Origin of the sequence: Pseudomonas poae RE*1-1-14, from assembly GCF_000336465.1 — a bacterium.
Taxonomy (GTDB): domain Bacteria; phylum Pseudomonadota; class Gammaproteobacteria; order Pseudomonadales; family Pseudomonadaceae; genus Aquipseudomonas; species Aquipseudomonas poae.
Genome location: NC_020209.1, coordinates 4,013,740 through 4,128,024 on the forward strand (window position 1 = coordinate 4,013,740; position 114,285 = coordinate 4,128,024).

At 59.8% G+C, this 114,285-nt stretch carries 112 protein-coding genes and 1 pseudogene (2 of these 113 cut by a window edge); 37 read left to right on the forward strand and 76 right to left on the reverse strand.

The features are described 5' to 3' along the window. The 6 genes from rodA to H045_RS17515 form a co-directional block, all read right to left on the reverse strand. On the reverse strand, positions 1-27 hold the 5' end (the start) of the coding sequence (rodA, locus tag H045_RS17490) for a rod shape-determining protein RodA (protein ID WP_049818608.1). 1,077 nt of this gene lie to the left of the window's left edge; 27 of the gene's 1,104 nt are visible here — the first part of the coding sequence; the start codon lies at positions 25-27; its stop codon lies beyond the left edge, outside the window. A 31-nt stretch (positions 28-58) separates the two neighbouring features. Continuing rightward, the gene (gene mrdA, locus H045_RS17495) at positions 59-1,957 is read right to left on the reverse strand and encodes a penicillin-binding protein 2 (protein ID WP_003237037.1); all 1,899 of its coding nucleotides are present in this window, start codon (positions 1,955-1,957) and stop codon (positions 59-61) included. A gap of 15 nt (positions 1,958-1,972) precedes the next feature. Further along, positions 1,973-2,440 carry a 23S rRNA (pseudouridine(1915)-N(3))-methyltransferase RlmH gene (gene rlmH / locus H045_RS17500; protein ID WP_003237039.1) on the reverse strand — a complete coding sequence of 156 codons (468 nt, stop codon included), beginning with the start codon at positions 2,438-2,440 and terminating at the stop codon, positions 1,973-1,975. A gap of 9 nt (positions 2,441-2,449) precedes the next feature. Continuing rightward, positions 2,450-2,944, reverse strand: coding sequence for a ribosome silencing factor (rsfS, locus tag H045_RS17505; protein ID WP_003237041.1), 495 nt, complete (start codon positions 2,942-2,944; stop codon positions 2,450-2,452). Positions 2,945-3,013: 69 nt separating this feature from the next. Further along, complete coding sequence (nadD, locus tag H045_RS17510) at positions 3,014-3,658, reverse strand: nicotinate-nucleotide adenylyltransferase (RefSeq protein ID WP_003237043.1); 645 nt, start codon at positions 3,656-3,658, stop codon at positions 3,014-3,016. After that, positions 3,658-4,923: a glutamate-5-semialdehyde dehydrogenase gene (locus tag H045_RS17515; protein WP_003237045.1), complete on the reverse strand. Its 1,266-nt coding sequence runs from the start codon at positions 4,921-4,923 to the stop codon at positions 3,658-3,660. Before H045_RS17515 ends, nadD begins: the two co-directional genes overlap by 1 nt. A gap of 175 nt (positions 4,924-5,098) precedes the next feature. Between H045_RS17515 and H045_RS17520 the strand changes: the two genes are divergently transcribed. After that, on the forward strand, positions 5,099-5,782 hold the full coding sequence (locus H045_RS17520) for a DNA-3-methyladenine glycosylase (RefSeq protein ID WP_015373032.1): 684 nt from the start codon (positions 5,099-5,101) through the stop codon (positions 5,780-5,782). Between the two features lie 178 nt (positions 5,783-5,960). After that, positions 5,961-7,277 (forward strand): bifunctional DedA family/phosphatase PAP2 family protein, encoded by a 1,317-nt coding sequence (locus H045_RS17525; protein WP_015373033.1) that lies wholly within the window; start codon positions 5,961-5,963, stop codon positions 7,275-7,277. Here the strand turns inward: H045_RS17525 and H045_RS17530 are convergent. From H045_RS17530 to H045_RS17540, 3 genes are read right to left on the reverse strand one after another with little or no spacing between them, the layout of a single operon-like run. Then, positions 7,271-7,864, reverse strand: coding sequence for an LON peptidase substrate-binding domain-containing protein (locus H045_RS17530; RefSeq protein WP_003237052.1), 594 nt, complete (start codon positions 7,862-7,864; stop codon positions 7,271-7,273). The two genes, H045_RS17525 and H045_RS17530, sit on opposite strands and share 7 nt — an antisense overlap. A gap of 23 nt (positions 7,865-7,887) precedes the next feature. Continuing rightward, complete coding sequence (locus H045_RS17535) at positions 7,888-8,604, reverse strand: LrgB family protein (RefSeq protein ID WP_015373034.1); 717 nt, start codon at positions 8,602-8,604, stop codon at positions 7,888-7,890. Continuing rightward, positions 8,601-8,954, reverse strand: coding sequence for a CidA/LrgA family protein (locus tag H045_RS17540; protein WP_003237057.1), 354 nt, complete (start codon positions 8,952-8,954; stop codon positions 8,601-8,603). Before H045_RS17540 ends, H045_RS17535 begins: the two co-directional genes overlap by 4 nt. Positions 8,955-9,139: 185 nt before the next feature. Here H045_RS17540 and H045_RS17545 point away from each other — a divergent pair, with 185 nt between their 5' ends. From H045_RS17545 to H045_RS17555, 3 genes are all read left to right on the forward strand, one after another. Continuing rightward, positions 9,140-9,595 (forward strand): MaoC family dehydratase, encoded by a 456-nt coding sequence (locus tag H045_RS17545; RefSeq protein ID WP_015373035.1) that lies wholly within the window; start codon positions 9,140-9,142, stop codon positions 9,593-9,595. A 105-nt stretch (positions 9,596-9,700) separates the two neighbouring features. Next, positions 9,701-11,419 (forward strand): C13 family peptidase, encoded by a 1,719-nt coding sequence (locus tag H045_RS17550; RefSeq protein WP_003237061.1) that lies wholly within the window; start codon positions 9,701-9,703, stop codon positions 11,417-11,419. A gap of 29 nt (positions 11,420-11,448) precedes the next feature. Next, positions 11,449-12,090: an oxidoreductase gene (locus H045_RS17555; protein WP_015373036.1), complete on the forward strand. Its 642-nt coding sequence runs from the start codon at positions 11,449-11,451 to the stop codon at positions 12,088-12,090. A 48-nt stretch (positions 12,091-12,138) separates the two neighbouring features. Here the strand turns inward: H045_RS17555 and H045_RS17560 are convergent, their stop codons facing one another. From H045_RS17560 to H045_RS17585, 6 genes are all read right to left on the reverse strand, one after another. Next, entirely contained in the window at positions 12,139-12,423 is a 285-nt protein-coding gene (locus tag H045_RS17560; RefSeq protein ID WP_003237064.1) for a YceK/YidQ family lipoprotein, read from the reverse strand. Continuing rightward, on the reverse strand, positions 12,416-13,045 hold the full coding sequence (gene ubiX, locus H045_RS17565; protein WP_003237066.1) for a flavin prenyltransferase UbiX: 630 nt from the start codon (positions 13,043-13,045) through the stop codon (positions 12,416-12,418). Before ubiX ends, H045_RS17560 begins: the two co-directional genes overlap by 8 nt. Continuing rightward, on the reverse strand, positions 13,042-14,391 hold the full coding sequence (gene mpl / locus H045_RS17570) for a UDP-N-acetylmuramate:L-alanyl-gamma-D-glutamyl-meso-diaminopimelate ligase (RefSeq protein WP_015373037.1): 1,350 nt from the start codon (positions 14,389-14,391) through the stop codon (positions 13,042-13,044). Before mpl ends, ubiX begins: the two co-directional genes overlap by 4 nt. Before the next feature lie 75 nt (positions 14,392-14,466). Further along, positions 14,467-18,042: a hypothetical protein gene (locus H045_RS17575; protein WP_244159678.1), complete on the reverse strand. Its 3,576-nt coding sequence runs from the start codon at positions 18,040-18,042 to the stop codon at positions 14,467-14,469. A 203-nt stretch (positions 18,043-18,245) separates the two neighbouring features. Then, the gene (locus H045_RS17580) at positions 18,246-19,337 is read right to left on the reverse strand and encodes a hypothetical protein (RefSeq protein ID WP_081602900.1); all 1,092 of its coding nucleotides are present in this window, start codon (positions 19,335-19,337) and stop codon (positions 18,246-18,248) included. 387 nt (positions 19,338-19,724) lie between these two features. Continuing rightward, positions 19,725-21,623 carry a sigma-54-dependent Fis family transcriptional regulator gene (locus tag H045_RS17585; RefSeq protein WP_015373040.1) on the reverse strand — a complete coding sequence of 633 codons (1,899 nt, stop codon included), beginning with the start codon at positions 21,621-21,623 and terminating at the stop codon, positions 19,725-19,727. A gap of 260 nt (positions 21,624-21,883) precedes the next feature. On the opposite strand from H045_RS17585, the gene exaC reads away from it, so the two are divergent. The 10 genes from exaC (at position 21,884) to ycaC (ending at position 32,555) form a co-directional block, all read left to right on the forward strand. After that, positions 21,884-23,404 (forward strand): acetaldehyde dehydrogenase ExaC, encoded by a 1,521-nt coding sequence (gene exaC / locus H045_RS17590; protein WP_003237075.1) that lies wholly within the window; start codon positions 21,884-21,886, stop codon positions 23,402-23,404. A 196-nt stretch (positions 23,405-23,600) separates the two neighbouring features. Further along, positions 23,601-25,034, forward strand: a complete 1,434-nt coding sequence (gene eat / locus H045_RS17595; protein ID WP_003237077.1) for an ethanolamine permease — start codon at positions 23,601-23,603, stop codon at positions 25,032-25,034. Positions 25,035-25,086: 52 nt separating this feature from the next. Continuing rightward, positions 25,087-26,481, forward strand: coding sequence for an ethanolamine ammonia-lyase subunit EutB (locus tag H045_RS17600; protein WP_015373041.1), 1,395 nt, complete (start codon positions 25,087-25,089; stop codon positions 26,479-26,481). Next, the gene (eutC, locus tag H045_RS17605) at positions 26,478-27,311 is read left to right on the forward strand and encodes an ethanolamine ammonia-lyase subunit EutC (RefSeq protein WP_015373042.1); all 834 of its coding nucleotides are present in this window, start codon (positions 26,478-26,480) and stop codon (positions 27,309-27,311) included. The genes H045_RS17600 and eutC overlap by 4 nt, the downstream gene beginning before the upstream one ends. A 90-nt stretch (positions 27,312-27,401) precedes the next feature. Continuing rightward, a complete protein-coding gene (locus tag H045_RS17610; RefSeq protein ID WP_015373043.1) occupies positions 27,402-27,860 on the forward strand; it encodes a GNAT family N-acetyltransferase in 459 nt (152 codons plus the stop codon). Between the two features lie 211 nt (positions 27,861-28,071). After that, positions 28,072-28,728 carry a DedA family protein gene (locus H045_RS17615; protein ID WP_003237086.1) on the forward strand — a complete coding sequence of 219 codons (657 nt, stop codon included), beginning with the start codon at positions 28,072-28,074 and terminating at the stop codon, positions 28,726-28,728. 6 nt (positions 28,729-28,734) lie between these two features. Beyond that, the gene (locus H045_RS17620; RefSeq protein WP_003237088.1) at positions 28,735-29,550 is read left to right on the forward strand and encodes a M90 family metallopeptidase; all 816 of its coding nucleotides are present in this window, start codon (positions 28,735-28,737) and stop codon (positions 29,548-29,550) included. A gap of 108 nt (positions 29,551-29,658) precedes the next feature. Then, positions 29,659-30,186 carry an inorganic diphosphatase gene (gene ppa / locus H045_RS17625; protein ID WP_003237090.1) on the forward strand — a complete coding sequence of 176 codons (528 nt, stop codon included), beginning with the start codon at positions 29,659-29,661 and terminating at the stop codon, positions 30,184-30,186. Between the two features lie 211 nt (positions 30,187-30,397). Beyond that, a complete protein-coding gene (locus tag H045_RS17630) occupies positions 30,398-31,174 on the forward strand; it encodes a LexA family transcriptional regulator (RefSeq protein ID WP_032871308.1) in 777 nt (258 codons plus the stop codon). 748 nt (positions 31,175-31,922) lie between these two features. Next, a complete protein-coding gene (gene ycaC, locus H045_RS17640) occupies positions 31,923-32,555 on the forward strand; it encodes an isochorismate family cysteine hydrolase YcaC (RefSeq protein WP_003239464.1) in 633 nt (210 codons plus the stop codon). A 42-nt stretch (positions 32,556-32,597) separates the two neighbouring features. Here ycaC and H045_RS17645 read toward each other — a convergent pair whose 3' ends face one another. After that, positions 32,598-33,911 (reverse strand): sensor histidine kinase, encoded by a 1,314-nt coding sequence (locus tag H045_RS17645; protein ID WP_041931651.1) that lies wholly within the window; start codon positions 33,909-33,911, stop codon positions 32,598-32,600. Between the two features lie 389 nt (positions 33,912-34,300). Here H045_RS17645 and H045_RS17650 point away from each other — a divergent pair, with 389 nt between their 5' ends. From H045_RS17650 to H045_RS17680, 7 genes and pseudogenes are all read left to right on the forward strand, one after another. After that, positions 34,301-38,914, forward strand: coding sequence for an RHS repeat-associated core domain-containing protein (locus H045_RS17650; protein ID WP_015373046.1), 4,614 nt, complete (start codon positions 34,301-34,303; stop codon positions 38,912-38,914). Next, on the forward strand, positions 38,914-39,552 hold the full coding sequence (locus tag H045_RS25540) for a hypothetical protein (RefSeq protein ID WP_015373047.1): 639 nt from the start codon (positions 38,914-38,916) through the stop codon (positions 39,550-39,552). The genes H045_RS17650 and H045_RS25540 overlap by 1 nt, the downstream gene beginning before the upstream one ends. Positions 39,553-40,115: 563 nt before the next feature. Beyond that, a pseudogene (locus H045_RS25545) lies at positions 40,116-40,263 on the forward strand (DUF4172 domain-containing protein); the annotation flags it as partial. A gap of 133 nt (positions 40,264-40,396) precedes the next feature. Beyond that, positions 40,397-40,639 carry an exodeoxyribonuclease VII small subunit gene (locus tag H045_RS17665; protein WP_003176346.1) on the forward strand — a complete coding sequence of 81 codons (243 nt, stop codon included), beginning with the start codon at positions 40,397-40,399 and terminating at the stop codon, positions 40,637-40,639. Further along, on the forward strand, positions 40,636-41,523 hold the full coding sequence (locus H045_RS17670) for a polyprenyl synthetase family protein (protein ID WP_015373049.1): 888 nt from the start codon (positions 40,636-40,638) through the stop codon (positions 41,521-41,523). Before H045_RS17665 ends, H045_RS17670 begins: the two co-directional genes overlap by 4 nt. Positions 41,524-41,634: 111 nt before the next feature. Next, positions 41,635-43,533, forward strand: coding sequence for a 1-deoxy-D-xylulose-5-phosphate synthase (gene dxs / locus H045_RS17675; RefSeq protein WP_015373050.1), 1,899 nt, complete (start codon positions 41,635-41,637; stop codon positions 43,531-43,533). Positions 43,534-43,674: 141 nt separating this feature from the next. Beyond that, on the forward strand, positions 43,675-45,564 hold the full coding sequence (locus H045_RS17680; RefSeq protein ID WP_015373051.1) for a TonB-dependent receptor domain-containing protein: 1,890 nt from the start codon (positions 43,675-43,677) through the stop codon (positions 45,562-45,564). Between the two features lie 14 nt (positions 45,565-45,578). On the opposite strand, the gene H045_RS17685 is transcribed toward H045_RS17680, so the two are convergent. The 12 genes from H045_RS17685 to nrdR form a co-directional block, all read right to left on the reverse strand. After that, a complete protein-coding gene (locus tag H045_RS17685; RefSeq protein WP_015373052.1) occupies positions 45,579-45,929 on the reverse strand; it encodes a DNA-binding transcriptional activator OsmE in 351 nt (116 codons plus the stop codon). A 114-nt stretch (positions 45,930-46,043) separates the two neighbouring features. Beyond that, complete coding sequence (locus tag H045_RS17690) at positions 46,044-46,853, reverse strand: cobalamin-binding protein (RefSeq protein WP_015373053.1); 810 nt, start codon at positions 46,851-46,853, stop codon at positions 46,044-46,046. Beyond that, positions 46,850-47,269 (reverse strand): nuclear FMR1 interacting 1 family protein, encoded by a 420-nt coding sequence (locus H045_RS17695; RefSeq protein ID WP_015373054.1) that lies wholly within the window; start codon positions 47,267-47,269, stop codon positions 46,850-46,852. Before H045_RS17695 ends, H045_RS17690 begins: the two co-directional genes overlap by 4 nt. Next, positions 47,266-47,883: a GTP cyclohydrolase II gene (ribA, locus tag H045_RS17700; protein WP_003232505.1), complete on the reverse strand. Its 618-nt coding sequence runs from the start codon at positions 47,881-47,883 to the stop codon at positions 47,266-47,268. Before ribA ends, H045_RS17695 begins: the two co-directional genes overlap by 4 nt. Before the next feature lie 128 nt (positions 47,884-48,011). Further along, positions 48,012-48,737, reverse strand: coding sequence for a substrate-binding periplasmic protein (locus H045_RS17705; protein WP_003232503.1), 726 nt, complete (start codon positions 48,735-48,737; stop codon positions 48,012-48,014). A gap of 55 nt (positions 48,738-48,792) precedes the next feature. Then, complete coding sequence (gene thiL, locus H045_RS17710) at positions 48,793-49,758, reverse strand: thiamine-phosphate kinase (protein ID WP_015373055.1); 966 nt, start codon at positions 49,756-49,758, stop codon at positions 48,793-48,795. An 18-nt stretch (positions 49,759-49,776) separates the two neighbouring features. After that, positions 49,777-50,277, reverse strand: coding sequence for a transcription antitermination factor NusB (gene nusB, locus H045_RS17715; RefSeq protein ID WP_003232499.1), 501 nt, complete (start codon positions 50,275-50,277; stop codon positions 49,777-49,779). After that, positions 50,274-50,750: a 6,7-dimethyl-8-ribityllumazine synthase gene (ribH, locus tag H045_RS17720; protein ID WP_003194576.1), complete on the reverse strand. Its 477-nt coding sequence runs from the start codon at positions 50,748-50,750 to the stop codon at positions 50,274-50,276. Before ribH ends, nusB begins: the two co-directional genes overlap by 4 nt. 88 nt (positions 50,751-50,838) lie before the next feature. Further along, complete coding sequence (gene ribBA / locus H045_RS17725) at positions 50,839-51,930, reverse strand: bifunctional 3,4-dihydroxy-2-butanone-4-phosphate synthase/GTP cyclohydrolase II (RefSeq protein WP_015373056.1); 1,092 nt, start codon at positions 51,928-51,930, stop codon at positions 50,839-50,841. A gap of 15 nt (positions 51,931-51,945) precedes the next feature. Next, a complete protein-coding gene (locus H045_RS17730; protein WP_003232494.1) occupies positions 51,946-52,608 on the reverse strand; it encodes a riboflavin synthase in 663 nt (220 codons plus the stop codon). A gap of 46 nt (positions 52,609-52,654) precedes the next feature. Continuing rightward, on the reverse strand, positions 52,655-53,782 hold the full coding sequence (ribD, locus tag H045_RS17735; protein ID WP_015373057.1) for a bifunctional diaminohydroxyphosphoribosylaminopyrimidine deaminase/5-amino-6-(5-phosphoribosylamino)uracil reductase RibD: 1,128 nt from the start codon (positions 53,780-53,782) through the stop codon (positions 52,655-52,657). Beyond that, positions 53,779-54,249, reverse strand: a complete 471-nt coding sequence (gene nrdR / locus H045_RS17740; RefSeq protein WP_003232491.1) for a transcriptional regulator NrdR — start codon at positions 54,247-54,249, stop codon at positions 53,779-53,781. The genes ribD and nrdR overlap by 4 nt, the downstream gene beginning before the upstream one ends. A 140-nt stretch (positions 54,250-54,389) precedes the next feature. On the opposite strand from nrdR, the gene H045_RS17745 reads away from it, so the two are divergent. The 3 genes from H045_RS17745 (at position 54,390) to trxA (ending at position 56,522) form a co-directional block, all read left to right on the forward strand. Beyond that, positions 54,390-54,845 (forward strand): YbaY family lipoprotein, encoded by a 456-nt coding sequence (locus H045_RS17745; protein ID WP_003232489.1) that lies wholly within the window; start codon positions 54,390-54,392, stop codon positions 54,843-54,845. Next, positions 54,842-55,498, forward strand: a complete 657-nt coding sequence (locus H045_RS17750) for a class I SAM-dependent methyltransferase (RefSeq protein ID WP_015373058.1) — start codon at positions 54,842-54,844, stop codon at positions 55,496-55,498. Before H045_RS17745 ends, H045_RS17750 begins: the two co-directional genes overlap by 4 nt. Positions 55,499-55,649: 151 nt before the next feature. After that, a complete protein-coding gene (trxA, locus tag H045_RS17755) occupies positions 55,650-56,522 on the forward strand; it encodes a thioredoxin (RefSeq protein WP_015373059.1) in 873 nt (290 codons plus the stop codon). On the opposite strand, the gene H045_RS17760 is transcribed toward trxA, so the two are convergent. Continuing rightward, positions 56,519-56,860, reverse strand: coding sequence for a hypothetical protein (locus tag H045_RS17760; protein ID WP_003232484.1), 342 nt, complete (start codon positions 56,858-56,860; stop codon positions 56,519-56,521). The genes trxA and H045_RS17760 overlap by 4 nt on opposite strands. 132 nt (positions 56,861-56,992) lie before the next feature. On the opposite strand from H045_RS17760, the gene H045_RS17765 reads away from it, so the two are divergent. The 5 genes from H045_RS17765 to H045_RS17785 all read left to right on the forward strand — a co-directional run bounded on the left by H045_RS17765 (position 56,993) and on the right by H045_RS17785 (position 60,984). Next, positions 56,993-57,604: a DUF2796 domain-containing protein gene (locus H045_RS17765; protein WP_003232482.1), complete on the forward strand. Its 612-nt coding sequence runs from the start codon at positions 56,993-56,995 to the stop codon at positions 57,602-57,604. Between the two features lie 6 nt (positions 57,605-57,610). Then, on the forward strand, positions 57,611-58,321 hold the full coding sequence (locus H045_RS17770) for an ABC transporter ATP-binding protein (RefSeq protein WP_003232478.1): 711 nt from the start codon (positions 57,611-57,613) through the stop codon (positions 58,319-58,321). 1 nt (position 58,322) lies between these two features. After that, positions 58,323-59,588 (forward strand): ABC transporter permease, encoded by a 1,266-nt coding sequence (locus tag H045_RS17775; RefSeq protein WP_003232476.1) that lies wholly within the window; start codon positions 58,323-58,325, stop codon positions 59,586-59,588. 91 nt (positions 59,589-59,679) lie between these two features. Continuing rightward, positions 59,680-60,201 (forward strand): DUF3299 domain-containing protein, encoded by a 522-nt coding sequence (locus tag H045_RS17780; RefSeq protein WP_015373060.1) that lies wholly within the window; start codon positions 59,680-59,682, stop codon positions 60,199-60,201. Positions 60,202-60,285: 84 nt separating this feature from the next. Next, the gene (locus tag H045_RS17785; protein WP_015373061.1) at positions 60,286-60,984 is read left to right on the forward strand and encodes an OmpW/AlkL family protein; all 699 of its coding nucleotides are present in this window, start codon (positions 60,286-60,288) and stop codon (positions 60,982-60,984) included. A 148-nt stretch (positions 60,985-61,132) separates the two neighbouring features. Here H045_RS17785 and H045_RS17790 read toward each other — a convergent pair whose 3' ends face one another. Further along, the gene (locus H045_RS17790; protein ID WP_003232470.1) at positions 61,133-62,017 is read right to left on the reverse strand and encodes a sugar nucleotide-binding protein; all 885 of its coding nucleotides are present in this window, start codon (positions 62,015-62,017) and stop codon (positions 61,133-61,135) included. 167 nt (positions 62,018-62,184) lie between these two features. On the opposite strand from H045_RS17790, the gene H045_RS17795 reads away from it, so the two are divergent. Next, positions 62,185-66,432: an Lhr family helicase gene (locus H045_RS17795; protein ID WP_041931529.1), complete on the forward strand. Its 4,248-nt coding sequence runs from the start codon at positions 62,185-62,187 to the stop codon at positions 66,430-66,432. A 127-nt stretch (positions 66,433-66,559) separates the two neighbouring features. Here the strand turns inward: H045_RS17795 and H045_RS17800 are convergent, their stop codons facing one another. After that, on the reverse strand, positions 66,560-68,644 hold the full coding sequence (locus H045_RS17800; protein ID WP_015373063.1) for a mechanosensitive ion channel domain-containing protein: 2,085 nt from the start codon (positions 68,642-68,644) through the stop codon (positions 66,560-66,562). Positions 68,645-68,836: 192 nt separating this feature from the next. On the opposite strand from H045_RS17800, the gene H045_RS17805 reads away from it, so the two are divergent. Genes H045_RS17805 through H045_RS17820 form a run of 4 tightly spaced genes read left to right on the forward strand, consistent with a single transcriptional unit; the run spans position 68,837 to position 72,741 of the window. Next, positions 68,837-69,763 carry a DUF72 domain-containing protein gene (locus H045_RS17805; protein ID WP_015373064.1) on the forward strand — a complete coding sequence of 309 codons (927 nt, stop codon included), beginning with the start codon at positions 68,837-68,839 and terminating at the stop codon, positions 69,761-69,763. Beyond that, complete coding sequence (locus H045_RS17810) at positions 69,760-70,539, forward strand: endonuclease/exonuclease/phosphatase family protein (RefSeq protein ID WP_041931530.1); 780 nt, start codon at positions 69,760-69,762, stop codon at positions 70,537-70,539. The genes H045_RS17805 and H045_RS17810 overlap by 4 nt, the downstream gene beginning before the upstream one ends. Continuing rightward, entirely contained in the window at positions 70,536-71,795 is a 1,260-nt protein-coding gene (clsB, locus tag H045_RS17815) for a cardiolipin synthase ClsB (RefSeq protein WP_015373066.1), read from the forward strand. Before H045_RS17810 ends, clsB begins: the two co-directional genes overlap by 4 nt. After that, positions 71,788-72,741, forward strand: a complete 954-nt coding sequence (locus tag H045_RS17820; protein WP_003232459.1) for a lysylphosphatidylglycerol synthase domain-containing protein — start codon at positions 71,788-71,790, stop codon at positions 72,739-72,741. The genes clsB and H045_RS17820 overlap by 8 nt, the downstream gene beginning before the upstream one ends. A 64-nt stretch (positions 72,742-72,805) precedes the next feature. Here H045_RS17820 and H045_RS17825 read toward each other — a convergent pair whose 3' ends face one another. Together H045_RS17825 and H045_RS17830 are read right to left on the reverse strand one after the other, a co-directional pair. Beyond that, positions 72,806-73,561: an alpha/beta hydrolase family protein gene (locus tag H045_RS17825; protein ID WP_003232456.1), complete on the reverse strand. Its 756-nt coding sequence runs from the start codon at positions 73,559-73,561 to the stop codon at positions 72,806-72,808. Beyond that, positions 73,551-74,660: a DUF3182 family protein gene (locus H045_RS17830; RefSeq protein ID WP_015373067.1), complete on the reverse strand. Its 1,110-nt coding sequence runs from the start codon at positions 74,658-74,660 to the stop codon at positions 73,551-73,553. The genes H045_RS17825 and H045_RS17830 overlap by 11 nt, the downstream gene beginning before the upstream one ends. A gap of 260 nt (positions 74,661-74,920) precedes the next feature. On the opposite strand from H045_RS17830, the gene H045_RS17835 reads away from it, so the two are divergent. After that, on the forward strand, positions 74,921-75,484 hold the full coding sequence (locus H045_RS17835) for a cysteine hydrolase family protein (protein WP_015373068.1): 564 nt from the start codon (positions 74,921-74,923) through the stop codon (positions 75,482-75,484). A 15-nt stretch (positions 75,485-75,499) separates the two neighbouring features. Here H045_RS17835 and tam read toward each other — a convergent pair whose 3' ends face one another. The 4 genes from tam to H045_RS17855 form a co-directional block, all read right to left on the reverse strand. Then, the gene (tam, locus tag H045_RS17840) at positions 75,500-76,261 is read right to left on the reverse strand and encodes a trans-aconitate 2-methyltransferase (RefSeq protein WP_015373069.1); all 762 of its coding nucleotides are present in this window, start codon (positions 76,259-76,261) and stop codon (positions 75,500-75,502) included. An 81-nt stretch (positions 76,262-76,342) separates the two neighbouring features. Continuing rightward, the gene (locus tag H045_RS17845) at positions 76,343-78,367 is read right to left on the reverse strand and encodes a methyl-accepting chemotaxis protein (protein WP_015373070.1); all 2,025 of its coding nucleotides are present in this window, start codon (positions 78,365-78,367) and stop codon (positions 76,343-76,345) included. Between the two features lie 350 nt (positions 78,368-78,717). Further along, on the reverse strand, positions 78,718-79,233 hold the full coding sequence (locus H045_RS17850) for a single-stranded DNA-binding protein (RefSeq protein ID WP_003232445.1): 516 nt from the start codon (positions 79,231-79,233) through the stop codon (positions 78,718-78,720). 9 nt (positions 79,234-79,242) lie between these two features. Beyond that, the gene (locus H045_RS17855; protein WP_015373071.1) at positions 79,243-80,637 is read right to left on the reverse strand and encodes an MFS transporter; all 1,395 of its coding nucleotides are present in this window, start codon (positions 80,635-80,637) and stop codon (positions 79,243-79,245) included. Between the two features lie 178 nt (positions 80,638-80,815). Between H045_RS17855 and uvrA the strand changes: the two genes are divergently transcribed. After that, positions 80,816-83,650: an excinuclease ABC subunit UvrA gene (uvrA, locus tag H045_RS17860; RefSeq protein WP_003232439.1), complete on the forward strand. Its 2,835-nt coding sequence runs from the start codon at positions 80,816-80,818 to the stop codon at positions 83,648-83,650. A 64-nt stretch (positions 83,651-83,714) separates the two neighbouring features. Here uvrA and bfr read toward each other — a convergent pair whose 3' ends face one another. The 39 genes from bfr to rplA form a co-directional block, all read right to left on the reverse strand. Beyond that, on the reverse strand, positions 83,715-84,179 hold the full coding sequence (gene bfr / locus H045_RS17865) for a bacterioferritin (protein WP_003232437.1): 465 nt from the start codon (positions 84,177-84,179) through the stop codon (positions 83,715-83,717). Between the two features lie 155 nt (positions 84,180-84,334). After that, positions 84,335-85,783 (reverse strand): catalase, encoded by a 1,449-nt coding sequence (locus tag H045_RS17870; RefSeq protein WP_015373072.1) that lies wholly within the window; start codon positions 85,781-85,783, stop codon positions 84,335-84,337. A gap of 237 nt (positions 85,784-86,020) precedes the next feature. Further along, the gene (gene rplQ, locus H045_RS17875) at positions 86,021-86,407 is read right to left on the reverse strand and encodes a 50S ribosomal protein L17 (RefSeq protein WP_003176402.1); all 387 of its coding nucleotides are present in this window, start codon (positions 86,405-86,407) and stop codon (positions 86,021-86,023) included. A 41-nt stretch (positions 86,408-86,448) separates the two neighbouring features. Continuing rightward, positions 86,449-87,450: a DNA-directed RNA polymerase subunit alpha gene (locus H045_RS17880; RefSeq protein WP_003176403.1), complete on the reverse strand. Its 1,002-nt coding sequence runs from the start codon at positions 87,448-87,450 to the stop codon at positions 86,449-86,451. A gap of 22 nt (positions 87,451-87,472) precedes the next feature. Next, positions 87,473-88,093, reverse strand: a complete 621-nt coding sequence (gene rpsD / locus H045_RS17885) for a 30S ribosomal protein S4 (RefSeq protein ID WP_003210056.1) — start codon at positions 88,091-88,093, stop codon at positions 87,473-87,475. An 18-nt stretch (positions 88,094-88,111) separates the two neighbouring features. Continuing rightward, positions 88,112-88,501 (reverse strand): 30S ribosomal protein S11, encoded by a 390-nt coding sequence (gene rpsK, locus H045_RS17890; protein WP_002555466.1) that lies wholly within the window; start codon positions 88,499-88,501, stop codon positions 88,112-88,114. A 30-nt stretch (positions 88,502-88,531) separates the two neighbouring features. Next, positions 88,532-88,888 (reverse strand): 30S ribosomal protein S13, encoded by a 357-nt coding sequence (gene rpsM, locus H045_RS17895; protein ID WP_003210063.1) that lies wholly within the window; start codon positions 88,886-88,888, stop codon positions 88,532-88,534. A 129-nt stretch (positions 88,889-89,017) separates the two neighbouring features. Continuing rightward, positions 89,018-89,134, reverse strand: a complete 117-nt coding sequence (gene rpmJ / locus H045_RS24670; RefSeq protein ID WP_002555468.1) for a 50S ribosomal protein L36 — start codon at positions 89,132-89,134, stop codon at positions 89,018-89,020. Positions 89,135-89,162: 28 nt separating this feature from the next. After that, positions 89,163-90,491 carry a preprotein translocase subunit SecY gene (gene secY, locus H045_RS17900; RefSeq protein ID WP_003194637.1) on the reverse strand — a complete coding sequence of 443 codons (1,329 nt, stop codon included), beginning with the start codon at positions 90,489-90,491 and terminating at the stop codon, positions 89,163-89,165. After that, positions 90,492-90,929, reverse strand: coding sequence for a 50S ribosomal protein L15 (gene rplO, locus H045_RS17905; protein ID WP_003176407.1), 438 nt, complete (start codon positions 90,927-90,929; stop codon positions 90,492-90,494). Between the two features lie 3 nt (positions 90,930-90,932). After that, positions 90,933-91,109 carry a 50S ribosomal protein L30 gene (gene rpmD / locus H045_RS17910; RefSeq protein WP_003176408.1) on the reverse strand — a complete coding sequence of 59 codons (177 nt, stop codon included), beginning with the start codon at positions 91,107-91,109 and terminating at the stop codon, positions 90,933-90,935. 2 nt (positions 91,110-91,111) lie between these two features. After that, a complete protein-coding gene (gene rpsE / locus H045_RS17915) occupies positions 91,112-91,612 on the reverse strand; it encodes a 30S ribosomal protein S5 (protein ID WP_003176409.1) in 501 nt (166 codons plus the stop codon). A gap of 3 nt (positions 91,613-91,615) precedes the next feature. Continuing rightward, a complete protein-coding gene (gene rplR / locus H045_RS17920; RefSeq protein ID WP_003176410.1) occupies positions 91,616-91,966 on the reverse strand; it encodes a 50S ribosomal protein L18 in 351 nt (116 codons plus the stop codon). A 10-nt stretch (positions 91,967-91,976) separates the two neighbouring features. Next, a complete protein-coding gene (rplF, locus tag H045_RS17925) occupies positions 91,977-92,510 on the reverse strand; it encodes a 50S ribosomal protein L6 (RefSeq protein ID WP_003176412.1) in 534 nt (177 codons plus the stop codon). Between the two features lie 12 nt (positions 92,511-92,522). Continuing rightward, positions 92,523-92,915 (reverse strand): 30S ribosomal protein S8, encoded by a 393-nt coding sequence (gene rpsH / locus H045_RS17930; protein ID WP_003176413.1) that lies wholly within the window; start codon positions 92,913-92,915, stop codon positions 92,523-92,525. A 208-nt stretch (positions 92,916-93,123) separates the two neighbouring features. Continuing rightward, positions 93,124-93,429 (reverse strand): 30S ribosomal protein S14, encoded by a 306-nt coding sequence (rpsN, locus tag H045_RS17935; protein ID WP_003176414.1) that lies wholly within the window; start codon positions 93,427-93,429, stop codon positions 93,124-93,126. A gap of 13 nt (positions 93,430-93,442) precedes the next feature. Further along, positions 93,443-93,982: a 50S ribosomal protein L5 gene (gene rplE / locus H045_RS17940; RefSeq protein ID WP_003176415.1), complete on the reverse strand. Its 540-nt coding sequence runs from the start codon at positions 93,980-93,982 to the stop codon at positions 93,443-93,445. Between the two features lie 20 nt (positions 93,983-94,002). Continuing rightward, positions 94,003-94,317 carry a 50S ribosomal protein L24 gene (rplX, locus tag H045_RS17945; protein WP_003176416.1) on the reverse strand — a complete coding sequence of 105 codons (315 nt, stop codon included), beginning with the start codon at positions 94,315-94,317 and terminating at the stop codon, positions 94,003-94,005. Positions 94,318-94,328: 11 nt separating this feature from the next. Continuing rightward, positions 94,329-94,697, reverse strand: coding sequence for a 50S ribosomal protein L14 (gene rplN / locus H045_RS17950; protein WP_002555479.1), 369 nt, complete (start codon positions 94,695-94,697; stop codon positions 94,329-94,331). A 23-nt stretch (positions 94,698-94,720) separates the two neighbouring features. After that, positions 94,721-94,987 (reverse strand): 30S ribosomal protein S17, encoded by a 267-nt coding sequence (gene rpsQ / locus H045_RS17955; RefSeq protein WP_003176419.1) that lies wholly within the window; start codon positions 94,985-94,987, stop codon positions 94,721-94,723. Positions 94,988-94,989: 2 nt separating this feature from the next. Next, the gene (rpmC, locus tag H045_RS17960; RefSeq protein ID WP_002555481.1) at positions 94,990-95,181 is read right to left on the reverse strand and encodes a 50S ribosomal protein L29; all 192 of its coding nucleotides are present in this window, start codon (positions 95,179-95,181) and stop codon (positions 94,990-94,992) included. After that, entirely contained in the window at positions 95,181-95,594 is a 414-nt protein-coding gene (gene rplP, locus H045_RS17965) for a 50S ribosomal protein L16 (protein ID WP_003232424.1), read from the reverse strand. The genes rpmC and rplP overlap by 1 nt, the downstream gene beginning before the upstream one ends. Before the next feature lie 12 nt (positions 95,595-95,606). Next, entirely contained in the window at positions 95,607-96,293 is a 687-nt protein-coding gene (gene rpsC / locus H045_RS17970; RefSeq protein ID WP_003176422.1) for a 30S ribosomal protein S3, read from the reverse strand. Positions 96,294-96,306: 13 nt separating this feature from the next. After that, positions 96,307-96,639: a 50S ribosomal protein L22 gene (gene rplV, locus H045_RS17975; RefSeq protein ID WP_003103908.1), complete on the reverse strand. Its 333-nt coding sequence runs from the start codon at positions 96,637-96,639 to the stop codon at positions 96,307-96,309. Positions 96,640-96,650: 11 nt separating this feature from the next. Next, positions 96,651-96,926: a 30S ribosomal protein S19 gene (gene rpsS / locus H045_RS17980; RefSeq protein ID WP_003232420.1), complete on the reverse strand. Its 276-nt coding sequence runs from the start codon at positions 96,924-96,926 to the stop codon at positions 96,651-96,653. 16 nt (positions 96,927-96,942) lie between these two features. Next, positions 96,943-97,767 carry a 50S ribosomal protein L2 gene (gene rplB, locus H045_RS17985; protein ID WP_003232417.1) on the reverse strand — a complete coding sequence of 275 codons (825 nt, stop codon included), beginning with the start codon at positions 97,765-97,767 and terminating at the stop codon, positions 96,943-96,945. A 14-nt stretch (positions 97,768-97,781) separates the two neighbouring features. Next, positions 97,782-98,081: a 50S ribosomal protein L23 gene (rplW, locus tag H045_RS17990; RefSeq protein ID WP_002555488.1), complete on the reverse strand. Its 300-nt coding sequence runs from the start codon at positions 98,079-98,081 to the stop codon at positions 97,782-97,784. Continuing rightward, entirely contained in the window at positions 98,078-98,680 is a 603-nt protein-coding gene (rplD, locus tag H045_RS17995) for a 50S ribosomal protein L4 (RefSeq protein ID WP_003176424.1), read from the reverse strand. The genes rplW and rplD overlap by 4 nt, the downstream gene beginning before the upstream one ends. Before the next feature lie 12 nt (positions 98,681-98,692). Continuing rightward, on the reverse strand, positions 98,693-99,328 hold the full coding sequence (gene rplC, locus H045_RS18000) for a 50S ribosomal protein L3 (protein WP_003194649.1): 636 nt from the start codon (positions 99,326-99,328) through the stop codon (positions 98,693-98,695). Positions 99,329-99,409: 81 nt separating this feature from the next. Next, complete coding sequence (gene rpsJ, locus H045_RS18005; RefSeq protein WP_003232414.1) at positions 99,410-99,721, reverse strand: 30S ribosomal protein S10; 312 nt, start codon at positions 99,719-99,721, stop codon at positions 99,410-99,412. A 159-nt stretch (positions 99,722-99,880) separates the two neighbouring features. After that, a complete protein-coding gene (gene tuf, locus H045_RS18010; protein ID WP_003232413.1) occupies positions 99,881-101,074 on the reverse strand; it encodes an elongation factor Tu in 1,194 nt (397 codons plus the stop codon). Positions 101,075-101,104: 30 nt separating this feature from the next. Next, entirely contained in the window at positions 101,105-103,210 is a 2,106-nt protein-coding gene (gene fusA, locus H045_RS18015; protein WP_015373073.1) for an elongation factor G, read from the reverse strand. Positions 103,211-103,240: 30 nt separating this feature from the next. Then, positions 103,241-103,711, reverse strand: a complete 471-nt coding sequence (gene rpsG, locus H045_RS18020; RefSeq protein ID WP_002555493.1) for a 30S ribosomal protein S7 — start codon at positions 103,709-103,711, stop codon at positions 103,241-103,243. Between the two features lie 118 nt (positions 103,712-103,829). After that, positions 103,830-104,201, reverse strand: coding sequence for a 30S ribosomal protein S12 (gene rpsL, locus H045_RS18025; RefSeq protein WP_002555494.1), 372 nt, complete (start codon positions 104,199-104,201; stop codon positions 103,830-103,832). Between the two features lie 216 nt (positions 104,202-104,417). Next, the gene (gene rpoC / locus H045_RS18030; RefSeq protein WP_003232410.1) at positions 104,418-108,617 is read right to left on the reverse strand and encodes a DNA-directed RNA polymerase subunit beta'; all 4,200 of its coding nucleotides are present in this window, start codon (positions 108,615-108,617) and stop codon (positions 104,418-104,420) included. A 64-nt stretch (positions 108,618-108,681) separates the two neighbouring features. Continuing rightward, on the reverse strand, positions 108,682-112,755 hold the full coding sequence (gene rpoB, locus H045_RS18035) for a DNA-directed RNA polymerase subunit beta (RefSeq protein WP_003232409.1): 4,074 nt from the start codon (positions 112,753-112,755) through the stop codon (positions 108,682-108,684). Between the two features lie 219 nt (positions 112,756-112,974). Further along, positions 112,975-113,340 (reverse strand): 50S ribosomal protein L7/L12, encoded by a 366-nt coding sequence (rplL, locus tag H045_RS18040; protein WP_003232407.1) that lies wholly within the window; start codon positions 113,338-113,340, stop codon positions 112,975-112,977. A gap of 78 nt (positions 113,341-113,418) precedes the next feature. Then, on the reverse strand, positions 113,419-113,919 hold the full coding sequence (rplJ, locus tag H045_RS18045; protein ID WP_003232405.1) for a 50S ribosomal protein L10: 501 nt from the start codon (positions 113,917-113,919) through the stop codon (positions 113,419-113,421). Between the two features lie 199 nt (positions 113,920-114,118). Further along, positions 114,119-114,285: the 3' end of a 50S ribosomal protein L1 gene (gene rplA, locus H045_RS18050; protein WP_003232403.1), read on the reverse strand. It continues 529 nt past the right edge of the window; the window shows 167 of its 696 coding nt (coding positions 530-696); its start codon lies off the right edge, out of view; its stop codon occupies positions 114,119-114,121.

Here is a 114,285-nt window from a genome sequence, read left to right on the forward strand (position 1 = left end):
CTGCAGCAACGTCGCGCGACGACGCATCACGTCCTCGCTGGAGAGGATGCGGTCAAAGTTACTCTTCACGGGCCGTCACCTCGGGAGTTGAAGGGGGACCGCCATACTCGGGCTTGAGCCTGCCGTCATCGGCCAGCAGCCAGGCGTCCATGATCTGGCGCACCACCGGTGCGGCCACGCCGGAGCCGGATTCGCCGTTCTCGACCATCACCGCCACCACGATTTTTGGCGCATCGGCCGGCGCAAAGCCGACAAACAAGGCGTGGTCGCGGTGACGCTCCTGGACCTTGCTGCGGTCATACTTTTCGCCCTGCTTGATCGCCACCACCTGCGCCGTACCGCTCTTGCCGGCAATGCGGTACTGCGCGCCGAGTGCCGCCTTGCGCGCGGTGCCCCGAGCGCCGTGCATCACTTGCTGCATGCCATGGTTGACCTTGGCCCAGTCGGACGGGTCGCGCAGCACAATGTCGGGAATCGGGTTCTCATCCACCGGCTTTTCGCCTTCGATGGTGCGGGCCAGGTGCGGGCGATTCCACACGCCTTTATTGGCCACCAATGCGGTGGCCTGCGCCAACTGCAGCGGTGTGGCCTGCATGTAGCCCTGGCCAATGCCGAGAATCAGGGTTTCACCCGGGAACCACGCCTGGCGACGGGTCGCGCGCTTCCACTCGCGCGACGGCATCAGGCCGGGGGATTCTTCAAACATGTCCAGGGAGACTTTCTGACCGAGGCCGAACTTGCCCATGTAGGCCGCCAGACGGTCAATGCCCAGCTTGTGGGCCAAGTCGTAAAAATAGGTGTCGTTGGAGCGCATGATTGCGGTGTCCAGGTCGACATAACCGTCGCCGGTGCGGTTCCAGTTGCGGTATTTGTGGTCGTAGTTGGGCAGCATGTAGTAGCCCGGGTCGTACACACGGCTGGAGGCGGTGACCACGCCCGCGTCCAGGCCGGCAATCGCTACCGCCGGCTTGATGGTCGAACCCGGCGGGTACAGGCCGCGCAGCACGCGGTTGAACAGCGGTCGGTCGATGGAATCGCGCAACTCGGCATAGGCCTTGAAGCTGATGCCGGTCACGAACAGGTTAGGGTCGAAGCTTGGCTGACTGACCATCGCCAGCACCTCGCCAGTACTCGGATCGAGCGCTACCACCGCGCCACGGCGACCGCCCAGGGCCATCTCTGCGGCCTCCTGCAGCTTGATATCCAGGCTCAGCACGATGTCCTTGCCGGGTATCGGGTCGGTGCGCTTGAGCACGCGCAGCACGCGGCCTCGCGCATTGGTTTCGACCTCTTCGTAACCCACCTGACCGTGCAGCTCGGGCTCGTAGAACCGTTCGATGCCGGTTTTGCCGATGTGGTGGGTGCCGCTGTAATTGACCGGATCGAGGCTTTTCAGCTCTTTCTCGTTGATGCGCCCCATGTAGCCGACCGAGTGGGCAAAGTGCGGCCCCTGCGGATAGTGCCGCACCAACTGCGCCACCACTTCCACGCCGGGCAGGCGGAACTGGTTCACCGCGATACGTGCGATCTGCTCTTCGGTCAGCTCGAACAGAATCGGCACCGGCTCGAACGGCCGACGCCCCTGCTTCATGCGTTTTTCGAAGATCACCCGGTCTTCCGGCGTCAGTTGCAGCACCTCGACGATCACATCGAGCACCTGCTGCCAGTTGCCGGAGCGCTCGCGGGTCATGCTCAGGCTGAAGCTGGGACGGTTGTCGGCGACCACCACGCCATTGCGGTCGAAAATCAGCCCACGGGTCGGTGGGATCGGCTGCACATGCACGCGGTTGTTTTCAGACAGCGTGGAGTGATAGTCGTACTGGATCACCTGCAGGAAATACAGGCGCGCGACCAGCACGCCGATCAACCCCACCACCAGAAAAGCACCAAACACGACCCGAGCGCGTACCAGACGTGCGTCTTTCTCGTGGTCCTTGATGCGGATCGGCTGAGTCATCGGGCGCGGCGCAGATTATTTGTGGTAAGGGTGCCCGGACAGAACTGTCCAGGCGCGATACAGCTGTTCACCGATCAGAATCCTTACCAACGGGTGCGGCAACGTCAGCGCCGACAACGACCAACGCTGATCGGCCCGCGCGCACACTTCCGGCGCCAGCCCTTCGGGGCCACCGACCATGAAGTTGACCGTGCGCGAATCCAGGCGCCAGCGGTCCAGTTCCACCGCCAACTGCTCGGTACTCCAGGGCTTGCCGTGCACTTCCAGGGTGACGATGCGCTCGTTGGCACCGACCTTGGCCAGCATGGCTTCGCCTTCCTGACGGATAAAGCGCGCCACGTCGGCATTCTTGCCCCGGGTGTTGAGCGGGATTTCCACCAGCTCAAGCGACAGCTCGGCGGGCAGACGCTTGGCATATTCGTGCCAGCCCTCTTCCACCCACTTGGGCATGCGTGAACCGACAGCGATCAGACGCAGGCGCACAGCCGTTCCTTATTCCTGGTCTTTGTTGAGCTTGTCGAAGTGCGCGTGGCCCACTTCCGGACTGTGGTGCTTGCCGTCGGCGGCGCGGCTCTGCTCGGCGCCTTTCCACAGACGCTCCAGGTCGTAGAACTGGCGGGCGTTGGACGTCATCATGTGAACGATCACGTCGTCCATATCCAGCAGCACCCAGTCGCTGTCGCCCTTGCCTTCTTCACCCAACGGCTTGACGCCCTGGGCTTTGACGGCTTCGCGAACCTTGTCCAGCATCGCGCCGATCTGGCGGTTGGAGGTACCGGTGGCGATGATCATGTAGTCGGTGATGCTCTGCTTGTCGCGCACGTCCAGCACCTGGATGTCCTGGGCCTTCACGTCTTCGAGCGCGGCAACCGCGACTTTCACCAGCTCTTCGCCAGCCAGCTCCGGGCCAACGTGGGCTTCAACCGGCAGCGGGGCGCTTTTGAAGGTGCCTTTGCGCTTAACTTTGCTTACGTCTTTGTTCGTCATAAAAAACTCGTTTTGCTCATATGTTCGGGCGCTTGCTGCACGACAGTTCGTGCGGTCAAGCGCGCCTTTTCAGTTCGACGCACGGTAAAGCCCGTGCGCATCGATGTAGGCCAGGACCGCGTCAGGCACCAGGAAACGTACCGACTTCCCGCTGGCCAGCAGTTGACGGATCTGGGTGGCAGACACCGCAAGCGGGGTCTGCCAGACGAATGCAATATTCCCGTTCGGCCCGGTCAGGGCCAAGGGGTCACTTACCGACCGCGCGGCCAGCAGGTTGCGCAGGGCATCCGGCGGTTCGCTGTCGGCATCCGGGCGTTGCAGCACCAGGATGTGGCAATGCTGGAGGAGTTCCTCCCAGCGATGCCAAGAGGGCAGGCCGCAAAATGCGTCCCAGCCCAAAAGCAGAAACAACTGGTCATCAGCGGCCAACTCGGCGCGCATCAGCTCCAGGGTGTCGACAGTGTAGGACGGTTTATCGCGCTTGAGTTCGCGGTCGTCCACCACCAGCGGTGCGATGCCTTCCACTGCCACGCGCACCATTTCCAGGCGCTGCTGCGGCGACACCTGCGGCATGTCGCGATGGGGCGGCCGCGCGTTGGGCATCACCCGCATCTCGTCCAGCCCCAGCGCATCGGCAACCTCAAGTGCACTGCGCAAATGGCCGATGTGCACGGGGTCGAAGGTGCCACCGAGCAGCCCGATGCGTTTAGCCATCAAGTGCGCACGTGACCGTCGCCGAACACTACGTACTTCTCGCTGGTCAGGCCTTCCAGGCCGACCGGGCCGCGTGCGTGGAGTTTGTCGGTGGAGATGCCGATCTCTGCCCCCAGGCCATACTCGAAGCCATCGGCAAAGCGCGTCGAGGCGTTGATCATCACCGACGCGGAATCCACCTCGGTGAGGAAACGCCGGGCATCGCTGAAATGCTCGGAGACGATCGCGTCGGTGTGCTTGGAGCCGTAGGTATTGATGTGTTCGATGGCCTGGTCCAGGTCGTCGACGATGCGGATCGACAGGATCGGCGCCGTGTATTCGGTGTACCAGTCCTGCTCGGTGGCTTCGATCACGTCTGCGCCCAGCAGCGCGCGGGTGCGTTCGCAGCCACGCAGTTCCACGCCCTTGTCGCGGTAGATGGCAGCCAGCGGCGGCAGCACGCGCTCGGCAATGCCGGCGTGCACCAGCAGTGTCTCCATGGTGTTGCACGGGGCGTAGCGATGGGTCTTGGCGTTGTCGGCGATGCGGATCGCCTTGTCGATGTCGGCGGCCACGTCGATGAACACGTGGCACACGCCGTCCAGGTGCTTGATCACCGGCACCTTGGCCTCGCGGCTGACGCGCTCGATCAGGCTCTTGCCACCGCGTGGCACGATCACGTCGACGAACTCGGGCATGGTGATCAACGCGCCGACGGCGGCGCGGTCGGTGGTTTCCACCACCTGCACCACTTCGGCGGGCAACTCGGCCACGGCCAGGCCCTGCTGGATGCAGGCGGCAATGGCACGGTTGGAATTAATGGCCTCGGAACCGCCGCGCAGGATAGTGGCGTTGCCGGACTTGAGGCACAGGCTCGCGGCGTCGATGGTCACGTTCGGGCGCGACTCGTAGATGATGCCGATCACGCCCAGGGGCACACGCATCTTGCCGACCTGGATACCGGACGGCAGGTAGCGCATATCGCGGATTTCACCGATGGGGTCAGGCAGCTTGGCCACCTGACGCAGGCCTTCGATCATGTCGTCGATACGGGCCGGGGTCAGTTCCAGACGGTCCAGCAGGGCTGGCTCAAGGCCATTGGCGCGGCCGTTGGCCAAATCCTGTTCGTTGGCGGCCGCAAGCGCTGCGCGCGAGGTATCCAGCGCATCGGCGGCGGCCAGCAGGGCACGGTTCTTCTGCGCAGTGCTCGCGCGGGCGATCAACCGCGAGGCCTGGCGGGCTGCGCGACCCAGGCGGGTCATGTAGTCGAGAACGGACTCAGTCATGGTCAGGGAGACTTGGCCAAAGAGGAAAGCGGCAGATTATAGCTGTGACGCCGCCCGACTGACAGCGGTGAGGGGCGGATGGTCGAAATGAACTGTAAAAAACAGGTGTTCAGCGGTAATTAAGCGGGGAGTTGTTATTATTCGGTCACATTTACCTGTATTCCCCTGACCTCTTATGCCAAGCGTCACGCCCCAACTCCCCGCCAGCGCCCTGCCCGACCACTTCTTCGACCGCGACGCGCAATTGCTCGCACGGGATCTGCTCGGAAAAGTCATACGCCATCGCGTGGGCGATCTCTGGCTTTCTGCGCGAATTATTGAAACCGAAGCCTATTACGTGGCGGAAAAAGGCAGTCACGCGTCACTTGGCTACACAGAAAAGCGTAAGGCTTTGTTTCTGGATGGTGGCCATATCTACATGTATTACGCGCGCGGCGGCGATTCGCTGAACTTCAGCGCCCATGGCCCGGGCAACGCGGTGCTGATCAAGTCGGCCTATCCGTGGGTGGACGAGGTCTCGGGCCCCGCGAGCCTGGCGCAGATGCTGCTCAATAACCCGAACCCCGACGGCAGCCCGCGCGCCTCGCAAAAGCTCTGCGCCGGCCAGACACTGCTGTGCAAGGCACTGGGCCTGAAGGTGCCGATGTGGGACGCCAAGCGGTTCGACCAGGAGCTGCTTTATGTGCAGGACGTGGGACAGACGCCCACGCAAATTATCCAGACCACCCGCCTGGGCATCCCGAGCGGACGCGATGAGCACTTGATGTACCGTTTTGTAGATGCAGGCTATGCGCCTTATTGCACGCGGAACCCGCTGCGCCGAGGCCAGGTCGAAGGCCGGGATTATTTTTTGATTTGAGCCGACCGGGCATGAGCGCTTATATCGCCGCAGCCCTTTGTGGGAGCGGGCTCGCCCGCGAAAGCGGTGGATCAGTCACCGTCAATGTTTGCTGGGCCGACGTCTTCGTGGGCAAGCCCGCGCCCACAGTTAATCTTTAGTGTTCCGGTTTACGTAGTGCATAGAGGGAGTGAAGTGTATGGGCCAATGGCTCGATAGCATTACCGGCTGGCTGACTGTAAATCCGCAGTGGCTGGCCGTGGCGGTGTTTATCGTCGCGTGCGTGGAGTGCCTGGCGATTGCCGGGCTGATCGTGCCGGGCACGGTGTTGCTGTTCGCCATTGCCGCGCTGGCTGGCAGCGGGGCGTTGTCGCTGAGCGAGACGTTGCTGCTGGGGTTTCTCGGCGGGCTGCTGGGCGACGGCGTTTCCTACTTTCTGGGTCGACATTTCCACCAGAATATCCGGCGATTGCCCGGCTTGCGTCACCACCCGGAATGGATGAGCGGCGCCGAAACCTACTTCCACAAATACGGCATCGCCAGCCTGCTGGTCGGACGCTTCATTGGCCCGTTGCGCCCGATGCTGCCCATGGTGGCCGGCATGTGCGACATGCCCTTCCCGCGTTTTGCCGCCGTGAGCATTGTTGCGGCGGCAGGCTGGTCGGTGGCTTACCTGATGCCGGGCTGGGCGACGGGCGCCGCGTTCCGCCTGCCATTGCCGGAAGGCTTCTGGCCTGAGGCGGCGGTCGTCGCAGGATGCCTGGCTGTCTTGCTCGGCCTGAGCTTGAACAGCAGCCTGCGCGGCCATCGCCGCGCAACGCTCTGGATCGGCTGCGCGAGCCTGGTGCTGTTGATCGCGATGTTTATCGGCTACCCACACCTCAATCACTTTGATCAGGGCCTGAGCGCACTGGTGCAGGAGCATCGCAGCGCGTGGCTGGACGAGGTGATGGTGCGGATCACGCAGTTGGGCGAGTTCAAGAAAATGTTCGTCGCCAGCGCGGTGTTCACCGGCCTGCTGTTACTGGCGCGACAATGGCGCCATGCGCTGTTCGTCGGTGCCACGCTGGCCGGAGCAGCCGTGGTCAATACCGGCACCAAGCTGTTCTTTGCCCGAGGCCGCCCGGAAATACTCACCGAACCGCTCACCAGTTTCAGCATGCCCAGCGGACATGCTTCCGGCGCCTTCGCGTTTTTCCTCGCGCTGGCAGTGCTGGCAGGGCGCGGCCAGCCTGCGCGGCTGCGCCTGACCTGGATGCTGATGGGCTGCATTCCGGCCGCGTTCATCGCGTTGTCGCGGGTGTACCTGGGCGCTCATTGGCCATCGGACATTCTTGCCGGCACGCTGCTGGCCATGACCGTGTGTGCGTTCTCCCTTGCGATCAGCGAATACCGCAGCCCCCTGCCGGCCCTGTCGCGCAGAACCTGGTGGTTGCTGTTGCCGGCGCTGGTGGTGGTGATGAGCTTTATCGCCCTCACCGGCACACCTCATGCGCTGTTGCGCTACGCCTATTGAGTGAACAGCTCGCCCTGCAACTCATCGAGCAGCATCTGGATCGCGTCCAGACGCTGCTGCGGGTCGTCGATTTGCAGCAGGTCGATCTTGTCCGCTTCAGTGAACGGCAATAGATACGCGAGCTGATTACCCAGCGCCTGCTGGCCTTCGGCATTGCCGCCCATGTCCAGAGAAGCGACCATCGGATGCTCGGCCAGGGCCTGGAGCAGCGCCAGCAGGTCGGCGTCCTCTTCTTCGAGTGGCAGGTCCGGTTGCTCGTCCAGCCATTGCACGTCGGCTACCAGCAACTGGTCTTTCTGCACACCCGCTTCGCGTACCCGAAACCGACGCCCGCCTTCGACGCGAATCCCCAGCAAGCCGTTGTCCTGCTGCTTGAAGTCGCGAATCAAGGCCTCGCAGCCGATCAGCGCGTAGCCGTCCGGCGCCATGCCGACTTCCCGGCCGTCGAGGATGCACACCACGCCGAAGCTTTCGCCCTTTTTCATGCAGCGGCTGATCATGTCCAGGTAGCGTGCCTCGAACAACTGCAGATCGAGCGTGCAGCCGGGGAACAGCACGGTATTGAGCGGGAACAGCGCCAAACTCATAAAGATTTCCTTCATAACCGGGTTTAAACAATCACCGACACGGCCAACGGTAAAAACACCGCCGTGGCCACGCCCATCAGGCTCATGGCCAGCGCGGCAAAGGCGCCGCATTCTTCGCTTTCCTGCAAGGCCACCGAGGTGCCGACGGCATGGGCGGTCATGCCCAGCGCCATGCCGCGCGCCTCGGGGCTGTGCACGCCGAGGCGCGTCAGGTAGGCCGGGCCGATCATGGCGCCGACCACGCCGGTGATCAGCACAAACACGGCGGCCAATGCGGCCACGCCGCCGATCTGCTCGGCCACCAGCATGGCAATCGGCGAGGTCACCGACTTGGGCGCCATGGTCATCAGCATCCGGTGCTCGGCGCCGAACCACTGGCCCAGCAACAGACACAGCCCGGTGACCAACACTCCGCCCAATACCAGCGTAGTAAAAATCGGCCAGAACAATTGGCGAATCCGTCGCAGGTTCAGGTAGAGCGGCACAGCCAGGGCCACCGTTGCCGGGCCCAGTAGGACGCCCATGATCTCGGTGCTCTTGCGGTATTCGGCGTAGCTGAGGCCACAGGTGAGCAACACACCGATCACCAAGAGCATGGAGACCAGCACCGGTTGCAGAAAGATCCAGCGGGTTTTCTCGAACCCGGCCAGCACCAGTTGGTAAGCGCCCAAGGTAATGCCGATGCCGAACAGCGGGTGATGGATAACGGAGGTCCAGGCGCCTTGCCAGTCGCCGATCATTGACTCTTCTCCTTGCGCTTGACCCACTGCTGCATCAGCACACCGACGAAACCCATGGCGATCACCAGCGATAACACCAGCGCACCGATGATGGCCCAGAAGTCGGCGGCAATCTCGCGGGCGTAAACCATCACGCCCACGGCGGGCGGCACCAGCAGCAGCGGCAGGTATCGCAACAGGCTGCTGGCCGCCAGGTTCAGGGGCTCACCGACTTCGCCGCGCCAGATGAGGAATCCCAGCATCAGCAACAGGCCAATGATCGGCCCCGGCAGTACCGGCACCAGCAAATGATTGAGCGCCGTGCCGATCAATTGAAACAGCACCAGCCAAGTCAGGCCCCTTAACAACATCCGCGTTCTCCCCCGTCAAAACTCGCCCGCATTATAAGCATGTCAGGTCTATGCACCGGCATTCGCCATAAGCATGGTGGATTGACCGGGCGCAAGGGCCGTGATGATCTACAGTGGTTCTCTGCAATCCAGAAAATGCCCCGACGATCGGGCAGATAAAAACCGATGAACCAAGGAGAGATGCAATGCCCTATGTACCTGTAGCGCAGCTCAAAGATCATGTCGGCAAGGAACTGGGACGTTCCGACTGGCTCACCATCGACCAGGCGCGTATCAACCTGTTCGCAGAGGCCACAGGCGATCATCAGTTCATCCATGTCGACCCGGCCAAAGCCGCGCAGACCCCGTTCGGCAGCACCATCGCCCACGGTTTTCTGTCGCTGTCGCTGATTCCCAAGTTGATCGAAGACATCCTGGTCGTGCCCGAAGGCCTGAAAATGGCGGTCAATTATGGCCTGGACAGCGTGCGCTTCATCCAGCCGGTGAAGGTCGACTCCAGGGTGCGCCTGGCGGTCACCCTGACCGATGTCACCGAGAAGAAGCCCGGCCAGTGGTTGCTCAAGGCCACCTGCACCCTGGAAATCGACGGCCAGGAAAAACCTGCCTACATTGCCGAGTCGCTGTCCCTCTGCTTTGTGTAAGGCCCTGCCTGTGGTGAGGCGCTAAACCTCGCCACAACGTATGTAAATTTATGTATCAAACGCGCGGCTGCGGCATACTCGGCGCTCAATTATCCGGATCCCGCTATGCGCCCACTCGCCCCCCTTGCCCTTGCCCTGTTGCTCACCGCCTGCGGAGACGGCGAATCGCTGTTGCCGCCCGATGCGCGCCTGCCCGATGGGGGCCGCTACCGGGGTGATGTGGTCAATGGCCTGCTGCAGGGCCAGGGCCGTGTCGACTATCCCAACGGCAGTTGGTACGCCGGTGCGTTCGACAAGGGCCAGTGGCACGGCCTGGGCGAATGGCATGGCAGCAACGGCGAAGTCTATAAAGGCGAGTTCCAGCAGGGCCTGTTCGATGGCCAGGGCAGCCTGACCACCGCCGGCAGCCAATACGTGGGCGGCTTCAAGAAGGGCCGCCGCAACGGCGAAGGCACCCTCAAAGAGGGGCAGATGACCTACCGTGGCGAATTTCTCGACGACCAGTACTCAGGCCTCGGTCGCCTGGAGCTGGCCGACGGCAGCCAGTACCAGGGCCAGTTCGCCCACGGCAAGCCGAACGGCGAAGGCCAACGCAACGACGACAGTGGCAACCAGTTCAGCGGCCGTTTCGTCGATGGTCAGCTGGAAGGCAACGGCACGTTCAACAGCGCCGACGGCGACATCTATGTCGGCCAGTTCAAACAGAACCAGCTCAACGGCAAGGGCCGCTACGAAAACGCCGACGGCGACGTGTGGATCGGCGAGTTCAAGGAAGGTGCATTGAGCGGTAAGGGCGAGTTGATCGGCGTGGACGGCAGCCACTACGTGGGCCAGTTCAGCGATTGGCGTTTTACCGGCGAAGGTCGCCTGAACCTCACGGACGGCAGCTTCTATATCGGCGGTTTCGATGGCGACAGCTATCAGGGTCGCGGCACGCTGGTGCTCACCGACGGTACCGTGCAGGCAGGTACCTGGGCCAATGGCCTGCGCGTGCGAGACGCCGACGGCAAGCTGCTGCCCGACCCACTGGAAATCGGCGTGTTCGCCCAGGGCCGTTTGCTCAACGAGGCGCTCGCCGCAGTACCCGCCTCCACCCCCGCCGTGGAGCTGTACACCCTGGCCGTGGCGGGCGACGGCAAGCAAAGCGTGTTCCTGCGCGAAGCCGATTACGTCAGCAACATGCTCGCCACGCGCTTCGGCGCCCGTGGGCAGATTCGCCTGGTCAACCACCGCGACCACATCACCGACCGTCCCCTGGCCACCCGTGAAAGCCTGCGCCGCGCAGTACAGACCCTGGCCGAACGCAGCGGGCCGGAAGACCTGGTGTTTATCTACCTGACCAGCCACGGCACCCACGAGCATGAACTGGTGCTCGACCAGCCGCGCATGGAGCTGGCCGACCTGCCCGCCGACGAGCTGGCCGCCGTGCTCACGCCGTTGCAAAACCGCGACAAGATCATCGTGATTTCCGCCTGCTATTCCGGCGGCTTCATTCCAGCGTTGAAAGATGAACACACGTTGATCATGACCGCCTCGAGGGCTGATCGCGTGTCGTTCGGCTGTTCCGAGGAAGCCGACTTCACCTACTTTGGCGACGCCCTCTTCGCACAGGCGTTTAACCAGACCGACGATTTGCAGCAAGCCTTCAAACTGGCGCAACTGCACGTGACCGAGCGCGAGCAGGCGGACAACTTCGAAGCGTCCGAACCGCAGATCTGGGCGCCCAAGGGAGTGATCGCCCACTGGCAACTCTTACGCAAACAGCAGGCACGAAAGGCGCTCGAAAGCGTCTCAATGAATAGCAAGGAAGCCAAAGGCAACTAAGCTGTAATGTGTAATAAGGGGGAAACATCATGTACCTGACACCTCAGCATATCCTGCTCGCAGGCGCCTCGGGCCTTACCGGCGAACACTTGTTGGACCGCCTGCTCAACGAACCCACCGTCAGCCGCGTACTGGCGCCGAGCCGCAAGCCACTTGCCGAGCACCCGCACCTGGAAAACCCGGTGGGCGAGCCGGCGCAGGTGTTGCCACAGCTGAGCGGCCAGGTGGATATTGCCTTCTGCTGTCTGGGCACCACTATCAAGAAAGCCGGCTCCGAAGCGGCCTTCCGCGCCGTCGACCTGGACATGGTCGTCGCCTTCGCCAAACGCGCGCGGGAACTGGGCGCGCGGCACCTGATCGTGATCAGCGCGATTGGCGCCGATCCGAAATCCTCGGTGTTCTACAACCGGGTCAAAGGCGAAATGGAACAGGCAGTGCGGGCGCAGGACTGGCCGCAACTTACCCTCGTACGGCCTTCGCTGTTGCTGGGGGATAGACTTGAACCGCGCCTGGCCGAACAACTGGCCGGGCCGTTGTCGCGTTTGATTCCAGGCAAGTACCACGGCATCGAAGTGTGCGACCTCGCCCGGGCCATGTGGCGCCTGGCCCTGGAAGAACAGAATGGCGTGCGGGTGGTGGAGTCGGATGAGTTGCGCAAGCTCGGCAAGTAACCTGAACCTGTGGGAGGGAGCAAGCCCTCTCCCACATCTGGCCTTGCGTCAGAGGCCGCCTGTTGCGTTAAACCCCACGCCCAACACCGTTAACACCGACAGCGGCAACAGCAGCGTATCGAGCAGCGCACTGGCTGGCAGGTCCGCGTGAGGGTAGCGCGGCGCCTCCGCCCCGAACTTGTCCCTGGCACAACAGCCGCCGTCAATCGCATACAGGTCCAGGCGTGTGCCGGCATACACCACCGGTGCGCCGGGCTGCGCGGCGTCCAGCGTACGCGCCGTGGCGCAGCCGGCCAGTTGCAGCGCCATCACCAGCAGCAGCGCCTTATTCATCACTGTTCAAATGGTGCTCGCCCCAGCGCGGCAGCATGTCCTGGGGGATGTTGAGCAGATTGAGAATGCGCGCCACCACGAAATCCACCAGGTCATCGATGGTCTGCGGCTGGTGATAGAAGCCCGGCGACGCGGGCAAAATGGTCACGCCCATGTTCGACAACTTGAGCATGTGCTCCAGATGAATACTCGAATACGGCGCTTCACGCGGCACCAGGATCAACTGACGACGCTCCTTGAGCGTCACATCCGCCGCCCGCTCAATCAGGTTGTTGCAGGCACCGGTGGCAATTGCCGACAGCGTGCCGGTGGAGCACGGCACCACCACCATCGCTGCAGGTGCGCCGGACCCCGAGGCCACCGGCGACATCCAGTCTTCCTTGCCGTAGACCTTGATCTGCCCCGCCGCCGCACCGGTGTATTCGGTGAGGAACGCCTGCATGGTCTGCGTCTTGGAAGGCAGTGACACATCGGTTTCGGTGGCCATTACCAATTGCGCGGCCTTGGAGATCAAAAAAAGCACCTCGCGCTCTTCGCGCACCAGGCAATCAAGCAGGCGCAGGCCATAAGGCGCACCGGATGCGCCGGTCATTGCCAGGGTGACGCGTTCCGGGCCGCTCATTTCAGCGCCTCGGCCAGCTTGCCATGCAAGCCGCCGAAGCCGCCGTTGCTCATGACCACCACGTGAGTACCCGGCGTGGCCTGCTGTTTGACGTGTTCGATGATGCCTTCGATGCAATCGCAGACCGTCGACGGCACGCTGCACAGCGCTGCAATCGCCGGCAAGTCCCAGCCGAGATTGGCGGGCGCATACCAGATCACCTCGTCGGCATCGTTGACGCTTTGCGGCAAACCATCGCGGTGCGCGCCGAGCTTCATGGAATTGGAGCGCGGCTCGACAATCGCGATGATTCGGGCATCACCTACCTGCTTGCGCAAGCCATCCAGGGTGGTGGCAATCGCCGTGGGGTGGTGAGCGAAATCGTCGTAGATGGTAACGCCATTCACCTCAGCGACTTTCTCCATGCGACGCTTCACGCTTTTGAACGCGCTCAACGCAGCGATACCCATGGCGGGCACCACGCCCACATGCCGCGCGGCAGCCAGAGTGACCAAGGCATTGGCGACGTTATGCTGGCCGGTCATGCCCCACTCGACGATGCCCTGGGCCTGGCCTTCAAACAGCACTTCGAAGCGCGAGCCGTCTTCGCTCAGCAGCTTGACCTGCCACTGCCCGCCGGCGCCGGTGGTTTGCACCGGAGTCCAGCAGCCCATGTCGATCACACGCTGCAGCGCAGGCTCGGTGGTGGGGTGGATGACCAGACCTTCGCTGGGAATAGTGCGCACCAGGTGGTGGAATTGCCGCTCAATGGCCGGCAGGTCGGGGAAGATGTCGGCGTGATCGAATTCAAGGTTATTGAGAATGGCCGTACGCGGACGGTAGTGGACGAACTTGGAGCGCTTGTCGAAGAAGGCGCTGTCGTACTCGTCAGCTTCGATCACAAAAAACGGCGTCTCACCCAAACGGGCAGACACCGAAAAATTCTGCGGCACACCGCCGATCAAAAAGCCCGGGCTCATGCCGGCATGCTCCAGCACCCAGGCGAGCATGCTGCTGGTGGTGGTCTTGCCGTGAGTGCCCGCAACCGCCAGCACCCAGCGACCTTGCAGTACGTGGTCGGCCAGCCATTGCGGGCCGGAAACATATGGCAACCCCTTGTTAAGTACGTACTCGACTGCCGGGTTGCCACGGGACATGGCATTGCCGATCACCACCAGGTCCGGCACCGGTTCGAATTGCGAAGGGGCGTAGCCTTGGGTCAGCGCAATGCCTTGAGCCTCAAGTTGCGTGCTCATCGGCGGGTAAACGTTGGCGTCGGAGCCGGTGACGTGATGGCCCAACTCCTTGGCCAGCACGGCCATAGAGCCCATGAACGTACCGCAGATACCCAAAATATGAATGTGCATAATTGACCTCGTAAAACATCGGCGCAGGTTAGCGCAGGGCGAAGGAAATCGCACTCTTTAGGTCAATGCCACGGATCAGGGCGCGTCCGGGTTCAGCAGCTTGTACAATTTCGCCTGGACCTTTCTCACTGCGACTATCTTTTTCTCAATCACCTCCAGGCGCTTTTCCAAACCGTCAGGGCCTTGATCAAGGGCACCATAGAAGTGGTAAGGTTCAAAAAACACTTTGTGCATGTGCGCGTCGGTTTCTGCGCGCTCCTCGATCAAACACAACTCCGCTTCCAACTGGTCCAGAAGCTGTTGTGGGTCGTCCGACCAGACTTGCCTCGGAACATGATTGAGCACCGTGCCCCCCGCCGAGTACTCCAGTGAGTGTTTTTCTATATTGACGGCATTCGACTTTGCTGCTTCGAACCGAAGGCGCAGAGCAGAGTCAATGCGTACCTCGACAGTGGGCGCTATACCTTCGGATACGCCGTCTGACGGAACAGGCGCCATAGGTTCGTCTTCGGGCAAGCTGCCATGGTGAATCACAGAGGGAAGCGTGCGGTGATAGAGGTGCTTGTTCAGCGCTGTGCTGGCCGCAGAAAGTCCTGAGTCTATGACGACGCCCACTGCCGGGGCCACTAACTGCCGGGCAACATTGGATAGCGAATCGGGGTCGAGTTCTTTCAATGGCGCGCCGTTTACAGTAGAGGCATGGGCAGCCCCCCATTCTGAATGCCCCTCTACTTTTCGGTAGGTACCTTGACCGATGCTCTCTTTATTACCCAATTTTGAAGGAGTGAAGCTGCCACTACGCGGGCCATGGATACTGCGCAACTTGTCGAGCGATGACGCTTGCAACCGGCCCAATTGCTTGATGCCTTTCCCACTCAGCTTAAACACGCCACGGCCCACATCAAACACATTACTCAGGGGGTTGGCTGCCTGCACGCCCACCGCGGCAAAGCCTTTGGTGAAACTCAACAGCGAGCCCAGCCCTTTGGTGCCGGCCCTGACGGCTTGAACGCCGCCTCTCGCGGAGGGGACAACAAAACCGAACACGTCCAATACAAGGTTTATAAAACCCTCGCCAATCCTGCCCTCCATAAAGCTTTTGATTGCCGAATAAAAAGGCACCAGGTTCAAGAAAAACTCACGAACCGCCGCATGAAACGCAATCGATCGTTCTTGAGGTGTCTGCCCCTTGGCGTTTTTTTTGACCGACTCCAGACCACGGGTAAAGTAAGCGCCGACAATGGTCGACAATTCACTGAGCTTGGGAGAAGTAACCCCCGGAACCGGCCCCACAAACGACCTGGGCATGGCCGCCGCCAAAGATGCCGAGGGGTAGATGCGACGCGCGGTAACGCCCAAAGAGGGTTTGTCGGCCAATTGCCAATGTATATCGACGGTGCTTTCAGTTTCGCCGGGCGAACCGGGCCGAGGCATCGTGAAATACAGATGCGTCTGCGGGAACTGCAAACCGGGCCGAGAAGGGTCGGCATCCTTGACAATCTTTCCCTGCGCAGGCGAATACAAATAATGTGCGACCCTGCCATCCAGCTCCGCGCGAATGAGCATGGCGCCCGTGGCAATATATTGAGCGATCTTGTGATCAGCAATTAGACCTGTCCGGTCATTGGGCGCATCGAGGCTAAAGGTTGTAATCTTGCCCCGCGCAAGCAAACGCCTGTCCTCCAGCGGCAACAATGAAACTTGATAGCTGAACACGTCCTCGAACATTTTCTTTAACTGAGCCGTGTAGACCTCAAACGACTCATCAAACGCTTTGTTTATATCCTTTAATTGCGAGAACTGCGGAACTACTTTTTCAGCCGAAAATTCCGCGCTGTCAGAGTACCAGCGATGTGCATGCAGATCGCCGGACATATAAATATCCATCAGGGAATAAATCAATCTGTTACCCGACGCGACTGTACTAAACAGTTTCTGCTCAAAAAAACGTGTGTTTTCAGAGCCGTAAACGCGCCGTAATTCCGCAAGCGCCAACCTGTTTCGTGTCGGTATTGGCGTGCTTAACAGCTCTACGGCCTCGGTCATGCTGTTTACTTGAACATTCATTGCCTCGACTGAGCGTTCGACTTGCTCGACCGTATACTCGTCGTCAACGTTTTCTTGAATAACGCCCCGCACGATAGCCCAGTCAATCACTGACCTCATCAGGGCAAGTTGTGCCTGGTGCTGCGCAAGTTCGGTGATAGGCGCAACACTGTCCTGCTCCATAACTGCCTGGTAAGTTTCGCCGACGGTTGACCCTGCCGCACTCAGCTCCCTTCGAGATACCGCGGCACTAAACAGCGCCCATGAATGGGAACCGTATACAAGGGAGGGCGGAATGTCTTTCACAAGAAATTCAGGTGCGCAGACGGATAACAATTGAAACGCCACCACTTTTGCCAGCGACGCACCAAAGCGAACGTCGAGATGCTTTTCAAAACGGCTGACCACTTCAGCCGGTGAGCACCCCCAGTTGGCTTGTTGGCGCAGGTTATAGCCAGCCAGATTGTTGCGCTGTTGCCCTGCGTTGATATCGGCATCCAATAACAACGCGGTCATCAAGGCTTCTTCGCTGCTGGTGGCGGTAGGCAATGCACCCATCGCCATTTGTATTCGCTTACCCAGTGTCTGTCCTTCTGGAGCGTTGACGAGGTTCTTTAGGAAGGCTTGAGGACTATTAGACTCGGGAATTGAGCGGCTCAAGTATTCGATCAAACTCTCAGCGCTACGCCGCCCCTCAGGTTGCTGTTTTTTCTGTTGGGCAATCCATGTTTCAACAACGCGGGTGACTGCGGACTGATCTGGCGCACTCATTGACACATCCTTGGTGAGCAGTCCGCCTGCGCTGTTTTTGCTCCCGCTGCTATAGGTTTGCGCTCCCAGTGCCAGAAGGAGATTGAATAGTTCATCCTTGTTCTCTGGAACGAGCCAGCCATTGTCGAGAATCAACTGCTTGAGACTGACCGTCACAGGTTGGCGCTGCTCTTGACTCCAGTGTTGAGAATAAGGGGCCACTTCTACCTGCCACAGCGCGAGGTCGAAAGCAGGGCCTGGTTTGGCAAGGACGGCCTTCATCACGGCGAGCATGTTATAGAGGGTATCCGCGTCACCTACCGCTTGCTGCACCGGCTCCATTAACGACGGGTGGGGCAACGCATGCTGCCGCTCACCGTAAAAATTCTGCACATCGCTCAACGCTACCGTACCGCCCTGATAAAACGCCGGAATACGCAACTCGTCATTGGGGGCGAGCACATTGGCGATATGCAACAAGGCATTCTCTATCTCACGTCCACCTAAAAGATCTGTCAGCAGCACACTCGGCCTTTTAATTCGAGCGTTAAAATAATAGGTGACTTCACCGGTTCGCGTATTAACTCGAATTTCATCAACGGAACCACCTGCTATTGCTTCCAACCGCCGCGCGGCAGAAGAATGGACAGCTGACTTCAATACGTTGATCCAACGGCCCAGCGTAGAGTGCGCAGGCACTTGAACTCTTCCGCCTGTTGCCAACTGGCGCCCAAGTGCTTTAGCCAACTGTGCATCACCCGTCAATTGAGAAGCCTGCCAATCAACAACTGAAGAGTTCACCTGTATTAACGACGCCACGGCTCGCCCATCAGCAAGACTTGAGTGATTGCTCATACGGAATATTTCCTTCGGTTGTTATAGCTGATCTAACCCATCAACGGAAAAGCGTTTTCTGGCAGCGCAACTTGCCCCACCAGAAAACGCTTAGTTGCTAATCAAATACTAAGGTATCGCTCAGCAGAGCACTCAACGTCGGGCATAAAACGCCTCCTGCGCCAAGCACGACACTTAAGTATTAGAAGCAAAAGCAACGCCGCTTACTCCCCTTCGGTACGAGCCTTAATACTCGCCAAGATACTCACTTGGGATTTATCGATTAGGTGCAGTCTTCGCTGGGCCGTGTCGACTCGCTCAGAGAGACCCGCGGCCCCCTTGGGTGCATCCTTCAACGGCAAGTGCGGTTTAAAGAAGACTTCGCACTTTTCAGCCAACTCACAGGTTAAAGCCTCACTGCGATCCAGCAACTCCTCAAGTTGGGTCATTCGTTTGAGAGGGTCGGCTGACCAGTCAGGAGAAGGAAGCCAGCCCTTTTCAAAGGTCCCGAGTTGCAAAGCCATTGCCGTATTCGTCGACGCAAATGCTGAGACTTGCAAGTCGTCCATTTTGCTGTACAGCGCTTTGGTTTCTGCATCCAGCTCTTTGGTTTCTGCACCCAACTCTTTGGTGGTTGCTGCCTCCTTCTGGGTTTTGGCCAAGGAAGGGTCAATGATCGACTTGGTCCCTGGCGCTTGTGGCAAAAGCGGAAGAGGCAGGTAGGACGCTTTGATACTTTCGCCCCACGAGGTAGAAGCACCATAGGCACCGACGCTGATAGGCGCCGAAACCAAACCGCTGATCGCAGCATTGGTGGCTGCTTCCGCTGCAACATGCTTTACACCAGGCGACTTAGGAATCACGCCGGCCTTGATCAATTTTTCCGCGTCCATCATGCGCTGGGTTAATTCGGCTAAGTTTTTAATCGGAGGCACCTCCGACTTCTCATTCGTTTTGCCGACTGCAGCTTTTTTGTTCCACTTGGCGAACGCATGATTGGCTGAAGCAACCACCCGACCCACTGGAAGAGCGACATCACCCTTCACCGCAGTTTCCATACTCCTGGCAACGTTGCCCTTCTTGTCGAGAGGCCGACCCACGGAATCTACGAGATACTGGTCTTTGTTAACCAGCCTGTTTTGCTTGTCGATCAAGTGATGTTGATCATTGATAGCATAACCCTGGGGATTAATGCGCTGATTAAACTCATTAATTAAATGCCCCGAGGCATTAATCGGCTTGCCCTGCGCGTTAAGTGTTTGTCCGAGCGAATTTTTTTTAACCGCCGGCCTTGAATGCCCCTGGTTGACACTCATACTGCGTGATTTAGTTACAGGTCTGCCAACAGTGGGCTGACCCGAAAAACTAACGCTCCTCGTAGGTGCAGCCGGAGCGGTAGCAGGCCGCGGAACATAAGCCGGGATAATCATGGGTACAGACGCATTGACTCTAGCCATTAAAACCACCTCTATATAAAATTTAAGTTTTCATTAAGAGATCTCCCTGTTCTCGACTATTGAGTGGACCCTTGCCAGCATAGAGTTCCATGAGACTTCCAGCTTTTAGCCTATTTCCCACAAGCGTTAAGAACGCTTTCGCCAACCGCATAGCAACCCGTCCTAAACAATGACTACACACCAGGAAAATCACATAATCAGTTAAACAAAACAGCTGATTTAAAATCAAACGCAAGCCTTTAAAACTCAGGCTAGCACATGCCTTGCCAATCCATACTTATGCAGTTTTCGATACAATGTATTACGACTTATGCCCAGATATTTCGCCGTGTGACTTATGTGCCACCGCTGTAGCTCCAGGGCATTAAGCAGCGTAAGACGCTCGGCATCGCATAAAGGCGAATACGCTGTGTCATCAGGTGATACCGAGTGCGGTGCGAGCTGGCGAATAGCCACGGGTAAATCTTCCAATCCCACTCGCCCGCCGTCGCAGAGTGCCACCAACGCGCGTAACACCGTACTTAACTGCCGTACATTGCCCGGCCAGGTGTATGCCAATAGCGCCTCGCGGGCTGCAATATCCAACATGACTTCTTGTTGCGCCGCCTCCCGAGCCAGCAGAAAGTCCAGCAGCTGTGGTTTGTCCTTGCGCTCGCGCAACGGCGGCAAGGCGATCTCAAGGCCATTGAGGCGATAGTAGAGATCTTCACGGAAGGTGCCATTGGCAATTCGCGCCAGCAAATCCCGATGGGTCGCGCTGATGATGCGCACATCGACCGCCTGCGGCTCGCCGCCGATGGGCACCACCATGCGGTCGTCCAGCACTCTTAACAGACGGGTTTGCAACGCCAGCGGCATGTCGCCGATTTCATCGAGGAACAGCGTGCCGCCGTCAGCCTGCTGCAACTTGCCCTGCATACCTTCCTTGCGCGCGCCGGTAAAGCTGCCGCCGCGATAGCCGAACAATTCGCTTTCGATCAGGCTTTCCGGGATGGCGGCACAGTTCAGGGCAACGAAAGCCTTGTCGGCGCGCTGGCTGGCGTGGTGTACCGCCTTGGCGAAGGCCTCTTTGCCGGAGCCTGTTTCGCCGTTGATCAGCAGCGGCAGATCACGCTCGAACACTCGCAATGCCTTGCGAAAATCGCTCTGTAGCGCAGGGTCGCCCAAACAGATACCTGGCAGGCGGGGCGCCTCGGGCTCGGCCAGCGCAACCGGCTGGATGCGGGCCTGGCCGCGCAATGCGGCAAATAACCGCCGGCCGTCACGGGTATGCAGCGGCCAACTGGCCGTGGCATTGGCGCTTGCGCGGCCGAGCAATTGATCAAGCGTGCAGTCGAACAGCGCTTCTACCGGCTGCCCGAGCAAACCGCCGCGCGCTCGCCCCAGCAGGTTCAAGGCGCTTTGATTGGCCGCGCAGATACGCCCATCGCCGTCGAACGCCAGCAGCCCTTCGCTGAACAAGCCCACCGATTCGGCCTGCAGGTGAAAACGCAGCAGCCAGTGATGTTCAAAATGACGCAGGAAGTAACAGCTCTCGATCATCTTGGCCGACAGGTTCACCAGCGCCATCGTGTGAAACTGGCTCTGGCGCGACACCGCTTCACGCGCCGAGGACACGTCCAGCACGGCGAGCAACTCGCCATGAGGGTCGAACACCGGGCTCGCCGAGCAGGTCAGCCCGGTGTGGCGGCCGCGAAAATGCTCATCGCGGTGAATGGTCACGGACTGACGCTCCACCAGGCAAGTGCCGATGCCATTGGTGCCCTCGCACGCCTCGCTCCAATCGGCACCCAGCCACAGCCCGGCGCGCTCGAAAATCCTGCGCTCGGACGGCGCGGTGACACAATTGAGGATCACCCCGCGGGCGTCAGTCAGCAGCACCGCATGACCGGCGCCCGAGAGCTGCTGATGCAGGCTGTGCATCTCGCTGCCAGCGATGTGCAATACGTGTTGCAGGCGCTCGCGACTTTCCTGCAGCCGGCCGTGTTCGAGCACGGTGGGGGCGATGGTCTGCGCAGGGTCGAGGTGGTAATCCTCCAGGCAGCGCAGCCAGGAGCGCGCGATGGAGGGATCACTGGACGGGTCCTGGCCACGCGCCACGGTGAGGACTTGCCGGGCATGGCGACTGAAATGGTCGTTGTGCATTTCTTATTATTCTCCCTGCGTGAGAACGGCCAGCATCCCCCAGCCCTCCCACCAATGCAATCCCGGCCGACCGCGCTGTACCACCCATGGCACAAACTGTCACCCGGACTGTACCGAGCGCGTGACAACAACGGATTGCAACAACCATCAACCCCTTGATTTACCTGACCCAGCACGCGCTGGCCCGGCCTTTGCTCTACGCTTTATCACGCGCAACATCGCTGTACTCCAATAAACATAAAAGTCAGGAGATACCCACCATGCGTTACGCACACCCCGGCACTGAAGGCGCTATCGTTTCGTTCAAGGCCAAGTACGGCAACTACATCGGCGGCGAATTCGTCGCGCCGGTCGATGGCAACTATTTCACTACCACCTCGCCGGTCAACGGCAAGCCAATCGCCGACTTCCCGCGCTCCACCGGCAAAGACATCGACAAGGCGCTGGACGCCGCCCACGCCGCCGCTGACGCCTGGGGCAAGACCTCGGCCCAGGACCGCTCGCTGGTGCTGCTGAAAATCGCCGACCGCATCGAACAGAACCTCGAACTGCTGGCCGTCACCGAAACCTGGGACAACGGCAAAGCCGTGCGTGAAACCCTCAACGCCGACATCCCGCTGGCCGCCGACCACTTCCGCTACTTCGCCGGCTGCATCCGCGCCCAGGAAGGCAGCAGCGCCGAAATCAACGAGCACACCGCCGCCTACCACTTCCATGAGCCATTGGGCGTGGTCGGGCAGATCATCCCGTGGAACTTCCCGCTGCTGATGGCCGCCTGGAAACTCGCGCCGGCCCTGGCCGCCGGTAACTGCGTGGTGCTCAAGCCCGCCGAGCAGACGCCGCTGGGCATCAACGTGCTGATGGAGCTGATCGGCGACCTGCTGCCACCGGGCGTGCTGAACGTGGTGCACGGGTTCGGCAAGGAAGCCGGCGAAGCCCTGGCCACCAGCAAGCGCATCGCCAAGATCGCCTTTACCGGCTCCACGCCGGTGGGCTCGCACATCATGCATGCGGCGGCCGAGAACATCATTCCGTCCACCGTCGAGCTGGGCGGCAAGTCGCCGAACATCTTCTTTGCCGACATCATGAAGGCCGAGCCGCAGTTCATCGAGAAAGCCGCTGAAGGCCTGGTACTTGCGTTCTTCAACCAGGGCGAAGTGTGCACCTGCCCATCGCGCGCGCTGGTGGAAGAGTCGATCTACGACGACTTCATGAAGGTGGTGATGAAAAAGGTCGAGTCGATCAAACGTGGCGACCCGCTGGACACTGACACCATGGTTGGCGCCCAGGCGTCCGAGCAACAGTTCGACAAGATTCTCTCCTATCTGGAAATCGCCAAGGGCGAAGGCGCCGAGCTGCTGACCGGTGGCAAGGTGGAGAAACTGGCAGGTGACATGGCAGGCGGCTATTACATCCAGCCGACGCTGCTCAAGGGCACCAACAAGATGCGTGTGTTCCAGGAAGAAATCTTCGGCCCGGTGGTGAGCATCACCACCTTCAAGGATGAAGCCGAAGCCCTGGCGATTGCCAACGACACCGAGTTCGGCCTGGGCGCCGGCCTGTGGACCCGCGATATCAACCGCGCGTATCGCATGGGCCGCGCGATCAAGGCGGGCCGCGTGTGGACCAACTGCTACCACCTGTACCCGGCGCATGCGGCGTTCGGTGGTTACAAAAAGTCCGGCGTGGGGCGTGAGACGCACAAGATGATGTTGGATCACTACCAGCAGACCAAAAACTTGCTGGTGAGCTACGACATCAATCCGTTGGGGTTCTTCTGATTTTCTGACTGCAGTGCAAGCCCCTGTGGGAGGGGGCTTGCTCCTGATTGCAGCGTGTCAGCCAATATGTATGCCACTGACCCACCGCTATCGGGAGCAAGCCTGCTCCCACACTTGGATCTCCACAGGTACTTGCTATGTGTATTCGGCCTATATAGGGCGAGTTAAAAACAATAAGAATGGAAGGTACTTCCCCATGCCTAGCGAACCCACTGGCTCTTCTGTCGACTTCGAAAACGTCGACAGCGACTACTTCCAACAACGCGAACTGAAAAAAGGCGCCGCCGGCTGGGTGCTGCTGGTCGGCCTGGGCGTTGCCTACGTGATTTCCGGCGACTACGCCGGTTGGAATTTCGGCCTGGCCCAAGGTGGCTGGGGCGGCATGTTCCTCGCCACATTGCTGATGGCCACCATGTACCTGTGCATGTGTTTTTCCCTGGCCGAACTGTCCTCCATGATTCCTACCGCCGGCGGGGGCTACGGCTTTGCCCGTAGCGCTTTCGGTCCTTGGGGCGGATTCCTTACCGGCACCGCCATCCTCATCGAATACGCTATCGCCCCCGCCGCCATCGCGGTGTTTATCGGCGCTTATTGCGAGTCGCTGTTCGGCATTGGCGGCTGGATGATCTATCTGGCGTTCTACATCCTCTTTATTGGTATCCACATTTTTGGCGTCGGCGAAGCCCTGAAACTGATGTTTGTAATCACCGCCGTCGCCGCCATTGCTCTGGGCGTGTTTCTGGTGTCGATGGTGCCGCACTTCAGCGTCGCCAACCTGCTGGACATGCCGGTAACCGAAGCACGAGGCGCCAGCGCCTTCCTGCCCTTCGGCTACGTCGGCGTGTGGGCCGCCATCCCTTATGCCATCTGGTTTTTCCTTGCGGTGGAAGGCGTGCCGCTGGCCGCCGAGGAAACCCGCAATCCCAGGCGCGACCTGCCGCGCGGGCTGATCGGCGCCATTGTGGTGCTCACCAGCTTTGCCCTGCTGATCCTGGTAATTGCACCGGGCGGTGCCGGCACCTATGCGCTGGTCAAGTCCGGCAACCCGCTGGTTGAGGCGCTGGCATCGGCGTACGGCGGTCCGACGTGGATGGGCAGCTTCGTCAACCTGGTGGGCCTGGCGGGGCTGATCGCGAGCTTTTTCTCGATCATTTATGCCTATTCCCGACAGATTTTTGCCTTGTCACGTGCAGGCTACCTGCCACGCAAGTTGTCCGAGACCAACAAAAGCAAGGCGCCGGTGCTGGCTCTGGTGATCCCCGGCATCATCGGCTTTGGTCTGTCGCTGACCGGCCAGGGCGACTTGCTGATCCTGGTGGCGGTGTTCGGTGCAACCATTTCCTACGTGCTGATGATGGCTGCACACATCACCCTGCGCATTCGCCGCCCCAAAATGGACCGTCCGTATCGCACGCCGGGCGGCATCTTCACCTCGGGCGTGGCGCTGGTACTGGCCTGCGTGGCCGTGGTGGCGGGCTTTCTGGTGGATCCACGAGTGGTCATTGGCGCCGCGATCATCTATGGAGTATTAATTGCTTACTTTGCTTTCTACAGCCGGCATCACTTGGTAGCAGGCACGCCCGAAGAAGAATTCGCGGCGATCCAGGCCGCAGAGGCCGCCTTGCACTGAACTGCCGTAAACCTCGACGCGGGCACTGCCTGCGTCGCCAAGGAGACACTGTATGGCAAGCTTTTCCCACGCGGTGGGTGCGCACACCTACCGCTTCGACAGCCTCAAGGATGTAATGGCCAAGGCCAGCCCGGCCCGTTCCGGTGACTTGCTCGCCGGGGTCGCCGCGCAGAACGACGGTGAACGGGTCGCGGCGCAAATGGCGCTGGCGAACATCCCGCTCAAGCACTTCCTCGAAGAAGCGCTGATCCCCTATGAAAGCGACGAAGTCACCCGGCTGATCATCGACACCCATGACAAACAGGCTTTCGCCATCGTCAGCCATCTGACCGTGGGCGGCCTGCGTGACTGGCTGCTCAGCGATGCCGCCGATGAACACTCCCTGCGCGCCCTGGCGCCCGGGCTGACACCCGAAATGGCCGCCGCCGTGTCCAAGATCATGCGTGTGCAGGACCTGGTGCTGGTGGCGCAGAAGATCCGCGTGGTCACCCGCTTTCGCGGCACCATGGGCCTTCGCGGGCGCCTGTCGACGCGTCTGCAGCCCAACCACCCTACCGACGAACCCGCGGGCATTGCCGCGAGCATCCTCGATGGCCTGCTCTACGGCAACGGCGATGCCATGATCGGCATCAACCCGGCCACCGACAGCACCGCCTCGATCTGCGCCATGCTGGAAATGCTCGACGCCATCATCCAGCGCTACGAAATTCCCACCCAGGCCTGCGTGCTGACCCACGTCACCACCTCCATCGAGGCAATCAACCGGGGCGTGCCACTGGATCTTGTGTTTCAGTCGATTGCCGGCACCGAGGCAGCCAATGCCAGCTTCGGCATCAGCCTGAGCGTGCTGCAGGAAGGCTATGACGCGGGCTTGAGCCTCAAGCGCGGCAACTTGGGGCAGAACCTGATGTATTTCGAAACCGGCCAGGGCAGCGCCTTGTCCGCCAATGCGCACTTTGGCGTCGACCAGCAAACCTGCGAAACCCGCGCTTATGCGGTGGCACGGCATTTCAAGCCGTTTCTGGTCAACACCGTGGTCGGCTTTATCGGCCCCGAATACCTGTACAACGGCAAACAGATCATCCGCGCCGGCCTTGAAGACCACTTCTGCGGCAAGTTGCTCGGCGTGCCCATGGGCTGCGACATCTGCTACACCAACCACGCCGAAGCCGATCAGGACGACATGGACACCCTGTTGACCCTGCTGGGCGTGGCCGGGATCAACTTCATCATGGGCATCCCCGGCTCCGACGACATTATGCTCAACTACCAGACCACCTCGTTCCACGATGCCTTGTACGCGCGCCAAACATTAGGTTTAAAGCCAGCCCCGGAATTCGAGCAATGGCTGGCCAAAATGGGCATCTTTACCCAGACAGATGGCAAGGTGCAGTTTGGCAACAGCCTGCCACCGGCGTTTCGCCACGCCTTGGCGCAACTCGGATGAAGGAGCCGCCGGTGTCACTCGATCTCCCTGAAAACCCGTGGCTGCAATTGCGCCGCCTCACCCCGGCGCGCATCGCCCTGGGCCGCACAGGCACCAGCCTGCCCACCCAAGCGCAGCTGGACTTTCAATTCGCCCATGCCCAGGCGCGGGATGCGGTACATCTGCCGTTCGATCACGCAGGCTTGAGCAGTCAGCTGGCCGAGCGAGGCCGCGACAGCCTGCTGCTGCACAGCGCCGCCAGCGACCGCCACAGCTACCTGCAACGGCCGGACCTGGGCCGACGCTTAAGTGACGAGTCGGCCCAACATCTGCGCGACTACGCTGTGGCCAACCCCGGCGGCGTGGACCTGGCGGTGGTGGTGGCCGATGGCTTGTCGGCGCTGGCGGTGCATAAACATACGTTGCCGTTTCTGACACGCATGGAAGAACAGACCCACGCCGAAGGGTGGTCCCTGTCGCCCGTTATCCTGGTGGAACAGGGCCGTGTGGCCGTGGCGGATGAGATCGGCCAACTGCTCGGCGCCAGGATGACGGTGATTCTGATCGGCGAGCGGCCTGGGCTCAGTTCGCCGGACAGCCTGGGGCTGTATTTCACCTACAACCCCAGGGTTGGACTCAACGATGCCAATCGCAACTGCATTTCCAATGTGCGCCTCGAAGGCCTGAGCTATGGCATGGCGGCCCATCGCCTGCTGTACTTGATGCGGGAGGCGTGTCGCCGACAGCTGTCGGGGGTCAACCTCAAGGACGAAGCGCAGGTGCAAACCCTCGAATCCGACGATCCCGACCTGATCAAAGGAAACTTCCTGCTCAGCCCGCCCACGGGCTGATCGCGGCACGATTGCGCTTTTTCGCGTCTTTAGGCAGCATCAGGTCACGGCCGCTGCTGTGGTCATATCCTTTGGAAGTTGAGGCCTGGCATGCGGATTACTCAAGCGACCCTGGAACATCTGGATTTGTTGACCCCGCTGTTCGTCAAATACCGCGAATTCTACGGCGCGTTGCCGTTTCCGGATTCGTCGCGGGCCTTTCTGGAAAAACGCCTGCGCCGTAAAGAGTCGGTGATTTACCTGGCGCTGGCCGATGACGACGACAAGCGGCTGCTGGGGTTCTGCCAGCTTTACCCGAGCTATTCCTCGTTGTCGCTCAAGCGGGTGTGGATCCTCAACGATATGTATGTAGCCGAAGATGCGCGTCGGCAACTGGTGGCCGACAACCTGATGCGCACCGCAAAGAAAATGGCCAGGGAAACCCACGCGGTGCGGCTGCGGGTGTCGACCAGCAGCGACAATGAAGTGGCGCAGAAGACCTATGAGTCGATCGGCTTTCGCGAAGACACTGAATTCAAGAATTACGTTCTGCCGATCAACGTAGACTGACGCCAAAGCCTCTCGCAGCTCCAATGTGGGTGCCTATCCCACATTGGCAACCACGACACGCCCCGCTACAAAAGCCGCACGCTTTTCAGCGTTCAATCCGTATAATGCGGACCTTTCCAGGGTTGTAAGAAATGCGACAGTCACTTGTAGCCTTATTGCCCGAGCCTCCGCACAGGCCTGCCGAGTCGGGCCGTTCACACAGGTGCCATCCATGGATTTCAACCCGCTTGACCTGATCCTGCATCTCGACGTTTACCTCGACATGCTGGTAACCAACTACGGTCCGTGGATCTACGCCATTCTGTTCCTGGTCATTTTTTGCGAAACGGGCCTGGTGGTCATGCCCTTCCTGCCGGGTGATTCCCTGCTGTTTATCGCCGGCGCCGTCGCCGCAGGTGGCGGCATGGACCCGGTACTGCTCGGTGGCCTGTTGATGCTGGCCGCGATCCTCGGCGACAGCACCAACTATGTCATCGGACGAACCGCCGGAGAACGCTTGTTCAGCAACCCGAATTCGAAGATTTTCCGCCGCGACTACCTGCAAAAAACCCATGACTTCTACGACAAGCACGGCGGCAAGACCGTGACGCTGGCGCGCTTCCTGCCCATCCTGCGCACCTTTGCGCCGTTCGTGGCCGGTATCGCCAAAATGCCCTACCCGCGCTTCTTCGGCTTCAGCGTGCTGGGCACCATTCTCTGGGTCGGTGGCCTGGTCACCCTGGGCTACTTCTTCGGCAACGTGCCGTTTATCAAGAAGAACCTGTCGCTGCTGGTGGTGTTCATTATCCTGCTGTCGCTGGTGCCGATGATCATTGGCGTATTCCGCAGCCGTTTCGGTCGCGCGTCCTCCGAAGCCAAGCCGCAGTAACCGAGTATGTGGTCCCTCAGCGCCTGGCGTCGCCGGCGCCTGCTGGCCCGGCACCCGATTGCCGATGACACCTGGCAGCGGGTACGCAGCCACCTGACCTTCCTCGACGGCCTCACGCCCGAGCAGGATCAGTGGCTGCGCGAAGCCTGCATCATCTTTCTTGCCGACAAACACCTCACCGCCCTGCCCGGCGTCGACCTGCACCAGGAACAACGCCTGCTGCTCGCCGCCCAAGCGCAATTACCGCTGATGAACCTGGGCGATCTGGACTGGTATCAAGGCTTTCATGAAATCGTGCTGTACCCCGACGACTTCCTCAGCCCCCAGCGCCATCGCGATGCCAGCGGCGTGGAGCACGAGTGGGACGGCGAACACAGCGGTGAAGCCTGGCAACAGGGCCCGGTGATTCTCGCCTGGCCCGGGGTGCTGGCCAGCGGCAATTGGGAAGGCTATAACCTGGTGATCCACGAGCTCGCCCACAAGCTGGATATGCTCACCGGCGATGCCAACGGCCTGCCGCCACTGCACAGCGACATGCGCGTGCAGGAATGGGCGAGCGTGATGCAAGACGCCTTTGATGACCTCAATCGCCAACTGGATGCCGACCCCGACGTCGAGACGCTCATCGACCCCTACGCGGCAGAAAACCCGGCGGAATTTTTTGCCGTCACCAGCGAATATTTTTTCAGTGCCCCGGATTTGCTGGTCGACAGTTATCCACAGGTGTACGCCCAACTCAGCCGCTTTTATCGCCAGGATCCCCTGGCCCGCCTGCACCAGCTGCAAGCCCACGACCCGCGCTACCAGCCGCCGGTTGAATGACCGTACGACGTCTGGCGCATGGCATCGTCGTCAGAATATGCCTATAATCGCCGCCACTTTTAGGCCAATCCGGCCATGTTCAATGGCCAACTACGGGGGCAACGCCCAATGAGCTACAGCAAGATTCCGGCTGGCAAAGACCTGCCGAACGACATCTACGTCGCCATCGAAATTCCGGCCAACCACGCGCCGATCAAATACGAAATCGACAAAGACAGCGATTGCCTGTTCGTTGACCGTTTCATGGCCACCCCGATGTTCTACCCGGCCAACTACGGTTTCATCCCCAACACCCTGGCCGACGACGGTGACCCCCTCGACGTGCTGGTCGTGACCCCTTACCCGGTGACCCCGGGCTCGGTTATCCGCGCCCGCCCGGTCGGCATCCTGAACATGACCGACGACGGCGGCGGCGATGCCAAAGTCATCGCAGTGCCACACGACAAGCTGTCCCAGCTGTACGTGGACGTGAAGGAATACACCGACCTGCCGCCTCTGTTGCTGGAGCAAATCAAACACTTCTTCGAGAACTACAAAGACCTCGAAAAAGGCAAATGGGTGAAGATCGAAGGCTGGGGCAATGCAGATGCCGCCCGCGCAGAGATCATGAAGTCGGTGGCTGCCTACAAAGGCTGATCCCCGCTTGCTTGCACTCGAACATAAAAAAGCCCCGATCACTCGGGGCTTTTTTATGAGCGTAACTAAACGCCAAGTTCAACTAACAACAATCAGAGTTTAGAAGTTCGCTGAAGTTGAAAAATCAGGCCACAACTAAGCAAAAGCCTACACGCGCAAATCAACGCATGGTTTATTTGATTAGTTTTCCCGGCCAGTAAACTCTGCGTTTATGAATACATCAGGTGATCGTTTAAAAGCACTATTAAGGGAAGTTCATCTTTCCGCCTCAGACTTCGCCAAGAACCGTGGTGTCACGCCCCAGCACGTGAACAACTGGTTCAAACGCGGCGTACCCATGGGCCGGCTCAACGAGATCGCAGAGCTGTTATGCGTCTCCAGCCGTTGGCTGCGCACTGGCCTGGGCCCCAAACACCCACCGGCCAACTTCCTGCTCGAAGGCCCGGGAACCACGAAAGGACTCACCTACGTCCGCGAGGAAAGCGGCAAATACCTCACAGGCCCAGCCTGCCTCCCGGAAAAGCTCGACGTGGAGCTCCCTCTCCACCCCACGTTCACCTCCACCGAGCGAATCCGCGTCTCCCTGCACACCCTTGATACCCTCAACGTAAGCCCCGACCGCGCGGTAGGCGCCTACATGGTCGATAACAGCATGATCGACATCATCCAGCAAGGCGCCACCCTCGCCATCGACCGAGGCCGTACACAAATCATCGACGGCGAAATCTACGCCGTCGAGCATGACGGCATGCTGCGCATCAAATACCTCTACAACCGTCCCGGTGGCGGATTACGGATGCGTAGCCACAACGCCACCGAACACCCCGATGAATACCTCACCTACGATGAGCGCTTCGAACAAAACTTCCTGATCGTGGGGTGGGTGTTCTGGTGGTCCACCTTGAATAACCGCCGCCCGCCGGTACCGCTGGACGATCACTTATTGGGCTGGGAAGGCTCTAAATCGGATCCGGAGGTGGGCAATTGAGGTGAATGTGGGTATCATCCGCGGCACATTTGGCAGGGGGTGGCTTTGAGCTATCTATCCTGCCAGGCGATGCGGAGGAGTTCCCGCGGATGCCCCTACTATTCAGCCCGACGTGATGTGGGCTGAGCGATTTGAAGGCTGGTGAGGTTTGTCAGAAGCAAGCCGAAGCAGTCAGCGAGAAGCCGGCCACAAGCCGGCTTTTTAATGCCTGTAAAAATCTCGCTCCAACCGTTGCGTCAAGCCGGCCGCATGCACTCCACAGCCCGCTCCGCCACCATCTTCGCCATGCCCACCAGATGCATCACCGCCCTCTGCGGCGCAGCTACCGGCTCTGCGAGCACCTGCGAAGTCGCCACCGCACAGTGCAGCAGCTCGGCTACCCGCACCCAGGCATCTTCAAAGCGCACAGCTGCCATAAGATGCAGGCGAAGGGGTGCCTGACTCATGAGTTGCTTATGCGCCAATCGAATCCGGGCGACTAAACCCGATCACTGAATATGCAGTGACGGACCGCAGCCTAGTCGCGGGATTTCACTGGCGCAAGCCGCTGGGATTCTCTAGGAAACGTCCTGCAAATGAAAGGAATCGGACCTGCCGGCTATTCAATACGCGAAGAAGCTGCCACCCCTTACTGTCTCCTTTAAGTTGACAGTAAGACTCCCGACAACCGATTTATCCCCCAACCCCCGCGCTTTAACCTATGCCCATGTTGAACAAAACATCCAACCAACCAAAAAGGACTTCAACCATGAGCACTCCAACCTACAGCCGCTTGAACAAAGACGACGCCATCGTTCTGCTGGTCGACCACCAGACCGGCCTCATCTCGCTGGTGCAGGACTTCTCCCCCAACGAGTTCAAGAACAACGTGCTGGCCCTGGCCGACCTTGCCAAGTTCTTCAACCTGCCGACCATCCTCACCACCAGCTTCGAGCAAGGCCCCAACGGCCCGCTGGTGCCGGAGTTGAAAGAGATGTTCCCGGATGCGCCGTACATCGCACGCCCTGGTCAGATCAACGCGTGGGACAACGAAGACTTCGTCAAGGCAATCAAAGCCACCGGCCGCAAGCAGATCATCATTGCCGGTGTGGTCACGGATGTGTGCGTGGCATTCCCGACTCTGTCGGCGCTGGCAGAAGGGTTTGAGGTGTTTGTGGTGACGGATGCGTCGGGCACTTTCAATACCACTGTACAGCAAGCGGCCTGGAGCCGGATGACACAGGCCGGTGCGCAATTGATGAACTGGTTCTCGGTGGCGTGTGAGCTGCACCGCGACTGGCGCAACGATATCGAAGGCCTGGGGAATCTGTTGTCCCAGCGCATTCCCAACTATCGCAACTTGATGAATGGTTACGCGGCGCTGACAGCCCAGCAGAAGTAAGTGATCCGCAAGGCCTGCCCTTAAAGCAGGCTTTTTCACGTCTCAATCGACAAGCAAATTGGGATCGATACGCCCCAGAGCCCGCATATACAGATTCATGGTGGTGCCCTCGCCCAATCCCGTCTGGACTTTCACCGTGCCACCCGCGCGCTGCGCGAATTCCATCACTTGGGACAGCCCCAGCCCGGTGCCTTTGCCGGCGGACTTGGTGGTGAAAAAGGGCTCAAAAATCTGCGCGGCGAGGGTTTCAGGGATGCCCGGGCCGTTGTCGCTGACGCTGAGCAGCAGATAGTTGCCCGCGGCCAGTGCTTCGTCCTGGGTCAAGCTGACCAGACGCGAAGTGATGTGGATACGGCCTTTGCCGCCCAAAGCGTCCCGGGCGTTGGTCAGCAGGTTGATAACCGCCGCGCTCAACTGCGCTTCTTCGCACAATACGCCGGTGCCCGGCGCCGCCAATGCCATTGAAAACTCGACACCGTCCGAAGCGGTGCGCAACAGCACGTCGCGCATGCTCTCCAGACGCTCGTTCACGTCGATGCACATCAGGTTGGGGCTGTCGTGGCGCACGCTGGTCAGCAGGTGGTTGACCAGCAATCGGCCTTGATCCACCGCTTGCATGCCGGCATCGCTGAAGCGTTCGACATCCGCCGGCCTGCGTGCACGCAGGCGGATCATTTGCAGGCTGGCGCTCAGGGCCTGGAGCAAGTTATTAAAGTCATGGGCGATGCTGGCGGCCACCATGCCCAGAGACGAAACGCGCTTGGCATGATGAAGAAACTGTTCGGCCTCGCGGCCCAGCGCTTGCGCCTGGGCGAGTTCCCTTTCCAGGCTGCGCGCGCGTTGTTCGCGTTGTTCGCTGAGCACGCGCAATTGCAGCAACGAGGCTGTTTGACGGGCCAAGGCCTGCAGCGCGTTGTGTTGCACCACGGTCAGCGTGCGCGGGCGCGTATCGATGACGCAGACGGTGCCCAGGGCAAAACCTCGGTCATCACGGATCGGGGCGCCTGCGTAAAAACGGATATACGGTGGGCCCAGCACCAGAGCGCTGTGCTCGAAACGCGGGTCACTCTGAGCATCTTCCACCACCAGCACCTCATCGGGCGCCAGGATGGCATGGGCGCAGAACGCCAGGTCACGATGGGTCTCGCGCACGTCCAGGCCGACGCAGGCCTTGAACCACTGACGCTCGCTATCCACCAGCGAGACCAGTGCAATCGGCACATCGCACAGGCCCGTCGCCAACAACACAATGTCGTCGAAACCTTGCTCAGGCACGCTGTCCAGAATGCCCAGGTGCTCCAGGGACTGGATGCGCTCATGCTCGTTGGCAGGAGGCGGGGCAGGAAGATGAGGCATCTGCATACGTCGCGATCAGTCCGTGAAAGAAAAGGATGCGCGGGGCATTGCGGCCCGGCAAGGTAAACAAAGGAAATCTTGTGCCCGTCTGTCTCTTGGTAGCAGCAGCGACTGGTCGCTGTTTTCCTTACGCCTCAGCGCATACCCGCAGGCATGCGCTGCGGTGGTTAGAGGCACCCCTCCGGCAATCGTTCCTTGACTCCCGTTCGGCACTGCGGTGGTGATGCCAGTGAATGAGCAAGATCGCTATCTGAAGTAGCCGTTCAGCATGAGTTACCGCTGACTTTTGCGCTGCTGTCGTAAGCCCATTCTGATTTTGCGAACCGCTCATCCAGCCCTATTTCGCCGGGGCAGAATCCGACGCCTTGACCCCTGCCGAGACGTCACGGATGACCCACGCTGCCCACATCGCCTTTATCGAACATGAGCTCAATGGCTTTCATCAAAGCCTGGGGATTTATCGCCAGCAGATGGGCGCCTGGTACGCGCGCGCGCTGGATTCGATGAGCGATGGATTGGACATGCCGTCGTTGCTGGGGATGGACCGGGTGGTGCGGGTGGGTGACACCCAACGCTCCGTAAGCATTTCCGACGCCGACTTTTCCACCGTGGCCCGCTGCCCTGCGGGCGGCGTGCTGAAGATCGAGAGCACGTTCGAGTCGGTATATGACGTGCCGATTGGCGACATTGCGGTTGAAGTGATCGGGCTGGATGACGGCAGTTCCACGTTGATTCAGCTGGATGAGCACGGCAAGGGATCACATGTTTGCGCGGCGGGCGGGCGTTATCAGGTGCGGGTGCAGGGCGGTGTTTCGGCGCAACAGGTGGATGCGTTGTTCGCTTCCTACGCCGGGCTGACGGCGGACCTGGAGCAATGGCTGCGCAAGCAGTGGGAAGGCTTCCAGCCTTATTGGCAGCAATCCACGGCCAGTGCGATTGGCAGCGGTGTGCTGGCCGGTAGTTGGGCGGCGATCCGCGAGGCATGGGACGGCATCAAGCGGGTGCAGGCCATTCTTGAAGACCCGCTGAAGTACGTCGAACAGCTCGGTGCGCAAGCGACCCGCCTGGCGCAGCTCGCCACCGATGCGCCCAAAGTCATGGAACAGGCAATGCTGCTGGCCAGTGATGAGGCGGCGCTGTTTCTCTTGGTGCGTACAGCGATGCTGTGGCTGGACGCATTGCCGCCCGGCCAGATGGCCGAAGTTGCGGCGGGGTTTGTGGTGTCGTTGCTGATCGATCTGGTGATCGGCGCGGTACTGACCCTCGCCTTGCCTGCGGCGGGTGTGGCGTATTTGAGTGGGCGGCTAGTCAAGTACGGCGGGCAGATTCTTGATGCGGCGGTTGGCTTTGTTAAGCACGTACTGGCGATTCTGAGCACGTTCATGCGGGCGGTGGATCGTTACAAGGCGGTGGCGATTCGCGGTGTGGTTGGCGGGTTAAGGCAAGGCACGCTGCAGATGCGCTGGCGGGCGCGGCAGAACGCCGTGTTGAGGCAGAAAGAGGCCGTGGATGACGTGCCGGTTTCGGCGAAGAACCCGGCGGGGGATGCTTCTGCGTCTGCGGACAAGACCGTGACCAATGGCTGCCCGGTGTCGATGGTCACCGGTGAAGAATTGCTCACCCTCACCGACGGCACCCTGGATGGGATTTTGCCATTCGAGTGGACGCGTGTGTATCGCACCAGTGCGGTGGAAATCGATGTCGGGCTGGGGTTTGGCTGGAGCCATGCCTTGGCGCAGCGCCTGGTGGTGGCGGGCGATTCGGTGGTGTGGACGGACCATGAGAATCGCTCGACCGCCCTGCCCTTGCCGACGATTGCTCGCCCGGCGATCACCAACAGCCTGGCGGAAGCGGCGATCTTTTTGGGGGACTTGCCGGATGAGCTGGTGCTGGCCCAGGCGTCGCGGTTTTATCACTTTCGCGATGGCGTGCTGGTGGCGATCAGCGATGCGTACGACAACCGGCTGCGCATTTCCCGTGATGTGCTGGGGCGCATTGAGCGGCTGGACAATGGCGCCGGGCGCTCGCTGTGGTTGCGCTATGCGCAGGGCCGGATTGGCGCGGTGGACTATCAGGTTCATCGCGCCAAGGGCCGTGAGCCTTACGAGTGGGTGACTGAGCAGACGGTTGTGTCCTACGCCTACGACGACGCGGGCCGACTGGTGTCGGCGACCAATGCCGTAGGTGAATGCGAGGTTTACCGGTACGACGAGCAGCACGTGATTCTGGAACGTGGGCTGGCCGGTGGCGCGCGTTTCTTCTGGGCGTGGGAACGGTCCGGCAAGGCGGCGCGCTGTGTGCGTCACTGGGCCAGTTTTGCGCAGATGGACACGCGCTATGTGTGGGGCGATGACGGGCGCGTCACCGTGCATAACGCCGATGGCAGCCAGGAAGTGTACGTCCACGATCAGCGGGCACGCCTGGTGCAGCGGGTGGATCCGGATGGCGCTCAACACTTCAAATCCTACGACGCAAAGGGCCGGCTGACGGTTGAGCAGGACCCGCTGGGCGCGGTGACGGCGTATCAGTACGACGACGCAGGGCGGTTGGTGGCGCTGTTTCCCGGGGACGATGAGCCGACGTCCTACGAGCATGACAACGGGTTCGTACGAGTGGTGCGCCGGGGTGAGGCGGTTTGGAAATACGAGCGTAATGAACAAGGCGACGTAACGCGCAAGACCGATCCGGACGGCCATGTCACCGACTACAGCTACAACAAATACGGGCAACTGATTGGGGTGTGGTATCCCGATCACAGCTGTCAGCGGCTGGTGTGGAATGAGCGCGGGCAACTGCTTGAGGAGCAGTTGCCCAATGGCGGGATCAGGCGCTATCGCTATGACGACCTGGGGCGGCAGATTGCCCGCGAGGATGAGCATGGGGCGCTGACCCAGTATCAATGGGACAGCGTGGGCCGTTTGGTTCGCCTGATATTGCCGGGCGGTGCGACGCGGGAATACAGCTACAACGCCTACGGAAAAATCACCGCCGAACGCGATGAACTGGGCAACGTTACGCGCTACGAGTATGCCGACGGGCTGCACTTGATCAGTCGGCGACTCAATGCCGACGGCACGCAGGTCCAGTACCGCTACGACAACGCGCGGTTATTGCTGACTGAGATTGAAAACGAGGTCGGCGAGACCTACCGGCTTGCCTACCATCCCAACGGGTTGATCCAGCAGGAAATCGGCTTTGACGGCCAGCGCACCGCCTACGTTTATGACCTCAACGGCAACCTGCAGGAAAAGACCGAACATGGCGACGATGGCAGTCAGCTCATCACCCGCTATGAGCGAGACGCTGCCGGGCGCCTTGTCAGAAAAACCCTGCCTGATGGCAATAAGGTGGATTACGCCTACGACCGCCAGGGCAATCTCCTCAGCGTCGAAGACGGCCACTGGGCGCTGGCCTACGAATACGATCGACAAAACCGCCTCACCGCCGAGCATCAAGGCTGGGGCACCTTGCGTTATGGCTATGACGCCTGCGGTCAACTGCAGCACCTGCGCCTGCCGGACAACAACCGCGTCACGTTTAACCACGATAAAGGTGGCCACCTTGGCACCGTCGAACTCAACGGTGAAGTGCTCACCTCGCATCTATTCAAAGCGGGCAAGGAGCAGCAACGACAGCAAGGCCAACTGCTCAGCCATTACCACTACGACGACCAACACCGCCTCCACGCCCACGCCATCACGCAACAGGAAAACCGCTACTACCGCCGCCAATACGACTACGACAAATCCGGCAACCTCGCCCGCATTCTCGATACGCGCAAAGGCGAACATCACTACGCCTACGACCCGCTTCACCGCCTGACCCGCGCCGATCACTCGCAGGACTTACAGGAACGCTTCGGCCACAACCCGGCCGGCAACCTGCTGATGCACGACCGCCCCGGCCCGGACATCGTCGCTGGCAATCGCCTGATGATCCAGGGCGACCGGCATTACGACTACGACGCCTTCGGCAACCAGATCCGCGAACGCCGAGGCAAAGGCCACGCACTGGTCAGCGAATACCGCTACGACTGCCAGCACCGCCTGATCGCCGTCAAGAAACCCAACGGCCAAATCGCCCATTACCGCTACGACCCTTTTGGCCGGCGCATCAGCAAAACCGTGGATGACAAAACCACGGAGTTTTTCTGGCAAGGCGACAAACTGATCGCCGAACACCACGCCGACCGCCACCGCAGCTACCTCTACGAACCCGAAAGCTTCCGCCCTTTAGCGCTGCTGGAAGGCTTCGGCCCCGACGCCACCAGCCCCTACCACTACCAACTCGACCACCTCGGCACGCCACAGGAACTGACCGCCCCAGACGGCGAAATCGTCTGGTCCGCCCACTACCGCGCCTACGGCCACATCAGCCGCCTCGACGTCGACAAAATCGAAAACCCGCTGCGCTTTCAGGGTCAATACTTCGATCAGGAAAGCGGCCTGCACTACAACCGACATCGCTACTACAATCCGGATGTTGGACGCTATCTGACGCCGGATCCGGTGAAGCTGGCGGGCGGGATCAATGCTTACCAGTACGTGCCCAATCCTACCGGGTGGGTGGATCCTCTGGGACTGAGCGTCTGCCCAGGTGGCGATGGATGTAAGCCATCACACAACGCTGAGAGCCCAACAAAGCACACAAAGGCTGACAATGGCGAGCCAACCCTCCCCGCTCACGCGTCAAAACAAGAAACCATCGTTAGAGTACGGCATTACACTAGCAGAGCAGGCTCAAAAGGCATTGAAAAAACAGGAGTGATATTGGCCCAAGACAACAACAGAGTCTATCTCGAACCTGCAAAGAGCAAAGTGCTAAGTCCTAGAGACGCACAGGAAAAATATCAGATCGACAAAAGCAAAGGCCGAGATTACATTGAGACGGACGTACATAAGTCACAACTAGAACTGGTAAAAAACCCTAGGTACAGCACCATGGAGCTAACCATAAAAGGTAACCTGACATTAAATAACCCTACCTTTACAAGGAGAAAGTAATGCTAGAGCAAAATCAAAAAATAGTTCTTACCGGAAAAGAAGCACTCGATGTTCTCAAAGAAATTGAATACATACTAATATCCCTACATAAAATGGGCAGCTTTTATGCTGAAAAGCCTGGCGCCCTGGAAGAATATCGCAAAGCGACCACTGACTTTATCGATGATTGCGCCGTTACCCAGCGATTGTCAAAGGTACGCACGATAATTTCTCAACACTTTGATGACTCTCTCGGCGATGATGAGCTGGATGATATAGAGAGACACTTTTCCGATCTGAAATTCTGGAAACCCGATCAACCCTTGAACGGGAAAACACCTGAAACAAAAGCACTTGAAGTTTCGAAAGGAACCATTCAACAAGTAACGTGCAAGCATAACGAATTACTGGTGGTTTTTACCAACCAGCAAGATGAATTTCTACTAATTACCTTTCACAACCCCATAGCATTCAAAAGCAATAGTGCGATTGGAGTTGAAACAGACGGCCTTTTTAAAGAAGAACACCTTACCCTTTCGCAAGACGCAAAATGCATTACCCCTCTGCAAAATACGGAAAGTTACTGCTTCAAGGCAGCCATCAGCAAAGAGATTATTTTTACAGTGACCGCAGACAGATACAGCGTTGAAAAGATATGACTAAAATTCAACAACCTCTCCAGACCAAAAATCCAAATTTGAGCGACTACCCAACGCTATGAAACACTGATTAATGGTCCTAATGGGCAAACCGCTAATTACCGTTATGGCCCGTTTGGAACGCTCGCAAAAAATGAGCTATTTCGATGACGAGCTAGTTACGGAGCTGAGCTCCCAGAAAATTAACTTTGATACTCTACCCACAAATGACCACGATTCCTTTGTCAGAAAAATTAATGAAAACATAGCTTTTCAGGAAGCAATTGCCTGGAACAAACTGCACAAAAGCATTAAGTTCGCGGACAACCTCCCGGACTTGGCAACCTCACGACGGCTCAGGAAAATCATAAAAGTCGCCGACGATGAGATAATTATTGTGGGTGATGCGGTTTTTGACGAGGCATATTGCGTAATCTCTAACAACTAGAAGAAGCCCCCAGAATCCTCCCTCAAATTAGATCCCGGGCCGAATCCGAAGCACAATCAGCTCACCAAATGAGCCGAATAACCTTTTTATTCGGCTCACGCACCCTAGGCATTCCACCATGGCTCATCCGCACTGAATCTGGCCGCACTTCCGCTGGCAACCCGGTCGCCCCGCGGCGTTGCTGCGCGAGTGTGGACAAGCCCGAGACAAGCTGTTGAGCATGCTCGGCGATTGAGGGTGAACAGTCGAATATCGGCTCGGTGCGCTCGTCACTGGCACGGCGACAGACGGCCTGGTAAGCCGCCACCACACGCGTTATCAGGTCAATACAGTAGACGAGTGATGCCCCGCTCATTTGCCCACAATCCCCATGTCTGCTAGTGTCGCGCCGGTTTACCGTCTACCGGAATAGCCGCCATGGCCCGCAAAAAAGTTGCACTCGATTTCGAACAATCCCTCGCCGACCTGCAAACTCTGGTCGAGCGTCTGGAGAACGGCGAGTTGTCGCTGGAGGACTCGTTGACGGCGTTTGAGCAAGGCATCGGCCTGACCCGTGATTGCCAGAGCGCGCTGGCGCAGGCTGAGCAGAAGGTGCAGGTGTTGCTGGAACGTGACGGGGAGTTGGCCGAAGAACCTTTCGATGCGGAACAACCCGAATGATCGATGCGTACCAGGCCAGTAGCCAAGCCCGAGTCAATGCGGCGCTTGCGCCCTTGTTTGTTGCGCCGGGCCCTGAACTCAACCGTCTTTATGACGCCATGCGCTACAGCGTGATGAACGGCGGCAAGCGTGTGCGTCCGTTGCTGGCCTATGCCGCGTGCGAGGCACTGGGCGCGCCGGCCGAGCAGGCCAACGGCGCGGCCTGTGCGGTGGAGCTGATTCACGCCTACTCCCTGGTGCACGACGATTTGCCGGCGATGGACGACGACGATCTGCGTCGCGGCCAGCCGACCACCCACAAAGCCTTTGATGAAGCCTATGCGATTCTCGCCGGTGACGGTCTGCAGAGCTTGGCGTTCAGCGCATTGCTGGACCCGGCGCTGAGCTGCGTCGATGCGTCGACGCGCCTGCACATGGTCACCGCCCTGGCGCTGGCGGCAGGCCCGGCGGGGATGGTCGGCGGGCAGGCCATCGACATGGGCTCGGTCAGCCTCAAGCTGGACCAGGCTGCGCTGGAACACATGCATCGCCACAAGACCGGCGCGCTGATCGAGGCGGCGGTGCACCTCGGCGCCCTGGCTAGCGGGCGCGCCGAGCCCGCACAACTGGCGGCGCTGCAAACCTACTCGCGGGCCATCGGCCTGGCCTTCCAGGTGCAGGACGACATTCTCGACGTGGAAAGTGATACCGCCACCCTCGGCAAACGCCAGGGCGCCGATATCGCACGGGACAAACCGACTTATCCTGCGCTGCTCGGGCTCGATGCGGCCAAGACGTACGCCCTGGAGCTGCGCGATCAGGCCCTGGCAGCCCTGCAACCTTTCGACGCGGCAGCCGCGCCCTTGCGCGACCTGGCGCGGTATATCGTCGAACGTCGCCACTGATCAACGGCGGCCATTTGCACCGCCTATCGGCCAACTTCGGCGCTCCGCGTGGGCAGTTTGCGATGCTTGAGGTAAACTGCCGCCTCTTCTATACCTATAACGATTCGCCTGATGCCCACGACGTTTCAAGAGATTCCCCGCATACGCCCGTCCACGCCGCTGCTCGACCGTGCCGCCACGCCGGACGGCCTGCGTCGACTGGCTGAAGCCGAGCTGGAAACCCTGGCCGATGAACTGCGCCTGGAATTGCTCTACACGGTCGGCCAGACCGGTGGGCATTTCGGCGCCGGCTTGGGCGTCATCGAGCTGACTATCGCGCTGCACTACGTCTTCGACACCCCGGATGACCGGCTGGTGTGGGACGTGGGCCACCAGGCGTACCCGCATAAAATCCTCACCGGCCGCCGCGAGCGCATGAACAGCCTGCGCCAGAAGGACGGCATCGCCGCCTTCCCGCGTCGCGCCGAGAGCGAGTACGACACCTTTGGGGTCGGCCACTCCAGCACCTCCATCAGTGCCGCGCTGGGCATGGCGATTGCCGCCCGTCTGCAAGGCAGCGAGCGCAAGGCGATTGCGGTGATCGGTGACGGCGCGCTGACCGCCGGCATGGCGTTCGAAGCGCTCAACCATGCGCCGGAAGTGGACGCCAACATGTTGGTGATCCTCAACGACAACGACATGTCGATCTCGCGCAACGTCGGCGGCCTGTCCAATTACCTGGCAAAAATCCTCTCCAGCCGCACCTACGCCAGCATGCGCGAGGGCAGCAAGAAGGTGCTCTCGCGTCTGCCCGGCGCGTGGGAAATTGCCCGCCGCACCGAAGAATATGCCAAGGGCATGCTGGTGCCCGGCACGCTGTTCGAAGAGTTGGGCTGGAACTACATCGGCCCCATCGACGGCCATGACCTGCCGACCCTGATTGCCACGTTGCGCAACATGCGCGACCTCAAGGGCCCACAGTTCCTGCATATCGTCACCAAGAAGGGCAAAGGCTTCGCGCCGGCGGAGGTCGACCCGATCGGCTATCACGCCATCACCAAGCTCGACCCCCTGGACGCCCCTGCCGCCGCGCCGAAAAAAGCCAGCGGGCCCAAGTATTCCGGGGTGTTTGGCGAATGGCTGTGCGACATGGCCGCCGCCGACCCACGCCTGGTAGGGGTTACCCCGGCGATGAAGGAAGGCTCCGACCTGGTGGCGTTCAGCGAGCGTTTCCCGCTGCGCTACTTCGACGTGGCAATTGCCGAGCAACACGCGGTGACCTTTGCCGCCGGCATGGCCTGTGAAGGTGCCAAGCCGGTTGTGGCGATCTACTCCACATTCCTGCAGCGCGGTTATGATCAGTTGGTTCACGACGTGGCGGTGCAGAACCTCGACGTGCTGTTTGCCATCGATCGCGCGGGCCTGGTGGGCGAAGACGGCCCGACCCACGCCGGCAGTTTCGACCTGTCCTACCTGCGCTGCATCCCCGGCATGCTGGTGATGACACCGAGCGACGAGAACGAACTGCGCAAGATGCTCAGCACCGGCCACCTGTACAACGGCCCCGCCGCCGTGCGCTACCCGCGCGGCACCGGCCCGAATGCAGTGATCGAAAAAGACCTGGAGCCCATCGAGATCGGCAAGGGCATCGTGCGCCGCCAAGGCAGCAACGTCGCGTTCCTAGTATTCGGCGTGCAACTGGCCGAAGCGCTCAAAGTGGCAGAGAAGATCGACGCCACCGTGGTCGACATGCGTTTCGTCAAACCCCTGGATGAAGCCTTGGTGCGCGAGATTGCCGGCAGCCATGAGCTGCTGGTGACCGTCGAAGAAAACGCCATCATGGGCGGTGCCGGTGCGGCGGTGAGCGAGTTCCTGGCGCGGGAGAATATTCTCAAGTCGGTGCTGCACCTGGGCTTGCCGGATGTGTACGTGGAACATGCCAAGCCGGCGCAGATGCTGGCGGAATGCGGGCTGGATGAGGCTGGCATCGAGACATCGGTTCGCGCGCGCATGGCGCTGCTCTCCCTGTAAAAACAGGGATCAAAAATGTGGGAGGGGGCTTGCCCCCGATTGCAGTGTGTCAGTCTCAGTATCTGTAACTGACCCACCGCAATCGGGAGCAAGCCCCCTCCCACATTGGTTTTGAGTCAACTTTCAATGCTACGGACAGCCATGAAACATCTTCGCCTTGCCCTGCTGCTGCTGCCTGCCTCGGACCTGCTCGCCGCCAGCCGTGACGATGCCCTCAATCTTCCCGACGTGGTGATCAGCGCCAACCGCCAAGTGCAGGCCCGCAACGACAGCAGCGCCGCCAACACCGTATTCACCCGCGACGACATCGACCGCCTGCAACCCACCAGCCTCACCGATCTGCTCAAGCGCGTTCCGGGCGTGCAAATCGCTCCCACTGGAGGCCGTGGCAGTTTGCCGGGAGTCTATCTGCGTGGCACGACGTCCGCGCAAAGCCTGGTGCTGGTGGACGGTCAGCGCATTGCCAACGCCACGTCGGGCGACAGTGGCCTGCAGTACCTGAACGTCGACCAGATTGAACGGGTGGAAGTGCTGCGCGGCTCACGCTCGGTGATCTACGGCAGCGATGCGATGGGTGGGGTTATCCAGGTGTTTACCCGGCGTAATGCCGAACAAGGGTTGCAACCGCGCCTGACGCTGGGCGTTGGCAGCCATCAGACCTGGGAGCGCAGCCTCGGCCTGTCCGGTGGCGATGAGCGTACGCGCTTCAACCTCGGCGCGAGCCTGGATGACACCGCCGGCATCGACTCAACTCACGCGTCGTTCCCCAGCGACGGCGACCGCGACGCCTACCGCAACCAGTCCATCAGCCTGAATCTCAGCCATTCGTTCAGCGATGAATGGGCGGCGGGTTTCAACCTGTTGGACAACCGTGGCAAGTCGGAATACGACAACAGCTTCGGCCGCTATGACGTCGCCACCAGCCAGAGCGTCGGGCAAAAGCCCTACACCGATTACACCGTGAGCAGCGCCAGCGGCTACGTGGATGCCAGGCTCAGCGAGGGCTGGCAATCACGCCTGGAGCTGGGCCACAGCGAAAACCGCGACACCAAGCGCGATACGCTCAGTGATGACTTCAGCGTGTTCAACACCTACCGCGACTCGGTCAACTGGCAGAACGACCTGACGCTGGACGACCGCAACAGCCTGATCCTCGGTGGCGACTGGTACGAAGACCGCTTCCACGGCTCCACCACCTTCAGCGAAAACAGCCGCTGGAACCGCGCGGCCTTTGTGCAGCATCGTTTTCACGGCGAGTGGTTTTCCACCGAGCTGGGCCTGCGCCGCGACCGGAACCAGCAGTTCGGCAGCCAGAACAGCTGGAGCGGGACCCTCAGCCTACCGATCAATCCCGACAACGAGCTGCTCTTGAGCTACAGCGAAGGCTTCCGCGCGCCGACCTTCAACGACCTCTACTACCCATACACGCAGTACAGCAACCCCAACCTGCTGCCCGAAACCTCAAAGAGCTACGAGCTGCAATGGCGCAGCCAACTGACTGACCAGACCCGTCTGGAAGCGTCGCTGTACCGCACGGACTTGAGCGATGCAATCATTCTGGACAGCACCAGCAAGCCGCAAAATGTCGCTTCGGCCCGCATCAATGGCGTTGAAGCGACGCTCAAGCAGGAATTGTTCGGTTGGCAGGGCAACCTGGGCGTCTCAATCATCGACCCGCGTGATCGCGATACCGGCCACACCCTGGCCCGACGTGCGCGCCGCACGTTGAGCCTGGATCTGGACCGGCAATTTGACACATTGGGCTTGGGCGCCAGTTGGCAGGCGATCAGCAACAGCTACGACGCTCAAAACAATCAGAACCGCCTGGGCGGCTATGCGCTGCTCGGGTTGCGCAGCAGGTGGGCGGTCACGCGGGAAGTCAGTGTTTCGCTCAACGTCGACAACCTGCTGGACCGCCAATACGCCCGTGCCCGCTACAGCTTCAACGCGGCAGACTTCTCCAATAATCAGGACTACCGCGAAGAAGGCCGCACCTGGAGGCTGGGCCTGAGCTGGACACCTCAGCTGTAGCGACCCGGCAACCGCTACCGGACAGACGCCTTGCTGACATCCAGGTAACCTTCCTTGATTGCCTGCTCACAGCCTATGAAGCCATAAGCACCAACCCGGCCCGCGTCGGTAATGCCGACGTAAAAGTCCTGTTTCTTGCCGTTGTTTTCCAATTGGTAGTCAAGGCACTCTAAAAGACCCGTGCGCGCCGCGATAACGCGCTTGGGCTGCTGGATCGCAAGCATGTCCTGCTTCGTGGCCCCCCCTGCGTAGATCCTCGTGGGAATAGCGTGGTCGTTGAAATTCATGATCGTAGAAATACCTTCGAATGTGCTGCACCCGGCCAGTAAAACCGCAGCGCAACTCCCCATGATCAAACGTCGCATGGTCACCTCCTGTTAGTGAACAATCGCCATGCAGTACGCATCGCGCGCAGCAGCCTAGCGTCGCGCCGCCGAAATCACCCGACCGACAAATCTCAACAGGAGGTAGGAAAAGGTTTACCGCGCCGGCTCACGTTGCTGCCCAATCAACTCGCAGAGTTTGGCCACCGCGTCGACCATTTGCCCGCTGGGCCGCTCCAGGCCTTTGTCGGGCACCCGCAGCAAGCGCCCTTGCGCCACTGCGGCGATCTGCGGCCAGGCCTTCCAGGCGTCCAGTTGACGCTCATCTCCCGCCAGGATCACCTCGGGGTTGCGCTGCAGCACAGACTCGACGCTGACCTGCGGCGCCGGCAGCGTGAGGTCGTCGAACACGTTGCGGGCCCCGCATAACGCCAGCGCGTCACTGATGATCTGCCCACCGCCCACGGTATACAGCGGCTGATTCCACACCTGATAAAACACCCGCACCGGTTCGGCGCGCTGGTAGCGCTGGCGCAATTCAAGCAAGCGCTGGCGCAGCCGGGTGGCGATCTGACGACCTGCATCGGCCCGGCCCACCTGCTCGGCAATGGCCTGCACCTGACTGGCCAGTTGCTCAAGGCTGTGGGGTTCAGCGACGTACACGGGGATTTTCAGGCGTTGCAGCTGTTCACGCTGGGCCGGGCCGACGCTGCCGGGCCACAGCAGGATCAGGTCGGGTTGCAGGCTCAGCAGGCGCTCCATGTCCAGCTGTCCGTAACGCCCGACCGAGGGCACGTTCACCAACGCCGGCGGACGCTCACCGCCATCGAGCACGCCCACCAGTAAATCAGCAGCGCCCACTTCCAGCATGATTTCAGAGAGTGACGGTGCCAGGCTGACGACCCGCTCGGCGGCCAATACCTGGGCACTGAACGCCAGCAGCAGCGCCAGCCAATAGCGTTTCATCCCAATTGACGCGGGATGCGGTAGAGATAGAACAATACCGTCGTCGACAGCGCCAGCAGGAACAACGGCACCGCCTCCAGGCCGACGAATACCGCCAATGCGCCGATCCAGGCAGGCAACGCCGCCACCATCAAAGCCGTGCGGCGGCGAGCCGCGAGGGTGATCCAGGCGGCGGGTTCTTCGGGGGTATCAAGGGCTTTGGAGGTGGCGATCAGCGCGTGTTTATAGCCATTGAAATAGCGCAGGCTGAGAAACATCGAGGCCACGCCGGCAATGAAGAACGGCATGGCCAGCATCGGAAGCAGGGATTGGGCGCGACCGAACACCAGGTTGATCACGAACAACGGCAGCAACGCCAGGGCCAGGTACTGCCACCAGTTGACGGACAGTCGCCGTTTCACCTGGCCGCGAGTCACGCGCGGTCGACCTCGCCCTGGTGCTCGTTGCCCATCATGTGGTCGAGCTTGCTGGCCTTGGTGGCCAGGTAAAGCTTGTTGTGAGGATTGTGCCCGGTGTGCAGCGGCACGCGCTCGGCGACGGTGATGCCCATCTCGGTGAGGGCCTTGACCTTGCGCGGGTTGTTGGTCATCAAGCGCAGGGATTTCACGCCCAGGTGCTCCAGCATCGGCAGGCAGATCCCATAGTCACGCTGGTCGGCAGCAAAGCCCAGCCGTTCGTTGGCCTCAACGGTATCGGCGCCGCCATCTTGCAGCTCATAGGCGCGGATCTTGTTCATCAGGCCAATGCCACGGCCCTCCTGGCGCAGATACAGCAACACGCCACGGCCTTCGCGGGCGATGGCCTGCAGTGCCGCTTCCAGTTGCGAACCGCAGTCGCAACGCTGGCTGAACAAGGCATCGCCGGTGAGGCACTCGGAATGCACACGGCCCAATACCGGCTCGCCATCAGCGATATCGCCCAGGCTCAGCACAACGTGCTCGCGCCCGGTGGCTTCTTCAAGAAAGCCGTTCATGGTGAACGTGGCAAAAGGGGTAGGCAGCTTGGAAGCGGCGACGAAAACGACGGGCACCGTGTGCTCCTGATTTCAGATTTCACAGAGGCGGGCATTGTACAGCAGGTTCCGGTAGACGCTTAAGCTCAATGAGCGCTGATCAAGATCAATCGGTTCGATTGGCCTTCGCCGCGGTTCTATGCACGTCAGAACGGATAGGGCAGCTTCCAGCGCTGGAAGATCGGCTTCAGCTCCCCGCTTTTGACCAGCGCAGCCATGCGCTGGTCGTACACCGCCATCAATGCACGCCCCCGCTCGTTATCGGCAAAGCCCACGTAGAGCGGCAATTCGATGATGGGGGTGAGCCTGAACTTCCCGGGGTCGGCCGCCTGGCCGAGGACGTATCGGGCTTCGGTGAGCGAGTCGATGTAGAAGTCGGCGCGACCATGCTCTAGCATCGGCAGGATCCCGTCGCGCCGCTGAATCTGGTTGAAGCGGTGCACATTGGTCAGGTAATCCTCGTATTTATAGCCGCGCACCCAGGCCAGGCGGTAATGCCCCAACGTTGCCGGGGTTGGCGCAGGCGTCGTCGAAAGCCCCAGGGCGTAGACGTGATCGGCGTCAAAGGGCAAATCCGGGTACAACACGCCTTCGGTCTCGTCGCGATAGGAGCCGACCCAACCGTCCACTTCGCCACGCCGGGTCAGGCCGACCGCACGGGTATACGGCACGCTGCGGGTTTGCAGGGCGATGCCGGCGGGTTCGAACACCTGGCGCAACACTTCCCAGCCAAGACCGCTGCCATCGCGGTTGGTGTAGTTGTCCCACTCCTCACTGGCCAGCATGATCTTGCCCGGCACTGGCGGTTCGTGCGCCTGCACCCAGGACGCGACAACGCACAGGAGGATCAACAGCCAGGGGCGCACATCCATGGTGACGGTCTCCCGCAGGGTAATAATCGGTTAAAGGGTAGCGCAGGACGCCGGACTAGGGCGCGTCGTGAAAATGCTGATAGCCACGAACCACCGGCGTAACGTCGCGCCCATGGGCATCGTGCAGCGTCACGCCCTGCCCCGCCGCGACCCGGCCGATCACATGGATCGGCCAGCCACCGGCCAGCAATGGCGCCAGCGCGTCTGCCGGCAACGTGAACACCAGCACATAGTCATCGCCGCCACTCAACGCGGCCACGCGGGCCTCGTTGTCGCCGACAAACGCCAGCAAGGCTGCAGACAACGGCAGCGCCTGTCGCTCGATCAGCAAGCTGACCGCCGATGCTCTGGCGATATGCCCGCAGTCGGCCAGCAGGCCGTCGGAGATGTCCATGGCCGAGGTCGCCTTGCCGCGCAGCGCCACCCCCAGGGCCAGTTGCGGTTGCGGCGACCAGTAATGGGCCAGCAAGGGTTCGGCAATGGCCGCATCCGCCGTGCGCTGGCCCAACACCAACGGCAAGGCGCCGGCGGCATTGCCCAGCTCGCCACCCACACAGAGCAGATCACCCGGCTGCGCGCCGCTGCGGGTCAACGCCTGGCCGGCCGGTACACGACCAAACACAGTCAGGGTCAGGCTCAGCGGGCCGCGCGTGGTGTCGCCTCCCACTAACCCTACGCCGCAGCGTTGCGCCATGGCGTTTAAACCCTGAGCATAGCGTTGCAGCCAATCGGCATCGACGGTCGGCGTAGTCAGGGCAAGGGTGAATGCAAGGGGACTGGCGCCCATGGCAGCCAGGTCGCTCACCGCCACGGCCAACGAGCGCTGGCCAAGCAGAAACGGGTCACAGGGGTCGGCAAAATGTACACCGGCCACCAGCGTATCGGTGGAAACCGCCAGTTGTTCGCCGGGAGGCAACGCCAGCAAGGCGCAGTCATCGCCGATCCCAAGAGCGATGCCTTCGCCGCCCTGCGCACAGGGCGCGGCGGCGAAGTAATTGCGGATCAGCTCGAACTCGCCCATGCCGGACTCAAGCGCACATCAGCGCTTGTAGGCCTTTACTTCGGCTTCACGCAGGCGCGGGGCCAGCTTGTCGAGCACGCCGTTGACGAACTTGTGGCCGTCGGTCGAACCGTAGACTTTCGCCAGTTCGATGCCTTCGTTGATCACCACACGGTACGGTACGTCGACACGCTTGAGCAGTTCCCAGGCGGACAGGCGCATGACGCACAGCTCAACCGGATCGAGCTCTTCGATGGTCAGGTCCAGGCACGGGGCCAGGGCCGCGTCGATCTCGCTCAGGTTGGCGTGCACACCGTGCAGAATGTCGTGGAAGTACGGCAGGTCCGCGAACGTGAAGTCGTTATCGACGCGAAACTGCGCTTCGATTTCGGTCAACGAGGTGCCTGCCATCTGACGCTGGTACAGCGCCTGGGTGGCCAGTTGGCGCGCAGCACGGCGCTTTTCGTTTTTCGAGGGCTTGCCGGCGTCCGCAGGGCGCGGGTCGCGTGGGTTGAAGTTGTCGCCGTCGTCGGAAATCACTTGGCCTCCAACTGCGACAGCAGGCTGACCATTTCCAGGGCGGACAAGGCGGCTTCTGCGCCTTTGTTACCGGCTTTGGTGCCGGAACGCTCGATGGCCTGCTCGATGGAATCCACGGTCAGCACGCCGAACGCGACGGGCACGCCGAACTCCATGGACACCTGGGCCAGGCCCTTGGTGCATTCACCGGCAACGTATTCGAAGTGTGGAGTACCGCCACGAATCACAGCGCCCAGGGCGATGATCGCCGCGTATTCACCTTGCTGAGCAACTTTTTGCGCAACCAGTGGAATTTCGAAGGCGCCAGGGGCACGGATCAGGGTGATATCGCTTTCGCTCACACCGTGGCGAACCAGGGCGTCCACGGCACCGCTCACCAGGCTTTCAACCACGAAGCTGTTGAAGCGGCCAACCACCAGGGCGTAGCGGCCTTTGGGGGCGATGAAGGTACCTTCGATGGTCTTCAGGGTCATTCGACAAATCTCTTAAAGAGCAGGGACGCGAAAAATGCGTCCCTCAGTGATGTGTTAACCGCGAACAAGGGGCAAAAATCGCCGGGCTTTATTCGGAGGGCACGTATTCTACAACTTCCAGGTCGAATCCGGATATCGCATTAAATTTCATCGGCGCGCTCATCAGGCGCATTTTGCGCACGCCCAGGTCGCGCAAGATCTGCGAACCGGCACCGACGATGCTGTAGGTGGTCGGCGTCTTGATCTGCGAGTGCTCGGCGGTTTCACGAATATGCGCAAGCAGAACATCGCCATCTACCGGGTTGCCGAGCAACAGCACCACGCCACTGCCGGCCTCGGACACCGCCGCCATGGCGGCGCGCAGGCTCCAGCGACCCGGTTGCTTGACCATCAGCAGGTCGCGCAACGGGTCCATGTTGTGCACCCGCACCAGGGTCGGTTCGTCGGCGCTGATGCTGCCCAGGGTGAGGGCCATGTGCACATCGCCTTCCACCGAATCGCGGTAGGTCACCAGATTGAACTGGCCCAGTTCGCTGTCCAGCGGCTGCTCGGCAATCCGCTGAACGGTACGTTCGTGGATCATGCGGTAGTGGATCAGGTCGGCGATGGTGCCGATCTTGAGGTTGTGTTCGGCCGCAAAGGTCTCGAGTTCACTGCGACGGGCCATGGTGCCGTCGTCGTTCATCACTTCGCAGATTACGCCACTGGGCTCGAACCCGGCCATGCGCGCCAGGTCGCAGGCTGCCTCGGTGTGGCCGGCACGCGCCAGGGTACCGCCCGGTTGGGCCATCAGCGGGAAGATATGGCCGGGGCTGACGATGTCTTCGGCCTTGGCATCACGCGCGGCAGCAGCCTGCACGGTGCGCGCGCGGTCAGCGGCGGAGATGCCGGTGGTGACGCCGGTGGAGGCTTCGATGGACACGGTGAACTTAGTGCCGAACCCCGAACCGTTGCGCGGCGCCATCAACGGCAACTTGAGCCGTTCGCAGCGCTCGCGGCTCATGGGCATGCATATCAGCCCGCGGGCGTGCTTGGCCATGAAGTTGATGTGCTCGGCCTTGCAGGCCTCGGCGGCCATGATGATGTCGCCTTCGTTCTCGCGGTCTTCGTCATCCATGAGGATGACCATCTTGCCTTGGCGGATGTCTTCAACCAGTTCTTCGATGCTGTTGAGCGCCACGCGGCACCCCCTTGGTCAGGATTTAAGGTAGCCGTTGGCGGCCAAAAAACTTTCGGTGATGTTCCCGGATGTTGGCTCTGCGGCCTTATCGCCCATCAACAGGCGCTCCAGGTAACGGGCCAGCAAGTCCACTTCCAGGTTCACACGGCGACCCGGCTGGTAGGACGCCATGATGGTTTCGCTGAGGGTGTGGGGAATGATGGTCAGCTCGAATTCGGCGCCATTCACGGCGTTCACGGTCAGGCTGGTGCCGTCCACGGTGACCGAACCTTTGTGGGCGATGTACTTGGCCAGTTCTTTGGGTGCGCGGATGCGAAACTCCACGGCCCGCGCGTTTTCGCTGCGCGCGACCACTTCGCCGACACCGTCGACGTGGCCGCTGACCAGGTGACCGCCCAGGCGCGTGGTCGGCGTGAGGGCTTTTTCCAGGTTGACCGGACTGCCGGCCTTGAGGTCGCTCATCGCGGTGCAGTCCAGGGTTTCGCGGCTCACATCGGCGGCAAAACCGTTGCCCGGTAATTCAACGACGGTGAGGCATACGCCACTCACCGCAATGCTGTCGCCCAGTTTGACGTCGCCCAGATCGAGCTTGCCGGTTTCAACCAGCAGGCGGATATCACCGCCTTTGGGGGTCATTGCCCGGATGCTGCCGATGGATTCGATGATGCCGGTGAACATGTCGTTCTCCTGAAAACGGGGGACGGGCGCCTGAGCCCGGTCAGAATTATACGCTCGCTGCTGGCACAGGGATGGCAGTGACTCGCCAGTCGTCGCCCACAGCGCGCAGGTCAGTGATCTTGAGTTGGGGGGCATCGGCCAGCTTCTCAAGCGGCCAGTCCAGCAACGGCCGGGCGGCGGAGCCCAGAAACTTGCCGGCGACGAAAATCACGTATTCGTCCACCAGGCCCTGCTGGGCAAATGCACCGGCCAGGCTCGGGCCGGCTTCCACCAGCACCTCGTTGACGCCACGCGCTGCCAGCGCCACCAGCGCCGCGCGCAGGTCAACCTGACCCTCAACGCCTGGCACCACCAGGCATTCGGGGCCACGGGGGAACTGGTTTTGCGCGGTGACGCAGGTGATCACCAGCGCCGGACCGGCCTTGAAAAATGGCGCGTTGAGCGGCACGCGCAGACGGCCGTCGATCAGCACGCGCAGCGGCGGGCGGGACATGGCCAGGGCGGTGGTTTCGGGATCGAGACCGAGTTCGGCGGCGCGCACGGTCAGGCGCGCACCGTCGGCCAGCACGGTGTCGGCGCCAGTCAATACCACGCTGGCTTGAGCACGCAGGCGCTGCACGGCGGCGCGGGCGGCGGGGCCGGTGATCCATTGGCTTTCGCCGCTGGCCATCGCGGTGCGCCCGTCCAGGCTCATCGCCAACTTGACCCGCACGAACGGCAGGCCATGTTCCATGCGTTTGAGAAAGCCGGGGTTAAGCGCCCGCGCTTCGGCTTCCAGCACGCCGCTGCGCACCTCGATACCGGCCTGGGCCAGGCGTTGCATACCGCGCCCGGCCACTTCCGGGTTGGGATCCTGCATGCCGGCCACCACCCGCGCGACACCGGCCGTCACCAGCGCATCGGCGCAGGGCGGCGTGCGGCCATGGTGGCTGCAGGGTTCGAGGGTCACGTACACCGTGGCGCCGCGCGCCTTGCTACCTGCAGCGCGCAGGGCGTTGGGCTCGGCATGGGGTTCGCCAGTGCGCTCATGCCAGCCTTCGCCGACAATTTGCCCGTCACGCACGATCACGCAGCCCACGCGCGGGTTGGGATGGGTGGTGTACAGGCCCTTGCGCGCCAGTTCCAGGGCGCGGGCCATGTAGTGGGCGTCGAGTACCGCCTGTTCAGGGCTCATTGCTTGGACGGCTCACGCGCCAGGCGGTCGATCTCTTCGCGGAACTCGTTGAGGTCCTGGAAGCGTCGATACACGGAAGCGAAACGGATATAGGCGACTTCGTCGAGCTTTTGCAGCTCGCCCATCACCAGCTCGCCCACCACCAGGCTTTTGACCTCGCGCTCGCCGGTCGCGCGCAGCTTGTGCTTGATGTGCACCAGCGCCGCTTCCAGGCGCTCGACACTCACCGGGCGTTTTTCCAGGGCGCGCTGCATACCGGCGCGCAGTTTGTCTTCGTCGAAAGGCTGGCGGCTGCCGTCGGACTTGATCAGACGGGGCAATACCAGTTCGGCGGTTTCGAAGGTGGTGAAACGTTCACCGCAGCCAGACGCCAGGCATTCGCGCCGACGACGCACTTGATCGCCCTCGGCGACCAGACGCGAATCAATGACCTTGGTGTCGTTGGCACCGCAGAAGGGACAGTGCATGGTGGGCAGGCAACAAAAAATGGGAGGGCCATGGTAGCGCATCCCCGTGGCAAGACAAGCCATAGCCTTTACGGTATATAGGCAGGCTTATATGTTTGTTACCTTTCACGTCACGGATTTAGTCCTTCCTGGAGCTGTACATGCAGTTACGACCACTTGTTTTGCTCACTCTGCTCGGTTTTCTGGTCGCCTGCAGCAGCGAAGCCCCCAAGCCCGCCGCACCGGTGCCTGCCCCCGCGCAGGAGAAAAAAGTGCCGGGCATTGAAGAGGTCGGCCCCCTGCCCGCCTATCAGCGTGAAATCAGCGGCAACCTGACCAACGTACCGGCCGGTGCCGAAGTCGAGATGGCCCTGTTGGTGATCGACGAACGCTCGCGCCCACAACAACTGCTCGCCAGCAGCGTGCTGACCGGCAACGGCAAGCCCCTGGCGTTTCGCCTGCGCTTCAACCCCGAGGCCTTCCCGGCTGGTGCGCGGGTTGAATTGCGTGGCCGCGCCAGCCAGTCCGGCCAGTTGATCCTGCATCTGCCCGCCGTGCGCATCACCCAGGCGATCACACAAACCACCGGCCCCCTGCAGCTCGTCAAGGCGCCATGACGCCACCGCTGGACCTGCAAAGCGCCTTGAGCCAACTGATCGGCGACGCGCAATTGCTGCCCTGCGCGCTGCCGGGCACTGCGCTGTCGCTGTGGCTGCTGAACGCCGACAACATGAACCGTGCATTCAGCCAGGAAGAAACCCGGCGCATCCTCCATGAGCCGCCGTACTGGAGTTTCTGCTGGGCCAGCGGCCTGGCGCTGGCGCGCTATCTGGCGGCGAACCCGCAGTGGGTGGCCGGCAAGCGGGTGCTGGACTTTGGCGCCGGTTCCGGCGTGGCCGCAATTGCGGCGGCCAAAGCAGGCGCGCTGGAAGTGGTGGCGTGCGACCTGGACCCGCTGGCACTGGCGGCCTGCCGGGCAAATGCCGAACTCAATGGCGTGCAGTTGGGCTATTCGGCGGATTTTTTTGCCGAAGCCGACCGTTTCGACCTGATCCTCGTCGCCGATGTGCTGTACGACCGCGCCAACCTGCCGCTGCTGGACCACTTCCTCACCCGAGGCCGCGAGGCATTGGTGGCGGATTCGCGGGTGCGGGATTTTCAGCATGCCGATTACCGGCGGCTGGAGATCCTTGAAGCGCTGACACTGCCGGACCTGGCCGAGCCTTGGGAGTTTCGCAAGGTGAGCCTGTACCATGCGCGGCGCGCTTGAGGGCATCGCGGGCAAGCCCGCTCCCACATGTGGCCGCGTTTTTTTGTGGGAGCTGGCTTGCCTGCGATAGCGATCTTGCCTGCACTGCGCTTTCAGCCAATGGCGCCAGCCCTTATAGTTGCCCCCATTCCCGCTCTATTAGAGACGCCCCATGAGTGAACCCACGCCGTACATCTTCGACGTCACCACCGCCAACTTCGAACAGGCGGTGATTCAGAACTCTTTCGAAAAACCCGTGCTGGTGGATTTCTGGGCCGAGTGGTGTGCGCCATGCAAGGCGTTGATGCCGATGCTGGCGCAAATTGCCGAGAGTTATCAGGGTGAGTTGTTGTTGGCCAAGGTCGACTGCGAAGCGGAATCGGACATCGTCGCGCGTTTCGGCATTCAAAGCCTGCCGACGGTGGTGCTGTTCAAGGATGGCCAGCCGGTGGACGGATTTGCCGGCGCGCAGCCGGAATCGGCGGTGCGCGCGATGCTCGAGCCCCACGTGCAGATGCCGCCACCGGCGGCGGCCGACCCGCTGGAGCAGGCCCAGACGCTGTTTGCCGAAGGCCGAATCAGCGATGCCGAGGCGCTGCTGGTGACGCTGCTCGGTGAAGACAATACCAACGCCGCCGCGCTGATCCTGTATGCGCGCTGCCTGGCCGAACGCGGTGAATTGGGCGAAGCCCAGGCCGTGCTGGACGCGGTCAGCGGCGACGCTCACAAAGCCGCCCTCGCCGGCGCCAAGGCGCAGATCACCTTCCTGCGCCAGGCCGCCGACCTGCCGGACGCCGCCGACCTGAAAAGCCGTCTGGCGCAGAACCCGCAGGACGACGAAGCAGCCTACCAGTTGAGCATTCAGCAACTGGCGCGCCAGCAATACGACGCGGCGCTCGAAGGCCTGCTCAAGCTGTTCATCCGCAACCGCAGCTACAGCGAAGGTCTGCCGCACAAGACCCTGCTGCAGGTGTTCGAGTTGCTGGGCAATGAACACCCGCTGGTGACCGTGTACCGCCGCAAGTTGTTCGCCGCGTTGTATTAATCGCCGACCCAACTGTACAGCGGCGTATCCCCGCCGCTGCTCACCTTGACCTTGGCGCTATGGCGCAGGCGCACCAGCAGGCGCTTGCCCGTCGCCGCATCACCGGCCACCCCTTCCAACTGATCAAGCAACTCCAGGCCGCTTAACTGCCCGGCGTTGCGCAACAGCGCCTGGGCGTTCTGCCACAGGTCGTCATCCTGCCTAACCGGCGCAGCAGCTGGTGTACTCGGCGCCGGAGCAGCCTGCAACTGCGCGCCCAGCTTGGCCCAGTCGCCGTCGTCCAGCTCCAGGGTCAAGTCCACCGGCAGGTCGCCGACGGTTCCACGAATTCGCAACATCGTCTTTTCTCCTGCATTTTTTCTGACGGGCATGCTCCCATGCGGCTTGCGCAACGCCAAGCGCGCGGTCAAACTCTCGCCATTATTGTTATAAGATCACATAACAAACCTTTCATGTTCTGGAGCCTTCCCATGCGCCGTCTGCTGCTCGCTTTGCCGTTTGCCCTGCTGCCACTGGCTGTGGCCCATGCCCATGAAGATCACGACCACGAACACGGCAGCCTCGGAGCCCACGAACATGGCGTAGGCCGCCTCAACGCCGTGCTCGATGGTCAGACCCTGGAGCTTGAGCTGGAAAGCCCGGCCATGAACCTGGTGGGTTTCGAACACCTGGCCACCACCGCCGCTGACAAGGCCAAGGTTGCCGCCGCGCGCAAGCAACTGGAAAACCCATTGGCCCTGTTCAACCTGCCCAAGGCGGCCGGCTGCGTGGTGAGCACCCAGGAACTCAACAGCCCGTTGTTTGGCGACAAGCCTGAAGCCGATCACGACGATGACGATGATGCTGACGACCATGCCACCGACGGCAAGGGCGCAGCGGCCCACGAACATCATCACGACCACAGCGAAATCCACGCGCATTACCAGTTCACCTGCGCCACGCCGACTGCGCTGAGCAACCTGGACCTGACCCAGGTGTTCAAGACCTTCCCTGCCACCAAGAAAATTCAGGTACAACTGATTGGCCCGAGCGGCCAGCAAGGTGTCGACGCAACGGCCACAGCTGCCACCCTGAAGTTCTGATTGCCCATGACCCAAGCCTTGATCGAACTGTCTGACCTGGGCTTCAACTGGCCCGGTCACCCGCAGTTGCTGGACATCCCCGCATTCCGTCTGGAACGCGGCGAAACCCTGTTTCTCAAAGGCCCCAGCGGCAGTGGCAAGACCACCCTGCTGGGGCTGCTGGGCGGTGTGCACAAGCCCAGCCGGGGCAGCATTCGCCTGCTCGGCCAGGAACTCACCGAACTCTCGGCCGGCGCCCGCGACCGCTTTCGCGTTGATCACACCGGCTACATATTCCAGCAATTCAACCTGCTGCCGTTTTTGTCGGTGCGCGAAAACGTCGAACTGCCCTGCCACTTTTCCAACGTGCGCGCGCAGCGGGCCAGGCAGCGCCACGGCAGTGTGGACAAAGCCGCCGCCGCCCTGCTCGCGCACCTGGGCCTCAAGGATAAAGACCTGCTGGAACGTCGCGCCGACGCGCTGTCCATCGGCCAGCAGCAACGGGTGGCCGCCGCCCGGGCGCTGATCGGCCAGCCAGAGCTGGTGATCGCCGACGAACCCACCTCGGCCCTGGACTACGACGCCCGCGAGGCTTTCCTTCAGCTGTTGTTCGCCGAATGCCGCGACGCCGGCGCCAGCCTGTTGTTCGTCAGCCACGACCAGAGCCTGGCAGCGCTGTTCGACCGCAACCTGTCGCTGGCCGAACTCAATCGCGCCGCCACGCCCGCAGAGGTTTGAGATGTATCTGTTCCGTCTAGCCATGGCCAGCCTGGCTAACCGCCGCTTCACCGCGACGCTCACCGCCTTCGCCATCGCGCTTTCCGTGTGCCTGCTGCTGGCCGTGGAGCGCGTGCGGGTCGAGGCGCGCAACAGCTTCGCCAGCACCATCAGTGGCACCGACCTGATCGTCGGCGCCCGCTCGGGTTCGGTGAACCTGTTGCTGTATTCGGTGTTTCGCATCGGCAACGCCACCAACAACATCCGCTGGGACAGCTTCGAGCACTTCGCCGCCAGCCCGCAGGTGAAATGGGCGATCCCGATTTCCCTCGGCGACTCCCATCGTGGCTACCGCGTGATGGGCACCAACCAGTCCTATTTCGAGCACTACCAGTACGGGCGCAAGCAAAACCTCGAACTGGCCAGCGGCCGCGCCTTCGCCACTGACCCTTTCGAAGTGGTGCTGGGCGCTGAAGTGGCTGACGCACTGCATTACAAGCTGGGCGACAAACTGGTGCTGGCCCACGGCGTGGCAGTGGTCAGCCTGGTCAAGCACGACGACAAACCCTTCACCGTAGTCGGCATTCTCAAGCGCACCGGCACGCCCGTCGACCGCACGCTGCACATCAGCCTGGGCGGCATGGAAGCGATCCACATCGACTGGCACAACGGCGTGCCGGCCCAGGGCAAAGGCCGCATCAGCGCCGATCAGGCGCGCAATATGGACCTCACCCCGCAGGCGATCACCGCGTTCATGCTGGGCCTGAACAACAAGATTTCCACTTTCGCCCTGCAGCGGGAAATCAACGAGTTCCGTGGCGAGCCGATGCTGGCGATCCTGCCCGGCGTGGCGCTGCAAGAGCTGTGGAGCATGATGGGTACCGCCGAGAAGGCGCTGTTCGTGATCTCGCTGTTCGTGGTGCTGACCGGTTTGATCGGCATGCTCACGGCGATTCTCACCAGTCTCAACGAGCGCCGCCGCGAAATGGCAATTCTGCGTTCGGTGGGAGCACGACCGTGGCATATCGCAAGCCTGCTGATTTTCGAAGCGTTCGCCCTGGCGCTCGCCGGCGTGGTGGCCGGCGTAGGCTTGTTGTACGTGTGCATCGCCGCATCGCGCGGTTATTTGCAGGCCAACTATGGCCTGGACCTGCCGATGTCATGGCCAAGCGAATATGAATGGACCCTGCTGGCGGGTATTCTCGCCGCAGCGTTGTTGATGGGCAGCGTGCCGGCCTGGCGCGCCTACCGACAATCCTTGGCCGATGGTCTGTCCATACGGCTGTAGAACCGCAGCTGCAAGTTTCAAGCGTTAAGCTGCAAGCGAGTCGGCTTTTACGTGTAGCTTGCGGCTAGTAGCTATTCATTGAGGAGTCTCCATGCGTCGTGCCCTGTTTGCATTCCTGCTGCTGATAACCGTGCCCGCCTGGGCGCAAGATCAGCCCAGGGATCTGTCCTGGCAGGAGATGATCCCGCCGGACGCGCCGCCGGAAATCCCCAATATGAAACCGCTGCACGACCTGTCGAACATGGCCGATGCCCTGTCCGTCGAGGCCGCGCCCGCCGCCAAACAGGACCTGCCCAACGCGCCGGTGGTGCAGAGCCTGGACGGCAAGCACATTCGCCTGCCGGGCTATATCGTGCCGCTGGAAGTCAGCGAAGAAGGCCGCACCACCGAGTTCTTGCTGGTGCCGTATTTCGGCGCGTGCATCCACGTGCCGCCGCCGCCGTCGAACCAGATCGTGCATGTGAAAAGCGAAGTCGGTGTGAAGCTCGATGAGCTGTACCAGCCGTACTGGATCGAGGGCGCGATGCAGGTCAAGCCATCGTCCAGTGAGTTGGCCGATGCCGGTTACCAGATGGATGCCGAGAAAATCTACATGTACGAACTGCAGGAATAACCTTTCATTGAGCTGAGTCAAAAGATCGAGCGGTACGATCTTTACCATTGGACGTACACCTTTTAACGTCCTTTTGGAGCTCCCATGAACAAGTCTCTGCTCGGCGCGTCGTTCTTCGCGCTGGCCCTCGCCGCCCCGCTCGCCCAGGCTCACCAAGCGGGCGACATCCTGATTCGCGCCGGTGCGATCACCGTGAATCCGAAGGCCGACAGCAGCAGCGTCAAGGTGGATCAAGGCCCCTTGGCCGGCGCCAACCTGGGCGGCAAGGCGACCATGAGCAGCGATACCCAGTTGGGTCTGAACTTCGCCTACATGCTCACCGACCACGTCGGCCTCGAACTGCTGGCCGCCACGCCGTTCGAGCATGACGTAAAAATCAAGAACACCGCCCTTGGCGCCGCCAACGGCAAGCTCGGCACCCTCAAGCACCTGCCGCCGACCCTGAGCGTGGTGTATTACCCGCTGGACAATCAGTCCGCGTTCCAACCCTATGTCGGCGCGGGCATCAACTACACCTGGATCTACGATGAACATGTCGGCAGCCGTGCCTCCAACGCCGGCTTCAGCAACTTCAAGGCGGAAAACTCGTGGGGCTGGTCCGCGCAGATCGGCGCCGATTACATGATCAACGACAAGTGGATGATCAACGCCCAGGCGCGCTACATCGACATCAGCACCAAAGCGACAGTGGATAACAACGCGCTGGGCCAGGGCACCCGGGCCAAGGTCAATGTGGATGTCGACCCGATGGTGTACATGGTGGGGATTGGTTACAAGTTCTAAGGCCGCTCTGACCGACTCTACACACCAATGTGGGAGCTGGCTTGCCTGCGATGCAAGCAACTCGGTGCATCAGTGATACCGAGGTGATGCTATCGCAGGCAAGCCAGCTCCCACATTGGTTCGCTTCCACATTGGCGTGTGTAGCGTGTCAGGTATGGCGGTAGAACCGGTCCAGCAACGCCGGCAATCCCGCCCGCCATGCCCGGGGCTTGATGCCGAAGGTGTGGAGGATTTTCTTGCAGGCCAGCACCGCGTGCTGCGGTTCGTCCGCCGCATCTGGCCGGGCCGCGTGGGCCTGGGCGGTGGGCGACTCAATGGCCAGCGCACGAAAGCTGCGCGCCTCGCTGAGGATCGCCTGGCCCAGCGCCAGCGGCGTGGTCGCCTCGTGGCCGGCGTAGTGGTAGGTGCCCCACAAGGGCGCTGCGCAATCGAGTTGCTTGAGCACCGAAATGATCACCCGCGCGGCATCGTCCACCGGCGTCGGGTTGCCTCGTCGGTCATCGGCCATCGGTATTTCACCTGGTTGTTCGGCCTGGGCCAGAAAGCGCCCGAGGGTGCCGTCGGCGCTGTCATCCAGCAGCCAGCCAAAACGCAGCAGCACATGTTGCGGGCAGGTGGCGCGCACGCTTTGCTCGATACGCCACAGCGCCTGGCCGCGCAGGCCCAGCGGCACCGGATCGTCCTTTTCACTGTAGGCGGTGGCGCGCGAGCCATCGAATACGCGGTAGCTGGACGGTTGCAGCAAGGTGATGCTGTGGTGCTGGCACAGTTCGGCCAGGCGCTCGATGGCGTATTCCTGAGCCGCCAGACGGGTTTCGCTGACGGCTTCAGCCTGGAACCAGTCGAAATAGTAGGCGAGGTTGATCAGTGCATCAGGACGGGTGTCGTCGAGCAATTGGGTGAGGCTCGCGGCATCCCAGCCGTCTTGGGGCGGTTTGGGGGAGAGGAACCCGATGTCTTCCTCTGCACCGAGGCGAATCAGCGCCTGCCCGAGGGCATTCCCGCCGCCCAGTAACATAAGGCGCATTCGCATAGATTGAGCAGGCCCGGTCTGTTTGGAACGATGGTTAGTGTCGGCAGACGTGTATGCCATACCGTGGGGTGTAGCCGGAATCGTTGCATTTTGCGGGTTTGTAGCGCAACCGTCACGGATAAAGTAAGCGTTTGCAACTTGTTGGAGCCGGTGGCATCAATCATTGCATGAACCTTCCTGAATCAACGGACAGGGCATTGGACGGTTTTCACCCCGCCGTCAGCGCCTGGTTTCGCAGCACGTTTCCCGCAGTGACCGGCGCCCAGGCCCAGGCATGGCCGCTGATCCGCCAGCGTCGCTCGACGCTGATCGCCGCGCCGACCGGCTCGGGCAAGACCCTCACGGCCTTCCTCGCGGTGCTCGACGACCTGGTCCAACAGGGCCTGGCCAACGGCGGCAACCTGCCGGACGCGACGCAGGTGGTGTACGTGTCGCCGCTCAAGGCGCTGTCCAACGACATCCAGATCAACCTGCAAAACCCGCTGGCCGGGATCAGCGCGCAGTTGCAGAGCCAGGGTCTGGCGCCGCTGGAGATCCGCACCGCCGTGCGCACCGGCGACACCCCGCAAAAGGACCGCGCGCTGATGCGCAAACGCGCGCCGCATATCCTGGTGACCACCCCCGAATCGCTGTACGTGCTGCTCGGCTCGGACTCCGGCAGGCAGATGCTCGCCAGCACGCGCACAGTCATCGTCGACGAGATCCATGCCATCGCCGCCGGCAAGCGCGGCAGCCACCTGGCGCTGAGCCTGGAGCGCCTGCAAGGCGTGTGCGCCGAGCCGCTGACGCGCATTGGTTTGTCGGCCACGCAAAAGCCCATCGAAGCGGTGTCGCGGTTTCTGGTGGGCACCGCGCGCGAGTGCGCGATCGTCGATATCGGCCACGCCCGCCCACGCGACCTGGGTATCGAAGTGCCGCCGGTGCCGCTTTCGGCGGTCATGGCCAATGACGTCTGGGAGCTGGTTTACGACCGCCTCGCGGCACTGGCTCGCGAACACCGCACCACGCTGATTTTCGTCAACACCCGGCGCCTGGCCGAACGTCTGGCCCGTCACCTGAGCGAGCGCCTGGGCAAGGCCGCCGTGGCCGCGCACCACGGCAGCCTCGCCAAGGAACTGCGCCTGGACGCCGAGCAACGGCTCAAGGCCGGCGCGCTGCAAGTGCTGATCGCCACCGCGTCGCTGGAGCTGGGGATCGATATTGGCGAGGTGGACCTGGTGTGCCAGATCGGCTCGCCCGGTTCCATCAACGGTTTTTTGCAAAGAGTTGGACGCTCCGGCCATCAGGTCGGCGGCACGCCCAAGGGGCGCCTGTTCGCGACCACCCGCGACGACCTGATTGAATGCGCCGCCCTGCTCGACTGCGTGCGCCGTGGCGAGCTGGACACCTTGCACATCCCGGTCGCGCCGCTGGACGTGCTGGCCCAGCAGATCATCGCCGAAGTCAGCGCCCGCGAATGGCCGGAGCAGGACTTGCTGGCACTGATCCACCGCGCCGCGCCCTACGCCGCGCTGGATGAACGCCACTACCAGGCGCTGCTGCAGATGCTCGCCGAGGGCTACAACGGGCGCCAGGGCATCCGCAGCGCCTACCTGCACCGCGACGCCCTGACCCGCACCCTGCGCGGCCGCCGGGGCGCCAGGCTAACCGCCGTGACCAGCGGCGGCACCATCCCCGACAACGCCGACTACAGCGTTTTGCTCGAACCCCAGAGCCTGAACATCGGCAGCGTCAACGAAGACTTTGCGGTGGAAAGCATCGCCGGGGACATCTTCCAGCTGGGCAATACCTCCTACCGCATCCTGCGGGTCGAAGCCGGCAAGGTGCGCGTCGAGGATGCCCATGGCCAGCCGCCGACCATTCCGTTCTGGCTCGGCGAAATGCCCGGGCGCAGCAACGAGCTGTCCGCCGCCGTGGCGCGCTTGCAAGGCGAGTTGGACCGCCTGCTCGGCGCCAGCCCCGGCGACCTGCAACCGGCGCAGGACTGGCTCACCGACACCCTGGGCCTGAACCGCGCCAGCGCCGAGCAGATCCTCGATTACCTGGCCCGCGCGCGTCTGGCCCTGAGCGCATTGCCATCCCGCGACACGCTGATCATGGAGCGGTTTTTCGATGCCTCCGGCGGCACCCAGTTGATCATCCACACGCCGTTCGGCAGCCGCCTGAATCGCGCCTGGGGCCTGGCGTTGCGCAAGCGCTTTTGCCGCACGTTCAATTTCGAGCTGCAAGCGGCGGCCAGTGAAAACGCGATTGTGCTGTCGCTGTCCACCAGCCACAGCTTTGAACTCGATGAGGTGTGGCGTTACCTCAACAGCCACAGCGCCGAACATATCCTGATCCAGGCGGTGCTGGACGCGCCGTTGTTCGGCGTGCGCTGGCGCTGGAATGCCGGGGTGGCGCTGGCCCTGCCGCGTTTCACCGGCGGGCGCAAGGTGGCGCCGCAGATCCAGCGCATGAAAAGCGAAGACCTGATCGCCAGCGTGTTTCCCGACCAGATCGCCTGCCTGGAAAACCTTGCCGGCGAACGCGAAGTGCCTGAACACCCGCTGGTGGAACAGACCCTCGACGACTGCCTGCACGAAGCCATGGACAGCGACGCCTGGCTGGCCCTGCTGCGGCGCATGGAACGCGGCGAGGTGCGCCTGATCAGCCGCGACCTGCCGGCGCCCTCGCCCATGGCGGCGGAAATTCTCAGCGCGCGGCCCTACACCTTTCTCGACGATGCGCCACTGGAAGAACGCCGCACCCAGGCCGTGCTCAACCGGCGCTGGAGCGACCCGCAAAGCACCGACGACCTCGGCGCCCTGGACGCCGAGGCGATTGCCGGCGTGCGTGAGGAAGCCTGGCCTACGCCCCATGGCCCGGATGAAATGCACGAAGCGCTGATGAGCCTGGCGTGCATCGCCGCAAGCGAAGTCACGCCGCCATGGGCGCAGTGGCTGCAGGCGCTGGCCAAGGCCGGGCGCGCGTATCTGTTGCCCAACGGGCTGTGGGTAGCCGTGGAACGGCTGAGCTGCTGGCAGGCGATTTATCCCCACGACCTGCCGTTATTGCCCGGCTTCGATGAGCCCTGGACCTTCGAGGACGCGGTGCTCGAAGTGCTGCGCGCGCGCCTCGGTGGTTTTGGCCCGTTGAGCGTGAGCGAGATTGCCGCCCCCCTTGGGCTGCCGGTGGCCGCCGTGACCCAGGCGCTGGCACGGCTGGAACAGGAAGGCTACGTGTTGCGTGGGCATTTCAGCCCGGGCGCCAGCGCAGAGCAATGGTGCGAACGGCACCTGCTGGCGCGTATTCATCGCTACACGGTCAAGCGCCTGCGCCGCGAAATCGAGCCGGTGGCGCTGCAGGATTTCATGCGCTTTCTGTTCGACTGGCAGCACCTGTCCGACGCCACCCGTGGCCAGGGCAGCGCGGTGCTGCCGCAGATCATCGGCCAGTTCGAAGGCTTTGCTGCCGCCACCTCGGCCTGGGACAGTGACCTGCTCAGCGCGCGCATCAAGGGCTATTCCTCCACTTGGCTCGATGAGCTGTGCCGCAGCGGCAAGCTGGTGTGGATGCGCCTGAGCGACAAGGCCGGCGCCATGGCACTGCGCAGCACCCCGGTGGTGCTGTTGCCGCGCAGTCAGGTGGGGTTGTGGAGCGGGCTGACTGAACCCGTCGACAGCACCGCGCTGTCGCCCAAGGCACAGAAAGTCCACCTGGCCCTGCGTGAACACGGCGCGCTGTTTTTTGATGAGCTGGTGCACGAAGCCCATCTGCTGCGCAGCGAGCTGGAAACTGCGTTGCAGGAACTGGTGGGCGCGGGCCTGGTGAACGCCGATAGCTTTGCCGGGCTGCGCGCCCTGACCACGCCGGCCAGCAAGCGGCAGGCGCGCAGCAGCCGGCGCGGGCGCGGTGCGTTTATCGGCGGCATGGACGATGCCGGCCGCTGGGCATTGATCCGCCGCCCGCCCGGCGCTGCCGGTCCGCATTCGGCAGAGACGCTAGAGCACGTGGCGATGACCCTGCTGCGCCGCTACGGCGTGGTGTTCTGGCGCCTGCTTGAGCGCGAGGCGGACTGGTTGCCGAGTTGGCGCGAGTTGCTGCGCACCTTTCATCGCCTGGAAGCACGCGGGGAGATTCGCGGCGGGCGATTTGTGAGCGGCTTGGCCGGGGAGCAGTTTGCCTTGCCCGAGGCGATTCCCCTGCTGCGCGAGGTACGGCGGCGCGCGCACGATGGGAGTCTGGTGGCGGTGTGTGGGGCGGATCCGCTGAACCTGGTGGGCACACTGTTACCGGGGAGCAAAGTGCCGGCGGTGAGTGGCAATCGGATTGTGTATCGCGATGGGCTGCCTGCGGCGGTTAGGGTCGGCGGCAAGCAGCAGGTGCTGGTTGAGGTGGATCAGCGGGCGGTGCAGGAGAAGTTGATCCTGCGGTGAAGTTGCGGGCCTCATCGCAGGCAAGCCAGCTCCCACACTGGACTGGGTTCACATAGTTCGATAGGTGAACCGATCCAATGTGGGAGCGGGCTTGCCCGCGAAGAGACCAGCACAGGCGATATAAACTCTACTGGCTACGCGGCTGCTCGGTTATCGCCACCGCCTCTTCAGCCTGCCCCACCCGCTTGGGCAACAAGACCTGCTGTGGATAAGTTTGCGCGAAATGCACTTCGTCACAGTTATCCACAAGCTTTTTCAACCGCTGGTTGAACGCGCGGCTGACTGCATATTGCCCGCCCGACACGGTGCGAAACTGTGAGGTGAGCACGACGCCGTTGAGGTCCATCCTGTCGACGCCGAACACTTCCAGCGGGCCTTGCAGGTTGTACTTGAGGAACGCGTCGTCGCGGATCGACTGCCCCGCTTCCTGAATCAGCTCCACGGCCTTGTCCACATCGGTGTCGTAAGTGAACTGCACCGAGAAGAACGCGTAGGCAAATTGTCGCGACTGGTTGGTGACCGCCTTGATCTGCCCGAACGGCACCGAATGCACGAAGCCCTTGCCGTCGCGCAGGCGCAGGGTGCGGATGGTGAGGCCTTCGACAGTGCCGGCGTGGCCGGAGTCGAGCACCACCCAGTCGCCGATCGACAGCGTGTCTTCGATGATAATGAACAGGCCGGTGATCACGTCCTGCACCAGTTGCTGGGAGCCGAAACCGATGGCCAGGCCCACCACCCCGGCACCCGCCAGCAGCGGAGCGACGTTGATGCCCAGGTTGGCCATGGTGGTAATGGCGCAGATCACCACCAGGATGATCTTCACCGCATTGCGCAGCAGCGGCAGGATGGTCTTGACCCGCGTGCTGGGCTGGCGACTGGAGCGTTTATTGACCGGGGGTTTGAGCGCTTCCTGAATCGCCGTGTCGAGCACCACCCAGAACAGCCACGTCATCAGCAGGATCAGGCCGATGCTGCTCAGCGAGTCGCTGATGGCACGCCCGATCGAGTTGCGCTCGGCGAACTCGAACAACGACACGCCCCAGATACGCCCAAGCACTTCGATAAAGGCCACGGCCATCACGATGCGCAGGATCGCATGCAGCAAACTGAGGAAGCGCTCCTTGTAGGCGCTGCTGCGCTGGATCGCCACCTGGCTGCGCGACTTGAACAGGTGTTGCAGCACCGTGCTGAGAAACACCGTGCCGATCAGCAGGATCGTGGTGAACAGCGCGCAACGCAGTGCCTTCTGATTATCGTCGCCGGCGCCGATCAGGTTGATCGCCGAGACCAGCACCATCAGCAGGATTGGCCAGTACCACAGGCCCGAGAAGATGCGCAGCGATTGCTGCAACGCCGGGTGCTTGAGGCGCTGAGCCAGGGGCCGATTGCGAATCAAGTGGGCAACCGGGCGGCGCAGGCGCACCACCAGCACGCCGAAGATCACGGTAGCGAACAGCCCGGTAAACACCGCGATGCTGCTGGTGATATTGCCGCCCAATTGGCGGGCAATCTGCGGGCTGGTCAAGGCATCGCTGAGGGCGGCGAGAAAGCCGATCAGGAACAGCGGCTTGGGGCAGTAGTCGCGAATGATCTGCACCGCCGGGCGCTTGTGACCCACGTTGAACATGACGATGACGCACAGCAGCATCGAAGTGGAAAAGATGCCGCTGCTGGTGGCGTAAGCCAGACAAAGCGCCAGTGCGCGGCCCACCGAGGTGGCGAGAAAATGGCTGACGTACAGGGTGAGCGGCAGGCAGATGAGGGCCGGGATCGTATAGGGCACTACGTAGCCCAGCACTGCCAGCAGCCGCCCGCGCCGTTCGAAAAACGCGCGCTGGCCCAGGCGCCGCACGATCATCCGGCCCAGTAAGGTCAGCAGGGTAAAGGCGCCGACCCATACGCCGGACAACAGCAGGAAATCCCCGGCCACGCTCCACGGTGAGCGGGCTGACGTCTGGTTGACCAGGCGTCCGACTTCGTTGGCCGCGCGGTCGGCGCGCAGGCGCCATTCGTCAATGAAGTTCTGATTGAGGTCGAGCTTCTGCTGCACGTCGTCAATGCTGGAACTGATCGCGCCGAGCAGTCCGCCTTCCACCAGCAGCTCCGGCTTGGCCGGGGCCTCGGCGGCGGGTGCGGTCGCCGCCGCCTGGAGTGCGCCGCTGCCGCAAAACAGCAGTGCGCCGAGCAGCCATACAGTCTTTAGATTCAGCAAAACACCGGGCTCCTGGGAAAGGGTCTGTAAGGAACTGACGGGTTTGCGCCCTGATCGTTCCCTGTAAGAGGGGGCTTGCTCCCTCCCACACTGAATCTGCTCCCTTGGAAGCATGCCGTTTGTAGAAATCGGGAAACTTTCCGACAAAAGTCACAGTCATCCAACCACGCACTCTTTCCTACGGACCCAACCATGGCGGCGATTCATATCGGCATATCCGGCTGGCGCTATACGCCCTGGCGCGGGGACTTCTATCCCGAGGGGCTGACCCAGAAACGCGAGTTGCAGTTTGCCTCACGGGCCGTCAACAGCATCGAAATCAACGGCTCGTTCTACGCCCTGCAAACGCCCAAGCGCTACGCCGAGTGGTACGCCGATACGCCAGATGGCTTCATGTTCAGCGTCAAGGCGCCGCGCTATATCACCCACATCCTGCGGCTCAAGGACGTGCATGCGCCGCTGGCGAATTTCTTTGCGTCCGGTGTGCTGGAACTGAAAGAGAAGCTGGGGCCGATCCTGTGGCAATTCCCGCCCAGCTTTAAATTCGATGCCGCGCTGTTCGAAGCCTTCCTGCAGCAACTGCCCGGCGACACGCAACAGGCCGCCGCCCTCGCCCGCCAGCATGAGCCACGCCTGAACGGCAAGGCGAGCCTGCAGGCCCATGGCAAGAGAGCCCTGCGCCACGCGGTGGAAATTCGCCATAAAAGCTTTGCGGTACCGGCGTTCGTAAAGATGCTCGAAAAATATGGCGTGGCGCTGGTGGTGGCCGACACCGCTGGCAAGTGGCCGTATATCGAAGACGTCACCGCCAACTTCGTGTACCTGCGCCTGCACGGCGACAAAGAGCTCTACGCCAGCGGCTACACCCCTGAAGCCCTTGAACGCTGGGGCGATCGCATCGAGCGGTGGGCCTGTGGCAAACAACCGGAGGATGCACACTTGGTAGACCCGCAGCACAAACCCCGCGCCCGCAAGCAACGTGATGTGTACTGTTTTTTCGACAATGACATCAAGGTGCGCGCGCCTTTCGACGCGCGCCAGTTGCTGCAGCGTTTTGGCCTGGATCAGCATCTGGCCACAGCGCCCGGACAGCTGCCTGAACCCGGGGTGCTGGCATGACCCATCCAGAACCGATCCCGCGGGTGACAGCAGACGTGGCCGCCCCCCGTCTTACGGTGCTCACAGTGAATATCCACAAGGGTTTCACCGCCCTGAACCGGCGTTTCATCCTGCCCGAGCTGCGCGAAGCGGTACGCAGTGTGGGTGCCGACATGGTGTTCCTGCAGGAAATCCACGGCACCCACGAGCAGCATCCCCAGCGCTACAGCGACTGGCCAAACATGCCGCAGTACGAATTCCTCGCCGACAGCATCTGGCCGCAATTTGCCTATGGCCGCAATGCGGTCTACCCCCATGGCGACCATGGCAATGCGCTGCTGTCGAAATTCCAGATCGTGCACTACGAGAACCTCGACATATCCCAGAGCGGTCATGAAAACCGTGGCCTGCTGCACTGTGTGTTGCGCCTGCCCGGCAGCGGGAAGGAGGTGCATGCGATCTGCATGCACCTGGGCCTGCGCGAAGTGCATCGCCAGCAGCAACTGCGCCTGCTCGAGCAGCGCATCAGCGAGATTCCCGCCGACGCGCCGCTGGTGGTCGCCGGCGACTTCAACGATTGGCGCCAGCGTGCCGACCTCAGCCAGAGCGGCCTGCAGGAAGTGTTCATGCAGGCCACGGGCAAACATGCGCGCACCTTTCCTGCGCGCTTGCCGTTGCTGGCGCTGGACCGCATCTACGTGCGCAACGTGAAGGTGCATAACCCGCGCGTGCTGAATACCCGGCCCTGGTCCCATCTGTCAGACCATGTGCCGCTGTCGGTGGAGATTGAGCTATGAACAGTGCGGTGGAGCATATCGCGACCGATCAGCCGCCGGACGAAGCCAAGGCCCGCGACCTGGATTACGGTTGGCAAAGCGGCAACCAGATTGAGTTGCTGGAAAACGGCGAGGCGTACTTCCCCAGGGTGTTCGACGCCATGCGCGCAGCGCAGCGGGAGATCCTGCTGGAGACGTTTATCCTGTTCGAGGACAAGGTCGGCAATGAGCTGCAAGGCATTCTGATCGAGGCGGCCCAACGTGGCGTGAAGGTGGTGGTGAGCCTTGATGGCTTCGGCTGCGGCGAGCTGAGCGCGGCGTTTCTCAAGACGCTGGCGGACGCCGGGGTGATGGTGCAGATGTTCGACCCGGCGTCCAAGACCCTGGGTATTCGCACCAACTGGTTTCGACGCCTGCACCGCAAGATCGTGGTGGTGGACGCCGAAGTCGCGTTCATTGGCGGGATCAACTTTTCGGCCGATCACTTGGGCGATTTCGGCCCTGAGGCCAAGCAGGATTATTCGGTGCAGGTGACGGGCCCGGCGGTGGCTGACCTGCATCACTTTGCCCTGGCCCAAAGCGGTCGCCAGGTGCGCACGCGGCGTGGCTGGCGTCGCCGCCAGCAGCGACCGTCGCCGTGGGCCACCGACAGCGGTGAGGGCCTGGTGCGGCTGATTTATCGCGACAACCTGCAGCATCGCGATGACATCGAAGAGGCGTATATCTACGCCCTGAGCAAAGCGAAAAAACGCGCGGTGATCGCCAACGCGTATTTCTTCCCCGGTTACCGTTTGCTGCGCGAAATTCGCAACGCGGCGCGGCGCGGCGTGCAGGTGCAGTTGATCATGCAGGGCCAGCCCGATGTGCTGCTGGCCAAGCTGGCGGCGCGCATGCTCTACGACTACTTGCTCAAGGACGGCGTGGTGATCCACGAATACTGCCAGCGCCCGCTGCACGGCAAGGTGGCGCTGGTGGACGACGACTGGAGCACCGTGGGTTCGAGCAACCTCGACCCCTTGAGCCTGGCGCTGAACCTGGAAGCCAACGTGCTGATTCGCGATCGCGCGTTCAACCAGCAGTTGTACGACAGTCTCGCGACCCTGAGCAAAAACCACTGCCAGGTGATCCCGGCAAAGGACAAACCGCGCCTGTGGCTGTGGCGGCTGACTGTCGGCTTCCTGGTGTTCCATGTGATGCGCCACTTCCCGGCGCTGACCGGCTGGCTGCCGGCGCACAAACCCCGCTTGAAACCTTTCGAGAGCCAGGCCCATGACTGAGAACACAGGCTCGCGCTTCAAGCGCTGGAAAAAGCCCCTGACCATCGCCTTCTTCCTGCTGTTGATTGTGCTGTTCACGATGCTCGCGCGGCGGATCGACTGGAGCGAGGTCATCCAGACGCTGGGCGATTTTAAAGTGCGCACGCTGCTGATCGCGGCCGGGCTGACCCTGTGCAGTTTCCTTGTGTACGCGTGTTTCGACTTGATCGGGCGCACCTACATCGGCCAGCCGCTGCGCTGGAAGCAGATCCTGCCGGTGGGTTTTATCAGCTACGCGTTCAACCTGAACCTGAGTGCGTGGGTAGGCGGCATCGCCATGCGTTACCGGCTGTATTCGCGGCTGGGGGTGAGCACCGGCAATATCGCCAAGATCCTTGGGCTGAGCCTGGCGACCAACTGGTTCGGCTACATGGCCCTGGCCGGGGTGGTGTTCAGCAGCGGGCTGGTGACCATGCCGCCGGGGTGGAAGGTCAGCACCACGGCATTGCAGGGGATTGGCGCGCTATTGGTGCTGGCCAGCCTGGGCTACCTGGCGGCCTGCCAGTTTTCGAAAAAACGCGCCTGGTCGATTCGCGGCATCGAGATCAACCTGCCCTCGCTGCGCATGGCGTGCCTGCAATTGGCGCTGGGCGCGTTGAATTGGTCACTGATGGCGGCGGTGATCTTCACTCTGCTGCCGGCCAAGCTGGATTACCCGTTGGTGCTGGGCGTGTTGCTGATCAGCGCGATTGCCGGGGTGTTGACGCATATCCCGGCCGGGCTCGGGGTGCTCGAAGCGGTGTTTATCGGCCTGCTGCAGCATGAAGCGTCACGGGGCAGCTTGCTGGCGGGGTTGATTGCGTATCGGGCGATTTATTTTATTTGCCCGCTGCTGATTGCGTTGGTGATGTATTTGGGGGTGGAGGCGAAGGCCAAGGCATTGCGGGTGAAGAAGACTCCGGCTTGATTTGAGGTGATTGATGTAATGCCATCGCGGGTTTGCCCGCGATGGCATTACAACGGGCACGCCATTAACGAGCCTGGATGATGCTCAACCGCTCACCCACCACCATCTCGGTAATCCAGTCCACCAGGATCGAGGTGTAGGCCTGCTGCGACACCGGATCGCTCAGCGAGTGGTCGGCGCCATCGATGATGCGGTGCGTCAGGGAATGGGTCTGCTGGCACGCCGCGCGGTAACTCATGATGGTGGCATGGGGCACGTGGTCGTCGGTTTCCGACTCGACGATCAGCACATCCCCTGTAAACGCCGAACACGCGTGCAAGGCACGGTTGGTGTCGGCACGTACTAGGGTGCTGCGGTAATCCATCAGGTCCATTTTGTTCAGGTCACGCTTGGGCTTGAGCCATTCTTCGTCGCGGTACAGCGCCGGCACCCGCAGCGCCAGCCAGCGCACCGGGCGCAGTGAGGTCAGAATCGCCGCCAGGTAACCGCCATAGCTGGTGCCCACCACTGCCACGGCCGAAGTGTCGATGGCCGGGTGAGCGAGCAGCCGGTCGTAAGCCGCCAGCAGGTCGCGCAGGTTGTCTTCGCGGGTCACTCGGGCTAGGGGAATGCCGGCGCCAGCGTGGCCGCGCAGGTCGAAGGTCAGGCACACGCAGCCCAACCCTGCGATGCCTTTGGCGCGTTCGAGGTCGCGCTCCTGACTGCCGCCCCAGCCGTGCACGAACAGCACGCCGGGGACTTTGGATTTGGGACTGAGAAACGTCCCGCTCATCTGTTCGTCGTCTATTTCGATCGCAATGCTTTCGCTTCTAGCCGTCATAAGATTTAACCGTTACGTACTTGAGAAGAAAGTCGCTGTTTTCGGCCGGGCCGCGATACACCTCGATGGCATCTGCCGGGAGCGGTTGGTCCTCGTAGGTTTCCACCGATGACACACGGATGGCTTGCAGGCCCGGGTGGTTGATGAAGCTTTGCAGCGCCGCGACTTCCGCGCTGCTGGCCCCGCCCATGCGCCAGGACTGTTCGAGCACGCCGCTGCGGCGCTGGCCGTCGCTGTCCAGGCCCTGGGCGATGTCGTAGTTACGCCGTGACGCATAGAAAGCAGGGTAGGCCTCATCGGCGGCGCTGTCGAAAATCTGGGCTTGCTCGATGGCCTCGCGCACGTCGACGGGCAGACCCAGGGCGAGCAGGTCGTCGTAATCGCCGGGCACCACCAGCAGGTCGGAGCCGCCGTACACCTCGTCACCGTTTGCGTCGTGAGTAAGGTATTGCTCGCCGCAGTAGCTGAACACATGCTCGCCAATAAAACTCTGGCCCACGCTGTGGGTGATCACCTCGTGCAGGTCCTGTTCAAGCACAGCGCCATCGCGAAACAATTGCTCCGCGCCATCGCGTTTGAGCAGCGCGTCGAATTCATCCAGGCTGCGAATGACCTCCTGGCCGCGACCGGCGCAGGCATGCACCGGCTTCAGGCGGATCGGCCCGCTGTAGAGCAGGCGCTCGGCGGCGGCCCGGGCATCCTGCACGGCGAATACGCTGAGGCCGTCGAGCACGACAGGCCTGACAAGCTCGCAGAACAACGGCGACCAGCCCTGCGGCGCGGCTGCGTCGGGCCCAAGCAGGCCATGGCTGATGGCTTTGGTGCAGATGAAGTCATGATCGACATAGCCACCCCACAGGTCTTCGGGGCCCCGGATGTTGAGCGCGCGGGCCTGGGCCGGCCCCACCAGTGTCTGCGTGGGAAGCACGTACAGGTCGCGCCCGGCATGGGTTTGCGGGTCGAAGCTGCCGCCGAACTTGAGCCCCAGTATCTGCGCCAGCCAACGGGCCAGTGCGCGGTTGGTTTCGACTTCGTGCTGCGGCGCGCCTGCTCTTGTGGAGTGGGCGACCACCAGTTTATTGCGTTGAGTCGCGGTCATGCGGCCCCCTTGCTTCCTGCCAGGTATGTAAATGGGAGGTTGCAGGGATCAGGCCAAGGCGCAGTTGAGCCAGCAGGTTTTAAAATCAATCAGTTGCCGAATGCGCAGTAGCATTTGGCCTGTTTTATTTTGCACGACGCCACCTGCGGGGGATGGTGTTCTGCACGATTGCAGCCACACCGAGCGCGCCAATCCGGTGTGCGAAAGGCCAGTGCGCCAGCTAAGATACCGGGCTGCTCAACTCATCACGAGGCACTACCATGGCCAAGCAAGCGCTCATCCTGATCGATATCCAGAACGACTACTTTCCCCAGGGCAAGTGGCCGCTCGCCGGCGTGGAGGCGGCGGCGGACAAGGCGGCGCAGGTGCTGCAGGCGTTTCGCCAGGCGGGCGATGCGGTGATTCATGTGCGCCATGAGTTCACCGCCGAGGATGCGCCCTTCTTCACGCCAGGCTCGGACGGTGCGCAGCTGCACCCCAAGGCACTCAATAAAGGCAGCGAGCCGGTGGTGCTTAAACATTTCGTGAATGCGTTTCGCGAAACCCATCTTCGCGCCCTGCTGGAGCAACGCAGCATCACCGATGTGGTGGTGGTCGGCAGCATGAGCCATATGTGTATCGATGCAGTAGTGCGCGCGGCGGCTGACCTGGGCTACAAGGTCACGGTGATCCATGATGCATGCGCCACCCGGGATCTTGAATTCAATGGCAAGGTCATCCCGGCGGCGCAGGTGCATGACGCGTACATGGCGGCGCTGGCGTTCGGTTATGCGGGCGTGGTGTCGGCGGATGAGTACCTGAAGGCGCAGACGGCGGCCGTGTGACCGCCATGTGCAGCGTCAGCGAGTGGCGATGATGAACAGGCGCGGAAACGGCAACAGCACGGTGCCGTCGCTCAGGGCTGGGTAGGCCTGGGTAATCCGCGCGTGGTATTGCTGCAGGAACGCGGCCTTTTCGTCATCGCTCAGAGGCGCAAGAAACGGCCGCAACGCCGACCCCTTGAACCATTCCACCAACGCCGCATGGTCGGCCAGCGGGTGCTGGTAAGTGGTGCGCCACACGTCAACGGTGCTGCAGTGCTGGCTCAGCAACTCGTAATACTGGCTCGCGGTGTGACGTGGATTGTGCTTGACCGCGCCGATCTTCGCCGCCCATGGCCCCTGCGCCGCCAGGTCGCGGGCCAGTTGGTGGGCAGGCTCGTCCAGGTTGTCCGGCGTTTGCACCGCCAGCGTCCCGCCCGGCGTCAGGTGACTGACCAGATGCGGGTAAAGCGTGGCGTGGTCGGGCAGCCATTGCAGGGAAGCGTTGGCCAGAATCACATCGAACTGCCGCGCCGGGTTCCAGGCGCCGATATCCGCCAACTCGAAATCAAGGGCGGGCAGACGCTGGCGCGCATCGAGCAACATGTCGTCGGAGCTGTCCATACCGGTGATCTGCGCCTGTGGATAGCGCTCGGCCAACACTTGCGTTGAATTACCGGGGCCACAGCCCAGGTCGACGGCGGTGTGCACGTCGACATTCGGGATGGCTGCGACCAGGTCGCGCACGGGACGGGTACGTTGTTGCTCGAACATGGTGTATTGCTTGGCAGACCAGGTCATCGCGGTGTCCTTCTTATCCAATAAAAAACCCCGGTCAGTCTGCCAGAACTGCCGGGGTGATTGGCGTATGGATCACCTGCCCTACAGTTTGAACCGCGAAACCACTGTACGCAGCTCACCCGCCAGCAACGACAGCTCCTGCGCCGTGGCTGCGTTGTCTTCGATACCTTCCATCAACGTGATACTGCCGTTGCGGATTTCGGTCACGTTGCGGTTGATGTCTTCGGACACGGCATGTTGCTGGACCGCCGCGCTGGCGATCTGCGTGTTCATGCCGACGATCTGCTCAACGCCATCATTGATTGCATCCAGGCTGGTCGAGGCTTCTTGAGCGGACTCAAGACAGGCCTGTGCGCGCAATTTGCCTGACTTCATTTGCTCCACGGCGGCGGACGTCGCCAGTTGCAGCTCCTGAATGATGGTGCGGATTTCTTCGGTTGAGTTCTGGGTGCGCGAGGCCAGGGTTCGGACCTCGTCCGCCACCACGGCAAAGCCACGACCCTGCTCACCGGCACGCGCAGCCTCGATGGCGGCGTTCAATGCCAACAGGTTGGTTTGATCGGCGATGTTGCGGATCACTTCAATGACCCCGCCGATCTGCTGGCTGTGCTGGGCCAGCGCGGAGACTTTCTGCGCGCTGCGCTCCACTTCTTCGGCCAGGGCTTCGATGGTGACGCGGGTTTCCTGCATCTTCGCAAGACCTGCGACCGAGGACTGGCTGGCATGCCCGGCGGCATGGGCGGCGCCCTCGGTGTTCTGCGCCACATCGGCAACGCTGGCGGTCATCTCGTTGATGGCCGTGGCGACTTGTTCGGTTTCGCTCTGCTGCACGTTCATCGAGCGTTTAGCCAGGTCGATGGACACGCCCATGCGCATGGCCGCCTCGGACACCGATTGCGAACTGCGTTCAACCTGCGTCAGCGAGGCACTGAAGGCCTGCACCATCGCGTTGAGGGCATTGCCCACATCGGCCATTTCGTCGTTGCCGCGCACCGGAATACGCGTGCTCAGGTCGCCCTGGGCAATCAGCTGCGTGGCACTCAACACATCGTTGAGGGTGCGGCGCATGGCGCTGTAGATCCCGCTGAAGGCGTACACCAGCAACAGGCCAAGGCCGCCAAGCATGCCGAGGATGAGCAGACGCTCCGCGCTTTTTTCCTGAACGCGGCGCTCCAGTGTCTTCATCAGTGCGTCTTGCAGGGTGTCCTGCGCCTTGTACAACTCGGCGACTACCGCGTTGCCCTTGGCCGGCAGGTTTTGTACGCCGCTGATGGTGTCGGTTGTGGAGCCTATCAGCAGGTCAAGATCGGCGCGAAAACCATCCAGGCTCGCGAAGGCACTGGTGATCGGTGCCTGAATACGGTCAGCCAGGGCCGGCTCGCGACGGCGCAGAAGGTCCAGGCTCTGCTGGAGCTCCTTGTGGATCATCACCTCGTTCTTGAGCATCGCCCTGATCACGCCACGCGTGCCCGGACTCAATACCTGGCCGTCATGCAGCCCGCTGGCCAGACCGCGCAATTGGCCGACGATATTGATCTGGCGTGGTAACCGCAAGGTGCTCTGGTCGATCATGAACAGCGCTGCAAAGTCTTCATCGAGCACCATGCCCGAGGTGGCCGATACGTAATAAACGAAGTTCAGGGTTTCGGTGAGTTGATCGTTCCACTCGTCGAAGGTAGCGCTCTGGCTGGCATCGCCCCTGGCCAATTCAATCAAGCGCTGCGCCCCGGCGTGCAGGCGCTGCACGCGGTCACCGGTTTCGAGCTGGGCGTTGAACTGTCGGTCGGTGGTGGCCAGCTTAGAAAAAGCGTCTTCCAGCTTTGCCTGATTGGCGGAGAGATCGGGCTGGGCACTTTTGTCACCGCTGAGCAGGCGGTTGGTGAGTGCACGTTGCAACATCGACAAGCGCAGCACAGGGGTCACGTCCAACAGATAGCGTTGGCCCGATTGTTCGGAGCGGATGACGTCGAGACTGTCGTTGATCTGGTGGACGATACGGGAGCCAAGCAGTACCAGAGGGATCAGCACGATGATTGCCAGCACGCCGAATTTGGTGGGGAAACGTAAACGGCTGGCCAGGTGTACGGCAGGAGCAAGGATATTCATTCAGTTCTCACAGCCCGGAATGGGACAGTTTGTGGAGGGTTTTATAGGTGAGAACTGTCCGTTTTCTCTCAAATGCCTGGCTCTGTCCGGCACATTTGGCTAATCACGCTTCGTAGGTAACTAAACGTTTCATCCATGGTGTCGGCGTTGAGATTCAGAACTTTAAGGAAAGTTGTACATTTATATATTTTTGTACAAGTATGGAACGCGCCAGGGAGAGTGATGTCGCGCCGATATCACTTGAAGGGGGCGGCGGGTTATTGAGCGCACATGAAAACGCCCCTGGGATTTTGCAATCCGCAGGGGCGTTGGAGATCAGCTTGAGCGCTGGGTGTCAGCGCTGGCGTTGATCAGAACGGAATATCGTCATCGAAGCTGTCGAAATCCGGAGCCGGCTGTGGCGCGGCCTGTTGTGGCGCTGGACGCGACTCACGCTGTGGCTGCTGGCTTGGCTGTGGACGCGACTGCTGTGGGCGCGGTGCCGAGTTGGACATGCCGCCCTGGCCCTGTTGGTCGCCCTGTGGACGGCCGCCCAGCAGTTGCATGGTGCCTTGCATGTCGACCACGATTTCAGTGGTGTAACGCTTGATACCGTCCTTTTCCCACTCGCGGGTCTGCAGTTTGCCTTCGATGTAGACCTGCGAACCTTTGCGCAGGTATTCACCGGCGATCTCGGCGACCTTGCCGAACATCGACACACGGTGCCATTCGGTTTTCTCGACCTTTTGACCGGTCTGCTTGTCGGTCCACTGTTCGCTGGTCGCCAGACTCAGGTTAGTCACGGCGTTACCGTTAGGCAGGTAGCGAACTTCGGGATCCTGGCCGCATGTACCGACCAATATGACTTTGTTAACCCCACGGGCCATAACGTTCTCCTAGGCTGGGCGCGCTGTCGGCACTGGGTTGACCAGTTGCTCGAGCGTCGCGCGATCCAATAATTCGGTGTCCAATTTAATGTAAATGGCCGCCTCTTCAGCGACCACTACTGCATCCGTTACTCCAACGACGGCCTTCAGGCGCTCTGCCAGACCGGCTTCGCGCATCGCCTCGGGCGACAGCGGTACACGCAGGCTGGTGACGTAGGGAGGTTCGCGCATGGTAACAGCAAAGGCCAGCCAAAGTGCAGCCAGCCCGGCGCATCCAAGGAACACAACCGACAGACCGCCATGCTGAAACATCCAACCGCCCATGATGCCGCCCAACGCAGAACCGAGGAACTGGCTGGTGGAATACACCCCCATCGCCGTGCCCTTGCCACCGGCCGGCGAAACCTTGCTGATCAGCGAAGGCAATGACGCCTCCAGCAGGTTGAACGCGGTGAAGAACACCACCGTACCGATCACCAGCGCCCGCAGGCTGTCGCCGAACTGCCAGAAGAATAGTTCAGTGAGCATCAATGTCGCGACGGCGCCGAGCAAAACTCGTTTCATTTTGCGTTTCTTCTCGCCATAGATGATGAACGGGATCATGGCGAAGAACGAAATCAACAACGCGGTGAGGTAGACCCACCAGTGCTGCTCCTTGGGCAGGCCGGCTTTTTCAACCAGCGCCAGAGGCAAGGCGACGAAGCTGCACATCAGCATGGCGTGTAATACGAAGATACCCAAATCCAGGCGCAGCAGGTCCGGATGCTTGAGCGTCGGCAACAACGCCTTGCGCGCCACGCCGGATTCACGGTGCTGCAAGGTGCCGGTGGAACTCGGCACCATGAACGCGACGATGACGATGCCGATCAGCGCCATGCCGCCGGTGGCCAGGAATAGCCCATGCAGGCCGAACGCGCTGGTCAGCAGCGGGCCGACCACCATGGCCACGGCGAATGACAGGCCGATGGTCATGCCGATCATCGCCATGGCCTTGGTGCGATGCTGTTCGCGGGTCAGGTCCGAGAGCAGCGCCATGACCGCCGCTGAAATCGCGCCGGCACCCTGCAGGATGCGCCCGGCGATCACGCCCCAGATCGAATCGGCCTGGGCCGCGAGCACGCTGCCGAGCGCGAAGACGATCAGGCCGAGGTAGATCACGGGACGGCGGCCGATGCGGTCGGAGATGATCCCGAACGGAATCTGAAAAATGGCCTGGGTCAGGCCATAGGCGCCAATCGCCAAACCGATGAGTGCGGGGGTCGCTCCTGCGAGATCCATTCCATAGGTCGCCAGCACCGGCAACACCATAAACATGCCAAGCATACGGAAGGCGAACACCAGGGCCAGACCGCTTGCTGCTCGGGTCTCGCCGCTACTCATGCGTTCGCTGTGGGGATCGTGCATGAAAAAACCTCGTGTGAACCGGCGGCGATTCTACCAGTCCCATCGATTGAGAGGGTATATGCGGCGCTTTGCCGCGCAGCTTTCATGCAAGGCTGCAAGCGGCCTTTTGACAGTGTATATTCATCCAGTCTTTAGCCGTATACTCCGGCATTATTTACGCCCGCCGTGCGAGGCCATCTTGGACAAGATCCTGATTCGTGGGGCTAGAACCCACAACCTGAAGAACATTGACCTGACCCTGCCCCGGGACAAACTGATCGTCATCACCGGCCTGTCCGGCTCGGGCAAATCGTCCCTGGCGTTCGACACGCTGTATGCCGAAGGCCAGCGTCGCTATGTGGAATCGCTGTCGGCCTATGCCCGCCAGTTCCTGTCGATGATGGAAAAACCCGACGTCGACACCATTGAAGGCTTGTCGCCGGCGATTTCCATCGAACAGAAATCGACCTCCCACAACCCGCGTTCCACCGTGGGCACCATCACTGAAATTTACGACTACCTGCGTCTGCTGTACGCACGGGTGGGCATTCCCCGCTGCCCGGATCACGACATTCCGCTGGAAGCCCAGACCGTCAGCCAGATGGTCGACCTGGTGCTGGCCTTGCCGGAAGGCGCCAAGCTGATGCTGCTGGCGCCGGTGATTCGCGAGCGCAAGGGTGAGCATCTTTCCGTATTCGAAGAGCTGCGTGCCCAAGGTTTCGTACGCGCGCGAATCAACGGCAAGCTCTATGAGCTGGACGAAGCGCCGAAGCTCGACAAGCAGAAGAAGCACTCCATCGATGTGGTGGTCGACCGCTTCAAGGTACGCGCCGACCTGCAGCAGCGCCTGGCAGAGTCTTTCGAGACAGCGCTGAAGCTGGCAGACGGTATCGCCCTGGTGGCGCCCATGGACGACGAGCCAGGCGAAGAGATCATCTTCTCGGCACGCTTCGCCTGCCCGGTCTGCGGGCATGCCATCAGTGAGCTGGAACCCAAGCTGTTTTCCTTCAACAACCCGGCTGGCGCCTGCCCGACCTGTGACGGCCTGGGGGTGAAGCAATTTTTCGACATCAAGCGGCTGGTCAATGGCGAACTGACACTGGCAGAGGGGGCGATACGCGGCTGGGACCGGCGTAACGTCTATTACTTCCAGATGCTCGGCTCGTTGGCATCGCACTACAAGTTCAGCCTGGAAGTGCCGTTCAACCAACTGCCGGCGGACCAGCAAAAGGTAATCCTCACCGGCAGCGGTTCGCAGAACGTCGATTTCAAATACCTCAACGACCGGGGCGATATCGTTAAGCGCTCGCACCCGTTCGAGGGCATCGTACCGAACCTTGAACGTCGCTACCGTGAGACCGAGTCCGCAAGCGTGCGCGAAGAGCTGGCGAAGTTTCTCAGCACACAGCCGTGCCCGGATTGCCGTGGCACTCGCCTGCGTCGTGAGGCACGCCATGTATGGGTCGGTGAAAAAACCTTGCCGGCAGTGACCGGCCTGCCGATCGGTGATGCCTGCGAGTACTTTGGCGGTCTCAAGCTGACCGGCCGACGCGGGGAAATTGCCGACAAGATTCTCAAGGAAATTCGCGAGCGTCTGCAGTTTCTGGTCAACGTGGGTCTGGACTACCTGTCGCTGGATCGCAGCGCCGATACGCTGTCGGGTGGTGAGGCCCAGCGGATTCGTCTGGCCAGTCAGATTGGCGCAGGCCTGGTCGGCGTGTTGTACATTCTTGATGAGCCGTCCATTGGCTTGCACCAGCGCGACAACGATCGTCTGCTGGGAACGTTGAAACACCTGCGCGATATTGGCAATACGGTGATCGTTGTCGAGCACGATGAAGATGCAATCCGTCTGGCGGACTATGTGGTCGATATCGGCCCGGGCGCCGGCGTGCATGGCGGGCATATTGTCGCCGAAGGCACCCCTGCCGAAGTGATGGCTCACCCGGATTCGCTGACCGGCAAATACCTGTCTGGCCGCGTGAAAATACAGGTGCCGGCTAAGCGCACGCCGCGTAACAAAAAGATGGCGCTGCACCTCAAGGGCGCGCGTGGCAACAACCTGCGCAATGTCGACCTGGAAATTCCGCTAGGCCTGCTGACCTGCGTGACCGGTGTATCCGGCTCAGGCAAGTCCACGCTGATCAACAACACGCTGTTCCCGCTGAGCGCCACCGCCCTGAATGGCGCGACCACACTGGAAGCCGCGGCACACGACAGCATCAAGGGCCTGGAGCATCTGGACAAGGTGGTCGATATCGATCAAAGCCCGATTGGCCGTACGCCACGCTCCAACCCGGCGACCTATACCGGGCTGTTCACGCCGATTCGCGAATTGTTCGCCGGCGTGCCGGAATCCCGCTCGCGGGGCTATGGGCCGGGGCGTTTCTCGTTCAACGTCAAGGGTGGTCGCTGCGAGGCCTGCCAGGGCGATGGCCTGATCAAAGTGGAGATGCACTTCCTGCCGGACATCTACGTGCCGTGCGATGTGTGCAAGAGCAAGCGCTATAACCGCGAAACCCTTGAGGTCAAATACAAGGGCAAGAATATCCACGAAACCCTGGAAATGACGATCGAGGAAGCGCGGGAGTTCTTCGACGCGGTTCCGGCGCTGGCGCGCAAGCTGCAGACGCTGATGGATGTGGGGCTGTCATATATCAAGCTGGGCCAGTCGGCGACCACGCTGTCTGGTGGTGAGGCGCAACGAGTAAAGTTGTCTCGCGAGCTGTCCAAGCGCGATACGGGTAAAACCTTGTATATCCTCGATGAGCCGACCACCGGCCTTCACTTTGCGGATATCCAACAGTTGCTGGATGTGTTGCATCGCTTGCGCGATCACGGCAACACCGTGGTGGTGATCGAGCATAACCTTGATGTGATCAAGACCGCCGACTGGCTGGTGGACCTGGGGCCGGAAGGTGGCTCCAAGGGTGGTCAGATCATTGCGGTGGGTACGCCGGAACAAGTCTCCGAGATGTCGCAGTCACACACCGGTTATTACTTGAAACCGTTGCTGGCGCGCGACCGAGCCTGACAGACCGACCAATAAAAAGCCCCTGGCACCTCATCGGTGCCAGGGGCTTTTTATTGGCTGAACATCAGAACTGCGATTGCAGGTAATTTTCCAGACCAATCAGTTTGATCAGGCCCAACTGCTTTTCGAGCCAGTAAGTGTGATCTTCCTCGGTGTCATTCAACTGCACACGCAGGATTTCCCGGGTGACGTAGTCGCTGTGCTGCTCGCACAGTTCGATGCCCTTGCAGAGCGCGGCACGCACCTTGTATTCAAGGCGCAAGTCGGCGGCGAGCATGTCAGGCACCGTGGTGCCCACATCCAGGTCGTCGGGACGCATGCGTGGCGTGCCTTCAAGCATCAGGATGCGGCGCATCAGCGCATCAGCGTGCTGTGCCTCTTCTTCCATTTCGTGATTGATACGCTCGTAGAGCTCGGTAAAGCCCCAGTCTTCGTACATGCGCGAGTGGATGAAATATTGGTCACGAGCTGCCAGTTCGCCCGTCAGCAACGTGTTGAGGTAATCGATTACGTCGGGGTGACCTTGCATCGCCCTACATCTCCCTGCTTGAAAGTCTGTAGTTTGAACCATGCTGACCTTTTGGTCACGGGACCAACGGCAGAAAAGTGAAGATTTCCTGAGAAAAGTGGCTGAAATAACGCAAAAACCGCCCAAATGAGGGCGGTTCTGCTTATCGTTTAGAGTCAGTTAAGCGATACACCCAGCGCGGTTGCGATTGCTTCTCCATAAGCAGGATCTGCCTTGTAGAAATGCTGCAACTGGCGCTGAACCACATCACTGGAAACCCCGGTCATTGCACCGGCGATATTGCTGATAAGCAGTGCTTTTTGGGCATCGTCCATCAGGCGGAACAATGCACCGGCGTGGCTGTAGTAATCGGTGTCTTCGCGGTGATCATGGCGATCAGCCGTCCCGTTCAGGGCCAAAGCGGGCTCAGCGTAGTTCGGCGCTTGCTTGGGCGCGTCAGCGTAGCTGTTGGGCTCGTAATTCGGTGCCGCACCGCCGTTGTTGCCAAAAGCCATGGAGCCATCACGCTGGTAGCTGTTGACCTGGTTACGTGGAGCATTAACCGGCAACTGCTGGTGATTGGTACCGACACGGTAGCGGTGAGCATCTGCATACGCGAAGACGCGACCTTGCAGCATACGGTCCGGCGAGAGGCCCACACCTGGCACCATGTTGCTTGGACCAAAGGCGGCCTGTTCCACTTCAGCGAAGTAGTTCTGAGGGTTGCGGTTGAGTTCCAGCTCGCCAACTTCAATCAGCGGGAATTCCTGTTGCGACCAGGTTTTGGTCACGTCGAATGGGTTCTCGTAGTGATCATTGGCCTGGGCCTCTGTCATGATCTGGATGCAAACGCGCCATTTGGGGAAATCACCGCGCTCGATCGCGCCAAACAGATCGCGCTGAGCGTAGTCAGGGTCGGTGCCCGCCAAACGAGCAGCTTCAGCTGGCGCCAGGTTCTTGATGCCCTGTTTGGTTTTGTAATGCCACTTGACCCAATGACGCTCACCCCGAGCGTTGATCAGGCTGTACGTGTGGCTACCGAAACCGTGCATGTGACGGTAGCCGTCCGGGATGCCACGGTCAGAAAACAGGATGGTGACCTGATGCAGCGCCTCGGGGGAGTGCGACCAAAAATCCCACATCATCTGCGCGCTTTTCAGGTTGCTCTGCGGCAGACGTTTTTGAGTGTGGATGAAATCCGGGAATTTCAGAGGATCGCGGATGAAAAACACGGGGGTGTTGTTGCCAACAATGTCCCAGTTGCCTTCCTCAGTGTAGAACTTCAACGCAAAACCGCGCGGATCGCGCTCGGTATCCGCCGAACCACGCTCGCCGCCTACGGTAGAGAATCGCAGGAACGTAGGTGTTTGCTTACCGACAGATTCGAACAGCTTGGCGCTGGTGTATTGAGTGATGTCGCGGGTGACGGTAAACGTGCCGTATGCACCCGAACCCTTGGCATGGACACGACGCTCGGGGATGTTCTCGCGGTTGAAGTGAGCGAGCTTCTCGATCAGGTGAAAATCGTCGAGCAGCAACGGGCCACGTGGGCCTGCCGAGCGGGAATTCTGGTTATCTGCGACAGGCGCGCCGCTGGCGGTAGTAAGGATTTTGTTCTGGCTCATGCTCAGTCTTCCTCAGGTCAGTCATGGAACTGCCGGCTAATCGGCTTGGAGGGAGTATCGGCCATCGAGATGACACCATCAAATTTATTAAATTATGGGCTTCGATAGAGAATAACTAACTAACACAGGACAAATGAATATTGCTTGTAAGCGAGGCAGCATGAGCAGCTTAGACAGATTATTTATGCCCACAAAAAACCGGGCACTAGGCCCGGTTTTTTGATACAGCTTGTCGTCTTACTCGGCGCTTACAGCTTCGCCGGCAGTAGCACGATCAACCAACTCGACGTACGCCATAGGCGCGTTGTCGCCAGCGCGGAAGCCGCACTTGAGGATGCGCAGGTAGCCACCCTCACGGGTAGCGTAACGCTTGCCCAGGTCGTTGAAGAGCTTACCAACGATAGCTTTCGAGCGAGTACGGTCGAAAGCCAGACGGCGGTTAGCCAGGCTGTCTGTCTTGGCCAAAGTGATCAGCGGCTCAGCAACGCGACGCAGTTCTTTAGCTTTCGGCAGTGTAGTTTTGATCAGCTCGTGCTCGAACAGCGACACCGCCATGTTTTGAAACATGGCCTTGCGGTGCGAGCTGGTACGGCTCAGGTGACGACCACTTTTACGATGACGCATGGTTCATTCCTTACCAAACTCACGTTCGGTGATTACGACGATCAGGCAGTCGCCTTGTCGTCCTTCTTAAGACTTGCAGGCGGCCAGTTGTCGAGGCGCATGCCGAGGGACAGACCGCGGGAGGCCAGAACGTCCTTGATTTCAGTCAAGGATTTCTTGCCCAGGTTCGGAGTCTTCAACAGTTCTACTTCGGTACGCTGAATCAGGTCGCCGATGTAGTAAATGTTTTCCGCCTTAAGGCAGTTAGCCGAACGTACAGTCAGTTCCAGATCGTCAACCGGGCGAAGCAGGATCGGATCGATCTCGTCTTCCTGCTCGATTACCACTGGTTCGCTGTCACCTTTGAGGTCGACGAACGCAGCCAACTGCTGTTGCAGAATGGTTGCAGCGCGGCGGATAGCCTCTTCAGGATCCAGAGTACCGTTGGTTTCCAGATCAATAACCAGCTTGTCCAGGTTAGTACGCTGCTCGACACGGGCGTTTTCCACCACGTATGCGATACGGCGAACCGGGCTGAACGAAGAGTCAAGCTGCAAGCGACCAATGCTGCGGCTTTCGTCTTCATCGCTCTGACGCGAGTCGGCCGGTTCATAACCACGACCACGAGCTACAGTGAGCTTCATGTTCAGGGCGCCGTTAGACGCCAGGTTAGCGATTACGTGATCGGGGTTAACGATCTCGACATCATGATCCAGCTGAATATCGGCAGCGGTAACCACCCCCGAACCCTTCTTCGACAAGGTCAGCGTAACTTCGTCACGGCCGTGCAGCTTGATAGCCAGACCTTTAAGGTTCAACAGGATTTCAATTACGTCTTCCTGTACACCTTCGATGGCGCTGTACTCGTGGAGCACACCGTCAATCTCGGCCTCGACTACTGCACAGCCGGGCATTGAGGACAACAGGATGCGGCGCAGCGCGTTGCCCAGGGTGTGGCCAAAACCACGCTCGAGAGGCTCGAGAGTGATCTTGGCGCGGGTTGGACTGACAACCTGCACATCAATGTGGCGGGGTGTCAGGAACTCATTTACCGAAATCTGCATGGATGCACCTATTTTCTAGCCCTTACTTGGAGTAGAGCTCGACAATCAGGCTTTCGTTGATGTCGGCGGACAGATCACTGCGAGCAGGAACGTTCTTGAAAACGCCCGACTTCTTCTCAGTGTCTACTTCTACCCATTCTACGCGGCCACGTTGGGCACACAGATCGAGAGCTTGGACAATGCGAAGTTGGTTTTTTGCTTTCTCGCGAATCGCGACAACGTCACCAGCACGAACCTGGTAAGACGGTACGTTAACGGTTTGGCCGTTTACGCTGACGGATTTGTGCGATACCAGCTGACGGGATTCGGCACGAGTCGAACCAAAGCCCATACGGTATACAACGTTGTCCAGACGGCATTCGAGCAGTTGCAGCAGGTTTTCACCGGTTGCACCTTTCTTGCCAGCAGCTTCTTTGTAGTAGCCGCTGAACTGACGCTCGAGAACGCCGTAGATACGACGGACCTTCTGCTTTTCACGCAGTTGGGTGCCGTAATCGGACTGGCGACCGCGGCGTTGGCCGTGGATACCAGGTGCTGCTTCAATGTTGCACTTCGATTCGATCGCGCGCACGCCGCTCTTCAGAAAGAGATCGGTGCCTTCACGACGAGCGAGTTTGCATTTTGGACCAATGTAACGAGCCATTCTTTACAATCTCCTGGATTACACGCGGCGCTTCTTCGGCGGACGGCACCCGTTGTGCGGGATTGGCGTCACGTCGGTGATGCTGGCGATCTTATAGCCACAGCCGTTCAAAGCACGGACAGCAGACTCACGACCTGGACCTGGACCTTTGACGTTAACGTCGAGGTTTTTCAGGCCGTATTCCAGCGCAGCTTGACCAGCACGTTCAGCAGCTACTTGAGCAGCAAACGGAGTGGACTTGCGGGAACCGCGGAAACCCGAACCACCGGAGGTAGCCCAAGAAAGCGCGTTACCTTGACGGTCGGTGATGGTCACGATGGTATTGTTAAAAGATGCATGGATGTGGGCGATGCCATCAACCACTGTCTTTTTAACTTTTTTACGAGGACGAGCAGCAGGTTTTGCCATGATAATTTTCCTGTCGATTCGCGTGGGCGATTACTTGCGGATCGGCTTACGCGGACCTTTACGGGTACGCGCGTTAGTCTTGGTACGCTGACCGCGCACTGGAAGACCACGACGATGACGCAGACCACGGTAGCAACCGAGGTCCATCAAACGCTTGATTTTCATGTTGATTTCGCGACGCAGGTCACCTTCAGTAGTGAACTTCGCCACTTCGCCACGCAACAGCTCAATCTGCTCGTCGCTCAGATCCTTGATCTTTGCGGCTGGGTTTACCCCAGTATCTGCGCAAATTTTCTGCGCAGTAGTGCGACCAACACCATAGATGTAGGTCAGCGAGATAACAGTGTGCTTGTTATCTGGAATGTTAACGCCTGCAATACGGGCCATTCAGTGGGACTCCAATTGACAGCTACCTACGCCCCGGAAGCCAAGAAATAGGGCGCGAGATAATATCGCTGTAATAACAAATAATCAACCCGGCAGCGCACTAGCTGCCGGGCTTCAAGCGGATCACACTCAGCCTTGGCGCTGTTTGTGACGCGGTTCCGCGCTGCAAATTACTCGAACAACACCTTCGCGGCGAATAATCTTGCAGTTACGGCACAGCTTTTTCACCGATGCACGAACTTTCATCACCAACTCCTCGAACCTTATGGGGTACTCAGCGCAACATGCCGCTGCCGTAGCCCTTCAGGTTGGCTTTCTTCATCAGGGATTCGTACTGGTGCGAAACGAGGTGCGATTGTACTTGGGACATGAAGTCCATCACAACCACGACCACGATCAGCAACGAGGTCCCGCCAAGGTAGAACGGAACGTTTGCTGCAACCACCAGGAACTGGGGCAACAGGCACACGGCCGTCATATATAGAGCACCGAACAGGGTCAAGCGAGTCAAAACGCCATCAATGTAGCGTGCAGACTGCTCACCTGGACGGATGCCCGGAATAAAGGCACCGGACTTCTTCAGGTTTTCCGCTACGTCTTTCGGATTGAACATCAACGCCGTATAGAAGAAGCAGAAGAAAATAATCCCTGCACTAAACAGCAGAATATTCAACGGCTGACCAGGAGCGATCGACTGAGAGAGGTCCTGCAGCCAGCCCATATTTTCAGACTGACCAAACCAGGTACCCAACGAAGCCGGAAACAGCAAAATGCTGCTCGCGAAGATTGCCGGAATAACACCGGCCATATTCACTTTCAGCGGCAAGTGGCTGGTCTGCGCAGCAAAGACCTTACGGCCCTGCTGACGCTTGGCGTAGTGAACAGCGATACGACGCTGGCCACGCTCAATGAACACCACAAAACCGATAATCGCTACTGCCAGCAAACCGATGGCAACCAGGGCGAAGATATTGATATCACCCTGACGTGCAGACTCGAAAGACTGCCCGATTGCTCTCGGAAGACCGGCAACGATACCTGCGAAAATCAACATCGAGATACCGTTACCAACACCACGCTCAGTAATCTGCTCACCCAGCCACATCATGAACATCGCACCAGCCACAAATGTGGATACCGCGACGAAATGGAAGCCAAAGTCACCAGTGAACGCAACGCCCTGCCCCGCCAGGCCAACGGACATGCCGATAGCTTGAACGAGGGCGAGGACGACAGTGCCGTAGCGGGTGTACTGGCTAATCTTGCGACGACCAGCTTCACCTTCCTTCTTCAACTGCTCCAGCTGCGGGCTCACGGCGGTCATCAGCTGCATGATGATCGATGCCGAAATATACGGCATGATCCCCAGTGCAAAGATGCTCATCCGCTCCAGCGCGCCGCCGGAAAACATGTTGAACAAGCTAAGAATGGTCCCCTCATTCTGTCGAAACAGGTCTGCGAGTCGGTCCGGGTTGATACCTGGAACCGGGATGTGTGCGCCTATTCGGTAGACGATAATCGCCAGGAACAGAAAACGCAGACGAGCCCAAAGTTCAGACATACCGCCTTTGCCGAGCGCTGAGAGAGCACCTTGCTTAGCCATTTATTCCTCGAACTTGCCGCCAGCTGCTTCGATAGCCGAACGCGCACCTTTGGTGGCGCCGATTCCCTTGCCGATAGTGACAGCGCGAGTCACTTCACCGGACAGCATGATTTTCACACGCTGTACGTTGACGTTGATCACGTTGGCATCTTTCAGGGTCTGCACAGTAACGATGTCGCCTTCCACTTTAGCCAGCTCGGACAAACGCACTTCTGCGCGATCCATGGCTTTCAGAGAAACGAAACCGAACTTGGGCAGGCGACGATGCAGCGGCTGTTGACCGCCTTCAAAGCCTGGAGCAATGGTGCCACCGGAGCGGGAGGTTTGACCTTTGTGGCCACGGCCACCAGTCTTACCCAAACCGCTACCGATACCACGGCCCGGACGATGCTTTTCGCGACGGGAACCCGGCGCTGGACTCAGATCATTGAGTTTCATCGATTAACCCTCTACACGCAGCATGTAGTAAGCCTTGTTGATCATCCCGCGATTCTCGGGAGTATCCTGGACTTCTACAGTGTGACCGATGCGACGCAGCCCCAAACCTTTAACACACAGTTTGTGGTTAGGAATGCGGCCGGTCATGCTTTTGATCAGCGTTACTTTAACGGTAGCCATGATCAGAAGATCTCCTTGACAGTCAAGCCACGCTTGGCGGCAATGGACTCAGGAGATTGCATGGCTTTCAGACCCTTGAAAGTGGCGTGAACCACGTTTACAGGGTTAGTCGAGCCGTAGCACTTGGCCAGAACGTTCTGAACGCCAGCAACTTCGAGGACAGCACGCATAGCGCCGCCAGCGATGATACCGGTACCTTCAGAGGCAGGCTGCATGTACACCTTCGAAGCGCCATGGGCGGACTTCATTGCGTACTGCAGCGTGGTGCCGTTCAGATCAACTTGGATCATGTTGCGACGAGCAGCTTCCATTGCCTTCTGGATCGCAGCAGGCACTTCACGTGACTTGCCACGGCCGAAGCCAACACGCCCTTTACCATCACCCACCACGGTCAACGCGGTGAAAGTGAAGATACGGCCGCCTTTAACGGTTTTGGCTACGCGGTTAACTTGAACCAGCTTCTCAATGTAGCCTTCGTCGCGCTTTTGGTCGTTATTTGACATAACTTAGAACTCCAGCCCAGCTTCACGAGCAGCATCAGCCAGCGCTTTAACGCGGCCGTGGTACTTGAAGCCAGAGCGGTCGAAAGCCACTTGCGAGACGCCAGCGGCCTTAGCACGCGTAGCGACCAGCTGGCCAACCTTTGTGGCCGCGTCGATGTTGCCGGTGGCACCATCACGCAGTTCTTTATCCAAAGTCGAGGCGCTTGCCAGGACCTGGTTGCCGTCGGCCGAGATGACCTGGGCGTAGATGTGCTGCGACGAGCGATACACGCAGAGACGCACGACTTCGAGTTCGTGCATTTTCAGGCGTGCTTTGCGAGCGCGACGCAGTCGAGTAACTTTTTTGTCGGTCATTTGCTATGCCCTACTTCTTCTTGGCTTCTTTACGACGGACGACTTCGTCCGCGTAGCGCACACCTTTGCCTTTGTACGGCTCTGGTGGACGGAAGTCGCGGATCTCAGCGGCCACCTGACCTACCAGCTGCTTATCGATGCCCTTGATCAGGATATCGGTTTGGCTAGGGGTCTCAGCGGTGATGCCTTCCGGCAGTTCGTAATCCACTGGGTGCGAGAAGCCAAGGGCCAGGTTCAAAACCGTGCCTTTTGCTTGCGCTTTGTAACCAACACCGACCAGCTGGAGCTTACGCTCGAAGCCTTGGCTTACGCCTTGGACCATGTTATTTACCAACGCACGCGTGGTACCGGCCATTGCGCGAGTTTGTTGATCGCCATTGCGAGCGGCGAAACGCAGCTCACCAGCTTCTTCAACGATCTCAACGGACGAATGGATGTTCAGTTCAAGAGTGCCCTTGGCACCCTTCACCGAAAGCTGTTGGCCTGCGAATTTGACTTCGACACCGGCTGGCAGCTTAACGGGGTTCTTAGCGACGCGAGACATGCTTATCCCCCCTTAGAACACAGTGCAAAGAACTTCGCCGCCGACACCGGCAGCGCGCGCAGCACGATCCGTCATCACACCTTTGTTGGTGGAGACGATAGACACGCCCAGACCGCCACGAACTTTCGGCAGATCTTCAGCGGACTTGTACTGACGCAGGCCTGGACGGCTAACGCGCTTCACTTCTTCGATGACCGAACGGCCTTCGAAGTACTTCAGCTCGATGGACAGCAGTGGCTTGATTTCGCTGCTGATCTGATAACCCGCAATGTAGCCTTCGTCTTTCAGGACTTTGGCAACAGCTACCTTCAACTTGGAAGACGGCATGCTTACGACGGACTTTTCAGCCATCTGGGCATTACGGATACGAGTTAGCATGTCCGCTAACGGGTCCTGCATACTCATGGGCTAGACGCTCCTAATACAAAAAAATTAGCCTTGCGGCTACATATGTCGCCGAGAATCTCCGGCCATAAAAAACACGGGCTCAGGCGAGCCGCGTATTTTAGACACACTCCGGAAATGAAACAAGCCCCAAAAGGGGCTTGTTCCAGATTCAAGGTCACCGGCGGTCAGTATCTTGCGATAAAGGCCGCCCGGACGCTGAACGTACTTACCAGCTGGCTTTAACCAGACCTGGTACGTCACCACGCATTGCCGCTTCACGCAGTTTGTTACGGCCGAGGCCGAACTTGCGGTAAACGCCGTGTGGACGACCAGTCAGGCGGCAGCGGTTACGCATGCGCGAAGCGCTTGCGTCACGTGGCTGCTTCTGCAGAGCAACTGTCGCTTCCCAACGTGCTTCTGGACTTGCGTTCAGATCAACGATGATTGCTTTCAGTGCTGCACGCTTCTTGGCGTACTTGGCAACCGTGAGCTGACGCTTCAGCTCGCGGTTTTTCATGCTCATCTTGGCCATGGTCCTACTCCAATCAGTTGCGGAACGGGAATTTGAAAGCACGCAACAGGGCGCGACCTTCATCATCGTTCTTGGCAGTGGTGGTCAGGGTGATGTCCAGACCGCGGAGAGCATCGATCTTGTCGTAGTCGATTTCCGGGAAGATGATCTGCTCTTTCACGCCCATGCTGTAGTTACCACGACCATCGAAGGACTTGGCATTCAGGCCGCGGAAGTCGCGAACCCGAGGCAGGGAGATCGACAGCAGACGATCCAGGAATTCATACATACGTTCACGGCGCAGAGTCACTTTGACACCGATCGGCCAACCTTCGCGGACTTTAAAGCCAGCGATGGATTTCCGAGCGTAAGTCACAACGACCTTTTGACCGGTGATCTTTTCCAGGTCAGCAACAGCGTGCTCGATGACTTTTTTGTCACCGACCGCTTCGCCCAGACCCATGTTCAGGGTGATTTTGGTAACGCGTGGAACTTCCATCACGTTCGAAAGCTTAAGTTCTTCCTTAAGTTTCGGTGCGATTTCTTTCCAGTAAATCTCTTTTAGTCGTGCCATGGTCTTCTACCTAGCAGTGTTCAAGCATCAACCGCTTTTTGGGTCGACTTGAAGACACGAATTTTCTTGCCGTCTTCTACTTTGAAACCAACGCGATCAGCCTTGTTGGTTTCGCCGTTGAAAATGGCGACGTTAGAAGCATCCAGTGGAGCTTCTTTTTCGACGATACCGCCTTGCACGCCCGACATCGGGTTTGGCTTGGTATGACGCTTGACCAGGTTCAGACCACCGATAACCAGACGGTTATTAGCGAGAACCTTGAGCACCTTACCGCGCTTACCTTTGTCTTTGCCGGCGATCACGATGATCTCGTCGTCACGACGAATCTTTTGCATGTCGGATCTCCTTACAGCACTTCTGGGGCGAGCGAGACGATCTTCATGAACTTCTCAGTACGAAGTTCACGGGTCACTGGCCCAAAGATACGGGTGCCGATCGGCTCTTGCTTGTTGTTCAGAAGAACAGCAGCGTTGCCATCAAAGCGGATAATGGAGCCATCAGCACGACGTACGCCGTGACGAGTGCGGACTACAACAGCAGTCATCACTTGGCCTTTTTTCACTTTACCGCGAGGAATTGCTTCCTTGACGGTAACTTTGATGATGTCACCGATACCAGCGTAACGACGATGGGAGCCACCCAGCACCTTGATGCACATAACGCGGCGAGCGCCGCTGTTATCGGCCACATCGAGCATGGATTGAGTCTGAATCATATAATTTCTCCGACCCCTAGTCCTTAGACTTCCACAGCGCGTTCGAGAACATCAACCAGCGCCCAAGACTTGGTCTTGGCCAGCGGACGAGTTTCACGAATAGTGACTTTGTCGCCGATGTGGCACTGATTGGTTTCGTCGTGCGCGTGCAGCTTAGTCGAACGCTTAACATATTTACCGTAGATCGGGTGCTTAACGCGACGCTCGATCAAAACGGTGATGGTTTTGTCCATCTTGTCGCTGACAACACGGCCAGTCAGCGTACGGACAGTCTTTTCGGCTTCAGCCATGATCACTTACCTGCCTGCTGGTTGAGCACAGTCTTCACGCGAGCGATGTCACGCTTAACTTGCGAGAGCAGATGAGACTGCCCCAACTGGCCAGTTGCTTTCTGCATACGCAGATTGAACTGGTCGCGCAGCAGGCCGAGCAGTTGCTCGTTCAGCTGCTGTGCGGATTTTTCACGAAGTTCATTCGCTTTCATCACATCACCGTCCGTTTAACAAAGGCGGTGGCGAGCGGCAGCTTTGCAGCAGCCAGGGCAAAAGCCTCACGCGCCAGCTCTTCAGTTACACCCTCGATTTCATACAGGACTTTGCCTGGCTGAATCTGGGCTACCCAGTATTCCACGTTACCCTTACCTTTACCCATCCGAACCTCGAGAGGTTTTTTGGAGATCGGCTTGTCCGGGAATACACGGATCCAGATCTTGCCGCCACGTTTAACGTGACGGGTCAGAGCACGACGCGCTGACTCGATCTGACGAGCGGTGAGACGACCACGAGCTACAGACTTCAGCGCGAACTCGCCGAAGCTGACTTTGCTACCGCGCTGAGCCAGACCACGGTTGTGGCCTGTCATCTGCTTGCGGAACTTCGTACGCTTTGGTTGCAACATTTGGCGTACCCCTTACTTAGCAGCTTTTTTACGAGGCGCTGGTGCTTGTGGTTTCAGTTCTTCTTGGCGACCACCAATTACTTCGCCTTTGAAGATCCAAACCTTTACACCGATCACACCATAAGTGGTGTGAGCTTCGTAGTTGGCATAGTCGATGTCGGCACGCAGGGTGTGCAATGGCACACGACCTTCGCGATACCATTCAGTACGTGCGATTTCAGCACCGCCGAGACGACCGCTCACTTGGATTTTGATGCCTTTGGCACCAATGCGCATGGCGTTCTGTACAGCGCGCTTCATAGCGCGACGGAACATTACGCGACGCTCCAGCTGCTGAGCTACGCTCTGCGCAACCAGCATACCGTCGAGCTCCGGCTTGCGGATCTCTTCGATATTGATGTGCACAGGCACACCCATTTGCTTGGTCAGGTCCTGACGCAGTTTCTCAACATCTTCACCTTTCTTCCCGATAACGATACCTGGACGAGCGGTGTGGATGGTGATACGTGCGGTTTGCGCCGGGCGATGGATATCGATACGGCTTACGGACGCGCTTTTTAGTTTGTCTTGGAGATACTCACGCACCTTCAGATCAGCGAACAAATAGTCCGCATAAGTCCGGCCGTCTGCATACCAGACGGAGGTGTGTTCCTTGACGATTCCCAGGCGAATGCCAATGGGATGTACTTTCTGACCCATCTCTTCGACTCCGTTACTTGTCAGCAACCTTGACAGTGATATGGCAAGACCGCTTGACGATGCGATCAGCACGGCCTTTGGCACGTGGCATGATGCGCTTCAGCGAACGCCCTTCGTTGACGAAAACGGTGCTGACCTTCAGGTCATCAACGTCTGCGCCTTCGTTATGCTCGGCGTTGGCTACGGCCGACTCCAGCACTTTCTTCATGATCTCGGCGGCTTTCTTACTGCTGAAAGCCAACAGGTTGAGCGCTTCGCCCACCTTCTTCCCGCGGATCTGGTCGGCGACCAAGCGGGCTTTCTGGGCGGAGATTCGAGCGCCCGACAACTTAGCGGCTACTTCCATTTCCTAACCCCTTAACGCTTGGCTTTCTTGTCTGCCACGTGCCCACGATAAGTGCGGGTACCGGCAAACTCGCCTAGTTTGTGGCCGACCATGTCTTCGTTCACGAGAACTGGGACGTGCAAGCGACCGTTGTGTACAGCGATGGTCAGACCGACCATTTGTGGCAGGATCATCGAACGACGCGACCAGGTTTTCACCGGCTTGCGATCATTCTTTTCCGCCGCCACTTCGATCTTCTTCAGTAGGTGAAGATCAATAAAAGGACCTTTTTTCAGAGAACGTGGCACTGTCGTATCCCTCTATTTACTTGCGACGACGGACGATCATTTTGTCGGTACGCTTATTACCACGAGTCTTCGCGCCCTTAGTCGGGAAGCCCCATGGCGATACCGGATGACGACCACCAGAGGTACGACCTTCACCACCACCGTGTGGGTGGTCAACCGGGTTCATGGCAACACCACGAACGGTTGGGCGAACGCCACGCCAGCGTTTGGCACCGGCTTTACCCAACGAACGCAGGCTGTGCTCGGAGTTCGAGACTTCACCCAGGGTCGCACGGCATTCAGCCAATACTTTACGCATCTCACCAGAACGCAGACGCAGGGTCACGTAGACACCTTCACGAGCGATCAGCTGAGCCGAAGCACCAGCGGAACGAGCGATTTGCGCGCCTTTACCTGGCTTCAATTCGATGCCGTGTACGGTGCTACCAACTGGAATGTTACGCAGTTGCAGAGCGTTGCCCGGCTTGATCGGCGCCAAAGCACCTGCGATCAGCTGGTCGCCAGCACTCACGCCTTTAGGCGCGATGATGTAGCGACGCTCGCCATCTGCGTACAGCAGCAGAGCGATGTGAGCAGTACGGTTTGGATCGTATTCAATGCGCTCGACAGTGGCAGAGATGCCATCTTTGTCATTGCGACGGAAATCGACCATACGATAATGCTGCTTATGGCCACCACCGATGTGACGAGTGGTAATACGACCATTGTTGTTACGACCACCAGACTTCGATTTTTTCTCGAGCAGCGGTGCGTGAGGAGCGCCTTTATGCAGCTCCTGGTTGACCACCTTGACCACAAAACGGCGGCCAGGGGAAGTCGGTTTGCATTTAACGATTGCCATGATGCACCCCTTCCTTACTCAGCACTGCTGCTGAAATCGAGATCTTGGCCTGGCTGAAGGGAGATAACTGCCTTCTTCCAGTCATTACGCTTGCCCAGACCGCGAGCAGTGCGCTTGCTCTTACCCAGAACATTCAGGGTAGTAACACGCTCTACTTTCACGCTGAACAGGCTTTCGACGGCCTTCTTGATTTCCAGCTTGGTTGCGTCAGTTGCAACCTTGAAAACGAACTGGCCTTTCTTGTCAGCCAGAACCGTAGCCTTTTCGGAAACGTGCGGGCCAAGCAGAACTTTAAATACGCGTTCCTGGTTCATCCCAGCAGCTCCTCGAATTTCTTCACGGCCGACACGGTGATCAACACCTTGTCGTATGCGATCAGACTAACTGGATCGGAACCTTGCACGTCACGTACATCAACGTGCGGCAGGTTGCGAGCAGCCAGGTACAGGTTCTGATCAACAGCTTCAGACACGATCAAAACGTCGGTCAGGCTCATGTTGTTCAGTTTTCCCAGCAGATCTTTGGTTTTTGGACTTTCAACAGCGAAGTCCTGAACCACGACCAGACGATCAGTACGCACGAGTTCAGCAAGGATGGAGCGCAGAGCTGCGCGGTACATCTTCTTGTTGAGCTTCTGAGAGTGATCCTGTGGGCGTGCTGCGAAAGTGGTACCGCCGCCACGCCAGATTGGGCTACGGATAGTACCGGCACGAGCACGGCCAGTGCCTTTCTGACGCCAAGGGCGCTTACCGCCACCACGTACGTCGGAACGGGTCTTTTGCTGCTTGCTACCTTGACGGCCGCCGGCCATGTAGGCCACGACTGCTTGGTGAACGAGCGTCTCGTTGAATTCGCCGCCAAATGTCAGTTCGGAAACTTCGATCGCTTGAGCGTCATTTACATTTAATTGCATGTCAGCTTCCCCTTAACCGCGAGCCTTGGCCGCTGGACGTACAACCAGGTTGCCGCCAGTAGCGCCAGGAACAGCACCCTTGACCAACAACAGATTGCGTTCAGCGTCGACGCGCACTACTTCGAGGGACTGCACGGTCACGCGCTCAGCGCCCATATGACCGGACATTTTTTTGCCCTTGAATACACGACCAGGAGTCTGGCACTGGCCAATAGAGCCCGGGACGCGGTGGGAAACGGAGTTACCGTGAGTGTTGTCTTGACCACGGAAATTCCAACGCTTGATCGTACCCTGGAAGCCTTTACCCTTGGACTGACCGGTTACATCAACCAGTTGACCAGCGGCGAAGATTTCAGCGTTGATCAGATCGCCAGCCTGGTAGTCGCCGTCTTCAAGACGGAACTCCATGACAGTACGACCAGCTGCAACGTTTGCTTTAGCGAAGTGACCTGCTTGAGCAGCAGTCACACGCGAAGCACGACGCTCGCCGACAGTGACTTGCACTGCACGATAGCCATCGGTTTCTTCAGTTTTGAACTGGGTGACGCGATTCGGCTCGATCTCAATGACCGTGACCGGAATGGAGACACCTTCTTCGGTGAAAATACGGGTCATACCGCATTTACGACCGACTACACCAATAGTCATGTTGTAAACCTCATGAGTGTACGGGGCTTTCACCCGCTATGGCCGCCCATTTCAGAGCGTTACACGACTAAGACCCAAGTCTTAGCCGAGGCTGATCTGTACTTCCACACCGGCTGCCAGATCTAGCTTCATAAGTGCATCAACGGTTTTATCCGTTGGCTGGACGATGTCCAGTACGCGCTTATGAGTACGGATCTCGTACTGGTCGCGCGCGTCTTTGTTGACGTGCGGGGAGACCAGAACGGTGAACCGCTCTTTACGAGTAGGCAGTGGGATAGGACCACGCACCTGAGCCCCAGTACGTTTCGCGGTTTCCACGATTTCCTGGGTGGATTGGTCGATCAGGCGATGGTCGAAAGCCTTCAACCTGATACGAATTTTCTGATTTTGCATTGGATTTCAGACTCCGGCTGCTTTTCCCAGCGAGCGCAATACGCCCGTTAAAAGGAGGCGCAATTCTATAGACGCTCCAGATAGGTGTCAACTCAATAAAAAAGGCCCCCGCTGAGCGGGGGCCTTCTCAAACATCCGAAGCTATCTCAGAAGAGATGCTTACTCGATGATTTTAGCTACAACACCAGCACCAACAGTACGGCCGCCTTCACGAATCGCGAAGCGCAGACCGTCTTCCATTGCGATGGTCTTGATCAGGGTAACTTCCATTTGGATGTTATCGCCTGGCATTACCATTTCAACGCCTTCTGGCAGCTGGCAGTTACCAGTCACGTCAGTAGTACGGAAGTAGAACTGTGGACGGTAGCCTTTGAAGAACGGAGTGTGGCGACCGCCTTCTTCCTTGCTCAGAACGTAAACTTCTGCGGTGAACTTGGTGTGCGGCTTGACCGAACCTGGCTTAACCAGAACCTGGCCACGCTCAACGTCGTCACGCTTGGTACCACGCAGCAGAACGCCGCAGTTCTCGCCAGCACGACCTTCGTCGAGCAGCTTGCGGAACATCTCAACACCAGTGCAGACGGTGTTGGTGGTGTCACGCAGACCAACGATTTCCAGTGCATCCTGAACGCGAACGATACCGCGCTCGATACGACCAGTCACAACAGTACCGCGACCGGAGATCGAGAATACGTCTTCGATTGGCATCAGGAATGGCTTGTCGGTCAGACGAACTGGTTCTGGGATGTAGCTGTCCAGAGTTTCTACCAGACGCTTAACAGCGGTGGTACCCATTTCGTTGTCGTCTTTGCCTTCCAGAGCCATACGAGCAGAACCGATGATGATCGGAGTGTCGTCGCCTGGGAAGTCGTAAGTGCTCAGCAGATCGCGCACTTCCATCTCAACCAGTTCCAGCAGCTCAGCGTCGTCTACCAGGTCAGCCTTGTTCAGGAAAACCACGATGTACGGAACGCCTACCTGACGGGACAGCAGGATGTGCTCACGGGTTTGCGGCATCGGACCATCAGCGGCCGAGCAAACCAGGATCGCGCCGTCCATCTGGGCAGCACCGGTGATCATGTTCTTCACGTAGTCAGCGTGACCTGGGCAGTCAACGTGAGCGTAGTGACGGATCGAAGAGTTGTACTCTACGTGCGCGGTGTTGATGGTGATACCACGAGCTTTTTCTTCTGGAGCGCTGTCGATTTTATCGAAATCAACGACTGCAGAACCGAAAACTTCCGAGCAGACGCGAGTCAGAGCTGCGGTCAGAGTGGTTTTACCGTGGTCAACGTGACCGATAGTGCCAACGTTGACGTGCGGTAGGGAACGATCAAATTTTTCTTTAGCCACGACAATTAACTCCTTGCCTAAAGGACTGAATCAGCCTTGTTTTTTGGATACAGTTTCAGCGATGTGCGCCGGAGCTGTGTTGTATTTTTTGAATTCCATAGAGTAGCTTGCGCGACCCTGGGACATGGAGCGAACGTCGGTCGCATAACCGAACATCTCACCCAACGGAACCTCGGCGCGAATCACTTTGCCGGAAACCGTGTCTTCCATACCCAAGATCATGCCGCGACGACGGTTAAGGTCGCCCATGACATCACCCATATAGTCTTCAGGTGTAACAACTTCTACCGCCATGATTGGCTCAAGCAACTCACCACCGCCCTTCTGGGCCAGTTGCTTGGTTGCCATGGAAGCAGCCACCTTAAACGCCATCTCGTTGGAGTCGACGTCGTGGTAAGAACCGTCAAAAACGGTTGCTTTCAGGCCGATCAGCGGATAGCCGGCAACAACACCGTTCTTCATCTGCTCTTCGATACCCTTCTGGATAGCAGGGATGTATTCCTTCGGAACAACACCACCCACTACTTCGTTCACGAATTGCAGACCTTCCTGACCTTCGTCAGCAGGAGCAAAACGGATCCAGCAGTGACCGAACTGACCACGACCGCCGGACTGACGAACGAACTTGCCTTCGATTTCACAGTTCTTCGTGATGCGCTCACGATAGGAAACCTGAGGCTTACCGATGTTGGCTTCGACGTTGAACTCACGGCGCATCCGGTCAACCAGGATGTCCAGGTGAAGCTCGCCCATGCCGGAGATGATCGTTTGACCAGTCTCTTCATCAGTCTTGACGCGGAAAGATGGATCTTCCTGAGCAAGCTTGCCCAGAGCGATACCCATTTTTTCCTGGTCATCCTTGGTCTTGGGCTCTACGGCAACCGAAATAACCGGCTCCGGGAAGTCCATGCGAACGAGGATGATTGGCTTGTCAGCGTTGCACAAGGTTTCACCAGTGGTGACGTCCTTCATGCCGATCAGGGCCGCGATGTCACCAGCGCGCACTTCCTTGATCTCTTCGCGAGCGTTTGCGTGCATTTGCACCATACGACCCACGCGCTCTTTTTTGCCTTTAACCGAGTTGATCACGCCGTCGCCGGAGTTCAACACGCCCGAGTAAACACGGACGAAGGTCAAGGTGCCCACGAATGGGTCAGTGGCAATTTTAAATGCCAGAGCAGAGAACGGTTCTGCGTCGTCTGCATGACGCTCCAGTTCGATAGTCTCGTCATCCGGGTCAGTACCCTTGATGGCTGGAATATCAACCGGGGCCGGCAGGTAGTCGATCACAGCATCGAGAACCAGGGGAACGCCCTTGTTCTTGAACGAGGAACCACAAACGGCCAGGACGATTTCGCCAGCGATAGTACGCTGACGCAGAGCGGCCTTGATTTCCACGTTGGTGAGTTCTTCACCCTCGAGGTACTTGTTCATCAGCTCTTCATTGGCTTCGGCAGCAGCCTCAACCATGTTGTTGCGCCACTCCTCAGCCAGTTCCTGCATATCAGCAGGGATAGGCTTGCGAACAGGAACCATACCCTTGTCAGCATCGTTCCAGTAAACAGCTTCCATGGTGAGCAGATCGATCTGGCCCTGGAAGTTGTCTTCGGAACCGATAGCCAACTGGATTGGCACCGGGGTATGACCCAGACGCTGCTTGATCTGACCGATCACGCGCAGGAAGTTGGCACCAGCACGGTCCATCTTGTTTACATAAACAAGACGTGGAACGCCGTATTTGTTGGCTTGACGCCATACGGTTTCCGATTGCGGCTCAACACCCGAGGTACCGCAGAACACAACGACAGCGCCGTCGAGTACGCGCAGGGAACGCTCAACTTCAATGGTGAAGTCTACGTGGCCCGGGGTATCGATTACGTTGAAGCGATGCTCGTCTTTGTACTGCTTCTCGGAACCTTTCCAGAAGGCGGTAATAGCAGCAGAAGTAATGGTAATACCACGCTCCTGCTCCTGAACCATCCAGTCTGTGGTCGCGGCGCCGTCATGCACCTCGCCCATTTTGTGACTTTTGCCGGTGTAAAACAGTACGCGCTCGGTGGTGGTGGTTTTACCAGCATCCACGTGAGCGACGATACCGATGTTACGGTAACGGCTAATCGGTGTAGTACGAGCCATAAAGCCCTCGCAAAATTAGTGAAGCTAAGATTAGAAGCGGTAGTGCGAGAAAGCTTTGTTGGCTTCAGCCATACGGTGCACGTCTTCACGCTTCTTAACAGCAGCACCTTTACCTTCAGCAGCGTCCAACAGCTCGCCGGCCAAACGCAGAGCCATAGACTTCTCGCCGCGCTTGCGGGCGAAGTCTACCAACCAGCGCATTGCCAGAGCGTTACGACGGGACGGACGAACTTCGACCGGAACCTGGTAAGTAGCACCGCCTACACGGCGCGACTTCACTTCGACCAGCGGAGCGATGGCGTCGAGAGCTTTCTCGAAGATTTCCAGGGGGTCGCTGTTCTTGCGTTCTTTAACCTTTTCCAGCGCGCCATAAACGATACGTTCGGCAACGGCTTTCTTGCCGCTTTCCATTACGTGGTTCATGAACTTGGCCAGAATTTGGCTTCCGTATTTTGGATCGTCAAGCACTTCGCGCTTGGCTGCTACGCGTCTTCTTGGCATGGATAAGCCCTCAAACGGTCTTCAGGTTCGTTCGGAATCAGTGCCCTTTCGGGGCGCCTCCGACCTTACTCTTATCGACTCAGAAAATAAGATGATTCAGTTTTACAAAAAGCCGCTACTACTTAGGCTTCTTGGTACCGTACTTCGAACGACCCTGGTTACGACCTTTAACGCCGGAAGTATCCAAGGAGCCGCGTACGGTGTGGTAACGAACACCTGGCAAGTCTTTTACACGACCGCCGCGGATCAGTACCACGCTGTGCTCTTGCAGGTTGTGGCCTTCACCGCCGATGTACGAGGAAACCTCGAAACCGTTGGTCAGGCGCACACGGCATACTTTACGCAGTGCCGAGTTAGGTTTTTTCGGCGTGGTGGTATACACACGGGTGCATACGCCACGACGTTGCGGGCAGTTCTGCAGCGCAGGCACGTCGGATTTCTCGACGATACGCTTACGCGGCTGACGTACCAGCTGGTTGATAGTTGCCATCTACTAGCTCCACTGTTGTCTTGCGACGCTATTGTCTTGCAAGAAAAGCAAAATGGCAGGAACGAATTCCCGCCAAATTTAGGGGTACAAGAGTCTAAAGAGGATCTTGCCCCCAGTCAAGGCAAGGCCCCGACCTCCCCGCTCGTCGAACCGGGGCTCAAATGCCTCGATCCGACGAATGGGGCTGCCAGGGCCCAGTCTCATCTATCGCAGAACTCAGTTACCGCTTGAGTTCAGCGCTTCGGTCAGTGCAGCTTCCACTTCACTGGCGCTTACGCGCAGCGGCTTGTCAGCATCACGGCGGCGCTTGCGCTCGCTGTGGTAAGCCAAACCGGTACCGGCCGGGATCAAACGACCCACGACTACGTTTTCTTTCAGGCCGCGCAGGTAATCGCGCTTGCCGGTTACCGCTGCTTCGGTCAGTACGCGAGTGGTCTCCTGGAAGGAGGCCGCCGAGATGAACGACTCAGTGGACAACGACGCCTTGGTGATACCCAGCAGCACGCGAGTGAACTTGGAGACAAACTTGTCTTCCGCGCCCAAACGTTCGTTCTCTACCAGGACGTGAGTCAGTTCCATCTGGTCGCCCTTGATGAAACTGGAATCGCCGGATTCAGCGATTTCAACTTTACGCAGCATCTGACGCAGGATGGTCTCGATGTGCTTGTCGTTGATCTTCACGCCTTGCAGGCGGTAAACGTCCTGGATCTCGTTGACGATGTACTTGGCCAGCGCACTCACACCCAGCAGACGCAGGATGTCGTGTGGATCGCTCGGGCCGTCGGAGATAACTTCGCCGCGGTTTACCTGTTCGCCTTCGAAGACGTTCAGGTGACGCCACTTCGGAATCAGCTCTTCGTACGGATCGGTACCGTCGTTCGGGGTAATAACCAGACGGCGCTTGCCCTTGGTCTCTTTACCGAACGCGATGGTGCCGCTGACTTCAGCCAGAATCGACGCTTCCTTCGGACGACGCGCTTCGAACAAGTCGGCAACACGCGGCAGACCACCAGTGATGTCACGGGTCTTCGAAGTTTCCTGCGGGATACGCGCGATAACATCACCGATCGCGATCTTCGCACCATCCGCCACACCGACCAGGGCGTTGGCTGGCAGGAAGTACTGAGCGATTACGTCAGTGCCTGGCAGCAGCAAGTCCTTGCCGTTGTCGTCGACCATCTTCACGGCAGGACGGATGTCTTTACCGGCAGCTGGACGATCTTTCGCGTCGAGTACTTCAATGTTGGTCATACCGGTCAATTCGTCGGTCTGACGCTTGATCGTGATGCCTTCTTCCATGCCCACGTAGGTCACGGTACCTTTCATTTCGGTAACGATTGGGTGAGTGTGCGGATCCCACTTGGCCACGATTGCGCCAGCGTCGACCTTGTCACCCTCTTTAACCGAAATCACAGCACCGTACGGCAGCTTGTAACGCTCACGCTCACGACCGTAGTCATCAGCGATGGCCAGCTCACCGGAACGGGACACAGCAACCAAATGGCCATCCACTCGCTCAACGTGCTTCAGGTTGTGCAGACGGACAGTACCGCCATTCTTCACCTGAACGCTGTCGGCTGCGGAGGTCCGGCTTGCCGCACCACCGATGTGGAACGTACGCATGGTCAGCTGGGTACCCGGCTCACCGATGGACTGGGCAGCGATAACGCCGACCGCTTCACCAATGTTCACCTGGTGACCACGAGCCAGGTCACGACCGTAGCACTTGGCGCAGATGCCGTAGCGGGTTTCGCAGCTGATCGGCGAGCGAACGATCACTTCGTCGATGCTGTTGAGTTCGATGAACTCGACCCACTTCTCGTCAACCAGGGTGCCGGCAGGAACGATAACATCCTCGGTACCCGGCTTGAACACGTCACGGGCAATTACACGACCCAATACGCGCTCACCCAGCGGCTCTACAACGTCACCGCCTTCAATGTGCGGCGTCATCAGCAAGCCGTGCTCGGTGCCGCAGTCGATCTCGGTTACAACCAGATCTTGTGCAACGTCTACCAGACGACGAGTCAGGTAACCGGAGTTAGCGGTTTTCAACGCGGTATCCGCCAGACCTTTACGAGCACCGTGAGTAGAGATGAAGTACTGAAGTACGCTCAAACCTTCACGGAAGTTCGCTGTGATCGGCGTTTCGATGATGGAACCGTCCGGCTTGGCCATCAGGCCACGCATACCGGCGAGCTGACGGATCTGCGCAGCAGAACCCCGTGCGCCCGAGTCGGCCATCATGTACATGGAGTTGAAGGACTCTTGGTCAACTTCGTCGCCATGGCGGTCGATGACTTTCTCTTTCGAGAGGTTGGCCATCATTGCCTTGGACACTTCGTCGTTGGCCTTGGACCACAGGTCGATCACCTTGTTGTACTTCTCGCCCTGGGTTACCAGGCCGGAGGCGTACTGGCTTTCGATCTCTTTCACTTCATCAGTGGCAGCATTGATGATGCGGGCTTTTTCATCCGGGATAACGAAGTCGTTAACACCGATGGAAACGCCGGAGATGGTCGAATAAGCAAAGCCGGTGTACATCAACTGGTCAGCGAAGATCACGGTCTCTTTCAAACCAACCACGCGGTAGCACTGGTTGATCAGCTTGGAGATCGCCTTTTTCTTCATCGGCAGGTTGACGACGTCGTACGACAGACCTTTTGGCACAACCTGATACAACAGCGCACGGCCGACAGTCGTGTCGACGATACGCACATTGCTCACGCTGCCGCCGTCACGGTCGTTGACGGTTTCGTGGATCCGCACCTTGACCTTGGCGTGCAGTGCGGCTTCGCCGGCACGGAACACACGGTCAACTTCCTGCAGATCCGCAAATACACGACCTTCGCCCTTGGCGTTGATCGCTTCACGGGTCATGTAGTACAGACCCAATACAACGTCCTGCGACGGAACGATGATTGGCTCACCGTTGGCTGGCGACAGAATGTTGTTGGTCGACATCATCAACGCACGCGCTTCCAACTGGGCTTCCAGTGTCAGCGGTACGTGCACGGCCATTTGGTCGCCGTCGAAGTCGGCGTTGTACGCAGCACAGACCAGAGGGTGCAGCTGGATAGCCTTACCTTCGATCAGGACCGGTTCAAACGCTTGGATCCCCAGACGGTGAAGGGTCGGTGCACGGTTGAGAAGAACCGGGTGTTCGCGGATCACTTCAGCGAGAACGTCCCAAACCTCTGGCAGTTCGCGCTCGACCATTTTCTTGGCCGCTTTGATGGTGGTCGCGAGACCGCGCATTTCCAGCTTGCCGAAGATGAATGGTTTGAACAGCTCAAGTGCCATCTTCTTGGGCAGACCGCACTGGTGCAGACGCAGGGTCGGGCCTACGGTAATTACCGAACGACCGGAGTAGTCAACACGCTTACCGAGCAAGTTCTGACGGAAACGACCTTGCTTACCCTTGATCATGTCAGCCAGGGACTTCAAAGGACGCTTGTTCGAACCAGTAATGGCGCGGCCACGACGACCGTTGTCGAGCAAGGCATCGACCGCTTCCTGCAACATACGCTTTTCGTTGCGCACGATGATGTCCGGAGCGGACAGATCAAGCAGGCGCTTCAAGCGGTTGTTACGGTTGATCACGCGGCGGTACAAGTCGTTGAGGTCGGACGTCGCGAAACGACCACCGTCCAACGGTACCAGCGGACGCAGGTCTGGCGGCAGAACCGGCAGAACGGTCAGCACCATCCACTCTGGCAAGTTGCCGGAACCCTGGAAGGCTTCCATCAACTTCAGACGCTTGGACAGCTTCTTGATCTTGGTTTCGGAGTTGGTTTGCGGAATTTCTTCACGCAGACGGCCAATCTCGTGTTCCAGGTCGATAGCGTGCAGCAGTTCGCGGACAGCTTCGGCACCCATGCGGGCATCGAAATCGTCGCCGAACTCTTCCAGCGCTTCGAAGTACTGCTCGTCGTTCAGCAGCTGACCTTTTTCAAGAGTGGTCATGCCTGGATCGATAACGACGTAGCTCTCGAAGTAGAGAACGCGTTCGATATCACGCAGGGTCATGTCCATCAGCAAGCCGATACGGGACGGCAGCGATTTCAGGAACCAGATGTGGGCAACCGGCGAAGCCAGCTCGATGTGGGCCATACGCTCACGACGAACCTTGGCCAGCGCGACTTCAACGCCGCACTTCTCGCAGATCACGCCACGGTGCTTCAAGCGCTTGTACTTACCGCACAGGCACTCGTAATCCTTTACCGGGCCAAAGATCTTGGCGCAGAACAGGCCGTCACGCTCAGGTTTGAACGTACGGTAGTTGATGGTTTCCGGCTTTTTAACTTCACCGAACGACCACGAACGGATCATCTCAGGCGATGCCAATCCAATACGGATGGCGTCGAACTCTTCGACTTGACCCTGGTTTTTCAGCAAATTCAGTAGGTCTTTCAAGGCCTTTCCTCCTGGCGGAGCAGAGAGCGGGCATCGCTGCCACGCTCTCGATTCGCGTCACGTGTTATTCGGTTTCCAGATCGATATCGATGCCGAGGGAACGAATTTCTTTGATCAACACGTTGAAGGACTCGGGCATGCCCGGCTCCATACGGTGATCGCCGTCCACGATGTTTTTGTACATCTTGGTACGACCGTTCACATCGTCCGACTTCACTGTGAGCATTTCTTGCAGAGTGTATGCGGCACCGTATGCTTCCAGTGCCCAGACCTCCATCTCCCCGAAACGCTGACCACCGAACTGAGCCTTACCACCCAGCGGCTGCTGGGTAACCAGGCTGTAAGAACCGGTAGAACGAGCGTGCATCTTATCGTCTACCAAGTGGTTCAGCTTCAGCATGTACATATAGCCAACAGTAACCGGGCGCTCAAACTTGTTGCCGGTACGGCCGTCGAACAGCTGCATCTGGCCGCTTTCCGGCAGGTCTGCCAGTTTCAGCATGGCCTTGATTTCGCTTTCCTTGGCACCGTCGAACACCGGGGTAGCCATTGGAACGCCGCCGCGCAGGTTCTTCGCCAGGTCCAGGATTTCCTGGTCGGAGAAGGTGTCCAGCTCTTCGTTGCGACCGCCGATCTCGTTGTAGATCTCGTGCAGGAACTTGCGCAGGTCTGCGACCTTGCGCTGCTCTTCGATCATACGGTTGATCTTCTCACCCAGACCTTTGGCCGCGAGGCCCAGGTGGGTTTCAAGGATCTGACCAACGTTCATACGCGAAGGTACGCCCAACGGGTTGAGGACGACGTCGACCGGGGTGCCATTGGCATCGTGCGGCATGTCTTCAACCGGCATGATCACGGAGACCACACCTTTGTTACCGTGACGACCGGCCATCTTGTCGCCCGGCTGGATGCGGCGACGGATTGCCAGGTAAACCTTGACGATTTTCAGCACGCCTGGAGCCAGGTCATCGCCCTGCTGCAGTTTGCGCTTTTTGTCTTCGAACTTGTCGTCCAGCAGACGGCGACGATCAACGATGTAGGCCTGGGCCTTCTCGAGCTGCTCGTTCAGAGCGTCTTCAGCCATGCGCAGTTTGAACCACTGGCCGTGCTCAAGACTGTCGAGAACTTCGTCGGTGATGTCCTGACCTTTCTTCAGGCCCGCGCCGCCTTCAGCCTTGTGGCCTACCAGAGCGGAGCGCAGACGTTCGAAGGTCGCGCCCTCAACGATACGGAACTCTTCGTTCAGGTCCTTGCGGATCTCGTCGAGCTGGGTCTTCTCGATGGACAGTGCACGAGCATCACGCTCGACGCCGTCACGGGTGAAGACTTGCACGTCGATGACAGTACCCTTGGTACCGGTAGGTACACGCAGGGAGGTGTCTTTAACGTCGCTGGCTTTTTCACCGAAGATGGCACGCAGCAGTTTCTCTTCCGGAGTCAGCTGGGTCTCGCCTTTCGGAGTGACCTTACCTACCAGGATGTCGCCTGCGCCAACTTCAGCACCTACGTAAACGATACCGGCTTCGTCCAGCTTGTTCAGTGCAGCCTCACCCACGTTCGGGATGTCTGCAGTGATTTCCTCTGGCCCAAGCTTGGTATCACGCGCCACACAGGTCAGTTCCTGAATGTGGATCGTGGTAAAGCGGTCTTCCTGAACCACACGCTCGGACAGGCAGATGGAGTCTTCGAAGTTGAAGCCGTTCCATGCCATGAACGCGATACGCATGTTCTGACCCAGAGCCAGCTCACCCATGTCGGTGGACGGGCCGTCGGCCATGATGTCGCTGCGCTGAACGCGGTCACCCTTACGCACCAGCGGACGCTGGTTGATGCAGGTGTTCTGGTTCGAGCGGGTGTATTTGGTGAGGTTGTAGATGTCGACACCGGCTTCGCCAGTTTCAACTTCGTCATCGGCAACACGAACCACGATACGGCTGGCATCAACGGAGTCGATCACGCCGCCACGACGAGCCACGACGCACACGCCGGAGTCACGGGCTACGTTACGCTCCATGCCGGTACCTACCAGCGGCTTGTCGGCACGCAGGGTGGGTACAGCCTGACGCTGCATGTTGGAACCCATCAACGCACGGTTGGCGTCATCGTGCTCCAGGAACGGGATCAGCGACGCAGCAACCGACACTACCTGCTTGGGCGATACGTCCATCAAAGTGACGTCTTCCGGCGCCTTGACGGTGAACTCGTTCAAGTGACGAACAGCTACCAATTCGTCGGTCAGCACTTTCTTGTCGTTCATCGTGGCCGAAGCCTGAGCGATCACGTGATCAGCTTCTTCGATGGCGGACAGGAATACGATCTCGTCGGTGACCAGAGCGTCTTTCACCACACGGTACGGGCTTTCGAGGAAGCCGTACTGGTTGGTGCGCGCATAGGCAGCCAGGGAGTTGATCAGACCGATGTTCGGACCTTCCGGCGTTTCGATCGGGCAAACACGACCGTAGTGCGTCGGGTGAACGTCACGCACTTCAAAGCCGGCGCGCTCACGGGTCAGACCGCCCGGGCCCAGTGCAGAAACACGGCGTTTGTGGGTGATCTCGGAGAGCGGGTTGTTCTGGTCCATGAACTGCGAGAGCTGGCTGGAACCGAAGAACTCTTTCACCGCGGCGGCCACTGGCTTGGCGTTGATCAGGTCTTGCGGCATCAGGCCTTCGCTTTCGGCCATCGACAGACGCTCTTTGACCGCACGCTCAACACGTACCAGGCCAACGCGGAACTGGTTTTCGGCCATTTCGCCTACACAGCGAACACGACGGTTACCCAAGTGGTCGATGTCATCGACGATGCCTTTACCGTTACGAATGTCGACCAGGGTCTTCAAGACGGCAACGATGTCTTCTTTGCACAACACGCCCGAACCTTCGATCTCGGTACGACCGATACGACGGTTGAACTTCATCCGGCCGACCGCAGACAGGTCATAGCGCTCAGGGCTGAAGAACAGATTGTTGAACAGAGTCTCGGCAGCGTCTTTGGTAGGTGGCTCGCCAGGACGCATCATGCGATAGATCTCGACCAGCGCTTCCAATTGGTTGCTGGTGGAGTCGATCTTCAAGGTGTCGGAGACGAACGGACCGCAGTCGATGTCGTTGGTGTACAGGGTCTCGATGCGAACAACCTGGGCCTTGGCGATTTTTGCCAGGATTTCGGTGTTCAGCTCGGTGTTGCACTCAGCCAGGATTTCGCCGGTAGCCGGGTGAACGATGACCTTGGCGGTGGTGCGACCCAGGACGTAGTCCAGAGGCACATCCAGCGAAGTAATACCGGCTTTTTCGATCTGGTTGATGTGGCGCGCAGTAATACGACGGCCAGCCTCAACAATGACCTTGCCCTTCTCGTCCTGAATGTCCAGAACGGCAATCTCGCCACGCAGGCGCGAAGGCACCAACTCCAGACTGAGGGTTTCATCCTTCAGGCTGAATACGTTGGTGGTATAGAACGCGTCCAATACCTGTTCGGTGGTGTAGCCGAGCGCACGCAGCAGTACCGAGGCCGGCAGCTTGCGACGACGGTCGATACGCACGAAGACGCAGTCTTTCGGGTCGAACTCGAAGTCCAACCACGAACCGCGGTACGGAATGATCCGCGCGGAGTACAGGAGTTTGCCAGAGCTGTGCGTCTTGCCGCGGTCGTGGTCGAAGAACACGCCCGGGGAACGGTGCAGCTGGGAAACGATTACACGCTCGGTACCGTTGATAACGAAGGTACCGTTCTCGGTCATCAATGGGATTTCGCCCATGTAGACTTCTTGCTCTTTGATGTCCTTGATCGCTTTGTTCGACGATTCTTTGTCGAAAATGATCAGACGGACTTTTACCCGCAAAGGTACGGCGTACGTTACGCCACGCAACACGCATTCTTTGACATCAAATGCCGGTTCGCCCAGGCGATAACCGACGTACTCCAGCGCAGCATTGCCGGAGTAGCTGATGATCGGGAAAACGGATTTGAAGGCCGCATGCAGGCCCACGTCGCGGAACTGATCTTTGGTCGCTCCCGCCTGCAAGAATTCACGATACGAATCCAGCTGGATAGCCAGAAGGTACGGGACATCCATGACGTCCGGCAACTTGCTAAAGTCCTTGCGGATACGTTTTTTCTCAGTATATGAGTAAGCCATCAGCGTTCCCCAGCTTGGTCACCTGCTTGTTTGGCCCCTCCGACGGGAGCAGCCAGAAAATCTTGCAAACCCCATGGTTTGCACCACCGCTTCGGGTGGCTACAGCGCGTTAATGGCGGCGACCGAGTCGACAGCCAAGAACGGAAAAAGGCCGGTGGCAAGAGCCACCAGCCATCAGCCTTAAGCTTGACGCTTGGGCTGGAGACGCAAGGTCGATGCTTACTTCAGCTCGACTTTAGCGCCTGCTTCTTCCAGAGTTGCCTTGGCTTTTTCGCCTGCATCTTTGGCTACTGCTTCCAGAACCATGGCAGGAGCGCCGTCAACTACAGCCTTGGCTTCTTTCAGGCCCAGACCGGTCAGTTCACGTACTGCCTTGATCACGTTTACTTTCTTCTCGCCAGCTTCCAGCAGCATGACGTTGAATTCGGTTTGCTCTTCAACAACGGCAGCAGCAGCTGCTGGACCGGCGGAAGCAGCGGCAGCGGAAACGCCGAATTTTTCTTCGAAAGCCTTGATCAGCTCAACAACCTGCAGAACCGACATTTCAGCTACGGCGTTGAGGATATCGTCTTGGGAGATAGACATTGCTGTATTTCCTGAATTGGGGGACGGCCTACGCGGCCATCGAAATAAACAAAAATACGCGAGAGAAGTGACTCAGCCTTAGGCTGCGGCAGCTTCTTTTTGCTCGCGAACTGCAGCCAGAGTACGAGCCAGCTTGCTGGTAGCGCCTTGAATCACGCTCATCAGCTGCGAAATGGCTTCGTCGCGGGTCGGCAGTGTTGCCAGTACGTCGATTTGGTTAGCTGCGAGGAACTTGCCCTCGAACGCAGCTGCCTTGATCTCGAACTTATCCTGACTCTTGGCGAATTCCTTGAACAAACGGGCAGCTGCGCCTGGATGATCCTTGGAGAACGCGATCAGAGTCGGGCCAGTGAACACGTCGTTGAGAACACTGTATTCAGTGTCAGCAACGGCGCGCTTGAGCAGGGTGTTACGTACAACACGTACGTATACGCCAGCTTCACGAGCCTCTTTACGGAGTCCGGTCATAGCGCCTACTGTCACACCACGGGCATCAGCCACGACAGCGGACAGAGCAGCTTTGGCAGCCTCGTTGACTTCAGCGACGATGGCCTTCTTGTCTTCGAGATTAATTGCCACGGGTTTAACTCCTGCTTGTTACCGTTTCATCTGGCCGGAGCCGGATGTCGTTTTGGTGTCTGATTCGGTAAGGAACCGGGAGCACCATCTGCGTAGGCTTGTTGGTTTAAGACTTGCGTCGCCTACGGTCTTGGATAGCCCCCGCCAGGCAGGGACCCCAATCTTTCAATTGGCGCAATAAGTTGCGCCAACCTGTGTCTTATACGTCCAGCGAGCCTTGGTCGATGACCAGACCTGGGCCCATAGTGGTGCTCAGGGTAACGCGCTTGACGTAGATACCTTTCGAGGAAGCAGGCTTGATACGCTTGAGATCAGCGATCAGCGCTTCAACGTTTTCCTTCAGCTTGACGGCGTCGAAGCCGACTT

What these genes read in the sequence shown, in the direction of transcription:
- mrdA (WP_003237037.1), bottom strand. Translation starts at nt 1,957, where the DNA reads ATGACTCAGCCGATCCGCATCAAGGACCACGAGAAAGACGCACGTCTG.
- rsfS (WP_003237041.1), bottom strand. Translation starts at nt 2,944, where the DNA reads ATGACGAACAAAGACGTAAGCAAAGTTAAGCGCAAAGGCACCTTCAAA.
- nadD (WP_003237043.1), bottom strand. Translation starts at nt 3,658, where the DNA reads ATGGCTAAACGCATCGGGCTGCTCGGTGGCACCTTCGACCCCGTGCAC.
- H045_RS17515 (WP_003237045.1), bottom strand. Translation starts at nt 4,923, where the DNA reads ATGACTGAGTCCGTTCTCGACTACATGACCCGCCTGGGTCGCGCAGCC.
- H045_RS17520 (WP_015373032.1), top strand. Translation starts at nt 5,099, where the DNA reads ATGCCAAGCGTCACGCCCCAACTCCCCGCCAGCGCCCTGCCCGACCAC.
- H045_RS17525 (WP_015373033.1), top strand. Translation starts at nt 5,961, where the DNA reads ATGGGCCAATGGCTCGATAGCATTACCGGCTGGCTGACTGTAAATCCG.
- H045_RS17530 (WP_003237052.1), bottom strand. Translation starts at nt 7,864, where the DNA reads ATGAGTTTGGCGCTGTTCCCGCTCAATACCGTGCTGTTCCCCGGCTGC.
- H045_RS17535 (WP_015373034.1), bottom strand. Translation starts at nt 8,604, where the DNA reads ATGATCGGCGACTGGCAAGGCGCCTGGACCTCCGTTATCCATCACCCG.
- H045_RS17540 (WP_003237057.1), bottom strand. Translation starts at nt 8,954, where the DNA reads ATGTTGTTAAGGGGCCTGACTTGGCTGGTGCTGTTTCAATTGATCGGC.
- H045_RS17545 (WP_015373035.1), top strand. Translation starts at nt 9,140, where the DNA reads ATGCCCTATGTACCTGTAGCGCAGCTCAAAGATCATGTCGGCAAGGAA.
- H045_RS17550 (WP_003237061.1), top strand. Translation starts at nt 9,701, where the DNA reads ATGCGCCCACTCGCCCCCCTTGCCCTTGCCCTGTTGCTCACCGCCTGC.
- H045_RS17555 (WP_015373036.1), top strand. Translation starts at nt 11,449, where the DNA reads ATGTACCTGACACCTCAGCATATCCTGCTCGCAGGCGCCTCGGGCCTT.
- H045_RS17560 (WP_003237064.1), bottom strand. Translation starts at nt 12,423, where the DNA reads ATGAATAAGGCGCTGCTGCTGGTGATGGCGCTGCAACTGGCCGGCTGC.
- ubiX (WP_003237066.1), bottom strand. Translation starts at nt 13,045, where the DNA reads ATGAGCGGCCCGGAACGCGTCACCCTGGCAATGACCGGCGCATCCGGT.
- mpl (WP_015373037.1), bottom strand. Translation starts at nt 14,391, where the DNA reads ATGCACATTCATATTTTGGGTATCTGCGGTACGTTCATGGGCTCTATG.
- H045_RS17575 (WP_244159678.1), bottom strand. Translation starts at nt 18,042, where the DNA reads ATGAGCAATCACTCAAGTCTTGCTGATGGGCGAGCCGTGGCGTCGTTA.
- H045_RS17580 (WP_081602900.1), bottom strand. Translation starts at nt 19,337, where the DNA reads ATGAGTGTCAACCAGGGGCATTCAAGGCCGGCGGTTAAAAAAAATTCG.
- H045_RS17585 (WP_015373040.1), bottom strand. Translation starts at nt 21,623, where the DNA reads ATGCACAACGACCATTTCAGTCGCCATGCCCGGCAAGTCCTCACCGTG.
- exaC (WP_003237075.1), top strand. Translation starts at nt 21,884, where the DNA reads ATGCGTTACGCACACCCCGGCACTGAAGGCGCTATCGTTTCGTTCAAG.
- eat (WP_003237077.1), top strand. Translation starts at nt 23,601, where the DNA reads ATGCCTAGCGAACCCACTGGCTCTTCTGTCGACTTCGAAAACGTCGAC.
- H045_RS17600 (WP_015373041.1), top strand. Translation starts at nt 25,087, where the DNA reads ATGGCAAGCTTTTCCCACGCGGTGGGTGCGCACACCTACCGCTTCGAC.
- eutC (WP_015373042.1), top strand. Translation starts at nt 26,478, where the DNA reads ATGAAGGAGCCGCCGGTGTCACTCGATCTCCCTGAAAACCCGTGGCTG.
- H045_RS17610 (WP_015373043.1), top strand. Translation starts at nt 27,402, where the DNA reads ATGCGGATTACTCAAGCGACCCTGGAACATCTGGATTTGTTGACCCCG.
- H045_RS17615 (WP_003237086.1), top strand. Translation starts at nt 28,072, where the DNA reads ATGGATTTCAACCCGCTTGACCTGATCCTGCATCTCGACGTTTACCTC.
- H045_RS17620 (WP_003237088.1), top strand. Translation starts at nt 28,735, where the DNA reads ATGTGGTCCCTCAGCGCCTGGCGTCGCCGGCGCCTGCTGGCCCGGCAC.
- ppa (WP_003237090.1), top strand. Translation starts at nt 29,659, where the DNA reads ATGAGCTACAGCAAGATTCCGGCTGGCAAAGACCTGCCGAACGACATC.
- H045_RS17630 (WP_032871308.1), top strand. Translation starts at nt 30,398, where the DNA reads ATGAATACATCAGGTGATCGTTTAAAAGCACTATTAAGGGAAGTTCAT.
- ycaC (WP_003239464.1), top strand. Translation starts at nt 31,923, where the DNA reads ATGAGCACTCCAACCTACAGCCGCTTGAACAAAGACGACGCCATCGTT.
- H045_RS17645 (WP_041931651.1), bottom strand. Translation starts at nt 33,911, where the DNA reads ATGCCTCATCTTCCTGCCCCGCCTCCTGCCAACGAGCATGAGCGCATC.
- H045_RS17650 (WP_015373046.1), top strand. Translation starts at nt 34,301, where the DNA reads ATGACCCACGCTGCCCACATCGCCTTTATCGAACATGAGCTCAATGGC.
- H045_RS25540 (WP_015373047.1), top strand. Translation starts at nt 38,914, where the DNA reads ATGCTAGAGCAAAATCAAAAAATAGTTCTTACCGGAAAAGAAGCACTC.
- H045_RS17665 (WP_003176346.1), top strand. Translation starts at nt 40,397, where the DNA reads ATGGCCCGCAAAAAAGTTGCACTCGATTTCGAACAATCCCTCGCCGAC.
- H045_RS17670 (WP_015373049.1), top strand. Translation starts at nt 40,636, where the DNA reads ATGATCGATGCGTACCAGGCCAGTAGCCAAGCCCGAGTCAATGCGGCG.
- dxs (WP_015373050.1), top strand. Translation starts at nt 41,635, where the DNA reads ATGCCCACGACGTTTCAAGAGATTCCCCGCATACGCCCGTCCACGCCG.
- H045_RS17680 (WP_015373051.1), top strand. Translation starts at nt 43,675, where the DNA reads ATGAAACATCTTCGCCTTGCCCTGCTGCTGCTGCCTGCCTCGGACCTG.
- H045_RS17685 (WP_015373052.1), bottom strand. Translation starts at nt 45,929, where the DNA reads ATGCGACGTTTGATCATGGGGAGTTGCGCTGCGGTTTTACTGGCCGGG.
- H045_RS17690 (WP_015373053.1), bottom strand. Translation starts at nt 46,853, where the DNA reads ATGAAACGCTATTGGCTGGCGCTGCTGCTGGCGTTCAGTGCCCAGGTA.
- H045_RS17705 (WP_003232503.1), bottom strand. Translation starts at nt 48,737, where the DNA reads ATGGATGTGCGCCCCTGGCTGTTGATCCTCCTGTGCGTTGTCGCGTCC.
- thiL (WP_015373055.1), bottom strand. Translation starts at nt 49,758, where the DNA reads ATGGGCGAGTTCGAGCTGATCCGCAATTACTTCGCCGCCGCGCCCTGT.
- ribH (WP_003194576.1), bottom strand. Translation starts at nt 50,750, where the DNA reads ATGACCCTGAAGACCATCGAAGGTACCTTCATCGCCCCCAAAGGCCGC.
- H045_RS17730 (WP_003232494.1), bottom strand. Translation starts at nt 52,608, where the DNA reads ATGTTCACCGGCATCATCGAATCCATCGGCAGCATCCGGGCAATGACC.
- ribD (WP_015373057.1), bottom strand. Translation starts at nt 53,782, where the DNA reads ATGAGCCCTGAACAGGCGGTACTCGACGCCCACTACATGGCCCGCGCC.
- nrdR (WP_003232491.1), bottom strand. Translation starts at nt 54,249, where the DNA reads ATGCACTGTCCCTTCTGCGGTGCCAACGACACCAAGGTCATTGATTCG.
- H045_RS17745 (WP_003232489.1), top strand. Translation starts at nt 54,390, where the DNA reads ATGCAGTTACGACCACTTGTTTTGCTCACTCTGCTCGGTTTTCTGGTC.
- H045_RS17750 (WP_015373058.1), top strand. Translation starts at nt 54,842, where the DNA reads ATGACGCCACCGCTGGACCTGCAAAGCGCCTTGAGCCAACTGATCGGC.
- trxA (WP_015373059.1), top strand. Translation starts at nt 55,650, where the DNA reads ATGAGTGAACCCACGCCGTACATCTTCGACGTCACCACCGCCAACTTC.
- H045_RS17760 (WP_003232484.1), bottom strand. Translation starts at nt 56,860, where the DNA reads ATGTTGCGAATTCGTGGAACCGTCGGCGACCTGCCGGTGGACTTGACC.
- H045_RS17765 (WP_003232482.1), top strand. Translation starts at nt 56,993, where the DNA reads ATGCGCCGTCTGCTGCTCGCTTTGCCGTTTGCCCTGCTGCCACTGGCT.
- H045_RS17770 (WP_003232478.1), top strand. Translation starts at nt 57,611, where the DNA reads ATGACCCAAGCCTTGATCGAACTGTCTGACCTGGGCTTCAACTGGCCC.
- H045_RS17775 (WP_003232476.1), top strand. Translation starts at nt 58,323, where the DNA reads ATGTATCTGTTCCGTCTAGCCATGGCCAGCCTGGCTAACCGCCGCTTC.
- H045_RS17780 (WP_015373060.1), top strand. Translation starts at nt 59,680, where the DNA reads ATGCGTCGTGCCCTGTTTGCATTCCTGCTGCTGATAACCGTGCCCGCC.
- H045_RS17785 (WP_015373061.1), top strand. Translation starts at nt 60,286, where the DNA reads ATGAACAAGTCTCTGCTCGGCGCGTCGTTCTTCGCGCTGGCCCTCGCC.
- H045_RS17790 (WP_003232470.1), bottom strand. Translation starts at nt 62,017, where the DNA reads ATGCGAATGCGCCTTATGTTACTGGGCGGCGGGAATGCCCTCGGGCAG.
- H045_RS17795 (WP_041931529.1), top strand. Translation starts at nt 62,185, where the DNA reads ATGAACCTTCCTGAATCAACGGACAGGGCATTGGACGGTTTTCACCCC.
- H045_RS17805 (WP_015373064.1), top strand. Translation starts at nt 68,837, where the DNA reads ATGGCGGCGATTCATATCGGCATATCCGGCTGGCGCTATACGCCCTGG.
- H045_RS17810 (WP_041931530.1), top strand. Translation starts at nt 69,760, where the DNA reads ATGACCCATCCAGAACCGATCCCGCGGGTGACAGCAGACGTGGCCGCC.
- clsB (WP_015373066.1), top strand. Translation starts at nt 70,536, where the DNA reads ATGAACAGTGCGGTGGAGCATATCGCGACCGATCAGCCGCCGGACGAA.
- H045_RS17820 (WP_003232459.1), top strand. Translation starts at nt 71,788, where the DNA reads ATGACTGAGAACACAGGCTCGCGCTTCAAGCGCTGGAAAAAGCCCCTG.
- H045_RS17825 (WP_003232456.1), bottom strand. Translation starts at nt 73,561, where the DNA reads ATGACGGCTAGAAGCGAAAGCATTGCGATCGAAATAGACGACGAACAG.
- H045_RS17830 (WP_015373067.1), bottom strand. Translation starts at nt 74,660, where the DNA reads ATGACCGCGACTCAACGCAATAAACTGGTGGTCGCCCACTCCACAAGA.
- H045_RS17835 (WP_015373068.1), top strand. Translation starts at nt 74,921, where the DNA reads ATGGCCAAGCAAGCGCTCATCCTGATCGATATCCAGAACGACTACTTT.
- tam (WP_015373069.1), bottom strand. Translation starts at nt 76,261, where the DNA reads ATGACCTGGTCTGCCAAGCAATACACCATGTTCGAGCAACAACGTACC.
- H045_RS17845 (WP_015373070.1), bottom strand. Translation starts at nt 78,367, where the DNA reads ATGAATATCCTTGCTCCTGCCGTACACCTGGCCAGCCGTTTACGTTTC.
- H045_RS17850 (WP_003232445.1), bottom strand. Translation starts at nt 79,233, where the DNA reads ATGGCCCGTGGGGTTAACAAAGTCATATTGGTCGGTACATGCGGCCAG.
- H045_RS17855 (WP_015373071.1), bottom strand. Translation starts at nt 80,637, where the DNA reads ATGCACGATCCCCACAGCGAACGCATGAGTAGCGGCGAGACCCGAGCA.
- bfr (WP_003232437.1), bottom strand. Translation starts at nt 84,179, where the DNA reads ATGCAAGGTCACCCCGACGTAATCGATTACCTCAACACGTTGCTGACG.
- H045_RS17870 (WP_015373072.1), bottom strand. Translation starts at nt 85,783, where the DNA reads ATGAGCCAGAACAAAATCCTTACTACCGCCAGCGGCGCGCCTGTCGCA.
- rplQ (WP_003176402.1), bottom strand. Translation starts at nt 86,407, where the DNA reads ATGCGTCATCGTAAAAGTGGTCGTCACCTGAGCCGTACCAGCTCGCAC.
- H045_RS17880 (WP_003176403.1), bottom strand. Translation starts at nt 87,450, where the DNA reads ATGCAGATTTCGGTAAATGAGTTCCTGACACCCCGCCACATTGATGTG.
- rpsD (WP_003210056.1), bottom strand. Translation starts at nt 88,093, where the DNA reads ATGGCTCGTTACATTGGTCCAAAATGCAAACTCGCTCGTCGTGAAGGC.
- rpsK (WP_002555466.1), bottom strand. Translation starts at nt 88,501, where the DNA reads ATGGCAAAACCTGCTGCTCGTCCTCGTAAAAAAGTTAAAAAGACAGTG.
- rpsM (WP_003210063.1), bottom strand. Translation starts at nt 88,888, where the DNA reads ATGGCCCGTATTGCAGGCGTTAACATTCCAGATAACAAGCACACTGTT.
- rpmJ (WP_002555468.1), bottom strand. Translation starts at nt 89,134, where the DNA reads ATGAAAGTTCGTGCATCGGTGAAAAAGCTGTGCCGTAACTGCAAGATT.
- secY (WP_003194637.1), bottom strand. Translation starts at nt 90,491, where the DNA reads ATGGCTAAGCAAGGTGCTCTCTCAGCGCTCGGCAAAGGCGGTATGTCT.
- rplO (WP_003176407.1), bottom strand. Translation starts at nt 90,929, where the DNA reads ATGAAACTCAATGATCTGAGTCCAGCGCCGGGTTCCCGTCGCGAAAAG.
- rpmD (WP_003176408.1), bottom strand. Translation starts at nt 91,109, where the DNA reads ATGGCTACCGTTAAAGTAACGCTGATCAAAAGCATGACCGGCCGCATT.
- rpsE (WP_003176409.1), bottom strand. Translation starts at nt 91,612, where the DNA reads ATGTCAAATAACGACCAAAAGCGCGACGAAGGCTACATTGAGAAGCTG.
- rplR (WP_003176410.1), bottom strand. Translation starts at nt 91,966, where the DNA reads ATGACCGACAAAAAAGTTACTCGACTGCGTCGCGCTCGCAAAGCACGC.
- rplF (WP_003176412.1), bottom strand. Translation starts at nt 92,510, where the DNA reads ATGTCTCGCGTCGCTAAGAACCCCGTTAAGCTGCCAGCCGGTGTCGAA.
- rpsH (WP_003176413.1), bottom strand. Translation starts at nt 92,915, where the DNA reads ATGAGTATGCAGGACCCGTTAGCGGACATGCTAACTCGTATCCGTAAT.
- rpsN (WP_003176414.1), bottom strand. Translation starts at nt 93,429, where the DNA reads ATGGCCAAGATGAGCATGAAAAACCGCGAGCTGAAGCGTCAGCTCACG.
- rplE (WP_003176415.1), bottom strand. Translation starts at nt 93,982, where the DNA reads ATGGCACGACTAAAAGAGATTTACTGGAAAGAAATCGCACCGAAACTT.
- rplX (WP_003176416.1), bottom strand. Translation starts at nt 94,317, where the DNA reads ATGCAAAAGATTCGTCGTGACGACGAGATCATCGTGATCGCCGGCAAA.
- rplN (WP_002555479.1), bottom strand. Translation starts at nt 94,697, where the DNA reads ATGATTCAGACTCAATCCATGCTCGATGTGGCCGATAACAGCGGCGCT.
- rpsQ (WP_003176419.1), bottom strand. Translation starts at nt 94,987, where the DNA reads ATGGCTGAAGCCGAAAAGACTGTCCGTACGCTGACTGGCCGTGTTGTC.
- rpmC (WP_002555481.1), bottom strand. Translation starts at nt 95,181, where the DNA reads ATGAAAGCGAATGAACTTCGTGAAAAATCCGCACAGCAGCTGAACGAG.
- rplP (WP_003232424.1), bottom strand. Translation starts at nt 95,594, where the DNA reads ATGTTGCAACCAAAGCGTACGAAGTTCCGCAAGCAGATGACAGGCCAC.
- rpsC (WP_003176422.1), bottom strand. Translation starts at nt 96,293, where the DNA reads ATGGGTCAGAAAGTACATCCCATTGGCATTCGCCTGGGAATCGTCAAG.
- rplV (WP_003103908.1), bottom strand. Translation starts at nt 96,639, where the DNA reads ATGGAAGTAGCCGCTAAGTTGTCGGGCGCTCGAATCTCCGCCCAGAAA.
- rplB (WP_003232417.1), bottom strand. Translation starts at nt 97,767, where the DNA reads ATGGCAATCGTTAAATGCAAACCGACTTCCCCTGGCCGCCGTTTTGTG.
- rplW (WP_002555488.1), bottom strand. Translation starts at nt 98,081, where the DNA reads ATGAACCAGGAACGCGTATTTAAAGTTCTGCTTGGCCCGCACGTTTCC.
- rplD (WP_003176424.1), bottom strand. Translation starts at nt 98,680, where the DNA reads ATGCAATTAAATGTAAATGACGCTCAAGCGATCGAAGTTTCCGAACTG.
- rplC (WP_003194649.1), bottom strand. Translation starts at nt 99,328, where the DNA reads ATGACTATTGGTGTAGTCGGTCGTAAATGCGGTATGACCCGTATTTTC.
- rpsJ (WP_003232414.1), bottom strand. Translation starts at nt 99,721, where the DNA reads ATGCAAAATCAGAAAATTCGTATCAGGTTGAAGGCTTTCGACCATCGC.
- fusA (WP_015373073.1), bottom strand. Translation starts at nt 103,210, where the DNA reads ATGGCTCGTACTACACCGATTAGCCGTTACCGTAACATCGGTATCGTC.
- rpsG (WP_002555493.1), bottom strand. Translation starts at nt 103,711, where the DNA reads ATGCCAAGAAGACGCGTAGCAGCCAAGCGCGAAGTGCTTGACGATCCA.
- rpsL (WP_002555494.1), bottom strand. Translation starts at nt 104,201, where the DNA reads ATGGCAACTATCAACCAGCTGGTACGTCAGCCGCGTAAGCGTATCGTC.
- rpoB (WP_003232409.1), bottom strand. Translation starts at nt 112,755, where the DNA reads ATGGCTTACTCATATACTGAGAAAAAACGTATCCGCAAGGACTTTAGC.
- rplL (WP_003232407.1), bottom strand. Translation starts at nt 113,340, where the DNA reads ATGTCTATCTCCCAAGACGATATCCTCAACGCCGTAGCTGAAATGTCG.